Source organism: Streptomyces sp. NPDC006711, assembly GCF_042869775.1.
In the GTDB taxonomy this organism is placed as follows: domain Bacteria; phylum Actinomycetota; class Actinomycetes; order Streptomycetales; family Streptomycetaceae; genus Streptomyces.
This window is the reverse complement of record NZ_JBIAGO010000015.1, coordinates 1-114,580: the sequence shown is the minus strand read 5'-3', so window position 1 is coordinate 114,580 and position 114,580 is coordinate 1. Positions and strand designations below refer to the sequence as shown.

The window sequence follows — 114,580 nt, the reverse complement described above, 5'->3', positions numbered from 1 at the left end:
CTGTTCGTATTGCGGAGCGCGCTCCGGTCCTTATTGCGGTGGACGATTTTCATCACGCGGATCCTCAGTCGGCGCAATGGATCGATTTCCTTGCCAGGCGTTTGATCGATATCCCCATGCTGGTGCTGCTCTCCTCGGACCGGGATGCGGCGTCCGGCCATCAGGCGCTGACCGCCGAACTCGCTCTCCACTCGGTGTGCCGGGTGATCGAGCCGGCACCGCTGCCGGTCTCGGCCGTTGCCGGCCTGACGGCCACCATGCTGGGGTCGCCGGCGGACGTGGATTTCGTCCGGGAATGCCACGCCCTGAGCGGGGGGAACCCGAAACTCCTGTTGCTGATGCTGCGGGAATTCGCACGGTCGGGAATCACTCCGACGACCGAGGACCTGCCGCGTGCGGCCGACGCGGCCCTCCACACGATGGTGTCCACGCTCCTGAAGTGGCTGGCCCGCTATCCGGCGGACGTCTCCCGCGTGGCCGGCATGTTCGCCCTGCTCGGTGATGACACGGACCCGGACCTGCTGCGGCGACTGACGGGGCTGAGCATCCGGAAGATCACCTCTTCGCTCACGGTCCTGGAACGGATCGGACTGCTGCGCGACGATCGTTCGCGCCGGTTCGTCCACCCGCTCGTCCGCGACGCGATCACCGCTGACCTCTCCATCGCGGAGCGCTCCGCCATCCACGCCCGCGCCGCGCATGTCCTCTTCGCCGACGGGGAGCCGCATGAGCGGGTGGCCGCGCACATCATGGCGAGCGAAGCCACCGGTGAACAGTGGCAGACCGACGTCCTGCGGGCGGCCGCTCGGCAAGCGTCGGCCCGCGGCTCGGTGGAGACCGCCGTCTCCTGCCTGCGCCGCGCGGTGCAGACAGCAGGTTCCCAGCATGAACGGGCCGCTCTGCTCATCGAGTTGGGCGCCATCGAAGCGAATTTCGGCATCACCTCCTCGGTCCGGCACCTCACCGAGGGAGTGGAGCTCACAGAGGACCTGGCCGAGCGCACGCGCGGCGTCCCGCTTCTCGCCGAAGGCCTGGTGGGTTGCGGACAGGCCCGACGGGCGGTGGATCTCCTCGACCGTCTTGCCGCTGAGATCCCCCCGGGCGACACCGAATCCCTGCACCGGGTGCTGGGACAACGTGCCGTATCGGCGCTGGCCGCCGGGGCCGCCTCGCAAGCGCCTTCACCGACGGATCCGCCGCACACGAACGAGGTGTTCGGGCGGCGGTCGCTGGCCGCCGTGTCCGGAGCCACCCCCGGGGAGCGGATGCTCCTCGCGTCGAGCGCCCTGCACGCCTCCATGACGCTGACCGGCGCGGACCGGGCGGCCGGATCGGCCGAACAGGCACTGCGCACCTTCGACCCGGACGAGGAACAGATCTGGGCCGCGACCCTGGCGATCAGTGTGCTCAGACACGCCGACCGCCTTGAGTCCGCCCACCACTGGGCCAATGCTGTCATTGCCTCCAGACTCGACGGCCATCCGCCGGCGACGCGAGCGGTCCTGCACGCCGAGATCGCTCACGTCCGGTATCGCACAGGCGATCTGCCCGGCGCGGTGCGGGAGTCCGGAGAGGCGCTGGCCCTGCTGCCCGGCCCACACCCCTACGGGCCTTTTGTGGCGGCCGCCGCCATCGCGCCCCTGGTGGAGAGCGGCCGGTTGGAGGAGGCATCCCGGATCGCTGACGACAACCGCTTCCGGTACGCATCCGAGCACTGGCTCCGGCCCTACTACCTGGCCGCCCGCGGTCAGCTCCGCGCCGCCGGGGGACAGAACCGGGCCGCGCTGCACGACCTGGAGGAGTGCGGGCGCATGCTCGCCAAGTACGGGGGCGACAACCCGGGCCGCATCCCCTGGCGTTCCCAGGCCGCCGTGTTGCACCAGCAGCACCAGCGGTACGACGAAGCGCACCGCCTCGCGACGGAGGAGCTCGTCCTGGCCCGGAAGTGGGGCGCGCCCCTGACTCTGGCCAGGAGCCTCAGAGCAGCCGCGACCACCGGCCCAGCAGCCGCGACCATCGGCCCGGGAGCCGGATCCGCAGGACTCCTGGAGGAGTCGGTCGCCCTGCTGAACGGCTCCTCCGGCCGGCTGGAACTCGTCCGCTCGCTCATCGCCCAGGGGAACGCTCTGCATGAGACCGGCCGGACCGAGGCCGCGCGCGAGACCTTGCGCCGCGCCCTCGGCTTCGCGCAGGAGGCCTCGGCGCGGCGGTCCGCGGAGGAGGCGTATCAGAGGCTGGTCGCGACGGGTGCGCGCCCCCGAAGGTTCTCCCAGGTCGGGCCGCGAGCCCTGACCGCTGGCCAGCGGCGGGTCGCCGAGCTCGCCGCTCAGGGGCTGAGCAATGAGGAGATCGCGGGCCGGCTCTATGTCGCGCAGCGCACAGTCGAGTTCCACCTCACGCATGTCTACCGGAAGCTGGGCATCAGCTGCCGCACGGACCTGACCCGGACACTCGGCACTGAGGCGGCGGCTTGATTCGGCCCGTCCGGTCGGTCAGATGAGGGGATGCGGTTCGGGACCGGCGTCGGCGTCGAGCCCGAGCCGTGCCCGCACCGCACCCAGCCGTTCGTGGTGCCGGGTGAACTCCAGCGTTTCGTCCATGCGCAGGGACTGGAGCCCGACGGGAATCACCTTGACGGCCTGCCACCCCATGTCCCTGATCCGGTCCGGCAGCCGGTGTGTCAGATCGACCGCGACGGGCGAGGCGCCCTGTCGGTGCAGGGCGTCGATGATGCCCCGGGCCGTGAGAGCAACAGCCGTGGCCGGCGGCTCGGCGGGCCCGGCCGGGAGGAAGGCGGCGGCCCAGCGTTCCACCGACCGTACGCCCTGGGCCGACGCGAAGTACTGGGCGCGTTCCAGGTCGTTGCGCGGATACGGGGAGGGCGCCGTGGCAGGGCTCCGCTCCTGGACCAGCCGCAGGGCGGAGCGGATCTGGAGAGCTTCCTGGAGCGCTTTGACCGCACTGACGCCGGGATCTCCGGAGGCGCTCGCCCCGACCGCGGCGAGCTGCTGGTCGCCGGCCCCGTCGATGACGATCCCCACCGTGCAGGTGACACCTGGGACATCGGTGGGAACCCGGGCGAGGACAGGGGAGAGCCCCGTGGCTCGGGCCGCGGCCAGCGCCTGGCGGAACCGCCGCATACCGGGAGTGCGCGGCGCCTCGGCGAGGAACCGGTCCGGGTCGATGCGGTGCAGCGGCAGTTGGTGCGCCCACGCGGTGAGGAAGGCGTCGCGCTCGACCACTTCGAGCAGCGCGGACAGCAGGGCGCTCTCCCGCGAACCGCCCGACGCGGCGCCGGAGGGCGACGGGTCGAACCCCTCGGCGTCCTCGGGCGACGCGGGATAGTCGACAAGCCCGGCCGGAACGTGCAGGGGGACGCCGTCGCACAGCCGCTCCGCCGCATACCAGCGAAGTGCCCGCCGGGCCGTGTACGGCGCGGCGAGCCGCGCATGCGCGGTCGTCGGGTCGAGTGCCCCGGCACCGAGGCCGTCGAGTCGGGAGAGGGTTCCCTCGCCGGGCACCGGACAGAGCGCGAAGCGCTCCACCGCCTCACCCGCGGCACGCGTCACGGTGTCGGACGGTGAGATTCCGTAGGCGCCCACCACCAGGGGACTGAGGACCGCCGCCGGCTCCTCCGGGACGCCGGTGCGGTCCCGGTGCAGTTCCGCGAGGCCCTGCCACAACGGCTCGGCCGGAGGCCGTGGCGGGCGGATGGCACGGGAGCTGACCAGGCCGTTCTCAGGAGCGAGCGTGGCGGAGAAATCGATCACTTGAGGACTCCCTGAAGGGCCTCGGCGTAGAGGCCGGTGAGTTCGTGGGTGCTGAAGCCGTCGAGCATGGGCAGCCCGGCGCCCCACGCGCGCACCGCTCGGGCGGCCAGGGCCGCGGGGGCAGGGCCCGTGGGAAAGACAGGTGTGACGCCCCACGACCGGGCCAGCGCGATGATCCCCTGGACCGGGTCGTGGGGGAGTTCGTGGTGGGCCGCACGGATCGCGGCCCACCCGTCCAGGAGCCGGTCCGCTTCGCCGAACCGCGTATCACCGTTCAGCACGCGTGACCAGACGGCCGGTACGACAGCGACCGTCGCTTGCATCTTGCGTACGCCGGTGGCGGACGACAGCTCGTTCGCCAGATACCAGACCTTTCCGGCGAAGGTGTCCCTGCCGACCATGGCGAAGCCAAGAATGGTCCGCACGCTGAGCTCCGCGATGTCCTGGGCCGGCCGCTCTGTCACGGTCGCGCGCACCAGGTCCCGCAGCAGGTCCCGGGCCTCGGAGTCGGCAGTCGGCGGACAGTGGCCCACGGGCCGTGAGAGGTAGCCGTTGCAGACCCGCAGGACTGCTTCCAGTGCGCCTTCGCGGACGGCGGACCGGGGCAGGGTGCGGGTCGCCGCCGGGTCCAGGGCCGCGACATCGGCGGCCAGCAGCGGATGCATCACCAGCTTCCGGCGGCCGTCGAGGAGGACGGTGGCGGCGGCGCTGACCTCGGCTGCCGTGCCCACGGTCGTCGGCACGGCGATCAGCCCGCGGTGCGGGCCCGATGGCGTTGCCGCGCCGTGGATCAGGCCGGGGCGCCCGCCGCCGAGCCGGATCCGACCCGGAGTGTCGGGGGCGGCGGCGAACAGGCGGGCAAGGGCCGCCGCGTCCATTACGGAGCCACCACCCGCCGCCACCACGCGGTCGTTGTCCCGCAGCCGCTCGGCCAGCTCGATGCTCGTCTCCAGATCGCACGCCCCGGGGTCGAGCCGGACCACGCTCGTGCCGGTGGCCCGCAGCACCGGTGCGACCAGGTCGAGCAAGGCGGGTTGCCGGGCGTCCAAGACCAGGAGCGTGCGGCCGGGGCGCGCCTCGGCCAGCGCCGCGGCGGCGGCGCCCGCGCCCAGATGCACCCGGGTGACGCGCTGCCAGACCGCCGGCAGCGAGGGGCGCTCACCCACCGTCATCAGTGCCCCGCCCGGCTGCTCGCCTCGCTCAGCCCCCGGGAGAGCGCGCCGGCCAGGTCGTACAGGTCCTGCTCGGTACTGGTCAGCATCGGGACGAGCTGGATGCAGCCGGGGCCTGGATATACCAGTGCCCCATGGCTGCGGATCGCCGCGACGGTGTGCTGCACGGCCTGCTCGTCGAACGGTGCGCCGTCCGCGTCACGCAGGTGTACCGCACGGAAGCAACCCAGGCCGCTGGTGTGGTGCACGGCGGGTACCCGATCGGTCAGTTCGGCCAGCAGCCGGCCGAGCCGGTCCCCGGTCCGGGCCCCTGCCTCGAGCGCGTCCAGCTCGTCGAACTGCTCCAGGGTCGTGGTGATCGCCGCGCAGGAGGCCGGCGTGCCTGCCTGGGTCTCGGCGTGCAGCAGCACGGCGTCCCGCTCCTCGAACACCTCGCCGATCCCGTGGGAGACGAGGACGGCCGACGCGGCAGAAGTGCCGTTGGTCAGGCCTTTGGACGTGAGCAGCAGGTCCGGGGACTCGGCCCACCCGAAGCTGGCGAACAGCGGGCCCGTGCGCCCGTAACCGGTGGCCACCTCATCGGCGACAAGCAGGAATCCGTACTCCCGCCGCAGCGCCAGCATGGCTTCGATGAAGTCGGCGGACAGGGCGTGGGTGCCCGATCCGAGGACCGGCTCGCACACCAGCGATGCGACCTGCGGGCCGTGACGTTTCATGAACCGCTCCAGCTCCTCGGGCCGGGAGGGGTCCACGTGCCGGACACTTCGCAGGTCCACCCCGTACATCTGCTGTCCGAGAGCCTCCCCGGTCAGTGCGTGCGCACCGTACGTCAGACCGTGGTAGCTGCCCTTGAGACCGACCACGAGGCGGCGTTCGGGCTGGCCCCGCAGCACCGCGTACTGCCGGGCGATCTTCATGGCGAGGTCGTTCGCGGAGCCGCCGGAGGTCGAGAAGACGACGCGCCGGTAGGACGCGGGCCCCGCGGCGGTGACAAGGTCCCCGGCCGCCCGGAGGGCGTAGGCGTGGGAGTAGCGGAACAGGTTCAGATAGGAAGCGTCCCGGCAGGCCTGGGCTATCGCCTCGGCGATGGCGCCATTGCCGTAGCCGATGTTGACGTTCCACAGACCGCTGGTGGCGTCAAGAACCTCGCTCCCGTCGGCGAAGCGCAGCCTGGAGCCCTTGGCTCCGACGGCCCGGCGCTCCAGCCGGCCCTGGTCCCTGATCGGCAGCAGGGACTCCCAGAGGGGGTAGGGGGACTCGGGACTCATGCGGTCCTCCTCGCGATGACAATGCTCAGTTCGGCGGGTGCCGCAGTCGTCGGGCGAGCCGGCTGGACAGCATCGACGACGAAGCCCGCCCCGGTGAGTTCGCCGGTGAGGGCCTTGGTGCTCGGTACGTGCACGGTGGACGTCAGCAACAGCGGTGATCCCGTGTCGGACACCCGGAGAATGGCTACATGGCGCTGTTCGCGGTCGGTGTCGGCCCGCTCGATGAGGAAGTTGACCGCGCCGGGCGTGGTCCACGGCCGGAGGGTGTCCCCGGGACCGCCGTCCGCCCCGGCGGACGGTGCGTGGGCGCTGAGGACGAAGACGCCTTCGGGCTCCAGATGGTCGTGCACCCGGCGGAAGAAGTCAGGCCGCCGGTGCGGGGGCACCAAGCCGATGGTGGTGGTGCCGAGCAGGACGGTACTGAAGGAGCGGCCCAGGTCGAGGGTGCACATGTCGGCTTCGACGAGAGTCAGCCGACGGCTGAGCCGCTGGGCGGCGGGTTCGGTCATCCGGGCACGGAGTGTGGACAGCAGGCTCTTGGAGGTGTCGACCCCGGTGACCTCATGGCCCGCGGCGAGCAACGGAACGGTCAACCGGCCCGAGCCGCATGCGAGTTCGAGCACCGGTCCGCGCCGGGGGCGCAGCAGGGCGAGGAGGTCCCGCACCTCGTTGGTGTCGTCGGCGGTGAGCTCGTGGTAGACGGGGCCGCCCACCGGTCCGTACAACTCGGCGACGGTGAGGGACTTTCCCAGCGCCTCGGCGATCTGGCCGGCGAGGCCGGGGAGCGCGGGTGCCGGGGAGGGCCGGGTCGTCATGCGCGGCCGCCCGTCGCGTCGGAAAGGCCGGGAATGGGGGCCGTGGAGGCCAGGTGGGCGGCCACGGCGGCGTACGCGCGCAGTGCCTCGTCGGCCGGGATGCCCAGCAGACGACCTGCGCGGGCCGCTGCCTCGTCCATGGCCGCCTCGGCGGTGACGTCCGTGGTACCCGCCGTGCGGAGCGTGGAGAAGACCTCCAGGAGTCGAGCCGAGCCCCTGCCCATCCGGAACAGCCGGCAGTCGCCCGCGCGGACTGCGTAGGTGTCACCGGAGATCTCCAGCAGCAGCGGCTGGTCGGCGGCCTCTACGGGTCGGCTCGGCAGCTCAGGGGTGAAACGGCCGCCGAACCCGGAGACGCGGATGTCGGTTCCGTGCTTGCGGGCCAGTCGGCGGCGGACATCCAGCGCACGGACGTAGCGCCCCAGCCACGGGCGCTCGGCGGCACCGGCACTCAGTAGTTGCCGGGGGACCACGGAGTCGAGCGACGGATCGCCCGCGTACGTGTCCAGGGCAGCCTGCACGGCGGTGGCTCCGGCGCCGACAGCGCCCAGGCCGGCGCCGCCTATGCCGGTGCGGACCTGACCGTCGGAGGTGATGTAGAGCCGCCCCAGACCGGTGTCCTGGTCCGGCGCGGCAAGGGTGCGCACGTCCGCGAGCTGCACGGAGGGGTGAGCCAGGCCCTCGGCCCAGTCGCCCTCCCGCACGGCACGGTCGGCATCGGCGAGGAACGCCTCGTAGTCCTCGGGACAGGTCATTCGGACAACCGTCGGGCCCGCCACCGAAAGGTAGGGGAGGGAGCCGTAGTCGAAGACCTGGACGTAGAGGTTGCCCGACACGATCAGTTCGTCACCGGAGAGCTCGACCTCCCCCTCGACCGTCACGTGCTGGATGTCCGCCCCTTCGACGGCGCAGGACGGAGCGTCGGAGAACACATGAGCACCGGAGGCCGCCAGTCCCGCATTCAGTACGGCACGGACATCGCCCCCGGACTGAACAAGGATCGAATGCGCGGCCGCCGCCGGCGCTCCTTCCTCGCCGGCGAACCAGGAACTCAGCCGTACGGCGTTTTCGGTTTCCTTCCGGCATCGCGAGTCCTTGGTTTCGATGTCCTCCACGGTCAACCTTTCTCTACGAAATGCGTTGATCAATGAGTACACCGGGCCGGGCCGGTGAACAACCGAAGTGTTTCTCTGTCGCCGGACGTAGGACGGGAGTTGCGCATGGACGCCGCACCACGGTGTTGGCGGCGTCCGACCGTAGGGTTTTCTTTGCCCAGCCGTATCCGTACGGTCCGCGCCACACAGTCCTGGCCGAAGGGTCGGCGGAAAACCCTTCCCAGGTCATTCCCTCCGAGCAAGGATGAGGACGCATCAAAGAGTCCTAGGAGGACCGTATGAACGCTGTTTCCGATTCCCTTGTCGCGAACACCGAGGCTGCCTTCGCGCTCGACTTCACCGTCGAGGAGCTTGAGGTGCTGGACGCCCCCGGCTTTCTTGGCTGGGACAAGGAGACCTGGCTGGGCGCCGCGATCGGCGGCGGCGTGACCGCCGGCATCGCCCTGACCTGACCTGACCTGTCTTGACCTGCCCGGCGTTGCACTGGGCGAAGACTTTTTCCGCCGCACAACAAGGAGAGATTGATGCAGATCGAATGTGACGATTTCGCCGCCACTTCTACCGCCGACTTCGCGGTCGAAGCGATGGAGGAGCTGGACGCCCCGGGCTTCATGGACGGGTTTGCCGCGGGCGTGGGCATTGTCGGCGGCATCGCCGGCGCGGTCGCGCTCACCTGATCCGACCCACCCTTTCACCACCAACGCGAGGAAAACCAAAATGAACCAGGAAACCTTTGAGGCCATGGAGTCCACGGACTTCACCGTCGAGGAGCTCGACTCTCTCGACGCACCCAGCTGGAACGATGTGGTCCAGGTCACCACGGCCGGCGGCGCCGCCTTCGTCATAGGCCTGAGCATCACCTGATGAATCCCCGGCGGCCGGGAGCGGCTGGAACTCCGCTTCCGGCCACCGGGCAGGCTGCTTCTGGGCCGCCAAAGAGCTCCGCTTAGACTCGAAGAGAAGTCAGAAACTCTCCTCTTTCAGTGAGTTGGTCCATGAAGAACCGTTACGCATACGTCGCCGCGTTCAGTGCCGCTCTGTTGGCCACCGCCGGATTCGCCGGACGCAGCGAAGGAGCACTACAAGTCGGCCTGTGGGCACTGGTCGTCGTCGAGATCGCCGCCATATGGGGCCTCCTCGCACGCAAGAGCTGAGCCCCACGGCCCCGTTCGGAAAGTCAACGGTGTGGAACCAACGATTGTTTGCAAAGACCTGATCAAGGTCTACGACTCCCGCAGAGTCGTGGACGGTGTGTCCTTCGACGTGCCGGCCGGCTCGGTCACGGCCCTGGTGGGCCGCAATGGTTCGGGCAAGTCGACCACTCTCAGAATGCTGCTGGGACTCACCGCGCCCACATCCGGGACCGCACTCGTGGACGGGGTCCCCTACCAGGAGCTACCGGCTCCCACCCGGGTCATCGGCGCGGCCGTCACCGATGTACCCGGGCACCCCGCCCTTACTGTCGTCGGCCAACTACGGCTGGTCGCCCGGTCCATCGGGGTGCCGTTCACCACCGTGGACGACGTGCTGGACACGGTGGATCTCACCGATGCCCGTGGCCGGAGGATCAGCGCGCTGTCCCTGGGCATGCGTCAGCGTCTGTCGCTGGCCTGCGCGCTCCTCGGTTCCCCTCGCGCGCTGGTCCTGGACGAACCCGCCAACGGACTCGACCCGGACGGCATCCGGTGGCTCAGGAGCTTCCTCCGGAGCTTCGCCGACAGCGGCGGGGCGGTTCTCGTATCGAGTCACAGCATGGACGAGATCGAGCGGACGGCCGACGACGTCGTGGTGCTGAACCGCAGCGTGCGCTACGCCGGGCCGATCAGCGCCCTGATGGCGAAGGAACACCAGACGTCTCTGGAAGAGGCATTCCACAGCGTTCTCGACAAGGAGGCGGCGTGAACAACGACTTGGCCGGCGAATTCCGCAAACTGCTGGCGGGGCGTGGTCTGTTGTACACCGTCGGCACCGGCCTCGCCCTGATCGTCATGGCCGGGGTCGGCACCGTAGGGACGGTCGCCGACCAGGGCACGACCGGCGCGGAGGCGGCCGAGTCCATCGTCCGGCAGGGATTCGCCGGTCTGCTCTTCGCCACGGTCGCAGGCGCCCTGTTGGTGACTGGCGAGTACCGGCATCGCACCTGGACCCGTACGTACCTGACCACGCCCCGCCGGGGCCGGGTGCTGGCCGCCAAGGCGGTCGTCTCCTTCCTCGTGGGGATCCCCGTGGGCGTCCTGTCGGCGCTTGCGAGCACCCTGGTGGCGGTGATCGGCGGTCACCCGCCCACGTACAACGCCGATATGGTCCGGCTCACCGTGATGATCGTGGCGATCAGCGCATTCGCTGGGCCGTGGGGTGTGGCGCTGGGCTACCTGATCCGCAACCAGGTCGCCACCGTGCTGGCCATCGTCGTCTACACCACCGGCATCGAGGCCGTACTGATCGTCGTTGCCCCGTCCTTCGGGCGTTTCCTTCCGGGTGGTGCCCAGCTCTCCCTGCTGCGTGACCCTGAGCTGACCATGCCGTTGCCCGCCTGGGCAGCAGCGGCGCTGCTGACGGGGTATGCCGTGGTCGGCCTCGTCTGCGCGCTGAGGCGCGAGAAGGGGGCGGAGGCGCTCTGAGATGGCTGCCAGCGCACCGGGACTGGAGATCCCCAGTCACCCACAGGTACGTCCCGACGTCGAATTCCTGCCTCCGGAGGAGGGGGAACGTGCTTGGACGCTCGCGGACGAACGGCACAGCCGTTTCACGCGGGTGGGCTGCGGAGCGGCCGCGCTGCTCCGCAGCCTGGACGGCACCCGCGACCTGATACAGGTCAAGAACGACCTGGGGCCCGCGGTCCCCGAACGCGAACTCGACGCGGCTCTGCGGAAGTTCACCGACCTGGGGCTCCTCCAGGGGACCGAGGCAGAGCCACCCAAGGAGAGACGCTTTCGCTTCCGGCCGCCTGCGTCCCTTCAGTTCACACTCCTCGGGCGACCGAAGTTCCTCGCTCCGGGCAGCCTGCTGCCGCGTGTCATGGCGAGTCGGGCAGTGGCAGGCGGCTGCCTGCTGGCGGTCGTGGCCGGCCTGATGGCCGCCGGGCTCGGGGCGGCCACGATCGCGGACGCCGCCTGGCGGCCTTTGCCGTGGCACCACTGGCTGATCGCCTTCGCCATCGTCGTGGTGGTCAACGGCATTCACGAACTCGCCCACGGTGCCGTCCTGGCACGGTTCGGCGGCCGTCCGCACCGCATCGGGGTGATGCTCTTCTATTGCGCTCCAGCGATGTTCTGCGACGTCACCGACCTCTGGCGGCTCCGCACCCGGCGACAGCGCGTGCTGGTCGCGCTCGCCGGGGTGATCTGCCAACTGGCGGCCGCCGGCCTGCTGACGATCGCCTCCTGGCTGTGCGGCGGCCAGACCGGCCGGGTGCTGGGCCTGAGCGCACTGATGACGGCCCTCACCGGTGTGCTCAACCTGCTGCCCTTCATCCGGCTGGATGGCTACATCGCCCTCATGGCCTGGGTGAACATCCCCAACCTGCGGGACAAGAGCATGGCCGACTGCCGTGCGGTCGTCGGCTGGGCAGTCTTCGGCGGGCCACGCCCCACACGCCTGCTCCCGGACGGCTGGGCCGTGTTCGGTGCCGCGTGCATCCTCTATCCGTGGATCATCATCGGAAATCTTCTGGCCGTCGCAAGGGGCGCGCTGATGGCCTACGGGCCGATGGGAGCCCTCAGCTGGCTGTGCCTGCTGACAGGTGTCGTCGGCTACCTGCTGTACCGCCTGCTCGGGCTGTACCGGTCCACGCACGCCCGTAACCCGCTGCGCGGCCTCGCGGTACTCACTGCGGCTGCTACCGGGCTGATCGTGCTGGCGCAGTCCCAGCCGTACACGCAGAAGACCTACGGCGCGTATACGAGGTCGGGAGCGCGCACGGACGTCTTCTTCCCCGAGGCGCCAGGCGTCCTGCGGCCAAGTCCAGGGGGAGAGGTTGTACTCATGACCACCGGCGCCCTGGGCAACCGCCGGGTCGGCACGGCCGTCACCGGGCCGAAAGCGGCTCCGGAGAAGGCGCGCTTGGAGCTCTTCCTCCCGCTGAAGGGGGTACCGGGCGAGGTGGTCGCCAACCGCTACGGCCTGGAGTCGGTCGTTGTTCGCAACGGTGCGCCCGATCGGGGCGTCGTCGTGGCTGACGCGGGTTCCACGACCTGGCTGTCGCACCTGACCGCAACCATGGTCGGGGAGCCGTGGTGGTCGGCCACGGAATGGATCCGGTAACGGCGTGAGCCCGCAGAGGCGTCGCTCTGCACACCGGCGACGAGCCCATCCTGGGCCAGGAGGGCCCCGAACAGCGCTGAAGCAAGACCGCTGATCGGGGCCTGCGTGCCTAGCACTCGATGATGTTCACCGCGAGGCCGCCGCGGGCCGTCTCCTTGTACTTGACGCTCATGTCGGCCCCCGTCTCCTTCATCGTCTTGATGACCTTGTCCAGGGACACCTTGTGGCTGCCGTCGCCGCGCATCGCCATCTTGGCGGCGGTGACGGCCTTCACGGCGGCCATGCCGTTGCGCTCGATGCACGGGATCTGGACCAGGCCGCCGACCGGGTCGCAGGTCAGACCCAGGTTGTGCTCCATGCCGATCTCGGCCGCGTTCTCGACCTGCTCCGGGGTGCCGCCCAGGACCTCGGCGAGGGCGCCGGCCGCCATCGAGCAGGCGGAGCCGACCTCGCCCTGGCAGCCGACCTCGGCGCCGGAGATCGAGGCGTTCTCCTTGAACAGCATGCCGATCGCGCCGGCCGCGAGCAGGAAGCGGACGACGCCGTCCTCCTTCTCCTGCGGGGTCCCGCCGGGCACGAAGTTCATGTAGTAGTGCAGGACCGCCGGGATGATGCCGGCCGCGCCGTTGGTGGGCGCGGTCACGACGCGCCCGCCCGCCGCGTTCTCCTCGTTGACGGCCATCGCGTACAGCGTCGCCCACTCCATCGCGTGCGCGTCGGGGTTGCCCTCGGCGCGCAGCTGGCGGGCGGTGGTGGCGGCGCGGCGGCGGACCTTGAGGCCGCCGGGCAGGATGCCCTCGCGGGACATGCCGCGCGAGACACACGCCTGCATGACCCGCCAGATGTCCAGGAGCCCGGAGCGGATCTCCTCCTCGGTGCGCCAGGCCTTCTCGTTCTCCAGCATCAGCGCGGAGATGGAAAGGCCGGTCTCCCGCGCGAGCCGCAGCAGCTCGTCGCCGGTGCGGAAGGGGTGCTTGAGGACCGTGTCGTCCGGCACGATCGGGTCGTCGCCCGCCACGGCATCCTCGTCCACGACGAAGCCGCCGCCGACCGAGTAGTACGTCTTCTCCAGGACGAGCTCGCCGTCGGCGTCGTAGGCGAAGACCGTCATGCCGTTGGCGTGGTAGGGCAGCGCCTTGCGGCGGTGCAGGACCAGGTCGTCGTCGTAGGAGAAGGCGATGTCGTGCATGCCGAGCACGTTCAGCCGGCCCGACTCCTTGATCTTCTCCACGCGGGCGTCGGCGGTCTCCACGTCGACCGTGCGCGGCGAGTCGCCCTCAAGGCCGAGCAGGACCGCCTTCGGCGTGCCGTGGCCGTGCCCGGTCGCGCCGAGCGAGCCGTACAGCTCGGCCCGTATGCGGGCGGTGTGGGCGATCAAACCCTCGTTCTTCAGGCGCGCCGCGAACATCCGGGCCGCCCGCATCGGGCCGACGGTGTGGGAGCTGGACGGGCCGATGCCGATCGAGAACAGGTCGAAGACCGAGATGGCCACGGAGAACTCCTTGGGGTGGGTAGACGCCGTTGTCTGCCGTGGTGGTGCAGAGCAAAGCTGGCACAGCATGGGGTGGGGCACCACGCTCACTACCCAGTGTGCGGGGTGCCCCGGGACTTTCGTACGGAAGGATCCGATAACGAAAGCGTACGAAATTACTTCAGGCCGGGGTACAGCGGGTGCTTGGCGGCCAGAGCGGACACCCGGGCCGACAGGGCGTCCTTGTCGAACTGCGGCTTCAGCGCCTCGGCGATGATGTCGGCGACCTCGCGGAAGTCCTCGTCACCGAAGCCGCGGGTGGCGAGCGCCGGGGTGCCGATGCGCAGACCCGAGGTGACCATCGGCGGCCGGGGGTCGTTCGGGATGGCGTTGCGGTTGACCGTGATGCCGACCTCGTGCAGACGGTCCTCGGCCTGCTGGCCGTCCAGCTCCGAGTTGCGCAGGTCCACCAGGACCAGGTGCACGTCGGTGCCGCCGGTCAGGACGTCCACGCCCACCGCCTTGACGTCGTCCTGGACCAGGCGCTCGGCCAGGATCCGGGCGCCGTCCAGGGTGCGCTGCTGGCGCTCCTTGAACTCGGGGGACGCCGCGACCTTGAAGGACACCGCCTTCGCCGCGATCACGTGCTCCAGGGGGCCGCCCTGCTGACCCGGGAAGACCGCCGAGTTGATCTTCTTGGCGAGTTCCTGCGTCGAGAGGATCACACCGCCGCGCGGACCGCCGAGGGTCTTGTGCGTGGTGGTGGTCACGACGTGGGCGTGCGGCACGGGGTTGGGGTGCAGACCCGCGGCGACCAGTCCCGCGAAGTGGGCCATGTCGACCATCAGGTACGCGCCGACCTCGTCCGCGATGCGGCGGAAGGCGGCGAAGTCCAGCTGGCGCGGGTAGGCGGACCAGCCGGCCACGATCAGCTTGGGCTTGGACTCCTTGGCCAGGCGCTCGACCTCGGCCATGTCGACCTCGCCGGTCTCGTCGACGTGGTAGGGGACCACGTTGTAGAGCTTGCCGGAGAAGTTGATCTTCATGCCGTGGGTCAGGTGACCGCCGTGGGCCAGGTTCAGACCCATGATCGTGTCGCCCGGCTTGAGCAGCGCGAACATGGCCGCCGCGTTGGCCTGGGCGCCCGAGTGCGGCTGCACGTTGGCGGCCTCGGCGCCGAACAGCGCCTTGACGCGGTCGATCGCGATCTGCTCGACCACGTCGACGTGCTCGCAGCCGCCGTAGTAGCGGCGGCCCGGGTAGCCCTCGGCGTACTTGTTGGTGAGGACCGAGCCCTGGGCCTCCATGACCGCGATGGGAGCGAAGTTCTCCGAGGCGATCATTTCGAGGGTGGACTGCTGACGGTGGAGCTCGGCGTCGACGGCGGCGGCGACGTCCGGGTCCAGCTCGTGGAGGGGCTGGTTCAGAAGCGACATCAGACGATCCCTGTTTCCCTGTATCCCTGTGGTGCGGGTCAGCTGGCGAAGTCGGTGTACTCGGCGGCGGTGAGCAGGTCGCCCGGCTCGTCCGTGACCTTCACCTTGAACAGCCAACCGCCCTCGAAGGGGGCCGAGTTGACCAGCGAAGGGTCGTCCACGACGTCCTGGTTGGCCTCGACGACCTCGCCCGTGACCGGGGAGTACAGGTCGCTGACCGACTTGGTGGACTCCAGCTCGCCGCAGGTCTCGCCCGCGGTCACCGTGTCACCCACCTCGGGAAGCTGTACGAACACGACGTCACCGAGCGCGTTGGCCGCGTGCTCCGTGATGCCGACCGTCGAGACGCCGTCCTCGGCGTCCGACAGCCACTCGTGCTCCTTGCTGTAGCGCAGCTGCTGGGGGTTGCTCATGACCTGAATTCTCCTGTACGCGGGGGAGTGCTGCTGACGGGGTCTCGTGACGTGTCGCGGAAGGCGGGAGGCGAGAGGGGGAGCGGAAGAAGGACGCGCGTCACTTCTGGCGCTTGTAGAAGGGGAGGGCTACGACCTCGTAGGGCTCGTGCGTCCCGCGGATGTCGATGCCGACCCCGGCCGTGCCCGGCTCGGCGTACGCCGCGTCCACGTAGGCCATGGCGATCGGCTTGCCCAGCGTCGGCGACGGCGCGCCCGAGGTGACCTCGCCCACGGTCTCGCCGCCGGCCCCGCCCGCGGCGACCACGGCGAACCCGGCGCGCGGCACCCGGCGGCCCTCGGCGATCAGGCCGACCAGCTTGCGCGGCGGGTTCGCGCCGGCCTTCTCGGCGGCGGCCTCCAGAGCGGCGCGGCCCACGAAGTCGCCGTCCTTCTCGAACTTCACGACCCGGCCGAGACCGGCGTCGAAGGGGGTGAGCGCGGTCGTCAGCTCGTGCCCGTACAGCGGCATGCCCGCTTCCAGGCGCAGCGTGTCGCGGCAGGACAGGCCGCACGGCACAAGGCCCGCGTCCGCTCCGGCCTCGGTCAGCGCGCGCCACAGCCGCTCGGCGTGCTCGGGCGCCACGAACAGCTCGAAGCCGTCCTCGCCGGTGTAGCCGGTGCGGGCGATGAGCGCGGGGACACCCGCGACGGTGCCGGGCAGGCCCGCGTAGTACTTCAGGCCGTCCAGGTCGGCGTCCGTCACGGACTTCAGGATGCCGGGGGACTCGGGGCCCTGGACCGCGATCAGCGCGTAGGCGTCGCGGTCGTCGCGGACCTCGGCGTCGAAGCCGGCCGCGCGCTCGGTGATCGCGTCCAGCACGATCTGAGCGTTGCCCGCGTTGGCGACCACCATGTACTCGGTCTCGCCCAAGCGGTAGACGATCAGGTCGTCGACGATGCCGCCGTCCTCCTGGCAGATCATCGTGTAGCGGGCGCGGCCCACGCCGATGGTGGCGATGTTGCCGACGAGCGCGTAGTTCAGCGCCTTCATGGCCTCGGGGCCCGTGACGGTGATCTCGCCCATGTGGGAGAGGTCGAAGAGTCCGGCGCGGGTCCGTACGGCGTTGTGCTCGTCGCGCTCGCTCCCGTACCGCAGCGGCATGTCCCAGCCCGCGAAGTCGGTCATCGTGGCGCCCAGCGATCGATGCAGGGCATCGAGGGAGGTGAGGCGGGGGGCGTTGCTCATGGATGGTGCTCCAAGGTCCCGGGGCATGACGGTCGAGGACATCCTCCCCATCTGTCATCGGAACCTGAGAGGTTCACCGGCGCGCGCTGCGCGGCTCGGCTTGCACCTTGGGTGGGACCGCCCGGCAGGGGACGGCCCGCTTTTCAGATCTGCCTCACCCGCGCGGTACGGGGCCTGAGAGATTCAAGGGAGGAACTTGCTCCTTCGGCGCCCCAGCTCACAGCTGCTGAGGACTCTCCCGCGCGGATTCGAACGGCCGGTATGCAGTTGGCGCGCACATCATTGCACGCATCCCGAGGACGGCACATCGCCGGTGACCCATTACCGGCTCTTTACACTCCCTGGGCAAGGAAAGCGGGAGCGAACAGGGGGGAGTGCCATGACGGCGGAGCACAGGACCGGGCGGGTGCGGGAGGTGTCCGCGCCGGACGGCCCGGAGGCGAGGCCGACGGTACCGGCGGCGCGCCGGGAGCGCTCGGGGCGGCCGGGGCCGGGGGTGCCGGAGGTGAATGAGGTGCCGGGGGTGCTGGAGGTGCCCGGTGTGCCCAGGGTGCCGGAGGTGCTGGAGGTGCCCGGTGTGCCCAGGGTGCCGGGGGTGCTGGAGGTGCCCGGTGTGCCCAGGGTGCCGGGGGTGCTGGAGGTGCTGGAGGTGCCCGGTGTGCCCGGGGTGCCTGAGGTGCCGGAAGTACCCGAGGCGTTCGGGACGGTATGGGATCTGCGGGGGCGGCCCGGGCTCACCCCGCCGGAGCTCCTGTTCGACGCGGGTGACGTCGTCGTGGTGTCCGGCCTGCCCGGCAGCGGCAAGACGACCCTGATGCGCCGCGCCGTCACCGACCGCAGGATCGACTCCCAGGACACCCGGCTCGCCTGGCAGCGCGCACTGCCCGGCATCCCCTACCTCCTGTACCGCCCGCTCACCCGCACCGCGCACTTCGCGCGGACCTGGTGGGCGCTGCGCTCGGGCGACAGCCTCGTCGTGCACGACTGCGGCACCCAGGCGTGGGTGCGGCACTGGCTGGGGCGGGGCGCGCGGCGCAGGGGACGCGCGCTGCGTCTGGTCGTGCTCGACGTGCCGGCCGGCACCGCTCTTGAGGGTCAGGCCGCGCGGGGCCGCTGGGTGTCGGCGTACGCCTTCGCCCGGCACCGCGGCGCCGCCCGCCGCCTGATCGCCCAGGTCGAGGCCGGGCGGCTGCCGACCGGCTGCGCGAGCGCCGTCCTGCTCGACCGGGAGTCGGCCTCCGTGCTGCGACGGATCGGCTTCACCGAGTGAGGCGCGCGGGCGTGCGCCGGGCCCTGGCCCCGCCGGCTTTCTTCCGGCCAGGGGTGCGGCGTTAGGGTCGAGGTGCACGGCCGCGCAGGAGCCGGGCACGCGGCGGGGGTCGGGGACAGTCGGGGGAGAGGGACGGCACATGAACTTTCCGGAGCAGGTGTTCGCGCATCCGCACGGCGGCGGAGGCTGGCCGGGCAACGAGCTCGAAGAGGTGCTGGCCGCGGCCGTCGGGCAGCCCGACGCGGGTCCGCGCCTGATAGAGGTCCTGGGCCGCAACGCGGTGTGGGTGCCGCTGCCCAACGGCGGCAGCCAGGACAGCACCGACCTCGACCTGCCCACCCTGGAGCTGAACGGCGCCCCCTATGTCCCCGTCTACAGCTCCGAGCAGCAGTTCATGCAGTGCGTAGGCGCCCATATGTCGTTCGCGGTGGCGCCCGCCGTCGAGTTCGCGCGCGGGCTCCCGCCGCAGCTCGGCATCGTGGTCAACCCCGAGGGCACCGTCGGCATGCCGCTGCCCCCGCCGGCCGTGGCCGAGCTGTGCCGTACCGGGCGTACCGCACTCGACGGACCCGCGTCCGGCGCCCGGGTACGCCTCTTCGAGCCGGACTGGCAGGAGGACCCGGTGCGATTCCTCGGCGTCGCGGCCGAGGAGTTCGATGCGACCGGCGTGGTGCTCAGCGCCCGCCGCGCGCTCGCCTCCATCGAGGGCGACGCGCCCACCCTCTTCATCGGCGTGGAGTTCTCCACCTGGGACGGCGCGGGACGCGGGGCCCCGATGGAGGCACTGGGCCGGGCGCTCGGCCGCGCCCCGGTCGGCTGGCCGGTCCACCTGGTCCTGCTCGATGTGACACAGGATCCCGTCGCCACCTGGATGCGTGAGCGGGTACGCCCCTTCTATACGCGGGCCCAGTAACAACCGCCAGGGCCCCGCGTCCCCGACAAGGTCCGCCGGACAGGCCCTAACCTGGTTTCATGACCCGTGCAGCCCCGCAGCCGCTCGCGCGTGCCCGGGGCTGCGGGGCTGCGGGGTGGCGCAGGACGTCGGCACGGTGGATCGAAGAGGGGCGGAACCCAGGGTGAGCGCGTCAGGCACCGCCGCGGCCGGGCAGGTCGAGCACATGCTGCGCCAGGTGACGCCCGGGCGCTACGACGTGTACGAGGCGCTGCTGCACGCGCTCGCCGACCCCGCGTCCGGCCGCCTGTGGATGCTCCTGTGGAACGGCACCCCGGGCTCGCCGGACGCCCAGTACGGCACCATGGAGGTCGACGGCGTCGCGTACGCGCCCTGTGTGACCTCGCCCCAGGAGCTCTCCGCCAGCGGCTGGAACCGGGCGCACGAGGTGACCGGCGCCCTCGACGTCGCCCGCGCCCTCTACCCCGACCGGTACGGGATCTGGCTCAATCCGCACGCCCCCGGCGGCGGCGTCGGCATCCCCTGGACCGATCTGCGGCGGATCGCCACCGGCCTCGACCGGATGCCCGCGGGACCGCTCAGGCTCTGCGAACCGGCCGTCGAAGTACCGCAGTTCTACGCCCTGCTCGCGCAGAACGCGCACCACACCCCGGCCGTGCGCTCCCTGCGCCGCGCCTGGGTGCAGCCCGCGCTCGGCGCGCCCTACCTCGCCATCGGTCTCGATCTGTACGACTTCGGCGCCCCGTCCGTGGAGGCCGTGCGGGCGATGATGCGCCAGTCGGCCGCCGCCGTGCCGGACGGGCTCGCCGTCTCCGCGGTCGCCATGTCCGACGCGTACGACCCGGTCTGCATGTGGCTGAAAGCCCACGCGCGCCCGTTCTACGACCGTGAGGCAAGCGCCGCCCCGGCCCCGGGAACGTCCGGCTACGGCTACCCGCCGGCCGCCCCGCGCGCCTACTGAGTCCGCGCCGGCGGCCGCGCGGCTCCTCGGGCGCGCGCGCCGGGCTCCGCCGCGCGAGGCTCCCACCAGGGCGGACGCGGTCAACTTCCCCCGCGTGCCGGGGAATGTCCGTTCTGATGGGGCGAAGACCGCAATGGCCCCGCGTGTCGCCTGCGCCCCAACTTCCGCATGTCCGACCCCTGTTAACCCGCGTCCGCATAACGGAAACCCCCTTTCCGCATCACGTTTGCGCATACTTTCGCCGTCAGGTCTGGCGGGTGATCGCGACGCCATTGAAGACTCCCGGCATGCAGGGCCGTTCGGGCCCGTGTGCGAGCAGCCCGACCCGCTGCCCGGTGTCGCCCCCCGCTCGCACTGCTGATGGGAACGCGCCGCTACAGCGGCAAGTGCGGGCCGGTCACCGCCGGTTGAGAGGGGTCCTTGCCACGATGACGGCACCATTGCACGACACACCCGCCGACGCGGACCCGACCGCCGACCTCGGCGCCAGGCCGAGCGACGAGACCAGAGCGGTCGAGGGGCGTTCGCTGGGCCGTATCGCCTGGAACCGGCTGAAGAAGGACAAGCTCGCCCTCACCGGTGGCATCGTTGTCGTGTTCCTGGTCCTCGTCGCGATCTTCGCGCCGTGGATCGTCGACGCGTTCGGCCATCCGCCGGAGGAGTTCCACGAGGACCAGATCGACCCGCTGCTCTCCACGCCGACCGGCAGCTGGGGCGGCATCAACTCCCACTTCCTGCTGGGAGTTGAGCCGGTCAACGGCCGCGACGTGTTCAGCCGGATCGTCTACGGCGCGCGCGTCTCGCTGCTCGTGGGCTTCCTCGCGGCGGTCTTCGCCGTCGTGGTCGGCACCGTGCTCGGCGTGATCGCCGGTTACTTCGGCGGCTGGCTCGACGCGATCATCAGCCGGGTGATGGACATGCTGCTCTCCTTCCCGCAGCTGCTCTTCATCATCGCCCTGATCTCCGTGGTCCCCAGCCAGCTCTTCGGCCTCAGCGGCACCGGAGTGCGGCTGCTCGTGATGATCCTCGTCATCGGCTTCTTCGGATGGCCGTACGTGGGGCGCATCGTGCGCGGCCAGACGCTGTCGCTGAGGGAGCGCGAGTACGTCGAGGCGGCGCGCAGTCTGGGCGCCGGCCGCGGCTACATCCTGTTCAAGGAGCTGCTGCCCAACCTGATCGCGCCGGTCACCGTCTACATGACGCTGATGATCCCGACGAACATCCTCACCGAGGCGGCGCTCAGCTTCCTGGGAGCGGGCGTCAAGCCGCCCACGTCCTCCTGGGGACAGATGCTGTCGACGGCGATCGCGACCTACCAGTCCGATCCGATGTTCATGATCATCCCGGGTGTGGCGATCTTCATCACCGTGATGGCGTTCAACCTCTTCGGCGACGGCGTCCGCGACGCCCTCGACCCGAAGGGCACCCGCTGATGCGGGAATTCACAGACTCCGGCCCGGCGCACCGCACGGGCCGCGACAGGCAAGACGCCCACTACGGAGGAAGCGAGATCGTGACAACCCCAGGTTCATCAAGGCGAAAGACGGTCGCCGGCGCCGCGATCGTCGTTGCGGCTCTGCTGTCCACCGCGGCCTGCGGCGGAGGTGGCGGCAGCGACAGCAAGGGCAAGGCCCCCGGTTTCAACGCCGCCAACAGCAAGCTGGCGAACGCGTCGACGAAGAAGGGCGGCGAGCTCAAGTTCGTCGGTACCCAGGACGCCGACTCGTGGGACCCGCAGCGTGGCTACTACGGCTTCATGTGGGACTACGCGCGCTACTACACGCGCACGCTGATCACGTTCAAGGCCGCCCCGGGCAAGGAGAGCGAGACGCTGGTCCCGGACATCGCGACCGGTCTCGCCGAGGTCTCGCCGGACAAGAAGACGTACACGTACCACCTGAAGGACGGCGTCAAGTGGGAGGACGGCAAGGCCGTCACCTCCAAGGACGTCAAGTACGGCATCGAGCGCATCTGGGCTCAGGACGTCATCTCCGGCGGCCCCGTCTACCTGAAGGACGTCCTCGACCCCACCGGTGAGTACAAGGGTCCCTACAAGGACACCTCGCCCGACAAGCTGGGTCTGAAGGCCATCGAGACGCCCGACGACAAGACCATCGTCTTCAAGCTGCCGGCGCCCAACGTCGACTTCGAGCAGATGCTGGCCATGCCCTCGGGCACCCCGGTCCGCCAGGACAAGGACACGCAGTCGAAGTACGGCCTCAAGCCGTTCTCGCTCGGCCCGTACAAGTGGGAGTCCTACTCGCCCAACAAGTCCATGGTCCTGGTCCGCAACGACCAGTGGGACCCGAAGACGGACAACGTCCGCAAGGCCCTGCCGGACAAGATCAGCCTCACCCTGCTGAGCAGCGCCGACGAGATGGACAGCCGTCTGATCAACGGCGACTACGACGTCGACATCAACGGCACCGGCCTCGGCGCCGCCGGCCGCACCAAGGCGCTCCAGCAGTACAAGGGCAACGTCGACAACCCGGACACCGGCTACATCCGTTACGCGGTCTTCCCGCAGACGGTGGCCCCGTTCGACAACGAGCACTGCCGCAAGGCCGTCATCTACGCGGCCGACCACAAGTCGCTCCAGACCGCCCGCGGCGGCCCGCAGGCCGGTGGTGACATCGCCACCAACATGCTGCCGCCGATCATCAGCGGTTCAGACCCGAAGTACGACCCCTACGGCGCGACCGCCAACGACGGCGCCCCGAACATCGCGAAGGCCAAGGAAGAGCTCGCCGCCTGCGGCCACCCCGGTGGCTTCTCCACCACCATCGCGGTCCGCAACAACAAGCAGGTCGAGGTCGCCACGGCGCAGTCGCTCCAGGCCGCGCTCGCCAAGGTCAACATCAAGGCCGACATCGACCAGTACGACGGCGCGCAGACGACCGGCATCATCGGCAACCCCGACGTCGTCAAGAAGAAGAACTACGGAATCATCATCATGGGCTGGGGCCCGGACTTCGCGTCCGGCCAGGGCTTCCTGCTCCCGCTGGTCGACTCCAAGTTCATCCTGCCCAACGGCAACAACAACTACTCGATGCTGAACGACCCGGACATCGACAAGCTCTTCGACAACGCCATCGCGGCGAACACCCCCGAAGAGGCCGCCGGGATCTACAAGCAGATCAACCAGAAGGTCTCCGAGCACGCCGTCTACCTGCCGTTCGTCTTCGAGAAGAACGTCAAGTGGCGCAGCTCCCGCCTCACCAACGTCTACACGACGACCAACAACAACGGTTTCTACGACTACGCCTCGCTCGGCGTCGAGAAGTGACCGTCGTCCAATCGCTCCGCCGGCGCACCCGCCGCTAGGCACGAAGGGCAGGTGAAGGCCGTCGTGTGACGGGTCGGGGGTACCGCAATCCGGTGCCCCCGGCCCGCCGCCGGGCCGAGAGCAGTGCTCGCATATCTCATCAGGCGGTTCGCCGCCGCCATCGTGATGCTGCTGATCGTCATGCTCGTGACGTTCGGCATCTTCTTCCTGGTCCCCAAGTGGACGGGCGTCGACCCGGCCACCATGTACGTCGGCAAGCAGTCCGACGCCGCTGCTCTCGAAGCGGTCCGCTCCAAGCTGGGTCTCGGCGACCCGATCTTCGTCCAGCTCTTCGACTTCGTGAAGGGCATCGTGGCCGGCCGCGACTACACCGGCGGCGGTACGACGATCCACTGTGACGCCCCGTGCTTCGGCTACTCGTTCAAGAACGAGCAGGCGATCTGGCCCGTCCTCAAGGACCGTTTCCCCGTCACCCTGTCGCTGGTCATCGGCGCGGCCATCCTGTGGGTCATCTTCGGCGTCCTGACCGGCGTCGTCTCCGCCCTCAAGCGCGGCTCGCTGTGGGACCGGTTCTCCATGACGGTGGCTCTGGCGGGCGTGTCGCTGCCCATCTACTTCACCGGTCTGCTCTCGCTGGCGATCTTCACCTACCAACTGCACTGGCTCAACGGGGAGTACGTGCCCTTCAGCCAGTCACCAACGGGCTGGTTCAGCGGCCTCCTGCTGCCCTGGATCACGCTCGCCTTCCTCCAGGCGGCGATGTACGCCCGTCTCACCCGGGCGACCATGCTCGAAGTGATGGGCGAGGACTACGTCAGAACCGCCCGGGCCAAGGGCCTCAAGGAATCCACCGTCATCGGCAAGCACGCCATGCGCTCCACGATGGCGCCCATCCTCACGGTCCTCGGCATGGACATCGGCGCCCTCATCGGCGGCGCGATCCTCACCGAGACCACCTACAGCATTCCGGGTCTGGGCCGGGCCGTGCTCCAGGCCATCAACGACCGCGACCTTCCGGTGATCCTCGGTGTCACGCTGATCACCTCGGCGGCGGTGATCTTCGCGAACCTGGTCGTGGACCTCCTGTACGCCGTGATCGACCCCCGAGTGAGGCTCGCATGACCGACCTGAACAAGACCGGCGCCGCCGTCGGCGAACCGGTCGCGGGTGAGCGGCCCTCGGACGCCTTCCTCGACGTGCGCGACCTCAAGGTGCACTTCCCGACCGACGACGGCCTGGTCAAGTCCGTCGACGGGCTCACCTTCTCGCTGGAGAAGGGCAAGACCCTCGGCATCGTCGGCGAGTCCGGCTCCGGCAAGTCCGTCACCTCGATGGGCATCATGGGGCTGCACACGGCCGGCCAGTACGGCAAGCGCAGGGCCCAGATCTCCGGGGAGATCTGGCTCAACGGCAAGGAACTGCTGTCGGCCGACCCGGACGAGGTGCGCAAGCTGCGCGGCCGCGACATGGCGATGATCTTCCAGGACCCGCTGTCCGCGCTGCACCCGTACTTCACCATCGGCAAGCAGATCATCGAGGCCTACCGGGTCCACCACGACGTCGACAAGAAGACCGCCCGCACCCGGGCGATCGAGATGCTCGACCGGGTCGGCATCCCCCAGCCCGACAAGCGCGTCGACTCCTACCCGCACGAGTTCTCCGGCGGCATGCGCCAGCGCGCGATGATCGCGATGTCGCTGGTGAACAACCCCGACCTCCTGATCGCGGACGAGCCGACGACCGCCCTGGACGTCACCGTGCAGGCGCAGATCCTGGACCTGATCCGGGACTTGCAGAAGGAGTTCGGCTCCGCGGTCATCATCATCACCCACGACCTGGGCGTCGTCGCCGAGCTCGCCGACGACATCCTGGTGATGTACGGCGGCCGCTGCGTGGAGCGCGGACCGGCCGAGAAGGTCTTCTATGAGCCCCGCCACCCCTACACCTGGGGGCTGCTCGGTTCGATGCCGCGCATCGACCGGGAGGAGACCGAACGGCTCATCCCCGTGAAGGGCTCCCCGCCGTCCCTGATCAACATCCCGTCCGGCTGCGCCTTCAACCCGCGCTGCCCGTACGCCGATGTGCCCAAGGACAACATCACCCGGACCGTGCGCCCCGAACTGGCCGACGGCGGGAGCGGTCACTGGACCGCCTGCCACATGTCGTCCGGCGAGCGGGAGCGCATCTGGACCGAAGAGATTGCGCCCAAGCTGTGAGCGAGGACAAAGGCGTGACGGACAACGACGTGACGATTCCCGCCCAGAGCAAGGGCGCCGTCCCGGCCGGGACCAAGGCGTCCGGCGAGGTGGCTCCCGGCGAGGTCCTGCTCAAGGTCAGCGGCCTCCAGAAGCACTTCCCGATCCGCAGCGGCCTGCTGAAGCGGCAGACGGGTTCGGTCAAGGCCGTCGACGGCCTCGACTTCGACGTGCGCTCCGGCGAAACGCTCGGCGTGGTCGGTGAGTCCGGCTGCGGCAAGTCGACGATGGGCCGGCTGATCACCCGGCTGCTCGAACCGAGCGGCGGGACCGTGGAGTTCGAGGGCCGGGACATCACCCACCTCGGGGTGCGCGGCATGCGGCCGATGCGCCGCGACGTCCAGATGATCTTCCAGGACCCGTACTCCTCGCTGAACCCCCGGCACACGGTCGGCGGCATCATCTCGGCCCCCTTCAAGCTCCAGGGCGTCCAGCCCGAGGGCGGGGTCAAGAAGGAGGTCCAGCGGCTCCTGGAGGTCGTGGGGCTCAACCCCGAGCACTACAACCGCTATCCGCACGAATTCTCCGGCGGTCAGCGCCAGCGCATCGGCATCGCCCGCGCGCTCGCGCTCAAGCCGAAGCTGGTCGTCGCGGACGAGCCGGTCTCGGCCCTCGACGTCTCGATCCAGGCGCAGGTGGTCAACCTCCTCGACGACCTCCAGCAGGAGCTCGGTCTCACCTACGTGATCATCGCGCACGACCTGTCGGTCATCCGGCACGTGTCGGACCGGATCGCGGTCATGTACCTGGGCAAGATCGTCGAGCTGGCCGACCGCAAGTCGCTGTACTCGGCGCCGATGCACCCGTACACCAAGGCCTTGATGTCCGCGGTGCCGGTGCCGGATCCGCGGCGGCGCGGCATGAAGAGCGAGCGGATCCTGCTCAAGGGTGACGTTCCCTCGCCCATCTCGCCGCCGAGCGGATGCCGGTTCCACACCCGGTGCTGGAAGGCGACGGAGATCTGCACGACCAAGGAGCCGGTGCTGGTCGAGCTGAAGCCGGGCCAGCGCGTGGCTTGCCACCACCCGGAGAACGCGCCGGACCAGGCGCCGGGCGAGACGGTTCTCGCGGAGGCCCGGGAGTCGATCGAGGTCGTGACGATCGGCGGAACGGACGCGGCGACATCGCCGGAGGCGGCGACATCGCCGGAGGCGGCGGCATCGGTGGAGGCGCCCGAGTCGGTGGCATCGGCGGAGGCGGCGGAGACGGTCGAGCACTCCGAGCCGGCAGAGGCGTCCGAAGCGGAGGCGTCCGAGACGGAGGCACCGGAAGCGGCCGCGTCTGAGGCGGGGGCGTCCGAAGTCGGCGCGTCCGAAGCCGGCGCGTCCGAGACCGAGGCGCCTGGAGGGGGCGCATCTGGCGCGGCAGTGTCCGACTCCGCCGCGTCCGACGCGAGCGCGGCCGGCTCCGAAGCCGAGGCGACCGACGCCGGCGCGGCCGGAACCGACGCCGGCAAGCCGGGGGCCGGCAAGTCCGCGGCCGGCAAGGCGGGGGCCCGTAAGTCGGCGGCTCGCAAGACGGGGGGCCGCAAGCCGGGAGCAGGCAAGCCGGAGGCCGGGACGCAGGAGTCAACCGGCAAGTAGGGCATGACAGTTCAGTAAAGTCATGTTCATGACGAGACGGGAGAGTGCAGAGTCTGCGTGTCCGTACCAACGGCACACGCTCGAAGGGCAGACTCATGGCACTCTCCCGTTCGGCACGTCACGGCTCCCGGCTGCTCGCCCTCGCCACCGCGGTGGCCGCCGGATTCACCATCGCCGCAGCGCCCGCCGCCTCACCCGGCGCCCCGGGCATCGGTGATCCGTACTTCCCCTTGATGGGCAACGGTGGTTTCGACGCACTGCATTACGACCTCGGGGTGAGCTACAACCCCGATTCCGGGCGCCTGGACGGGCGTACCACGGTCACCGCCCGCGCCACCCAGAACCTCTCCCGCTTCGACCTGGACCTCCAGAAGCTGACGGTCGACTCGGTCCGGGTGAACGGCAGGCCGGCCGACTTCAGCAGAAACGGTGACGAGATCGTCATCACCCCGCGCCACCGGCTCTCCCGGGGTGAGCAGTTCGAGGTCACCGTCGTCTACGGCGGAGTGCCGCACGCGCTGAACGGACCCATCGTCTTCGGCTCCGACTACGGCTGGATGAAGACCAAGGACGGCGTCTTCGTGGCCTGCGAGCCCAACGCCGCCTCCACCTGGTTCCCCTCCAGCGACCACCCCTCCGACAAGGCCACGTACGACATCCGCATCGACGCGCCGAAGGGGCTGACGGGCGTGTCCAACGGGCGCCTGGTGGACTCCTACGACCGAGGGGGACGCTCGTACTACCACTGGCGCGAGAGCAAGCCGATGGCGACCTACCTGGCCACGGCGTCCATCGGCAAGTTCGACGTGAAGACCGGCCGCACGCCCGGCGGTACGCCCATCTACGTGGCCATCGACCCCGTACTCGCCAACCAGAACAAGGTCGACGTGTACGCGGTGACCGCCGAGGCCACCGACTACTGGTCCAAGCTCTTCGGCCCGTACCCCTTCGAGGAGACCGGGGCCGTCGTGGACGACATGCCGCAGGCCGGGTTCTCCCTGGAGACCCAGTCCAAGCCCAGCTATTCGGCGGTACGTTCCGAGTCGACCATCGTGCACGAGCTCGCCCACCAGTGGTTCGGCGACTCCGTCTCGGTGGCCCACTGGGACGACATCTGGCTCAACGAGGGGTTCGCGACCTACGCCCAGTGGCTGTGGGCCGAGCACCGCGGCACGAAAACCGCGCACGACTCCTTCCTCGCCGCCTACAACTCGATCCCGGCCGACGACGACTTCTGGAAGATCGAGGTGGCCGACCCGCAGCGCGACACGATGTTCGCCGACGCGGTCTACGAACGCGGCGCGATGATGCTCCAGGAACTGCGCGAACGCATCGGTGACCAGGCCTTCTTCAAGCTGCTCCCGGCCTGGACCAAGGCCCACCGCTACCACAACGCCGACACCGAGGACTTCATCAGCCTCGCCGAGGAGATATCGGGCGAGTCGCTCGACGGACTGTTCCAGAAGTGGATCTACGACACGGGCAAGCCCGCGCTCTGAGCCAGGCGGTGCCGAGGGGCGCCCCGCGATGAGTAAAAATGCGGGGTGCTCCACTCATTGTTCAGCCCCTCCGTCCAGCATGTGCTGGACCTCGTCGGAATCTTCGTCTTCGCGATTTCCGGCGCCCTGCTCGCCGTGCGCAAGAACTTCGACGTGTTCGGCATCGCGGTGCTCGCCGAGGTCACCGCGCTGGGCGGAGGGCTGTTCCGCGACCTCATGATCGGGGCGGTCCCGCCGGCCGCCTTCACCGACCTCGGGTACTTCGTGACCCCGCTGCTCGCCGCCGTGCTGGTCTTCTTCCTGCATCCCGAGGTCGAGCGCACCCAGCTCGCGGTCAACGTCTTCGACGCGGCGGGGCTCGGCCTGTTCTGCGTCACGGGCACGACCAAGGCGTACGACTACGGGCTCGGGCTCACCTCGTCGGCGGCGCTCGGCCTCGCCACGGCGGTGGGCGGCGGTGTGCTGCGTGACGTCCTCGCCAACGAGGTGCCCTCCCTGCTGCGCTGGGACCGCGATCTGTACGCGGTGCCCGCGATCGTCGGCTCCACGATGGTCGTGCTCTTCATCCGCTTCGACCTCCTGAGCGCGGGGACCAGCGGGCTCGCGGTGGTCACGGCCTTCCTGCTGCGCATCGCGGCCCTGAAGTACCACTGGCGGGCACCGCGCGCGTGGCACCGGCGCAGCTCGACGCTGGAGGAGGTGTGAGGGGGGATTGGGTGTGAGGGCGTGGGTGTGAGGCGGTGGGCGCGGATGTGAGGAGTGCGAGCGGCAGGAAAGCTACCGCTCAGTAATTTATCGGTGTACGGTGCTGCGCATGGCACAGGCAACGTCACCGGTACTCCCCGCCGCGATCGGGGACAGCGAGTTCGACCGCGACACCGCGATCACCCTGCGGGAAGCGGGAGTCTATGACGCCGAGCTCTCGGCGGGCTGGACCATCATCAACGCCGTCAACGGCGGTTATCTGCTGGCCCTCCTGGGCCGGGCGCTCGGCGACGCGCTGCCGCACCCGGACCCGTTCAGCGTCTCGGCGCACTACCTCACGCCGTCCGTGCCGGGTCCCGCGGTCATCCGCACCCAGGTCGTACGCACCGGGCGCACCCTCTCCACCGGTCAGGCCTCGCTGTTCCAGTACGACGAGGCGGGCGCGGAGATCGAGCGCATCCGGGTCCTCGGCTCGTACGGGGACCTCGACGCGCTCACCGACGAGGTGCGCACCACCGCGCAGCCGCCCGCGATGCCGCCGCTGTCGCACTGCATCGGCGCGACGGACGCGCCCGACGGCTCCCGTCCGCCCATCCCCGGCAGTTCGGCCATCACCGACCGGCTGATGCTCAAGCTCGATCCGACCACGCTCGGCTGGGCGGTGGGGGCGCCGTCCGGCAAGGGCGAGATGCGGGCGTGGTTCGGGCTCGCGGACGGGCGTGACGCGGACCCGGTCTCGCTGCTCCTCACCGTGGACGCGCTGCCCCCGACGTCCTTCGAGCTCGGGCTCAAGGGGTGGACGCCGACGGTCGAGCTGACCACGCACATCCGCTGCCGGCCGGCGCCGGGGCCGCTGCGGGTGTCGATCACCACGCGGAATCTGGCCGGGGGTTTTCTGGAGGAGGACGCGGAGGTCTGGGACTCGGCCGATCGGCTGGTCGCCCAGTCCCGCCAGTTGGCGCGGGCGCCGCGGGGCTGAGGCGGGGGGTTCGCCCACCCGCCCGCCCGTTGTGCGGGGTTGGTGAGCCCGGCCCCTGGGGCTGCGCCCCAGACCCCATGCGGGGCTGCGCCCCTGCGCCCCGAGGGGTTTGCCCACCGGCCCGCCCGTTGTGCGGGGTTGGTTGGGCCCGGCCCCTGGGGCTGTGCCCCAGACCCCATGCGGGGCTGCGCCCGTGCGCCCCGGGGGGTTTGCCCGCCCGCCCGTTGTGCGGGGTTGGTTGGGCCCGGCCCCTGGGGCTGTGCCCCAGACTCCACGTGGGGCTGCGCCCGTGCGCCCCGGGGGGTTTGCCCGCCCGCCCGTTGTGCGGGGTTGGTTGGGCCCGGCCCCTGGGGCTGCGCCCCAGACCCCATGCGGGGCTGCGCCCCTGCACCCCGGGGGTTTGGCCCATGAGGGCACATCGCACCCCGGCGTTCGTGCCGTGCCCCGCTATGAGCTGTGGCCGCGCGTTCACCCCCGGAGGGTTTCGGGAAGGGGTGGGGTGGGGCCTCACCGGGGTCCGGGGCGAAGCCCCGGCGGCGGGGCCGGGGTCACCGGGCGCTCCAAGGCCGGCCCAGCCGCACAGCGGAGCCCGGGCCCCCGCGGCGTGGGCAACCGCCGCCCGCCACCCCGTGGCCCCCGCTCAGTCCAGCCAGTGCCGCCGCCCCAGCGCGACCAAACGCAGCTGCGCGCGGGCGGTCGTGAGGACCGCGTCCGCTCCCTCGCCGTCCTCCAGGAGCGTCGACGCCGTCATCACCATGTGGTCGACGTACAGGCCACCCAGCATGCGCAGATCCGCCGGGGGCCACCCCTTCGACTGCGGGTCCGCACCCAGCGCCTCGGCCACCTCGTCCGCGAAGGACCGCAGTTGCACGCCGATCGCGTCGCGGACCGGCGCCACCCCGCCGTGCCGTTCGCGGGCGATGAAGCGGACGTGCGCGGGGTAGGCGCGGACGTGGGCGGCGATCAACGCGACCGCCCGGTCGATGCGTTCGTCGCTGGCCCCGGTGGTGACGATCGCCGCCCGGATCGTGCCATGGAGCGATCCGAGTGCCTGCTCGACCAGGGCGACGCCGAGGTCGGCGGTGTCTTTGAAGTGGCGGTAGAACGCGGCCGGTGCCACGCCCACGGCCCGGGTGACCTCCCGGAGCCCGAGGCTGCTCAGGCTCTGGTGCTCCAGGAGCTGGAGCGCCGAGTCCATGAGGGCCTGGCGCGTCTTCTGCTTCTGGGCCTGCCGGATTCCGAGAGTGTGGCTCATACCACTCAGTAAACAGCTGTTCGCCGAAGTTGGGAACACTAGACTCATCAGTCAGTGAACAGTCGTACTCCGAAAGGCGATTGGCCCCGCTGATCGGAGGTACACGGAACACGACCAGGGCATCCGGAGCCCCAACCGGCTCATCCGGAGCACCACCCAGGACACCGGCCCGGTGCCGAATACGGGACATCGGATACCTGATGCCGGATGCCAGACACCGGACTGTCGAAGAACCGCACACGGAAAGGGATCTCATGTTCTTCCTCGTCGCAGCCCTCCTCCTGCTGGGGGTCGTGCTGGGCTCAGCGGCGCACCTCCCGCTCCCGGTCACGCTCGCCGTCGCCGGCGTCATCGCCGTCTGGCTGCTCGTCTTCTCCGCCCGTGAACGCTTCTCGCACCGGAAGGGCTGACCATGGAACTCGCCGCGATCCGCCGCCGCAGCCGGGACCGTGACGCCGACGGAATGGCCGTCGCGGCCTTCGTTCTCGGCCTGCTCGGGCTGCTCGTCATGAACGTCGTCCTCGGCCCCATCGCCATCGTCCTGGCCTCGCTCTCCCTCCTGTACCGGACGCGCCGCCGCGGCCGGGCCCTGCTCGGACTCGCCCTCGGCGTCGCCGACCTCGTGGTTCTCGCCGTCCTCGTCATGGCCGACCACACCGTGTCCTGGGGCCTGAGCGGCTGATCCCGGGCCACGCCCCTGGCCGGAACCGCGGCACGGTCCACCCCGCGCGGCTCGTAGAATCGGGCCCACCATGGCTTACCTCGACCACGCCGCGACCACTCCGATGCTCCCGGAGGCGGTCCAGGCGATGACCGCCCAGCTGACCGCTACCGGCAACGCGTCCTCGCTGCACGCCGCCGGACGGCGGGCCCGCCGCACCGCCGAGGAGGCCCGGGAAGAACTCGCCGACGCGCTCGGCGCCCGCCCCAGCGAGGTCGTCTTCACGGCCGGCGGCACCGAGGCCGACAACCTCGCCGTCAAGGGCCTGTACTGGGCCCGCAGGGACGCCGACCCGCGCCGCGTGCGCGTCCTCGCCAGCCCCGTCGAGCACCACGCCGTGCTCGACGCGGTGCACTGGCTCGCCGAACACGAGGGCGCCGCCGTCGAATACCTGCCCGTCGACGCGTACGGCAGAGTGCACCCCCAGGCGCTGCGCGACGCCATCGAGCGCGACCCCGACGACGTCGCCCTCGCCACCGTCATGTGGGCCAACAACGAGATCGGCACCATCATGCCGGTGGCCGAACTGGCCGCCGTGGCCCGGGAGTTCGACGTCCCGCTGCACGCCGACGCGGTGCAGGCCTTCGGTCAGCTCGACGTCGACTTCGCCGCCTCAGGTCTCGCCGCCATGACCGTCTCCGGCCACAAGATCGGCGGCCCGTACGGCATCGGCGCCCTGCTGCTCGGCCGTGAGTACACCCCCGTGCCCGTGCTCCACGGTGGCGGGCAGGAGCGGCATGTGCGCTCCGGCACCCTCGACGTCCCGGCCATCGCCGCGTTCGCGGTCGCCGGGCGGCTCGCCGCCGAGCGGCGCGGCGCGTTCGCCCGGGACACCGGGGGGCTGCGGGACCGGCTCGTGGAGGCCGTGTACCGGACCGTGCCCGACGCGATCCTCGGCGGCGACCCGGACCCGGCGGGCCGGCTCCCCGCCAACGCCCACTTCACCTTCCCCGGCTGCGAAGGCGACTCCCTCCTGCTGCTGCTCGACGCGCAGGGCATCGAGTGCTCCACCGGCTCCGCCTGCACCGCGGGCGTCGCCCAGCCCAGTCATGTCCTGCTCGCCACCGGCACCGACCCCGACCTGGCCCGCGGCACCCTGCGTTTCTCCCTGGGCCACACCTCCACGGAGGCGGATGTCGAGGCCGTCGCGGGCGCCATCGGTCCCGCGGTGGAGCGCGCCCGCACCGCCGGACTCGTCTGACACCGCCACCCCGGCGCGCGGCTCAGGCCCCGGTGGCCGCGCCCACCATCGTCAGGTAGCGCGGCCAGTCCCAGTGCGGACCGGGGTCGGTGTGGTCGGTGCCCGGCACCTCCACGTGCCCGATGATGTGCTTGCGGTCGACGGCTATGCGGTAGCGGGCGCATATCGCCGCCGTCAGCCGCGCCGACGCCGCGTACATGGCGTCGGTGAAGGAGGACGCCTCCTCGATGAAGCCCTCGTGCTCTATGCCGACGCTGCGCTCGTTATAAGCGCGATTGCCCGCGTGGTACGCCACGTCCAGCTCACGGACCGTCTGCGCTATGTGCCCGTCCCCGGACACCACATAGTGCGCCGCGACCTTGTTGCTCGGGTCCTGGAACGTCTTGAGCGCGCTGTCGAAACTGCCCTGGACGACATGGATCACCACCCGGTCCACCGCGTAGTCCTCCGGCCGGTCCGCCATCCGCCAGTTCCCCGGGGCGGCCGCCACCCACCGCGCCCCCGCGTAGTCCAGCTCTCCGGCCTTGCGCGGTCTGTGCGGGCGCGCGTGCGGCGCGTTCAGATATCCGATGGTCCCGAGCGCCACCACCGCGCCCCCGATCAGCAGCCCCCTGCGGCTGGTCGCCATACGCCCCGCCCCCGTCGCTCCCGTACCTCCCCAGCAGGCCGCGCCGCACCCGGCGGGCCCCGGAATCCCGGATCGGACCCCCTCTGACAGGCACAACGGATACTCCCGCGCCCCCGGTTCCCGATCCCACGTACCCTTACGAGTGCTATGACTCAGACTTCGCCGCAGCCCCCGTCGATGACCTCCCCGCGCCCCCTGCGCGTCCTGGCCGCCATGTCCGGCGGTGTGGACTCCGCCGTCGCCGCCGCCCGGGCCGCCGAAGCCGGCCACGACGTCACCGGCGTGCACCTGGCGCTCTCCGCGAACCCCCAGTCCTTCCGCACCGGGGCCCGCGGCTGCTGCACCATCGAGGACTCCCGCGACGCCCGCCGCGCGGCGGACGTCATCGGCATCCCCTTCTACGTCTGGGACCTGGCCGAACGCTTCCGTGAGGACGTCGTGGAGGACTTCATCGCGGAGTACGAGGCGGGCCGCACGCCCAACCCGTGCCTGCGCTGCAACGAGAAGATCAAGTTCGCGGCGCTGCTCGACAAGGCCCTCGCGCTCGGCTTCGACGCGGTCTGCACCGGCCACTACGCGACCGTCGTCCTGAACGAGGACGGCACCCGCGAGCTGCACCGCGCGTCCGACATGGCCAAGGACCAGTCCTATGTGCTCGGCGTGCTCGACGAGCGCCAGCTCGCCCACGCGATGTTCCCGCTCGGCGACACCCTCACCACCAAGGACGAGATCCGCGCCGAGGCCGAGCGCCGGGGCCTGGCCGTCGCCAAGAAGCCCGACAGCCACGACATCTGCTTCATCGCCGACGGCGACACCCAGGGCTTCCTCGCGAACCGCCTCGGCAAGGCGGAGGGCGACATCGTGGACGAGTCCGGCGCCAAGATCGGCAGCCACGAGGGCGCCTTCGGCTTCACCATCGGCCAGCGCAAGGGCCTGCGCATCGGGCACCCGGCCGCCGACGGCAAGCCGCGCTACGTCCTGGACATCTCGCCGGTCAACAACACGGTCACCGTCGGCCCCGTCGAAGCGCTCGACGTCACCGCCCTGGGCGCGATCAAGCCCCGCTGGTGCGGCACCGCCCCGGCCGGAGCGGGCACGTACACGGCGCAGCTGCGCGCCCACGGCGGCGAGACCGAGGTGACGGCGGAACTGGTCGACGACGTCCTGAAGGTGACGTTCGCCGAACCGGTCCGAGGTGTGGCCCCCGGCCAGGCCATCGTCCTGTACGACGGCACACGCGTAGTGGGCTCCGCCACCATCGCCACGACCGAGCGGGCCGCAGCCCGCGTGTAGCGGGCCGCACCCGAAGGCGCTACTGGGCGACGCGAAGGACGATCTTCCCCTGGGTGCGTCCGCGCTCGCCGTACTCGTGCGCCTTCGCGGCGTCGGCCAGGTCGAACACCGAGTCGATCTCCACGCGGAGCTTGCCCTCCGTCACGAGCGCGGCGATCGCGCGCATGCCCGCCTGGTCCGGCTCCACGATGGTGAAGCCGGCCCGCAGGCCCCGCCGCGCCGCCTCGGCAAGCAGCTCGGGCTCGTCCGGCGTGTTGATCGAGACCAGCGTGCCGCCGGGGCGCAGCACCGTGAGGGAGCGCGCGCTGTAGTCGCCGCCCACGGCGTCGAAGACGACGTCGATGTTTCCTACGGCCTCGGTGAAGTCGACGGCGGTGTAGTCGATCACCTCGTCCGCGCCGAGCCCCCGGACAAAGGCGTGCTTGGCCGCGCTCGCCGTGCCGATGACGTACGCGCCGAGCGCCTTGGCGATCTGTACGGCGAGGTGTCCGACCCCGCCGGCCGCCGCGTGGACCAGCACCCGCTGCCCCGGGGCGAGGCGGGCCGTGTCGACGAGCGACTGCCACGCCGTCAGCGCGGCCAGCGGCAGGGCGGCCGCCTGGATGTGGTCGATGCCGTCCGGCTTGGGGACGAAGTGCCGGGCGGGGGCGACGACGTACTCGGCGTAGGCGCCGGCCTGGCGCGGGAAGAGCGGCATGCCGAAGACCGCGTCGCCCGGCTGGTACAGCGTGACGCCGACGCCCACCGCCTCGACGGTGCCGGACACGTCGTGGCCGAGGATCGCGGGGTCGCCCATCGGCGTGAACCCGCCGTGTGTGCGGATCTTCCAGTCGGCCGGGTTGACCCCCGCCGCGTGGACGCGCACCAGGACCTCGCCCGTGCCCGGCTCGGGGCGCGCGGTCTCGATCTCGGCCAGCACCTCGGGGCCGCCGTACCGGGCGTAGCTGATGGCGCGCATGGTCTGGGACATGAGTGATCCTTTGCAACGACTGTCGAGGGGTTTCGGCTGGTGGGAGCCACCAACGGAGACCAGCCTGCGGTCTGGCGGCCCCGTATGGTGCTGACCGTTTGGCCATGATGTGACAGAATCTGGCCATGCCTGCCCGACCGAACACGCATCAGGTGGCGGTGCTCGCCCTCGACGGAGTGGTCTCCTTCGAGCTGGGCATCGCGCCCCGGATCTTCAACAGCGCCAAGGGGCCGGACGGCACGCCCCTGTACGAGGTGACCGTCTGCACCGCGGACGGGCGGCCGGTGCGCACCGAGGCCGGGTTCTCGGTCGCGGTCGACCACGGGCCCGAAGCGCTCGCGACCGCCGACACCGTGGTCATCCCGCCCACCCACAATCTCGGCGCCATGGCGAAGGGCGGCCCGCTGCCCGAGCCGCTGGTCCGCGCCTTCGGGCGGATCAGGCCCGGCACCCGCATGGTCTCCATCTGCACCGCGTCCTACGTGCTGGGCGCCGCCGGGCTGCTCGACGGGCGGCCCGCCACCACGCACTGGTGCGACGCCGCCGCCTTCGCGCGCGTCTTTCCCGGCGTCGACGTGGACCCGGGCGTCCTCTTCGTCGACGACGGCGACGTCCTGACCTCGGCGGGCGCGGCCGCCGGCATCGACCTGTGCCTGCACCTGGTGCGCCGCGACCACGGCAGCGCGGTCGCCAACCGCGCCGCCCGGCACTGCGTGGTCCCGCCCTGGCGCGACGGCGGCCAGGCCCAGTACATCGAACGCCCCGTCCCCGAGCCCACCCTCGCCAGCACCGCCGCCACCCGCGCGTGGGCCCTGGAGCGCCTTCAGGAACCGCTCTCGCTGGGCGAGATGGCCGCCCACGCCCGCATGAGTCTGCGCACCTTCACGCGCCGCTTCCGCGAGGAGGCGGGCATGACACCGGGCACCTGGCTCACCGCCCAGCGGCTCGAACTGGCCCGCCAGCTTCTGGAGTCGAGCGACCTGCCGGTGGACCTGGTGGCCCACAGGGCTGGCTTCGGCACCGCCAACTCGCTGCGCCAGCACATGCGTTCCGTGCTCGGCGTCTCACCGGTCGCCTACCGGCGCACCTTCCAGGTCGGCGCGCCCGCCTGAACCGCGCTCCTACTCGGTGACCTTCTCGACCTCGTAGAAACAGAGATGGTCCTTGATCTCGGCCACCTCCGCCTTGGGTTCGGGGTAGTACCAGACCAGGTCGGGCGCCTCGGGCAGCGACCAATAGGAGGCCGTTCCCTTGAACGGGCAATAGGTGTGGGTGTCCGACGCGGTCAAGAGGTCGGTCCGTACGTCCTCGGGCGGAAGGTAGTAGCGCACGGGGAGCCCGGTCTCGCACAGGAGCAGCGGGCGCCGGCTCTCGGCCAGCACCTGCCCGTCGTGAACGACCCGCACATGCTCGCTGCCGCGCTCGATGGTGATGCGATGTCCTGTCGTCATACCAGGTGCAGCGCCCGGGGTGCTCCGCTTCTTCCCGCGCGGCAAGAACGGGAAGAACGAGAAGAACGACAAGAACGACAAGAACGACAAGGAACCGCCTCGTAGGGTGGGCGCATGAATATCTGCGTCTTCCTGTCTGCGGCCGACCTCGACGAGCGCTACACCCGACCGGCGCGCGAATTCGCCGAACTCCTCGGCAAGGGCGGGCACACCCTGGTGTGGGGCGGCTCCGAGAGCGGCCTCATGAAGGTCGTCGCCGACGGCGTGCAGGAGGCGGGCGGCCGGCTCGTGGGGGTGTCGGTCGACTTCCTCGCGGCCAAGGCCCGCCAGAACGCCGACGAGATGGTCATCACCAAGGACCTCGCCGAGCGCAAGGCGCTGCTCCTCGCCAAGTCGGACGCCGTGGTGATCATGGTGGGCGGTACCGGCACTCTGGACGAGGCCACCGAGATCCTGGAGCTCAAGAAGCACGGCAAGACCACCAAGCCCGTCGTCCTGCTGAACACCGCCGGCTTCTACGACGGCCTCAAGGAGCAGTTCCGCCGCATGGAGCAGGAGGGCTTCCTTCCCGTGCCCCTCACCGAGCTCGTCTTCTTCGCCGAGGACGCCGTCGCCGCGCTCGCCTACCTGGAGGAGTCCCGCGGCATCCAGTAGGGCGAGGAGGAGTGCGAGCATGGCGGGTATGGCTACTCACCTGATCACCGGCGCCGGTTCCGGCATCGGCGCCGCCGTCGCGCGCCGACTGCACGCGCGCGGCGACGAGCTCATCCTGCTCGCCCGCGACGCCGCACGCGCCAAGGAGCTCGCCGCCCGCCACCCGGGCGCCCGCACCCTCGTCGGCGACCTCGCCGACCCCGACCGCCTCTCCTGGGCCTTCGACAAGCAGTCCATGCCGGACCACCTCGACTCGCTGCTGCACATCGCGGGCGTCGTCGACCTCGGCCCCGTCGGCGATCTGCGGCCCAAGACCTGGCACCAGCAGCTCAACGTCAACCTGATCGCCCCCGCCGAGATCACCCGCCACCTGCTGCCCCAACTGCGCGCCTCACGCGGCCACGTGGTCTTCGTGAACTCCGGCGCCGGGCTCAGCGCGCACGCCGAATGGGGCGCGTACGCGGCCTCCAAGCACGGCCTCAAGGCGCTCGCGGACGCGCTGCGCCACGAGGAGCACGCGAGCGGTGTCCGCGTTACCTCGGTCTACCCCGGCCGCACCGCGAGCCCCATGCAGGCCAAGGTGCACTCGCAGGAGGGCAAGGAGTACGACCCGGCCAGGTACATCGACCCCGAGTCGGTGGCCACCACCATCATCATGGCCATCGACCTGCCGGCCGACGCCGAGGTCAACGACCTCACCGTGCGCCCCGGCAAGTAGCCGGGGCCGGGCCGTGCGCCCGGTTGCGTAGGCTTCCGGGGTGAGCGAACAGAGCAATTTCCCCTGGGGGCCCGCCACCGGGATCGGTTCGATGCCGGGCGGCGACGCGCGGGAGACCGCCAAGACCGTCACCGGCTCGCTGATCGGCGCCGAAGGCGCGCGCGGCGACTTCCCGCACCTCGCGGAGCTGCCCGCGCGCGGCCCCGGCGCCGACATGATCGGGCGGACCATCGGTCTCCTCGTCGAGATGTACGGACACGTCGAGCCCAGCGGCTGGCGGGTCAGCGACCGGCCCGGCCGGGACACCCGGCGGGCCAGGTCCTGGCTCGGCGAGGACCTGGACGCCCTTGAGGAGTTCACCCAGGGCTACACCGGCCCGCTGAAGGTGCAGGCCGTCGGGCCCTGGACGCTGGCCGCCGCCCTGGAATTGAGGAGCGGCGAGCTCTCGCTCGGCGACCCCGGCGCCTGCCGCGACCTGGCCGGATCGCTCGCCGAAGGACTGCGCGACCACCTCGCCGACGTACGCCGCCGCGTGCCCGGCGCGCACCTGGTGCTGCAACTCGACGAACCCTCCCTCACGTCGGTGCTGCGCGGCCAGATCCGTACCGCCAGCGGATACCGCACCCACCGGGCCGTCGACCGCCAGGTCGTGGAGTCCGCCCTGCGCGATGTCATGGCCGTCCACGACGGCCCCGTCGTCGTCCACTCCTGCGCCCCCGACGTCCCGTTCGCGCTGCTGCGGAGGGCCGGCGCTGCGGGAGTGTCGTTCGATTTCGACCTGCTCACCGAGCGTGACGACGAACAGATCGGTGAAGCGGCCGAGAGCGGCGTCAAGCTGTTCGCCGGAGTGGTGGCGGGCACCGACGGCCCATTGTCAGACCCTGCCGGTAGCGTCATGGGTGTCAGGACGCTGTGGCGCAGGCTGGGGCTGAATCCGGGGACTCTGGGCGAGTCCGTGGTGATCACTCCCGCATGCGGCATGGCAGGCGCGTCCCCGTCCTACGCACGGGCCGCGCTCGCCCACTGCGTCCGGGCGGCGAGATCGCTCGCGGACAACCCTGAGTGACGGGGACAACGGGAAACGGGAGGACATGACGGTGGCTGGCGAACAGAACGCGGCGGTGCCGGCGGAGGCACGGGAGCAGCACGCGCTCCTCTCCGAGCAGATCGAGGAGCACCGCTTCCGGTATTACGTCCGCGACCAGCCGGTCATCAGCGACGGCGACTTCGACCGGCTGCTCCGCTCCCTCGAAGCCCTGGAGGAGGAGTACCCCGAGCTGCGCACGCCCGACTCGCCGACGCAGAAGGTGGCCGGGGCCTACGAGACGGACTTCGCCTCGGTCGAGCACCGCGAGCGGATGCTGTCCCTGGACAACGCCTTCGACGACGAGGAGCTGGCGGCCTGGTCCGAGCGCGTCGCCAAGGACGTGGGCACGCCCTCGTTCCACTACCTGTGCGAGCTGAAGGTCGACGGCCTCGCCGTGAACCTGACGTACGAGCACGGCAGACTCACCCGCGCCGCCACCCGGGGCGACGGCCGCACCGGCGAGGACATCACGCCCAACGTGCGCACCATCGCCGACGTCCCGTCCCGGCTGCGGGGCGACCGCGTGCCCGCCCTCGTCGAGATCCGGGGCGAGGTGTACTTCCCGATGGAGGCCTTCGAAGGCCTCAACGCGCGTCTGGTCGAAGCGGGCGACAAGCCGTTCGCCAACCCCCGCAACGCGGCGGCCGGTTCCCTGCGCCAGAAGGACCCCAAGATCACCGCGACCCGGCCGCTGCACATGGTGGTGCACGGCATCGGCGCACGCGAGGGCTTCGACATCGACCGCCTCTCCCAGGCCTACGGCCTGCTGCGCGAGTGGGGCCTGCCCACCGCCCAGCACAACAAGGTGGTCAACTCCCTCGAAGAAGTACGGGAGTTCATCGCCTACATGGGCGAGAACCGGCACTCGGTGGTGGAGCACGAGATCGACGGCGTCGTCGTCAAGCTCGACGAGATCCCCCTCCAGGGCCGCCTCGGCTCCACCGCGCGCGCCCCGCGCTGGGCCATCGCCTGGAAGTACGCGCCCGAAGAGGTCAACACCAAACTCATCAACATCCGCGTGGGCGTGGGCCGCACCGGCCGCGTCACGCCCTACGCCCAGGTCGAGCCGGTCACCGTGGCCGGCTCCGAGGTCGAGTTCGCCACCCTTCACAACCAGGACGTGGTCAAGGCCAAGGGCGTCCTCATCGGCGACACCGTGGTGCTGCGCAAGGCCGGCGACGTCATCCCGGAAATCCTGGGCCCCGTGGCCGACCTCAGGGACGGCAGCGAGTACCCCTTCGAGATGCCCGCCCAGTGCCCGGAGTGCGGCACCGCGCTGCGTCCGATGAAGGAGGGCGACATCGACCTGCGCTGCCCCAACGCGCGGTCCTGCCCCGCCCAGTTGAGGGAGCGGCTGTTCTACCTCGCCGGCCGCAAGAGCCTGGACATCGAGAACTTCGGATACGTCGCGGCCGCCGCCCTCACCAAACCCCTCGAACCGGCCGCCCCGCCCCTGCGTGACGAGGGCGACCTCTTCGACCTGACCATGGAACAGCTGCTCCCCATCAGGGCGTACGTCCTGGACCAGGACAGCGGGCTGCCCAAGCGCGATCCCAAGACCGGCGAGGAGAAGACCGCGCTCGTCTTCGCCAATATGAACGGGGAGCCGCGCAAGAACGCCGTCTCGATGCTGGAGAACATCGCGGCCGCCAAGCAGCGCCCGCTGGCCCGTGTCCTGACCGGGCTCTCCATTCGTCACGTCGGCCCGGTCGCCGCCGAAGCACTGGCCCGGGAATTCCGCTCCATCGACCGCATCCAGCAGGCGACCGAGGAGGAACTGGCCGCGGTCGAAGGCGTCGGGGGGATCATCGCCGCCTCCCTCAAGCAGTGGTTCACCGAGGAGTGGCACCAGGAGATCCTGCGCAAGTGGAAGGCCGCCGGTGTCCGCATGGAGGACGAGAGGACCGGCGAGGACGAGGGGCCGCGTCCCCTGGCGGGTCTCACCGTGGTCGTGACCGGAACGCTCGAGCGGCACACCAGGGATGGCGCGAAAGAAGCCCTCCAGAGCCGGGGCGCGAAAGTCACCGGGTCCGTTTCCAAGAAGACATCGTTTGTTGTCGTGGGCGACAACCCGGGTTCGAAATACGACAAGGCAATGCAGGTGAAGGTCCCGGTTCTCGACGAGGACGGATTCGCCATTCTGCTGGAACAAGGGCCGGAAGCCGCACGGGAAGTCGCGATGCCGAACGCCCCGGAGGGGGAATAGTCAAGAAAGCAGGGTAGTAACCGAGAGCCCGGAGGCCGCGCCAAGTCACCCGTTCGGCGCATAGCAGACCGATGCGGGAGGCCGGGGCGCATTCGGGCAAGAGCTGTAGACCGCTGCCCCACGGAGCCTTCAGCGGCCTACTGTTGAGAGGCGCGCCCGTCGAGCACGGCCGACTGCCCCTGCCCGGGGAGCGCTTGGGGTGCGACACCAGTCGTGGTGGCATGGCAGGGGGGCCATCGCGCGCACGGGCACCGCCGGCTGTGAGAGGGACGGGCATGAAACCGACCGAGAGCACCGCCCCGGCCGTGAGGCTGCGCGGGTTCACGGGCTTTTCGTCCAGGCTGACGGCCGTCGTCACCGGCCTCGCGGGCGTGGCCCTCGCCACCGGCTTCTCCCGCGCGCTCCAGCGGGGCGACGCGCTGTTCCCCGGCGCGACGACGGGCTGGTCGCTCGTCGTCCTCAGCGGCGTCATCGTCGGCCATCTCGTCGCGCTCGGCCGTGAGCGCTGGTGGGGCGGCACCGGCTCCGGAGCCGCCCTCACCATCGCCGTCCTGCTCCTGTACGGCTGGCTGCCGGCCGCGCTGGTCAGCCTGGCCGTGGTGGTCCTGGTCGGCGCCGCGCGCCGCGACCGCTGGCGCCAAGGCGTGCTGCACGGCGCCGTGGACGTGCTGGGAGCGGGCGCGGCGGGCCTGGTGCTCGCCGTGTTCGGCGTCGTCCCCTCCGTCGCCGAGCCGTGGTGGCCCACCCAGTGGAGCGTCACCACCGTCCCCGAGATCGTCCTGGCCGCCGGGGCCTATCTGCTGTGCACCAGGACCCTGCTCTGGTACGCGCTCGCCCCCCGCGGCGGTCTGCCGACGGTGGCCCGCACCGCTCTGCTCCGCCAGGGTCTCGTCGCGATCGCCCTGCTCGGCATCGCCCCGCTGATCTGCGTCGTCGCCATGGCCGTACCCATCCTGCTGCCCCTGTTCGCGGTGCCGCTCGTCGCCCTGGACTCCACGCTCTGGATCGCCCGCGCCCGCGCCGAGGAACAGCTGCGCGACCCGCTGACCGGGCTGCCCAACCGGCAGTGGCTCCTGGAGCGCACCTGGGCGGCGCTGGAGCAGGCCGAGAACAGTGCCACCCGTTCGGCCCTCGTCCTGATCGACCTCGACCGTTTCCGTTCGGTCAACGACACCCTCGGCCACCTCGCCGGGGACCGCCTCCTCCTCCAGATAGCCGAACGGCTCAAGACCGCTCTGCCGCGTGGCGCGGAGGCCGCGAGGCTGGGCGGCGACGAGTTCGCCGTGCTGCTGCCCGTGTGCGAGTCCGCCACCGGGGCCATGCGCACCGCCCGGGCCCTGGTGGCCGAGCTGTCATCGCCGCTCGACCTCGACGGGCTGACCCTCGTCCTTGAGGCCAGCGCCGGCGTCGCCCTCTACCCCGACCACGCCCTCGACGCGGAAGGACTGCTGCGCCGGGCCGACATCGCGATGTACCAGGCCAAGCGCGACCGTACGGGCGTGGAGGTCTACGAGTCCAAGCGGGACTCCAACACCCCTGACCGGCTCGGCCTGTTGGGGGATCTGCGGCGCGCGCTCGACGCCGGGGACGTGGAGCTGCACTACCAGCCCAAGGTGCGGTTCGACGGGCAGGTGGCGGGACTTGAGGCGCTGGTGCGCTGGGTGCATCCCGAGCGCGGGCGGGTCGCTCCGGACGAGTTCATCGCCATCGCCGAGTCGAGCGGGCTCATGCCGCACCTCACGGAGTACGTCCTGGACACCGCGCTCGCGCAGGTCGCGCGCTGGCGCGCCCAGGGCCTGTTCGTGCCGGTCGCCGTCAACGTCTCTCCTCGCGACGTCCACACCCCCGGGTTCGCGGGGGCCGTCGCCGCGCGGCTGGCCCGGCACGGGGTGCCGGCCGGGGCGCTGCAACTGGAGATCACGGAACACGTCCTGCTGGAGGACCCGCAGCGGGCCGCCGACACCCTCGCCGGGCTGACCAGCCACGGCGTGAAGATGTCCCTGGACGACTTCGGCACGGGCTACTCCTCCCTGGTCCACCTGCGGCGGCTGCCGGTCAGCGAGCTGAAGATCGACCGGTCCTTCGTGGCCCGGCTCGCCGTCGACCACGAGGACGCGGAGATCGTGCGCTGCACCGTCGACCTCGCCCACTCGCTCGGGCTGCTCGTCGTCGCCGAGGGGGTCGAGGACGACGAGACGTGGGAGCGGCTGCGGGGGCTCGGCTGTGACGCGGTGCAGGGGTGGCTGGTCGCCGCCGCGATGCCACCGGCCGAGGCGACGGCGTGGCTGCTGGCGCGGGGGGACACGGGTTGGCACCGGCCGGCCGACACGGCGGCCGCGCAGGCCGAGGCGGAAGCGGGCCGGGCCTCGGGCCAGCCCGTCCAGTGACCCCGCCGCCGATACCGATGCCGGCCGGCGCCGACCCTGTCAAGGAGTGTGGGGGTGTGCGGTGATGCGCGGGCCGGCCCCAGCCCTGCCAGGGGCGCGGCGAACTGCGCGCTCAGCCACGCACGGTCCGCACGTGCGAGCCGGGCCGCTGGGGCTCCGCCCCAGACCCCGGGGCCCCTCCCCGCCCCTTCCCTAAACCCTCCGGGGGTGAAGGGGAAAGATCCTGGGGCTCTGCCCCAGACCCCGTTCGGGCCTGAAGGTCCCTCGTCCTCAAACGCCGGACGGGCTGAGGCGCGGGCTGGGATCGGATGCTCAGGGGCCCGGGAGGGAATCCGTTTCGTGGTCCGGGTGGCCCGCCCCATAGGATTGGGCCCACACCACACGCACTCACCCCTGAGGATCGCTGCATGCCTGGCATTACGCGCGAGGAGGTCGCCCACCTCGCCCGGCTGGCGCGTCTGGAGCTGAAGGGCGAAGAGCTCGACCACTTCGCCGGACAGCTCGACGACATCATCGGCGCGGTCGCCCGCGTCTCCGAGGTCGCCGACCAAGACGTACCCCCGACCTCCCACCCGCTGCCGCTGACCAACGTCATGCGCGCGGACGAGGTCCGTCCGTCGCTCACCCCCGCGCAGGCGCTCTCCGGCGCCCCGGCCCAGGAGCAGCAGCGTTTCAAGGTGCCGCAGATCCTGGGGGAGGACTAATCACCATGACGGACATCATCAAGCTCACCGCGGCCGACACCGCCGCGAAGATCGCGTCCGGCGAACTCACCGCCGTCGAGGTCACCGAGGCCCACCTGGCGCGCATCGAGGCCGTCGACGAGAAGGTCCACGCCTTCCTGCACGTCGACCGCGAGGGCGCGCTCGCGCAGGCCCGCGCCGTCGACGCCAAGCGCGCGGCCGGCGAGAAGCTGGGCCCGCTGGCCGGCGTCCCGCTGGCCCTGAAGGACATCTTCACCACCGAGGGCGTCCCGACCACCGCCGGCTCCAAGATCCTCGAAGGCTGGATCCCGCCGTACGACGCGACGCTCACCAAGCGTCTCAAGGACGCCGACGTCGTCATCCTCGGCAAGACCAACATGGACGAGTTCGCCATGGGGTCCTCCACCGAGAACAGCGCGTACGGCCCGACGGGCAACCCGTGGGACCTGACCCGCATCCCCGGCGGCTCCGGCGGCGGCTCCTCCGCGGCCCTCGCCTCCTACGAGGCCCCGCTCGCCATCGGCACGGACACCGGTGGCTCGATCCGCCAGCCCGCCGCCGTCACCGGCACCGTCGGCGTCAAGCCGACCTACGGCGCGGTCTCCCGCTACGGCATGGTCGCCTTCTCCTCCTCCTTCGACCAGGGCGGCCCCTGCGCCCGTACGGTCCTGGACGCGGCGCTGCTGCACGAGGTCATCGCCGGGCACGACCCGCTCGACTCGACATCCATCGACGCGCCGGTCCCGCCGGTCGTCGAGGCCGCCCGCAACGGCTCGGTGGCCGGGATGCGCGTCGGCGTCGTCAAGCAGTTCTCCGGCGAGGGCTACCAGGCCGGTGTCGTCCAGCGCTTCAACGAGTCCGTCGAGCTCCTGAAGTCGCTCGGCGCCGAGATCGTCGAACTGGACTGCCCCTCCTTCGACCTGGCGCTCTCCGCGTACTACCTGATCGCGCCGTCGGAGTGCTCCTCCAACCTGGCCCGCTTCGACGCCATGCGCTACGGCCTGCGGGTCGGCGACGACGGCACGAAGTCCGCCGAGGACGTCACCGCCCTGACCCGCGAGGCCGGCTTCGGCGACGAGGTCAAGCGCCGCATCATCCTCGGTACGTACGCGCTGAGCTCCGGCTACTACGACGCGTACTACGGCTCCGCCCAGAAGGTCCGCACGCTCATCACGCGCGACTTCGAGAAGGCCTTCGAGCAGGTCGACGTGATCGTCTCGCCGACCACGCCCACCACCGCCTTCCCGATCGGCGAGCGCGCCGACGACCCGATGGCGATGTACCTCGCGGACCTGTGCACCATCCCGACCAACATGGCGGGCAACGCCGCCATGTCGCTGCCCTGCGGCCTCGCGCCCGAGGACGACCTGCCGGTCGGGCTCCAGATCATCGCCCCCGCCATGAAGGACGACCGCCTGTACAAGGTGGGCGCCGCCGTCGAGGCCGCCTTCGTGGAAAAGTGGGGACACCCGCTGCTCGAGGAGGCTCCGTCGCTGTGAGTGCACTGACCAAGGCCAAAGGCTTCAAGAAGTCCAAGGCCGGCACCTACCTGTCCATCGGCACCACCGCCTTCGGCGCGATCAGCGTCGTCAAGCAGGCCAAGAAGGCCCGCACCGAGAACGACACGCTGAAGCTGCTGGACGCCGTCGTCTCCGCCGCCGCCATCGCCACCGGCGTCGCCATCCTGCTGCGCGAGCTCAAGCGCATCGGTGACGACGACGTCCTGCTGGGCTGAGAGGGAAGTTTTTCACCGTGACCGTCACTGATCTGGTCTCGTACGAGGACGCCCTCGCGTCGTACGACCCCGTCATGGGCCTTGAGGTCCATGTCGAACTCGGCACCAAGACCAAGATGTTCTGCGGCTGCTCGACCGAGCTGGGCGCCGAGCCCAACGCGCAGACCTGCCCCACCTGCCTCGGCCTGCCCGGCTCGCTGCCGGTCGTCAACGCGATCGGCGTCGAGTCGGCCATCAAGATCGGTCTCGCGCTGAACTGCGAGATCGCCGAGTGGTGCCGCTTCGCCCGGAAGAACTACTTCTATCCGGACATGCCGAAGAACTTCCAGACCTCGCAGTACGACGAGCCGATCGCCTTCAACGGCTATCTGGACGTCCAGCTGGAGGACGGCGAGATCTTCCGCGTGGAGATCGAGCGCGCCCACATGGAGGAGGACACCGGCAAGTCGCTGCACGTCGGTGGCGCCACCGGCCGCATCCACGGCGCCTCGCACTCGCTGCTCGACTACAACCGCGCCGGCATCCCGCTCATCGAGATCGTCACCAAGCCGATCGAGGGCGCGGGCGAGCGGGCCCCCGAGGTCGCCAAGGCGTACGTCGCCGAGCTGCGTGAGCTCATCAAGGCGCTCGGCGTCTCCGAGGCCCGGATGGACAAGGGCCAGATGCGCTGCGACGTGAACCTGTCGCTGCGCCCGCACGGCGTCGAGAAGTTCGGCACCCGTTCGGAGACGAAGAACGTCAACTCGCTCCGGTCGGTGGAGCGGGCGGCCCGCTTCGAGATCCAGCGGCACGCGGCCGTGCTGTCCTCGGGCGGCACGATCGTGCAGGAGACCCGGCACTTCCACGAGGAGGACGGGTCCACCACCGCCGGGCGCATCAAGGACAACGCCGAGGACTACCGCTACTTCCCCGAGCCGGACCTGGTGCCGGTGGCTCCCACGCGCGCGTGGGTCGAGGAGCTGCGGGCGGGCCTGCCGGAGATGCCGCGGGCGCGGCGCAACCGGCTCCGCGAGGAGTGGGGTGTGTCCGAGCACGACATGCAGTCGATGCTCAACGCGGGCGCCGTCGACCCGATCGTCGCGACGATCGAGGCGGGGGCGGACGCGGCGGGTGCGCGCAAGTGGTGGATGGGCGAGCTCGCCCGTAACGCCAACGAGCGCGGTGTCGCCCTGGACGAGCTGCCCGTCACGCCGGCGCAGGTCGCGCGGGTCGTGGCGCTGGTCGCCGCGGGTGACCTCAACGACAAGCTGGCCCGTCAGGTCATCGAGGGTGTCCTCGCGGGTGAGGGCGATCCCGACGCGGTCGTCGAGAAGCGCGGCCTGAAGGTCGTCTCCGACGAGGGTGCGCTGGGTGCGGCCGTCGACGAGGCGATCGCGTCCAACGCGGCGGTCGCGGACAAGATCCGCGGGGGCAAGGTTGCGGCCGTTGGGGCGCTCGTCGGTGCGGTCATGAAGACCACGCGGGGTCAGGCCGACGCGGCGCGCGTCAAGGAGCTCATCCTGGAACGCCTGGGCGTCGAGGGCTGACCCCCTCGCCTCCCCCAAGGGGCGGCTGCCCCCGGCAACTTGCCGGAGCGGCCGCCCTTCTGCTTCCATGCGGGCCGGCACCGACCCCACCAGGGGGGCGGGCACCCCCTGGGGCTCCGCCCCGGACCCCGTCCGGCCTGAACGGCCTCGTCCTCAAACGCCGGACGGGCTGAGGTATGCCGGGTGGGCCAGCACCGACCCCGTCAGGGGCGCGGGGAACTGCGCGAGGAGCGCGCACGGTCCGCAGCCGAGGTCCCTCGGGCTCCGCCCCAGACCCCGTGTCGCGCCTCAAGGGCGCTCGTCCTCAAACGCCGGACGGGCTGGGGTTGCCGGTGTGGGCCAGCATCGACCCCGCTGGGGGCACGGGGGCAGCCTGAGGTTGCCGGCGCGGGCCAGCACCGACCCCGCCAGGGGCGCGGGGAACTGCGCGCTCAGCCCAGCACGGTCGGCAGTCGAGACCCCTGGGGCTCCGCCCCAGACCCCGTGTCGCGCCTCAAGGGCGCTCGTCCTCAATCGCCGGACGGGCTAGGTATGCCCATGCGGGCCAGCACCGACCCCGTCAGGGGCGCGGGGAACTGCGCGACCAGCCACGCGGGGCGTGGGACGGGCGTTCATCCGCGGGTTCGGGTGGGGTCTTCTGGTGGACACCCCGGGTCACTACTGTTCCCCCCGTACCACCTACACACGGCTCGGGAGGGTCACTTGGCCACGGACAACGCAGGCGGCATCTCACGGCGACAGCTCTTCGCGCTGGGCGGAGGCGCCCTCGGCGTCGCCGCCGCCGGCTCGCTGCTGCCGCCCTCGTTGCAGAGCGCGATGGCCTCGGGACCACCCGCCGGCGGGATGAGCGCCGTCAAGCACGTCGTGATCCTCATGCAGGAGAACCGGTCCTTCGACCACTACTTCGGCACCCTGCGCGGCGTACGCGGCTTCGGTGACCGCAACGCCCTCCAACTCCCCTCCGGGAGGCCCGTGTTCGAGCAGCCCGGACCGCTCGGCAAGACCGTCCTGCCCTTCCCCGTGCGCGGCGCGGCCGCCGCCCAGCACAAGGACCTCCAGTACATCGGCGCCCTCGACCACTCCTGGAGCGGCGGCGCCAAGGCCTGGAACGGCGGCTGGATGGACAACTGGGTGTCCGCCAAGACGTCGGCGACGATGGCGTACTACGACCGCCAGGACATCCCGCTGCACTACGAGCTCGCCGACACCTTCACCGTCTGCGACGCCTACCACTCCTCCATCCACAGCTCCACCAGCCCCAACCGCAACCATTTGTGGAGCGGGAAGACGGGCTTCGAGCCGAACGGGCAGCGGGCCGTGGGCAATGACGCCTACGACGAGGGCACGCATCCCGGGTACGACTGGGGGACGTACGCCGAGCGGCTTGAGAAGGCCGGGCGCAGCTGGCGGACGTACACCGAGTGGGAGAACTTCACCGACAACCAGATCGAGTTCTTCACCACCTTCAAGGCCATCGCCCGCAAGGCGCTCGCCAAGACCGGCGGCCACACCTTCATGGAGTCGTTCTACGGCGCCGTGCGGGACGCTCCGAACGACGCCGAGCGCCAGCGGCTGCTCGGGCTGCTCGAACAGGGCGTAGCGACCCTCACCAAGGCCGAACGCAGCCTGTTCGAGCGGGCGTTGAGGCGAGTGCCCACCGGCACGCTCGCCGACGCCTTCGGCAAGGACGTCGCCGACGGGACCCTGCCGGAGGTCTCCTACCTGGTGCCGTCCGCGCTGGACTCCGAGCACCCCAGCGTCTCCTCGCCCGTGCACAGCGCCACCATCGTCTACAAGGTGCTCGACGCGCTCGGCAAGCACCCCGACGTCTGGCGGCACACCGTCGTGCTCGTCAACTACGACGAGAACGACGGGTTCTTCGACCACGTCCCGCCGCCCGTCGCCCCGCCCGAGGTGAGCGACGAGCAGTGGCAGGGCAAGCCGACCGGGCTCGGCGCGCGCGTGCCGATGCTCGTCGTGTCGCCCTGGAGCGTGGGCGGCTACGTCTGTTCCGAGGTGTTCGACCACACCTCGGTGATCCGTTTCCTCGAACGCTGGACCGGGGTGCGTGAGCCCAACATCAGCAAGTGGCGCCGCACCGTCACCGGCGATCTGACCTCGGCCTTCGACTTCAAGCGCGGCCGCTCACAGCCCGCCGTGACGCGTCCGGGTCCCATCCCGCCGCTCAGCGGACGCTGGAGCCCGGTGCCGCCCGCCCAGCAGCGCATGCCCGTACAGGAGGAGGGCACCCGGCCGGCCAGGCCGCTGCCCTACCAGCCGGACGCCTACGCGCGTGTCACCCAGGGCGCGCTCCAGGTGCAGCTCAGCAACAACGGCCGGGCCAGCGCCCACTTCGCGCTCTTCCCGTACGCCAAGGAGTTCGCCGCGCCGCAGCACATGGACGTCCTGGGCACCGCGCACTGGAGCGTGCCCGTGGCCGGTGGCGCGGGCGGCGCCTACCGGTTCACCGTGACCGGCCCCAACGGGTTCCGGCGGGAGTTCGAGGGCGCCGCCACCACGGACGCCGCCGAGCTCACCACGTACCTGGACCACCACGACCGCGACGTCCATCTGACGCTGCGCAACCGGGGCCGGGCGCCCGTCACCTTCGTGGTCCGCCCGATCGGCTACGCGGACGAGGCCGACCTGCGGGACTGGCGGCGGACCGTCACCGTCAAGCCCGGCCGCAGCCGCACCCTGGTGCACTCCGCCGCCGACGCGCACGGCTGGTACGACCTCGAAGTGACGGTGCAGGGGGCCGCGTTCCGCAGGCGGCTCATGGGCCACATAGAGAACGGTCGGCCCAGCGTCTCGGGCTGACCCACCGCGTCCCGCGCCGTCGCCGGGCGCCCGGGGCCGCGACACCGATGCCGGGGCGACCGGCGGGTGACGTGGCGCCGGGCGCCGCCGTGCGAGGATTCCCGGGCGCCGGAGCAGCCCCGTGAGCTGGCAGAACACCCTGGCGCCCGAGGGCGTACGCGGTCGCGTACGTGGATGGAGGCGCGTGGATGTTCGCAGTACCGCTGGGGGACGACGGGGCCGAGCTCCGGCCGCTTGAACCCTGGCAGGCCGGGGAATTCCTCGCCCACATGGAGCGGGGCCGCGCGTTCATCGGCACCCACATCGCGCTGCCCGACGCCGTCACCGACCTGGCGTCCGCGCGCGCCTACCTCCAGAGTTACGCGGACAAGGCGGCCCAGGACGCCGGGCGGCTGTACGGCGTCTGGCTCGGCGCCACCCTCGTCGGCGGCGTCATGTTCCGTCTGTTCGACGCGGCACGGGGCGCCTGTGAGGTGGGCTGCTGGCTGGAGGAGGCGGCGACCGGGCGCGGCCTGGCCACGCGCGCGGTCACCGTCCTGATCGACTGGGCGGTGGACGTACGCGGCACGCACCGGATCGAGTGGCTGGTCTCGGCCGAGAACACCCCCAGCGTCAACGTGGCCCGGCGGCTCGGCATGACCAGGGAGGCGGTGCTCCGCGAGAGCTACCTCTACCGGGGGGTGCGTCACGACAGCGAGATCTGGGCGGTGCTCGCGGACGAGTGGCGGGCGGGGCGTTAAGGAAGCTCTCAGCGGGCTCTCAGAATCGGCCCCTAGCGTGCCCGGCATGAACGCCACCCCCGCCACGACGAAGACCGACGCCGACACCGAGCCCACGACGGACGCCGAGACCGAGGGCGCGTCCACCCTCAAGGGCGCCTCCACCACCGAGGAAGCGTCCACGACCGGGGGAGCGGCCGGCGACAAGGCCCTCGCGTCCGCCGAGAAGGACCCCGCGGCCGACGGGACGGTTTTTGACGCCGACGCCGACGCCGACGGCCGTAACCCGCACGACGACACCGTCCAGGACGACGACCTCGACGGCGCGGCGGGCACCGCCCGGCCCGGGTTCGGCGCGGGCGCGGCCGCCGTCGTCGCCGGCGCGCTCGGCGCGGTGTCGCTCAGCGGCACCTGGATGGGCAGGACGCTCTCGGAGCGGGCCACCCTCATCGGGCAGATCAAGACGTCCCAGAGCGGCACCGCCGCCCAGCAGATCCAGGAGATCTACGGCAACTCCTGGCACACCACCGCCCTGGTCAACGGGGTCTTCGCGGTGCTCGCCCTGATCGTCGGCGCCGCCGTACTCGCCCGTCCCGCCTTCGGGACGCCGGGCCGCTCCGAGCAGCCGGTGTGGGTCAAGGCCGTCGCGCTGGCCGGGGTGGTCCTCGGCGTCATCGGCCTGCTGATCTCGGTGGGCATGTACCTGGACCTGTTCGCGGCGATGCCCAGCACCAAGGGGTGAGGCCACCGGCGGTCTAAGGCACCCGGGCCCCCGCCCCGGGCGGATCCGGTCCGCCATCCGGACCGGCTAAGGCGGGACGCCCGCACAGATGCGGCACCTGCCCCATGCGGCGGGGCCCCCTGGGGGACGAGAGTCGAGACATCGCGAGGAGCCCGGAGCACCGGGCCCGAGCGGACCGCCCGACCGCGTCCCACCTCAGGAGTGCCGAGATGTTCGACTACGAGACGTACAAGACCCACGAGGCCGAGCTGCTGCGCCGCGCCGACCACGAGCGGCTGGTGGGCCAGGCCCGCCGCGCCGGGCGCCGCCAGGCCGCTCGCGGGGGCGACAACGGGCCGAAAGGGCCGGTGAGTTGGCCCAGGGACCGCTTCGTACGGGCCGCCTGACCCCGCCCGGCCGTCGTGATGACACCGTTTCCGGCCCGCCAGGAGACCGCGATGACCGGCATCGCGGCCCGCCCCCGTGCCGCCGTCCGGACCCCGCCCCCGGCCTCCTCCCCGGTCGCCTGCCCGCCCGGGGGCGGGCCGTCCGGCGCGTTGTCGCAGGCCTGTGCGATGCTCGGCGACGTGGAGACCAGGTCAGTCAGCCCCGTGTTCGTCGGCCGCGCCGGTGAGCTGCGGGTATTGAACGAAGCACTCGCCCGGGCCGCGGCCCCCCAGGGGGAGCCGCAGGCGCTGCTCGTCGGCGGCGAGGCCGGCGTCGGAAAGAGCAGGCTCGTCGAGGAGTTCACCGGCGCCGCCCGCACCGCCGGCGCCGTGATCGCGATCGGCGGCTGCGTCGAAGTCGGCGCCGACGGGCTGCCGTTCGCGCCCTTCTCGTCCGCGCTGCGCGCCCTGCGCCGGCAGTTGCCCGACGAGCTGGCCGCCGCTGCCGACGGGCAGGAGGAGGAGCTGGGCCTGCTCCTTCCCGAGCTCGCCGGTCCCGGCCGCGCGCCCACGCGCGAGGACGGCACCGCCCGCCTCTTCGAGCTCACCGTACGGATGCTGGAGCGGATCGCCGCCGAGCGCACCGTGGTCCTGGTCCTGGAAGACCTGCACTGGGCGGACGCCTCCACCCGCCATCTGCTCGCCTACCTCTTCCGCACCCTGCGGCGCGGCCGGCTCGTGGTCGTCGCCACCTACCGCTCCGACGACATCCACCGCCGCCACCCGCTGCGCCCGCTGCTCGCCGAACTCGACCGGCTGCGCAGCGTGCGCCGCGTCGAACTGGCCCGCTTCACCCGGGCCGAAGTCCGGCGCCAGCTGACCGGGATCCTCGCGGCCGAGCCCGAACAGCGCGTGGTGGACGCGATATTCAGGCGCTCGGACGGCAACGCCTTCTTCGTCGAAGAGCTCGTCGTGTGCGGCGGCGCCGCCACCGCGTGCCCCGACCTGAGCGATTCCCTGCGCGACCTGCTGCTCGTCCGCGTCGAGAGCCTGCCCGACGACGCGCAGCACGTGGTGCGGATCGCCGCCGAGGGCGGCTCGACCGTGGAGTATCCGCTGCTCGCCGCCGTCGCCCAGCTCTCCGAGGACAAACTCATCGAGGCCCTGCGGGCCGCCGTCGGCGCGAACATCCTGCTGCCGGCGGGGGACGGCGGCGGCTACCGCTTCCGCCACTCCCTGGTCCGCGAGGCCGTCAGCGAGGACCTGCTGCCGGGCGAGTGCTCGCGTCTGCACCGTCGCTACGCCGAGGCGCTGGAAGCCGACCCCTCGCTCGTACGGGCCGACGAACAGACCACCCGTCTTGCCACCTACTGGTACCACGCGCACGACGCGGCCAAGGCGCTGCCCGCGGTGCTGCGCGCCTGCGCGGAGGCCCGTCGCCGGCACGCCTACGCCGAGCAACTGGGCCTGCTCTCCCGCGCGATGGAACTGTGGGACGCGGTCCCCGACGAGGTGCGCGACGGGCTCGGCTTCCTCGACCGGGCGGGCTCCTACCCGGCCTGCGGCAGCACCCGCGAGAGCGGCGCGCCGCCGCGCTACCTCGACCTGCTCGCCGAGTCCGTCGAGGCGGCCCGGCTGTGCGGCGACCGGGAGCGCGCCCTCAAGCTCGCCAAGAAGGCACTGCGGCTCATCGACGCGGACGCCTGCCAGTCGCCGGGGAAGGACCCGCTGCGCGCGGCCTGGTTCTGGATCCAGCTCTCCCGGCTGACCCAGAGCCTGGGGCGCGGCGACGGCTGGGCCGAGATCGCCACCGCCCAGGAGCTGGTGCGCGGCCTTCCGCCGTCGGCCGTGCACGCCGAGGTGCTGGCCGCCGCCGCCAGTTGGGGCATGCTGCACACGCCGGGACCCGAATCGCTCGCCTCGGCCGAACAGGCCGTTGCCTACGCCCGGTTGGTCGGCAACGAGGAGATCGAGCTCAACGTCGAGCTCACGCTCGGCACCCTGCTGCTCCACTCCGGCTCCGTGGAGGAAGGGCTCGCGGCGATGCGCGCGGTGATCGAACGCTCGCTTGAGATCGGTCTGATCGGCGAGGCGCTGCGTGGCCATGTGAACCTCTGCTCGGGCCTTGAGGCCGTGGGCCGCTCGGCGCGGGCCGTGGATGTCGCCGACGAGGGCGTACGGCTGGCCCGGAAGTACGGTCTGCTCGACAACGAGGCCTGGGTGCAGGCCAACCGCGCCGAATCCCTCTTCAGTCTCGGCCGCTGGGAGGAGGCACAAGAGGCCGCGGAGCGGGTCCTGCGCACCGCGCTGAGTGCCAAGCCGCTCGGCAACGCCTTCATGCTCCTGGCCGATCTCGCCCTGAACCGGGGCGAGTTGGAACAGGCGTCGGCCTTTCTGGCCGATGCCCGCGCCGCCTTCGGCAGTTACGACCCGATGGCCCAGCACATCCTTCCGCTCGCCCGGATCACCCTGAGCGGCGCGGCCGCCCACGGCCACGTCGAGGAGGCCCGCGCCGAGCTGGCCCGCGCCGTGGAGCACGGCTTCCCGCCCGGCACCCAGCGCTACGGCTGGCCGCTGCTCATGGCGGCCGCCGCCATGGAGGGCGACGTACGGGGTCTGCCCACGGCAGAGGCGGGCCGCGCCGCCGCCCTCGCGCTGATCCGTACGGCGGTCAAGCGGCTGCCGGCCGGCGCCCCGTCGTGCGAGGCGCTGTCCCTGGTCGTCGCCGCCGAACTCGACCGGGCCGACGGCCGGGACGCGGCGGCCCACTGGGAAGCGGCCGCCCACGCGCTGCGGCCGCTCGACCGGCCCTACGAGCTCGCCCTGGTGTGCCACCGCTGGGCCTCGGCCCTGCTGGCCGATGGCGGGGACCGCGAGCGGGTGGCCGCGCTGCTGCGCCAGACGCACGCCGAGGCCGGGCGCCTGGGCGCCCGCCCGCTGCGCGAGCAGCTTGAGCTGCTGGCCCGCAGGGCCCGCGTGCCGCTGACCGTCCCGGACCCGGGGGTGCCGGACGGTCCGGCCGTCCAGGACCCGGTGGAAGCGCTCGGTCTCACCAGCCGCGAGCGGGACGTCCTGCGCCTGGTCGCGGCGGGCCTCAGCAACCGCCAGATCGCCGAGGACCTGTACATAGCGCCGAAGACGGCGAGCGTGCACGTCTCCAACATCCTGGCCAAGCTGGGGGTTTCGGGCCGGGGCGAGGCGGCGGCGCTCGCCCACCGCCTCAACCTCTTCCAGAACGAGGCGGTGCGGGCCGAGCCTTAGGGTGAGAGCCTTATGTGACGTCGAGTTCGAGGATGCGGTCGTCGCCTGGCCGGGGTGTGCCGCGCGAGTCGGTGTTGTCGGTGAGCACCCACAGCTTTCCGGTCCCGGCCGCGAGCACGGTGCGCAGCCGCCCGTACCGGCCGGTCAGGAAGGCCTCGGGCGCGGCGAGCGGCCTGGTGCCGTCCAGCGGGACGCGCCACAGGCGTTCGCCCTTGAGCGCGGCAAGCCACACCGAGCCGCCCGAGACGGCGATGCCGCTGGGCGAGGCCTCGGAGGTCTTCCACTGGACGACCGGGTCGGTGTATCCGGGCTTGCCGCCCCGGCCCTCCACCACGGGCCAGCCATAGTTCTTGCCCGGTTCGATGAAGTTGAGCTCGTCGAAGGTGTCCTGCCCGAACTCCGAGGCCCACAGCCGGTTCTGGCCGTCCCAGGCCAGGCCCTGCACATTGCGGTGCCCCGGGGAGTAGACGACGGAGTCCGCGTCCGGGTTGCCGTAGGCGGGTCCGCCGTCGGGCGTCATCCGCAGGATCTTGCCGGCGAGTGACGTGGCGTCCTGGGCGAGGCCGCGCTCGCCCGTCTCGCCGGTCCCGGCATACAGCATCCGGTCGGGCCCGAAGGCGATCCGGCCGCCGTTGTGGATCGCGCCCCTGGGGATGCCCCGCAGGATCGTGTCCGGCGCCCCCAGCTGCTCGCCCGCCGGCCGCTTCGGATCGTAGATCATCCGCGCGATGCGGTTGTCGGACTCGGTGGTGAAGTACGCGTAGACCAGGTGGTCCGATGCGTACGTGGGGGACAGGGCGAGCCCGAGGAGGCCGCCCTCGCCCTGGTGGGCGACGCCGGGCACGCTGCCCACGGCGGTCTTGGCGCCGTCGGTGGTGTCCACACGCAGCACGGATCCGTCGTCACGCGAACCGACGAGCAGCCCGCCCTCGGGCAGGGCCACCAGACCCCAGGGCGACTTCAGGTCCTGGGTGAGGGTCCTGACCACGTGCACCGAGCCCTTGGCGGGCGGGAGTTGGACGGTGGGCGTCGCGCTCGGGGACGCCGCGCGCCCGGAGGCCGCGCCCGGGCCGTGCGGCCGCGGGGACCCGGAGGAGCAGCCGGCCGCGAGCACGAGAGCGGCCGCCGCAAGGGCCGCGGCCGCGGTGGTTCCTCGCACGGTGGTGAGTCCCTTCGACGGAGTCGATCGGCGGAGTCGATGCGCTGGGGTCCATTGTGCGGTCCCGGTCCGTGCGGCGGGCCGGTCAGCCGGGCTCCAGGGGCTCGATGACGAACCGCGAGCGGTACTCGTCAACCCGGGCCGGCGGGCCCCGGTCAGTCGCGGGCCGCCGGCAGTGCCGCGAGGTCACCGAGGTCGCGGGGCGTGAGGGAGAGCTCTGCCGCGCGGGCGTTCTCGCGCACCCACTCCTCGCGCTTGGCCCCGGGCACGGGTATGACCTGGGCGCCGACGCGCAGCAGCCAGGCGAGCGCCACCTGTCCCGGCGTCGCCCCGTGCCGCTCGGCTATCCGGCGCAGGCCCGCCACCACGGGCTGGTTGGCGGCCATCATCTCCGCCGTGAAGCGGGGGTGGCGGGCCCGGATGTCGTCCGGTTCGAAGCCCTGGCCCGGGGTGAGGGTGCCGGTCAGGAAGCCGTTGCCGAGCGGCATCGCGGCGAGCAGCGCGACGCCGCGTGGTGTGCACCACGGCAGCAGCGCGTCCAGCGCCTCCCGCGACCACACGGACAGCTCCGCCTGCACGGCCGCGACCGGGAACACCTGCTGCACCCGCCCGAGCAGGCGCACCGTCGACTCGTACCGGCCCACGTGCAGCCCGTGCACCCCGGCCGCCGGCGCCGTGCGCCGCACCGCCCGCGCGCCCATCGCGCTCAGCCCGAGCGCCCGTACCTTCCCCGCCGTCACCAGCTCCGCCATCGCCCCCCAGGTCTCCTCGACGGGGACCTCGGGGTCGGCGCGGTGCAGCAGGTACAGGTCGATGACCTCGGTCCCCAGGCGCCGCAGCGACGCGTCGCAGGCCCGACGCACGTACCCGGGGCGGCCGTTGGCGACCACATGCTGGTCGCCGCCCACCAGGAGCCCGCACTTGGTGGTGACGAACGCCTCGTCCCTGCGCTCCTTGAGGACCCGGCCGATCAGGAGCTCGTTGGTGAACGGGCCGTACATGTCGGCGGTGTCCAGCAGGTTCGAGCCGGTGTCGAGCGCGGCGTGCAGCGCCCGCACGGAGCGTTCCAGGTCCTGTTGCGAGCGGGTGTAGCCCCAGCTCATCGGCATGCAGCCGAGCCCGATCGCACCCGCCCGCAGGGCCCCCGCCCCGATTGTCCTGCGCTCCACCTGGCCGGATCCCTCCCTCGTCGCTCCCCAAACTAACCTCTGGCCCCAGGAGCCCTTCGCATAGCCTCCTGACCATGAGCGCAGACGTGTGGATCCCCTTCGACCCGGCCGGCCTGCCGGGCCTTCCCGACACCCTGGACTACCGGGTCTGGGACGGCGGCCCCGACTTCCCGGCCGACCCCGCCGACTGCGCCGTCTACGTGGTCCCGTACATGAAGCCCTCCGAGACCGCTGTCCGCCCGCTCGCCGCCATGACGGGCCTGCGGGTCGTCCAGACGCTGACCGCCGGCATCGACCACGTACAGCCGGGCATCGGCCTGCTGCCCGCGGGCGTACGCCTGTGCAACGCGCGCGGGGTCCACGAGGCGTCCACCGCCGAGCTGGCCCTGGCCCTGGTGCTCGCCTCGCTGCGCGGGATCCCCGGATTCGTCCGGGGCCAGGAGCGGCAGGAGTGGCGCGCGGGGTTCTATCCCGCGCTCGCCGACAAGTCGGTCCTGATCGTGGGGTACGGCGCGATCGGCGCCGCCGTCGAGGACCGGCTCGCGCCGTTCGAATGCGCGCGGGTGGCGCGCGTCGCGCGCTCCTCGCGCACCACGGAGCGCGGTGAAGTGCACGCGTTGAGCGATCTGCCCGCCCTGCTCCCTCAGGCGGACGTCGTCATCCTCACCACCCCGCTCACCGACCAGACGAAGGGCCTGGTGGACGCCGCGTTCCTGGACCGGCTCAAGGACGGGGCGCTGCTGGTGAACGTCGCGTGGGGTCCCGTCGTGGACACCGGGGCGCTGCTCGCCGCCCTCACCTCGGGCCGCGTCCACGCGGCCCTCGATGTCACCGACCCCGAACCGCTGCCGGCCGGCCACCCGCTGTGGAGCGCCCCGAACGTCCTCATCAGCCCGCACGTGGGCGGCTCCACCTCCGCTTTCGAGCCCCGGGCCAAGCGCCTGCTGGCCGCTCAGCTCACCCGCTACGCCGCCGGGGAAGAGCTCGCCAACGTCGTGCTCACCACCGGGAGTTGAGCCCTCGCGCCGGTCCGGACGCGCCCCTTGCCCGCCCCCCGATGTGCCGTCACTGAGCGTAGAGGAGCTATGTCCCTGAGTGACGAGACTGGTGTATCGTCCCGACCGGGGGCCGGCGCCGTGCGTCTACGGCGCGGGCGAGCGATCACTGCGAGGGGGGCGACGGGCGATGCACGGCCAATGGACGAACGATCCGACACGGTGGAGCCGCGCGCGGCGGGCCCGCCGCGCGCGTCGCGCGACAGCGCATCTCGGCGGGGCGGCGGCCGCCATGGCAGTCGCCACCACGGCGGCGGCCGCGCGGGCGATCGGCGGTACGGGCGCGAACGGCCCCCGGGAGCACGCCCCGCGGGTCCTGCCATGGGGCCTTGGCCCCGGCCCCCGGAGCCGGCCGGGCCGGGAGCGGGCCCCGTGGCGGGGAGCGGTCCGGTGAGCGCGCCGGGCGCGGTCCTGGCCCGGCCGCCGATGACGGGAGGCGGCGGGACGGGCATGGTGTCCCAACTTGTCCTGGCACTGATCTGTGCGGGATATGCCACCGGCGCATTCCTGGGCTGGGGTTCCGAAGAACTCGCCCTGATCATGGGCGACTTCGGCCTCTCCTGCGCGGCCGTGATCGCCGCCGTCTCCTGCTTCCTGTACGCACAAGGCGACCTGAGGGAGGGCGAGACCAGCTTCCGCCCGGCGTGGCTGCTCTTCTCCTTCTCCTCCGCCATGGCCGCCTGCGGCAACGGCGTCTGGGGCTGGTACGAGGTGGTGCTGCGGCGCGGCGTGCCCAACCCGTCGGCCGCCGACTTCTTCTTCCTGTGCTTCGCGCCGCCCGCCATCGTGGGCCTGCTCGTCCTGGCCAAACGCCCGGTGACCAAGGCCGGCTGGGTCTGCCTCGCCCTGGACGCCTGGCTCATCGGCGGCTCCCTGCTCACCCTGTCCTGGACTCTGGCGCTGGCGCGCACCGCCCACGAGGGCCAAGGCGAGGGCGTCGCCCACGCCACCTTGACCCTCGCCTATCCGCTGCTGGACATCGTGCTGGTCAGCATGGTGCTCGCGCTGCACTTCCGGCGCTCATCGGCCAACCGCTCGGCGGTGAACACCGCGATCGCGGCGCTCGCCCTGACCGTGCTGTGCGACGCCCTGTTCACCTCGCCGCTGCTGCGCGAGCACTACCGCTCGGGCCAGCTCCTCGACGCCGGCTGGTTCGCCGGCTCCCTGCTGCTTGCCTACGCCCCCTGGGGCGCCCGCCGGATGTCCGCGGCGGCGCCGCGCAGGCCGGTCGTGGCGCCCCGTGGCGCGCCCGGCACGGCCGTGCGCCCCCGCCCGGCCGCCCCCGTCGCGACCAGGCCGCTCGCCAGCTCGCTCGCCGCGCTCACGCCCTACCTCGCGGCCGCCGTCTGCACGCTGGGGATCCTCTACAACGTGACCGAAGGGCACCGGGTCGACCGGACGGTCGTCTTCACGGGCTGCACCGTCGTGCTCGCCCTGGTGGTGCGCCAGGGCATCATGCTGCTTGACAACATCGCCCTCACCCACGAACTGGCCCAGAAGGAGAACCACTTCCGCTCCCTGGTGCAGGGATCGAGCGACGTCATCATGATCGCCGCCCCCACCGGCATACTGCGCTACGTCAGCCCCGCAGCCGCCGGCGTCTACGGCCGGGACGCCGAGGAGCTGGTCGGCTCCGAGCTGGCCTCGCTCATCCACCCCGAGGACCTGGGCCGGGTGGTGCACGAGGTGCGGCGGTTTCTGGCGGCGCCACCCGCCGACGAGCCCACGACGCGGATCGAATGCCGCTTCAAGTCGGGCACCGGCGAGTGGCTGAACGTGGAGTCGACCGTCAACCGCCATCAGGGCGGCCTCATCCTGAACAGCCGCGACGTGACCGAACGGGTGCGCCTGCAAGCCCAGTTGGAGCACAACGCCGAGCACGACCCGCTCACCGACCTGCCCAACCGGGCCCTGTTCACCAAGCGGGTGCGCAAGGCGCTTGGCGGCCGGCGCACCACCGACCCCGGCACCGCCGTGCTCTTCATCGACCTCGACGGGTTCAAGCAGGTCAACGACACCATCGGCCACCAGGCCGGCGACGAACTGCTCATCCAGGCCGCCCGCAGGCTCCATGAGTCCGTGCGCGCGGGCGACACCGCCGCCCGGCTCGGCGGCGACGAGTTCGCCGCGCTGATCCTCGGCGACGGCACCCGCGACCGGGCGGCCCGCGAATACCAGGTCAAGGAGATCGCCGACCGGCTGCGCCTGACCCTCTCGCAGCCCTATCTGATCGACGGCCACGACGTCCGCGTCGCCGCCTCCATCGGCGTCGCCTTCGCCGAGCCGGGCGTCGGCGCCGGGGAACTGCTGCGCAACGCCGACCTCGCGATGTACCGCGCCAAGAAGGGCGGCAAGAACCGGGTCGAGCTGTACGCCCCGCAGATGCAGGCCGAGGTGGTCCGCACCACCGAGCTCGCCACCCGGCTGCGTACGGCGCTGAGCGACGGCGACCTCGTCGTGCTGCACCAGCCCGTCGTCGACCTCACCACCGGCGAGGTCGCCGCCGTCGCCGCCAAGGCCCGCTGGCGCTCGGCCCAGGGCATCCTGTTCACGCCGGCGGAATTCCTGCGCGTCGCCGACGAGAGCGAGCGCGCGGGGGAGCTGGGGCGACGGCTGCTCGAAGAGGCCGTGGAGCTGGCCGCCGAACGCGGGCGCGCGGGCCTCGCCGTGCCCGTGGCGGTCCGCCTCTCGGCCCGGCGGCTGCTCGACAAGACACTGCCGCCCGGCGCCGTAGAGGCCCTGCTCGCCCGGCACGGGCTGCCGCCCGGCGCCCTGATCATCGAGCTCGCCGACAGCGACCCCAGGATCTCCTTCGACGAGCTGGAGCGGCGCCTGGTGGGCCTGCGCAGGCTGGGCGTACGGATCGCGCTCGACGGGTTCGGCAGCGGCTACGCGGCGGTCAACACCCTGCGCCGGCTCCCCATCGACCTGCTGAAGCTGGACCGGGGCCTGGTGGAGGGCGTGGTCGAATCGGCCCGCCTCCACAAGATCACCGCAGGGCTTCTCCGGATCGCCTGCGACCTCGGGATGCAATCGGTGGCCGACGGGGTGGACGCGCCGGAGCAGGTCCTCGCGCTGCGCGCCATGGGGTGCACCCACGGGCAGGGCATGGCGTTCTCGGGACCGCTCGACGAGTTCCGGCTGCGGCGGTCCCTGCTGCGCGGCGACTTCCCGGTGCCCGGCGGGGCGGCGCTGCCGGTGCTCAGTGGCCGGAGCGGACCCCTGCTCGGCTCACATAATGAGACGCCCGTCCCACCTACTTGACACCACCTGCGCGCCGGGGGGAGGGTCAATGCCATGCGCACCCGAATTCTCGTACTTGGAAAGCGCGTCGGCTGAAGCGGAGTCCCCTGCGGACTCCGCAGACCGCACCCGACGCGCTCCCCTCGCTTGCCTCACGGCACGAGGGGTTTTTTGTTGCACTGGCACCCCTCAAGCACCACCGAAGTCTTGATCGAACCCCCGCAAAAACCCTCAGCTTCGAGAAGAGAATGCCGATGACCGAGCAGGCCACCGGGGCCCACCATCCGCAGCCGCGGCCCCGTAACGGCGGACCCCAGTCCGCGACCGTTGAGCACGTCACGGGCGCGAAGTCCCTCATCCGCTCTCTCGAGGAAGTCGGGGCCGAGGTCGTGTTCGGCATCCCCGGCGGCGCGATCCTGCCGGCGTACGACCCGATGATGGACTCCACGCGGGTCCGCCACGTCCTGGTCCGCCACGAGCAGGGCGCGGGCCACGCGGCCACCGGTTACGCCCAGGCCACGGGGAAGGTCGGCGTGTGCATGGCGACCTCGGGGCCCGGCGCCACGAACCTGGTCACCCCGATCGCCGACGCCCACATGGACTCGGTGCCGCTGGTCGCGATCACCGGCCAGGTCTCCTCCAAGGCGATCGGCACGGACGCCTTCCAGGAGGCGGACATCGTCGGCATCACGATGCCGATCACCAAGCACAACTTCCTGGTCACCAAGGCCGAGGACATCCCGCGCACCATCGCCGAGGCGTTCCACATCGCCTCCACCGGCCGCCCCGGCCCGGTCCTGGTGGACATCGCCAAGGACGCCCTCCAGGCGAAGACCACCTTCTCCTGGCCCCCGCACACCGATCTGCCCGGCTACCGCCCCGTCACCAAGCCGCACGCCAAGCAGATCCGCGAGGCCGCCAAGCTGATCGTGTCGGCCAAGCGCCCGGTCCTCTACGTCGGCGGCGGCGTCCTGAAGTCCGGTGCGACCGCCGAGCTGAAGGTCCTCGCGGAGCTGACCGGAGCGCCCGTCACCACCACCCTGATGGCGCTCGGCGCCTTCCCCGACAGCCACCCGCTGCACGTGGGAATGCCCGGCATGCACGGTGCGGTCACCGCCGTCACCGCGCTCCAGAAGTCGGACCTGCTCATCGCGCTCGGCACCCGCTTCGACGACCGCGTCACCGGCAAGCTGGACAGCTTCGCGCCGCTGGCCAAGGTCATCCACGCGGACATCGACCCCGCCGAGATCGGCAAGAACCGCGAGGTCGACGTCCCGATCGTGGGCGACGCGCGCGAGGTCATCGCCGATCTGGTCCAGGCCGTCCAGGCGGAGTACTCCGAGGGCCACAAGGGCGACTACAGCGCCTGGTGGAAGGACCTCAACCGCTGGCGCGAGACCTACCCGCTCGGTTACGACGAGCCGGACGACGGCACGCTCTCCCCCCAGCGCGTCATCCAGCGCATCGGCGAACTCGCGGACGCGGACACCATCTACGCGGCCGGCGTCGGCCAGCACCAGATGTGGGCCGCCCACTTCGTGAATTACGAACTGCCCGCCACCTGGCTCAACTCCGGCGGCGCCGGAACCATGGGCTACGCGATCCCCGCCGCCATGGGCGCCAAGGCAGGGCAGCCCGACCGCATGGTCTGGGCGATCGACGGCGACGGCTGCTTCCAGATGACCAATCAGGAACTGACCACCTGCGCGCTCAACAACATCCCGATCAAGGTCGCCATCATCAACAACGGCGCCCTCGGCATGGTCCGCCAGTGGCAGACCCTGTTCTACAACCAGCGCTACTCCAACACCGTGCTGCACTCAGGCCCCGGTGACGGCATCGCCGAGGAGGGCAGGCCCAGCGGCGGCACCCGCGTCCCGGACTTCGTCAAGCTGTCCGAGGCGATGGGCTGCCACGCGATCCGCTGCGAGCGCCCCGAGGACCTGGACAAGGTCATCGAGGAGGCCAACTCGATCAACGACCGGCCCGTCGTGATCGACTTCATCGTCCACGAGGACGCGCAGGTGTGGCCGATGGTCGCCGCCGGCACCTCCAACGACGAGGTCATGGCCGCCCGGGGCGTCCGCCCCGACTTCGGCGACAACGAAGACGACTGAGAGCTGTAGGAAGAGGTAAGAGGCTCATGTCCACCAAGCACACGCTCTCGGTCCTGGTCGAGAACACCCCCGGCATCCTGGCCCGGATCGCCGCCCTGTTCTCCCGCCGCGGCTTCAACATCGACTCGCTCGCGGTCGGTGTCACCGAACACCCCGACATCTCCCGCATCACCATTGTGGTCAGTGTCGAGGACCTGCCTCTCGAACAGGTCACCAAGCAGCTCAACAAGCTGGTCAACGTCCTGAAGATCGTCGAACTCGAGCCCAGCGCCGCGATCCAGCGCGAGCTCGTCCTGGTGAAGGTGCGTGCCGACAACGAAACGCGCTCCCAGATCGTCGAGATCGTCCAGCTGTTCCGCGCCAAGACCGTGGACGTCTCGCCCGAGGCCGTGACCATCGAGGCCACCGGCGGCGCGGACAAGCTGGAGGCGATGCTGAAGATGCTGGAGCAGTTCGGCATCAAGGAGCTCGTGCAGTCCGGCACGATCGCCATAGGGCGCGGTGCCCGGTCCATCACGGACCGCTCGCTGCGCGCCCTGGACCGCAGCGCCTGAGTCCCGCCGCGCGGGGCCCGGTGCGCCCGTATGGCGAGACTCGCCCGTTCCTCACTCACCCCCACCGATACGGTGGACGCAACACCAGCACACCAAGGAGATTTCCCAGTGGCCGAGCTGTTCTACGACGACGATGCCGACCTGTCCATCATCCAGGGCCGCAAGGTCGCGGTGATCGGGTACGGCAGCCAGGGCCACGCCCACGCGCTGTCGCTCCGTGACTCGGGTGTCGACGTCCGCGTCGGCCTGCACGAGGGCTCCAAGTCCAAGGCGAAGGCCGAGGAGCAGGGCCTGCGCGTGGTCACGCCGTCCGAGGCGGCCGCCGAGGCCGACGTCATCATGATCCTGGTCCCGGACCCGATCCAGGCCCAGGTCTACGAGGAGTCCATCAAGGACAACCTGAAGGACGGCGACGCGCTGTTCTTCGGCCACGGCCTCAACATCCGCTTCGGTTTCATCAAGCCGCCGGCCAATGTGACCGTCGCGATGGTCGCGCCCAAGGGCCCGGGCCACCTGGTGCGCCGCCAGTACGAGGAGGGCCGCGGCGTTCCGTGCATCGTCGCCGTCGAGCAGGACCCGCAGGGCAACGGCCTGGCGCTGGCGCTCTCGTACGCCAAGGGCATCGGCGGCACCCGCGCGGGCGTCATCAAGACGACGTTCACCGAGGAGACCGAGACCGACCTGTTCGGCGAGCAGGCCGTGCTGTGCGGTGGCACCGCGGCGCTGGTCAAGGCGGGCTTCGAGACGCTGACCGAGGCCGGCTACCAGCCGGAGATCGCCTACTTCGAGTGCCTGCACGAGCTGAAGCTCATCGTGGACCTCATGTACGAGGGCGGCCTGGAGAAGATGCGCTGGTCGATCTCGGAGACCGCCGAGTGGGGCGACTACGTCACCGGCCCGCGCATCATCACGGCCGACACCAAGGCCGAGATGAAGAAGGTCCTCGCGGAGATCCAGGACGGCACGTTCGCCAAGAACTGGATGGACGAGTACCACGGCGGTCTGAAGAAGTACAACGAGTACAAGACCCAGGACGAGAACCACCTCCTGGAGACCACCGGCAAGGAGCTGCGCAAGCTCATGAGCTGGGTGCAGAACGACGAGGCGTAAGCCGGCGCCGGCGGGGGCCGGCCCCCCCGGCGGGCCCCCCCCCCCCCCCCCCCCCCCCCCCCCCCCCCCCCCGGGGCCCCCCCCCCCCCCCCCCCCCCCGGGCCCCCCCCCCCCCCCCCCCCCCCCCCCCCCGGCCCCCCCGGGGGGGGGGGGGGGGGTGGTTTTGGGGGGGGGGCCCCCCGGGGGGGGGGCCCGGGGGGGGGGGGGGGGCGGGGCCCGGTGGGGGGCCCCCCCCCCGCCGCCCGTCGCGACCCGTCGCGACAGCTGTGGACACCGAGTCCAACCCCCATCGGGTGATCCTGCCGCAACGGCACAAACCCGATGGGGAACCGGCACTACACTTTCCAGCAACACCAACGCGTCAGGCCCACAGCGTCGTGCGTCTTCCACGCGGCCACTCCACCGCCTGCGGCCGTCGGAACGGCCGTCCGCAAAGGATTCAGTGAGGACCCACGTGAGCTCGAAACCTGTCGTACTCATCGCTGAAGAGCTGTCGCCCGCCACCGTCGACGCCCTCGGCCCGGACTTCGAGATCCGGCACTGCAACGGAGCCGACCGCGCCGAACTGCTGCCCGCCATCGCCGACGTCGACGCGATCCTGATCCGCTCCGCCACCAAGGTCGACGCGGAGGCCGTGGCCGCCGCCCGCAAGCTGCGCGTCGTCGCCCGCGCCGGCGTGGGCCTGGACAACGTGGACGTGTCCGCCGCCACCAAGGCCGGCGTGATGGTCGTGAACGCCCCGACCTCCAACATCGTCACCGCCGCTGAGCTCGCCTGCGGTCTCCTGGTGGCCACCGCGCGCAACATCCCGCAGGCCAACACCGCCCTGAAGAACGGCGAGTGGAAGCGGAGCAAGTACACCGGCGTCGAGCTGAGCGAGAAGACCCTCGGCGTCGTCGGCCTCGGCCGCATCGGTGTCCTGGTCGCCCAGCGCATGTCCGCCTTCGGCATGAAGATCGTGGCGTACGACCCCTATGTGCAGCCGGCCCGCGCCGCGCAGATGGGCGTCAAGCTCCTCTCCCTCGACGAACTGCTCGAAGTCTCCGACTTCATCACCGTGCACCTGCCCAAGACGCCCGAGACGCTGGGCCTGATCGGCGACGAGGCGCTGCACAAGGTGCAGCCGCACGTGCGGATCGTGAACGCCGCGCGCGGCGGCATCGTGGACGAGGCCGCGCTGTACTCCGCCCTCAAGGAGGGCCGCGTCGCCGGCGCCGGTCTCGACGTGTACGCGAAGGAGCCCTGCGTGGACTCCCCGCTGTTCGAGCTCGACCAGGTCGTCTGCACCCCGCACCTGGGCGCGTCCACCGACGAGGCCCAGGAGAAGGCCGGCATCGCCGTCGCCAAGTCCGTACGCCTCGCGCTCGCGGGCGAGTTGGTGCCCGACGCGGTCAACGTCCAGGGCGGAGTGATCGCCGAGGACGTCAAGCCGGGCCTGCCGCTCGCCGAGCGCCTTGGCCGCATCTTCACCGCGCTCGCCGGCGAGGTCGCGGTCCGCCTGGACGTCGAGGTCTACGGCGAGCTGACCCAGCACGACGTCAAGGTCCTCGAACTCAGCGCGCTCAAGGGCGTGTTCGAGGACGTGGTGGACGAGACGGTCTCCTATGTCAACGCGCCGCTGTTCGCGCAGGAGCGCGGCGTCGAGGTGCGTCTGACGACGTCGAGCGAGTCCCCCAACCACCGCAACGTGGTGACCGTGCGCGGCACCCTGTCGGACGGCGAGGAGATCTCCGTCTCCGGCACCCTGGCCGGCCCCAAGCACCTCCAGAAGGTCGTGGCCATCGGCGATTTCGACGTGGACCTGGCGCTCGCCGACCACATGATCGTGCTCCGTTACGAGGACCGCCCCGGCATCGTCGGCACCGTCGGCCGGGTCCTGGGCGAGGCGGGGCTCAACATCGCGGGCATGCAGGTGGCCCGCGCGGAGGAGGGCGGCGAGGCGCTTGCCGTGCTGACCGTCGATGACACCATCCCGGGGAACGTGCTGGCCGAGGTCGCGGCCGAGATCGGCGCCAACTCGGCCCGCTCGGTGAACCTCACCGACTGACCCGCACGCCCACAGTCCCCGTACCCAGCGCCGTACCCGGCCCCCGCACATCCCGTAGACGCTTGTCTTAGACGGATGTCTGTGGGGCGGGTACGCTGCTGTCATGGGACACCGCGACGATCTGCTCGAAGGCGCCAAGCGCTGCCTGCTGGACAAGGGATACGCCCGCACCACCGCCCGCGACATCGTGGCCGAGTCCGGCACCAATCTGGCCTCCATCGGCTACCACTACGGCTCCAAGGAAGCGCTGCTCAACCTGGCCTTCCTGAAGCTGACCGAGGAGTGGGGCGACGCGCTGGGGGAGGGCCGCGAGGGCGACGAGAGCGTCGAGGGTCTGCCTCCGCTGGAGCGCTTCGAGCGGGTCTGGGCCAAGATCATCGACTCCTGTGAGGAGAGCCGGCCCGTCTGGAAGCTCCAGATGGAGATCGTCTCCCGGCTCGACAGCGACCCCGACCTCCAAAAGGCCCTGGCGGGCCCGCAGTTGGAGGGCCGCAAGGGGCTCGCGGAAAGCCTCCTCGGCCTCGACCAGGACGCCGACCCCGAGCGGGCGCGCCTGGCCGGAACCTTCTACCAGGCGCTGCTCGCCGGGGTGATGGTCCAGTGGATGGTCGACCCGGCGACGGCTCCCTCGGCCCGCGACCTCACCGAGGGCTTGAAGATCGTCATGGGGACCGACGGCGAGCAGGACCCGGGCCCGGCCTGAGCCGTGGCCTCGCGCCCGGGTCCGTCCTGAACCGTGGCCCTCGCGGTCCCGTGATCGGGCCCGTCCTGAACCATGGCCCTCGTGGTCCCGTGCCCGTGCGCTCAGGACGCATCGGAGCCGGTGAGCGTGGCGATCAGGTCGTGCGGGGTGGGGTCGCCCGAGTCGGGCCCCAGCTCCTCGCCCCCCTCCAGGGCGGCCGCCCGCGCGCTGCGGGGGAACATGACCCGCTCGTAGGCGGCGAGCGCCGTCTCGACGTCGCCGGGGTGCCCGGCCAGCGCCCTGCCCAGTTCGGCGCCGTCCAGCATGGCCAGGTTGGCTCCCTCGCCGTTCGGCGCGGCCAGATGCGCGGCGTCGCCGATCAGGGTCACGCCCGGCACCCGGTCCCAGCGGTGCCCGGTCGGCAGGGCGTGGAGGTGGCGCAGGACCGGCGGGACGTCGCTCTCGGTGATCAGCGCGGTGAGCTCGGGGGCCCAGTCGTCGAATTCCCGCGCGATGCGTGCGGCGGCGCCCGCGGCGTCGGTGAAGTCGATGTCGCTGAACCACTCCTGAGGTTCGATCACCCCCACATAGGCGTGCAGGGTGTCGTCCTTCTCCCGGTGGGCGAAGATCTCCCTGGTCGGCTTGGTGGCGATCATCGATCCGTCGCCGACCGCGGCTGCCGTGGCCGGGTGGCGGGCCTTGGCGTCGAAGAGATAGGTCTCGATGACGGACCTGCCGGTGTACGCGGGGGTGGCCGATGACAGCAGCGGCCGCACCCGCGACCACGCGCCGTCCGCGCCGACCAGGAGGCCAGTGACGACGCTCGCGCCGTCGTCGAAGGTGACCTCGTGCCGCCCGTCGCCGAGAGTGCGGGTGGCGCGGACCTTGCGGCCCCAGCGCACCGTGCCGGCCGGGAGCGAGTCGAGCAGAAGCTGCCGCAGGTCGCCGCGCTGCACCTCGGGGCGGCCGCCGGTGCCGTCGTCGGCCTTGTCGTACAGGACGGTGCCGTCCGGGTCGAGCACGCGCATCGCTTGGCGGCCTTCCAGGACGAGCTCATGGAAGCCGTCCATCAACCGCGCCTCTTCCAAGGCGAGTTGGCCGTTGTAGTCGTGGATGTCGAGCATCCCGCCCTGGGAGCGCGAGGTCGGCGACGGCTCGGCCTCGTAGACCGTGGACGTTATTCCGTGGACGTGCAGGACGCGGGCGAGCGTGAGGCCGCCGAGCCCGGCGCCGATGATCGTGACGTCGGTGAGCATGGGACTTCCTTCGGATCGTGGGCCGCCGCCGGGCGCCTGGCCCACCGGGCCGGGCGCGCCGAACCGGGGGGCCGGTGCGGTGCTGGGAGCCGGCGCCACGGGTGCGGGGCCGGCGGACACCAATGTCGCGGCGCCCGCCGACAGACCACCGACAACCCGCCTACGGACGCCGGCCGGCACCGACCGGCGCCCATAGGCGGCCTCAGGTTCCGCGAATCCGTGCCTGCTCGCTGCCCGTACTGAACGTGAAGGGGTGATGCCGGCCCGGTCTCGATCACCTGTCCATGGTCAGGCCCCCCGCGGGGCTGCCGTCCGCGCATACGGCACGGCAGCTGCGGACGAAGGCGTCGACGGCGTCGTCCCGTGGGGTACGGGGTCTGGCGACGGCGATCCGGCTGGGGCTGACGCCCGTAACGGGCCGGTAGACGATGTCCGGGCGCTGGTAGAAGCGGGCGGTCGCCTCGGGGGTGAGGCTGACGCCCTGGCCGTGGGCGATCGCGTTGAGCCATTCATCGGGGTGGTGCGCGACCGCGCCGATGCGCACCGGGTGCCCCTCGCGCTCATCGGTCGCGAGCCAGTAGTCGCGCCATTCCCCCGACTCGGCGGGGGTCGCCACGAAGGGTTCGTCGTACAGATCCCGGAACCGGATCCGATCGTCGCCCGCGAGGCGATGCCCTGCGGGCAGGGCGATCCAGCGCGGCTCGGTCAGCAGCACCTCGACGTCGAAGTCGCCCTGCGCGGGCACTGGCAGGCGCAGCAGCGCCACGTCGACGTCGCCGGTGGCCAGTCCGGCGGTGGGGTCGGTCCACTCGGTCTGTCGCATCTGGACCCGCCAGCCGGGGCGCCGTCGGGCGAAGTCGGCGATGATCAGCTGGGTGTGCTCGTTGGCGGCGCTGGCCACGAAGCCGACCCGTAGCGCCCGTGCGGCCCGGGCCGTGGCTGCCCGGGTGACGCGCAGCGCGTTCTCCCAAGCGGTCAGCACGGCGCCGGCGTGGGCGGCCAGAGCCTCACCGGCCTCGGTGGGGGTCATGCCCGCACGGGAACGGATGAACAGGTCCACTCCCAGCTGGGCTTCCAGCCGCCGTATCTGTTTCGTCAGCGCGGGCTGGGAGAGGTAGAGCCGTCCGGCGGCCCGGGTGAGGTTGCCTTCCTCGACCACCGTGGCGAAGTACCGCAACAAGCGGGTGTCGACATCCATGCCGCCAGGTTATGGAAGCAGGTATTGGACGACGGCGGTGGGCCGGCGAGAGCGTTGACCACGCGACCGGGACGGCCCGGTACCGAACCTGCGGAGAGCATCCGGATGACGACGAGTGAAGCCGTGCCCCAACCGAAGATCGAGGCCATCAACCGCTTCTTCTCCGCCTACGCCGCCCACGACGTCACGGCGATGAGCGCGGTCCTGGCTCCGGACATCGAGTGGACCATTCCGGGCCACCACCCGTTGTCAGGGACCAAACACGGAGTCGACGAAGTGGTCAGCTTCTTCGACCAGCTCGGCAAGGCGGGCTTCCAGGCCGAAGCCGTATTCCTCGGCGGCGACGGCGAGTACGTCGTGGACGTCCACCGAGGCTGGACGACCCAGGGCGTGGGCCGAGTCGACACGATGTGGGCGCTGGTGTGGCACTTCGACGCCGACGGCCAGGTCGACCGAGTGGACAACCTCAGCGGAGACCAACACCAGATGGACACCTACGTCTGGGCCAACTTCCCGTTGGCCCCCCTTCCGGCCCGCCTCGCCCGTGGACAGAAGGAATCGGCATGAAGATCCTCGTGATCGGGGCGACCGGCACCATCGGCCGCGCGGTCGCGGACGCGCTGGCCACCGAGCATGAGGTGATACGGGCTTCACGCGACGCCAGCACGCGGGTCGACCTGGAAATACCGGCCTCCATTGACGCCCTTTTCGGCTCCGTCGGCACCGTGGACGCGGTCATCTGCTGTGCGGCCGGCGGTCGGCTGACCCCCCTCTCGTCTCCTTCGGACGACGCATTCACTCTCGGCCTGAAAGGCAAACTGCTGGGGCAGGTGGCGTTGGTCCGCCGGGCAGTGGATCACGTCAGGGACGGGGGGTCCATCACCCTCACCAGCGGTACCTTTCAGGAGCCCACGCCGGGCAGCTCGTTCGGCGCTCTGGTCAACGCCGGACTGGAGGCGTTCGTCCGGGCCGCGGCCATCGAGATGCCCCGCGGGCTGAGAGTGAACGCCGTCAGCCCGGGATGGGTGCAGGAGACGCTCGAAGAGCTGGGCATGGACCCCAAGGGAGGCACGCCGGTGAGAGACGTCGCCCACGCCTACGTCGAGGTGGTCATGGGACAGACGCGGGGACGCACCTTGACCCCTTCGCCCCGCTGACCGGCCGGAGCGTCGGCATATCTCGCGGGTGCGGCGCGCGGCCCATCGCGGGACCTGCGGCGGCTCAGAGCCGGGCGGCCTTCAGGGCCATGTGCAGCAGCAGCCGGTCCTCGCCCTGGTCCAGGTCGAGGCCGGTCAGGTGCTCGACGCGCGAGAGGCGGTAGTAGAGGGTCTGGCGGTGGATGCCGAGCGCGGCCGCCGCGCGGCCCGCCTGGCCCGCGCAGTCGAGGAACACCTCGGCGGTGTGGGCGAGTTCGGCGTGCGACGCGGTCAACAGCGCGCGCACCGCCGGGTCCTGCTCGTGGGCGGGGGGCAGCGCGGTCAGCATCCGGTACGGTCCGATCGCCGACCACTGGGCGACCGGCCCGAGCCGGGGCTCGGCAAGTGCCGCGCGCACGGCGGAGGTTGCCTCGCGGCAGGACAGGGCGAGGTCGGCCAGGCCCCTGCGGGCCGGCGCCACCCCGGCCGCCGCGTCGGCCCCCGCCTCGCCGCGCAGCCGCTCCGCCGCCGTCCTCGCCGGGGCGAGCGCGTCCGCCGAGCGCAGCCGCACCAGCGCGGCCAGCCACTGCCCGCCGTCCCGTGCGGCCACGTCCCACGGCAGCGCGCACACCGCTGCCGCGCCCGGCACCGTACGCGCCGAAGGGGCATCGCCCGCACCCCAGGGCGCGACACACACCAGGGCGTGCAGGCCCTCGGCGTCGGGCCCGAGCGCCGCCGTCAGGGCGGCCGTCGCGGTGTCGCGCTGCCAGCCGCGCTCGGCGGTCAGGGCCGCCCGGAACTCGCGCGAGAGGTCGGCGCCCGCCTGTGCCTCGTCCGCGAGCAGCACCCCGATCCGCGCGGCCACCTCCATCGCGGCGGCCAGCTTGTCCTCGCCGGGCCCCGGCTCGTCGTCGAGCAGCCAGACGTATCCGAGCGCGACGCCCCGGTGGCGTACCGGAAGACAGATGCGGGCGCGCAGGACCCCGGCGTCGGGCGCGGCCGGGATGCGGACGGGGGCGGTGGCGCGGGTGATGCCGAACCCCTCGAACCAGGCGCGGACGGCCGGGGTGGACTTCCTGGTCAGGATGGAGCGGGTGCGCACCGGGTCGAGTGTGAGCTCGCCGAAACCGCTGTCGGAGTCGTGCGCGCCGAAGGCGATCAGCCCGAAATCCCGGTTCTCCAGCGTCGCTGGAGCGCCGAGCAGCGCCGAGATTTCATCGACCAGATCCTGGTAATCGCCCTTCACGGGAGCCATTCTCGCTCATCGCGCGCGCTGCTTCAGACAGATGTATGAGATCGGGACCACGGATGCGTGACAGCTGTCGATGGCAGAGGATCGTGGAGATCCTTAGGTTTCACGGTGGTTCTCCGTGCCGTCGCCGGCACGCCGGGAAGGCGCCCTGTGGGCCCTCCGGCCCTGGTCGCGGCCCCGCCCTGTTTCTTTCCGTGGAGGTGCCCCGTGCTGGGTCCCGTGATCCTCGCCGCGTCGCGCAGCGACAAGATGCGCAGGCTTGTTTCGGCTGCCCCGATGACCAAGCCCGTGGTGAACCGGTTCATCCCCGGTGAGACGGTCGGGCAGGTCGTGCCGATCATCGAGGAGACCGTCGCCAAGGGCCTTGAGCTGACCCTGGACGTGGTGGGCGAGGACATCACCACCCCCGAGCAGGCCGCCCACGCGCGCGACGCCTACCTGGAGCTCATCGAACGGCTCAAGGAGCTCGGCCACGGCCCCAAGGCCGAGATGTCCGTGAAGCTCTCCATGTTCGGCCAGGCACTCGAAGGCGGCCACGAGCTGGCCCTGGCCAATGTGCGCCCGGTCGTCGAGGCCGCCGCCGCGATCGGCACCACGGTCACCCTGGACGCCGAGGACCACACCACCCTCGACTCGATGTTCGCCATCCACGAGGAGCTGCGCAAGGACTTCCCGGAGACCGGCTGCGTCATCCAGGCCTACCTCTTCCGCACCGAGGCCGACGCCCGCCGCCTTGCCGCCGCGGGCAGCCGGGTGCGTATCGTGAAGGGCGCCTACAAGGAGCCCGCCGAGGTCGCCTACCAGAACAAGAGCGAGACCGACAAGGCGTACGTCCGCATCCTGAAGATCCTGATGGAGGGCGATGGCTACCCGATGATCGGGTCCCACGACCCGCGTCTGATAGCCATCGGACAGGAGCTCGCGCGGCGTGCGGGGCGCAAGCTGGATGAGTACGAGTTCCAGATGCTCTACGGGATCCGCAGCGAGGAGCACCTGCGGCTCGCCGCCGAGGGCCACCGGATGCGTGTCTACACCGCGTACGGCACCGACTGGTACGGCTACTTCATGCGGCGCCTCGCGGAGAAGCCGGCCAACCTGCTCTTCTTCGTCCGCTCGATGATCACAAAGAACTAGATGTCGGACAGGCCCCAAGAACCCTCCGGTCGCCCGAACACCCCTCACAAAGGAGTCAAGGAACTCATGGACGCTGTGACCCAGGTCCCCACCCCGGTCAACGAGCCGGTGCACGGCTACGCCCCTGGTTCCCCGGAGCGCGCCCGTCTGGAAGCCAAGCTCAAGGAGCTGGCCGAGAACCCCGTCGACCTGCCGATGACCATCAACGGCGAGAAGCGGATGGGCGGCGGTGAGCGCTTCGACGTGGTGCAGCCGCACAACCACAAGGCGGTCATCGGCACCTACGCCAACGCCACCGAGCAGGACGCCAAGGACGCCATCGACGCCGCCCTCGCCGCCGCCCCGGCCTGGCGCGCGATGTCCTTCGACGACCGCGCCGCGATCATCCTGCGCGCCGCCGAGCTCCTGTCGGGCCCCTGGCGCGAGACGCTGGCCGCCTCCACCATGCTGGGCCAGTCCAAGACCGCGCAGCAGGCCGAGATCGACACCCCCTGCGAGCTCGTCGACTTCTGGCGCTTCAACGTGCACTACGCGCGCAACCTGCTCGCCGAGCAGCCCCCGGCGAACTCCCCGGGCGTGTGGAACCGCATGGACCACCGCCCGCTCGAAGGCTTCGTGTACGCGATCACGCCGTTCAACTTCACGGCCATCGCGGGCAACCTGCCGACCGCCCCGGCCCTGATGGGCAACGTCGTGGTGTGGAAGCCGTCCCCGACGCAGACCCACGCCGCCGTGCTGCTCATGCGGCTCCTGGAGGAGGCGGGGCTGCCCAAGGGCGTCATCAACCTCGTCACCGGAGACGGCCTGGCCGTCTCCGAGGTCGCCCTGAACCACCGCGACCTCGCGGGCATCCACTTCACGGGTTCCACCAAGACCTTCCAGCACCTGTGGAAGACGGTCGGCACCAACATCGAGAAGTACCGCACCTACCCGCGTCTGGTCGGCGAGACCGGCGGCAAGGACTTCGTCGTCGCGCACCCCAGCGCCGACCGCGCGGTCCTGAAGACCGCCCTGACCCGTGGCTCCTTCGAGTACCAGGGTCAGAAGTGCTCCGCGTCCTCGCGCGCCTACGTCCCGGCGTCCATCTGGAACGACGGCTTCAAGGAGGAGTTCGCGGCCGAGGTCGACGGCATCACCATGGGTGACGTCACCGACCTGTCGAACTTCATCGGCGCGGTCATCGACGAGCGCTCCTTCGCCAAGAACAAGGCCGCGATCGACCGCGCGAAGGCCGACGCCTCCTGCACGATCGTCGCGGGCGGCACCTACGACGACTCGGTGGGCTACTTCGTGCGCCCGACCGTCATCGAGTGCACGGACCCGGCCAACGAGGTCTTCACGACCGAGTACTTCGGCCCGATCCTCGCCGTGCACGTCTACGACGACGCCAAGTACGACGAGATGCTGGAGCAGATGGAGTCGGCCTCCGACTACGCCCTGACCGGCGCCGTCATCTCCAACGACCGCGCGGCGGCCGCGTACACGATGGACAAGCTCCGCTACGCGGCGGGCAACTTCTACATCAACGACAAGTCGACCGGCGCCGTCGTCGGCCAGCAGCCCTTCGGCGGCGGCCGCGCGTCCGGCACCAACGACAAGGCGGGCGCCCCGCAGAACCTGATGCGCTGGACGCTGACCCGCGCCATCAAGGAGACGCTGGTCCCGCCGACCGACTACACCTACCCGCACATGGGCTGACCCGTAGTCGCACCCCATCCCCGCCCCCGTCCTTGGTCCCCCAACCGAGGACGGGGGCGGTTTGCATGGGCCTCGGATCTCCAGGGACCTCAGATCTCCACGAGCACCTGGCCGAGCGACTTGCGCACCAGGTCCGGCACCTCGCAGTCGTCGGCCGGATAGCCGACCGGGATGACCGCGAACGCCTTCTCGTTCGCCGGCCGGTCCAGCACCTGCGACAGGAAGCGCATCGGGCTCGGCGTGTGGACCAGTGCGGCGAGGCCCGACTGGTGCAGGGCCGAGAGCAGCATCCCCACCGCGATGCCGACCGACTCGTCGACGTAGTAGTGCTTGTGCTTGGTGCCGTCGTCGGCCAGCCAGTAGCGCTGCTGGAAGACCACGAGCAGCACCGGCGCGTCGGTCAGATGGGTCTTCACCGCGTCCGTGCCGATCGGCCGGAGCGCCGCAAGCCACTCCTCGCCGAGCCGCCCGTCGTAGGAGAGGCGTTCCTCCTCCTCGGCCGCCGCCCGGATCCGGCGCCGTACCTCGGCGTCCTTGACCAGGACGAACGTCCAGGGCTGCTGGTGGGCGCCGGACGGCGCGGTCGCGGCGCAGGCGACTGCGTCGCGGACGGCCTGCTCGGGGACGGGGTCGGGCGAGAAGCTGCGTACGGTACGGCGCTCGTCCATGCGCGCGCGCAATTCGGCGGCCCGGGCCAGGGTCTCGGCGGTCGCCATCCGCGCCGGGCGATAGGGGACGGGCTGGTAGGGCTCGCCGTGGACCGGGGTCCAGTGCTGCTCGGTAGGTGTCGGCATGGTCAGAGTCTGACCAAGGACTTGGTCCGGTCCAAGTCCCCCGGCGCGTACGTGACTTGAAAGGACCGCGGCGCGGCGCGAGCGCCCATGGGCCGCCGGTGACTCCCGGCGGTCAGCGGCTCTCCGTCCCCCGGGCGAGGTCCCGGTTGACGCCGAACCAGCCGAGCGCGAGGCCCACCACGGCCCCGCCGAGCAGACGGACGCAGGCCCAGGGGCCGTCCAGGTCGACCAGGCCGAAGCCGAAGAGAATCACCAGCAGCGTCACGCACACCACGAACACCGCTGCCAGCGCGCGGAACTTGGCGCTGAAGAACATGGTCCGTGCGGGCGCCGGCGGGGGCGCGGCCAGCGCGGCGGCCGGGCCCGCACTGGCCGAGGCCGGGCGCTTGTAGTACGTGATGTGCAGCCAGCGGCCGCACGGCTCCCAGCCGTCCGGCGCGAGCCCGGCGAGCTGGGCCTCGCGCTCCTTGGCGCCCCGCGCGGTCTCGCGCCGGTACTCCCAGCGCATCGCGGCGTCGGGCCTGCGGCACACGAAACGCCCCAGGGGATCGACCCTCTCCACCTCCCAGCCCTGCGCCCCGTGCTCATTCAGCAGGCGCCGGTCGGTGTAGATGTCGGCGGTCCACCTCCACGTCTCCTGCCCGGTCACGGGCGGCTCGGCGGCGCGGCCGCGGGTGAGGCGGTCGGCGAAGACGTCCGGCGCCCCGAACTCCTCGTGGGCGTCGGCCGATCCGGACTCCGCGAGGTAGCCCTCCAGATCGGCGACCGTCGCCGCCACCTGCGGCGCGGGCATCCCGCGCTCGGTGAGGAGGCGGCTCAGTTCGGTGAAGTAGGCGGTGGTCACGCGGATCCCCCTGGAAGCGTGCTGGTGAGCATGGTCGTGACGGCCGCGTGGAACTCCCGCCAGGAAGCGCCCTGTTCGGCGAGTGCCCGGCGTCCGTCGTCGGTCAGGCGGTAGTAGCGGCGCCCGGGCCCGCGCTCGGCCGCCCTGAACTCGCCGACGGCGAGGCCGGCTTCTTCGAGGCGGTTGAGCACGGGGTAGAGGGTGCCGCCCTTGATCTCCCCGAGCCCCGCGGCGGTGAGCGCCTTGGAGATCTCATACCCGTAGCTCTCGCCATCGACGAGGCAGGACAGGACGAGGAGGTCGAGGACGCCCTTGAGCCAGCTGGATCTGCGGTCTGCGGCCATGCCTGTATTCCAGCACCACCTAGGTAGGAATGCAACCTAGGTGGGAATGTTGGCTGGAAGGGTGGGGTGCGGTCAGTCTCCGATGTGGATCAGGAGCTTTCCGGTGTTGGATCCGCTCAGCATGCCGATGAAACCGTCCAGGATCCCCTCGAAGCCCTCGATCACCGTCTCGTCCGACGTCACCCGCCCCGAGCGCAGATGCGGCACCAGAAAGTCCTCCAGCTCCTCCTGCGCGTCGCGGTGGTCGCGGACCAGGACGCCCTCCAGGCGGATGCTCTTGGCGACGATGTCGAAGAGGTTGCGCGGCGCGGCGGGCGGCTGGGCGAGGTTGTTGTACTGGGAGACCGCGCCGACCCAGGCGATCCGGCCGAAGTCGCGCAGGCCCGCGATCGCGCCCTCCAGATGGTCCCCGCCGACGTTCTCGACCACCGCGTGCACGCCGTCGGGCGCGGCCTTGGCGAGAGAATCGCCCACCGGTCCGTCGTGGTAGTCGAACGCCGCGTCGTAACCGACCGCGTCCGTCAGGTACTCGACCTTCTTGCGCGATCCCGCGCTGCCGATGATCCGGCCCGCCCCGAGCAGCCGCGCGATGCGCCCTGCGGCCGTGCCGACGCCCCCGGCGGCCGCCGTGACGAAGAGGTCTTCGCCGGCCCGCAGCTTCAGGATCCGGGTGAGGGCCACATAGGCGGTGAGGCCGGTGCCGCCGAGTATGCCGAGGTGGGCAGAGAGCGGAACGCCCTCGTAATGGCGTATCCGGCGCGTCCCCGCGGCTCCGGCGGTGACCACCGCGTGCGTGCGCCAGCCCTGCCGGTGCAGGACGAGGTCGCCCTCGGCCAGCGCCGGGTCGCGCGAGAGGACCACCCGGCCGATGGCGCGACCCTCCAGCGGGGTGCGCAGCGGTTCCTCATCCATCAGCTCGCGGTGGTAGGGGTCGACGGAGAGATACAGGTTCTCCACCAGCGCGGAGCCCGGCGCCGGATCCGGGACGGGCCCGTGGACGAACTCGAAGTCGGCCGGGGTGGGAAGCCCTTGGGGGCGGGCGGTCTGCTGAACGGTGATCGATACGGTCATGGACCAGACGTTATGCCGCGCCGGTGGCCGGCCCGGACGCGGGAGCCGGGCCGTCCCGGTCCAGGTCGGCGACGATCTCCGTGAGCACTCCTCGCAGCCACCGCTGCGCCGGGTCCGCGTCCACCCGCAGGTGCCAGGCCTGCGTGAACCGGCTGGCCGGAAGGTCGAGAGGGATGTCGAGGACGGCGAGCGGCATCGCCCGGGCCGCCTCCAGGGCGAAGAGGCGGGGCACAAGGGCGAGCGCGTCGGAGCGCAGAGCGAAGAAGCAGGCCGCCGTGTACGTGGGAGCGGTGGCCAGCACGTCGCGGGTCAGGCCGAGCCGGGCGAGATGCTGGTCGACCACGCCGCGCACGCGGCCGCGCCGGGTGACGGTGATGTGGGGGAGCGCGGCGAACCGCTCGGGCGTCAACCGCTCCCGCGCGTAGGGCCCGTCCGCGCGCACCACCGCCGCGTAGCCGTACGCGCCCAGCGGCGCGCTGCGGATGTCGTGCGGCAGCTCGCCCATCTGTCCGACGTCCAGATCGATGAAGTCCCGCAGGTCCGCCGGGTTCTCGTCGCCCTCGGGCAGGATGCGAAGGCGTACCCCGGGCGCGTCCCGCAGCACCCGCGCCGTCAGGGCCGGGCCGAAGATCACGGCCACCCCGTCATTGGTGCGGATGGTGAACTCCCGCGACAGCGTGGCCAGTTCGAGCGGGGGCGGCGGGCGCAGGGCGGCCACGGCCGACGCGAGGGCCGCCTCGACGCGGGGTCGCAGCTCGTGGGCGCGCGGCGTCAGGGCCAGGCCGCGCCCGGACGGCACGAGCAGGTCGTCGCCCACCACCCGGCGCAGCCGCCCCAGGGTCCGGCTCATCGCGGACGGCGAGACGCGCATCTCGGCGGCGGCCCCCGCCACGCTGCCGGCCCGCAGCAGGGCGTCGAGGGAGGGCAGCAGATTCATGTCGGGCAGCTGAGGCATGCCGCGAGTATGGGCCACTGATGCACCTGACGCACGCCTCGGGTGCGTAATCGGACCTTGTGTGCAGCAATGGCTCCCACCACGCTGAACCCATGGTTGACACCCGACAGCGCGCCACCGCCCTGCTCGTCGCCGGCTGCTTCTTCATGGAGATGCTGGACGGCACCATCGTGGCCACCGCCGCCCCGCAGATGGCGGCCTCCCTCGCCACCACGCCCACCTCCGTGGGCCTGGTCATCACCGTCTATCTGCTGACCCTCGCCGTGCTCATACCGCTCAGCGGCTGGCTCACCGCCCGCTACGGTGCCCGGCGGATCTTCCTGAGCGCCATCGCCCTGTTCACCCTGGCCTCGGTCGGCTGCGCCCTGAGCGGGAGCCTTGGGATGCTGGTGGCGATGCGGGTCGCGCAGGGCGCGGGCGGCGCGATGATGGTCCCGGTCGGCCGGCTGCTTGTCCTCGGCACCACCGCGAGGACCGACCTCCCCAGGATCATGGCGTACATCGTGTGGCCGGGGCTGCTCGCGCCCGTGGTCGCGCCGCTGCTCGGCGGAGTGCTCACCACGTACGCCACCTGGCACTGGATCTTCCTGGTCAACATCCCGCTCGGGGCTCTCGCGTTCGCGTTCGCCCGGCGCCTGGTGACGGCCGGGCCCACCACCGCCCCGCCGCCGCTCGACCTGCCGGGCGTGCTGCTCGGCTGCACCGGGCTCGCCGCCCTGACCTGGGCCGCCCACCTGGTCGCCGAGCCGGACAGCGGCTGGGTGACGCCCGCCGCGCTCGCCGCGCTCGCCCTCCTCGTCCTCGCCGCCGCCGGACGCCATCTGCTGCGCACCGCCCACCCGTTGGTGAACCTGCGCACCCTGGACGTGGTGACGTTCCGGGCCAGTGTGAGCGGCGGCTCGCTCTTCTGGATCGTCGTCGGCTCCATGCCGTTCCTGCTGCCCCTGCTCTTCCAGGAGGCGTTCGGCTGGAGCGCGGTGAAGTCCGGCGCGGTGGTGCTGTTCGTCTTCGTCGGCAACATCGGCATCAAGCCCGCGACCACGCCGCTGCTCAACCGCTTCGGATTCCGCCCGCTGCTGCTCGTCTCGACCGTCGGGCTCGCCCTCGCCGTCGCCGGCTGCGCCCTGCTCGGCGCCACCACCCCGCTCCCCGCGACCGCCGCCCTCGTCATGCTCGGCGGCGCCGCCCGCTCGCTCGGTCTGACCTGCTACTCCACCATCGCGTTCAGTGACATGGCACCCGAACGGCTGCGGGACGCCAACGCGCTGTCCGCGACGGCCAACCAGCTCGCCGGGGGCCTCGCGGTGGCCGTCGCGACCGTCGCGCTGCGCCTGGGCGGCGCGCTCTTCGACACCCCCTCGGGCGCCTACGCGACGGCGTTCTGCCTGCTCGGCGCGGTCTGTCTGGCCCCCGCCGCCGGCGCGCTGCGGCTGCGCGGGGACGCCGGGGACGCGGTGCGTACCCGGCCCGGACGGCCGTCCCGGCCGGCGTCGTCGAACGTGACCGTCTCAGATAGTAGGAAGTCCGAGTAATTGTGCAGACAGACTCCGGTGGACGGCTTAGCTTTGTAGGAGCCGAACGTCTCGCTGATCAAGCGAAGGGCGGTCGTGAGCGCAGTGCCCCCAGACAGGCAACCCCTGTGGCCGTGCTCCCCGCCCCTTCCGGCACCTCACTGCATCCCCCGGGCCTGCCCCGGACCTCCCAGCAGAGGAGTCGAATCCCCATGGTCAAGCAGTCCACCCGCCGAGTCCGCCACTCGTCGCGCAGCAGCGAGTCCGACCGCAAGAACGCGGCAGCCGCCCTCCAGCGCGCGCTCGACCGCCGGGACAACGGCGGCGCGACGGGCCACTGAGCCCGCCCTCCGCGCCCGGCCCCCTGGTCACCCGGTTCGCGTGCCCGCCCGACCGCCCCGTACGGCGGCCGGGCGAGCGCACGTCACCCCCCGCCGTACGTCCCCAGCCGTACGCCCCCGCCGAAACGCCCGCCCTGCCGTCCACCGAGCTCGGCAGCCACCGGGCCTGTCCACACTGTGGACATACGGGTGTCAAAGCTTGGGACGGCCAGTAGGGTTCCCCCATGTCGGCAAGTTCTCGCAGCATCAATCTCGCAGTGATCCCCGGTGACGGCATCGGCCAAGAGGTCGTGGCCCAGGGCCTGAAGGTTCTCCGAGCCGTCCTTCCGCAGGACGTGAAGCTGGAGACCAAGGAGTTCGACTTCGGCGCGCGGCGCTACCACGCCACCGGTGAAACCCTCACCGACGCCGATGTCGCCGCCCTCAAGCAGCACGACGCGATCCTCCTCGGCGCGATCGGCGACCCCACGGTCCCCTCCGGCGTCCTGGAGCGCGGCTTCCTGCTGAAGCTCCGCTTCCTCTTCGACCACTACGTCAACCTCCGCCCCAGCAGGCTGCTCCCCGGCGTCGCGACCCCGCTCGCCGGCCAGCCCGAGATCGACTTCGTCGTCGTGCGCGAGGGCACCGAGGGCCCCTACACGGGCAACGGCGGCTCCATCCGCACGGGCACCCCGCACGAGGTCGCCACCGAGGTCTCGGTCAACACCGCCTTCGGTGTCGAGCGCGTGGTGCGCGACGCCTTCGCCCGCGCCCAGGCCCGCCCGCGCAAGAAGCTGACGCTGGTCCACAAGAACAACGTCCTGGCCTACGCCGGTCACCTGTGGACCAACATCTTCAACGAGGTGGCCAAGGAGTTCCCCGACGTCACCACCGACTACCTGCACGTCGACGCGGCGACGATCTTCCTCGTCACCGACCCCGGACGCTTCGACGTGATCGTCACCGACAACCTCTTCGGCGACATCATCACCGACCTCGCGGCGGCCGTCTCCGGCGGCATCGGCGTCGCCGCCTCGGGCAACATCAACCCGAGCGGCGCCTTCCCTTCGATGTTCGAGCCGGTCCACGGCTCCGCGCCGGACATCGCGGGCCAGGGCAAGGCCGACCCCTCGGCCACGATCCTGTCCGTCGCGCTGCTCCTGCGTCACCTCGGGTACGAGGACGAGGCGGCCCGCATCGAGAGCGCCGTCTCGGCCGACCTGGCCGAGAGGGGCACCCGCGCGCGCACGACGGACGAGATCGGCGACGCGCTCGCCGCGCGCGTAGCCGGCTAGCCCCGGCGTACCACACGACAGCCGCCGGGCGCCTTTCGCACCCGGCGGCTTTTCGCATGCGGCCACCGGGTGACACCATCGACCCCGGACCGCACCTCACACCGTTATGTCCAAGCCCGGCCAAGAGCGATAATCGGACGAGGGCCGCGACATGCGGAGCAGCTCAGTCGTCCAGCGCAGGCAGCGGCGTGAGCGCGGTCCGTCACTATCCACCGGTGAAGGACACAGCACTCATGACGACGCCCACGATCGAGCTCAAGCCCACCTCGCATCCGCTGTCCGACGCGGAGCGCGAGGCGATCCTGGCCAGCCCCGGTTTCGGCCGCCACTTCACCGACAACATGGTGACGGTCCGCTGGACCGAGGGGCGTGGCTGGCACGACGCCCAGCTCGTGCCGTACGCCCCGCTGTCGATGGACCCGGCCAACATGACGCTGCACTACGCGCAGACGATTTTCGAAGGACTCAAGGCCTACCGCCAGCCCGACGGCACGGTCGCCACGTTCCGCCCCGAGGCCAACGCCGAGCGCTTCCAGGACTCCGCCCGCCGCATCGCGATGCCCGCGCTCCCCACCGACTTGTTCATCGCCGCCTGTGACGCGCTGATCCAGCAGGACAAGGCGTGGGTCCCGTCCTCCGGCGAGGCCTCGCTCTACCTGCGCCCCTTCATGATCGCGACCGAGGTCGGCCTCGGCGTGAAGCCCGCCAACGAGTACCTGTTCCTCGTCATCGCCTCCCCGGCCGGCGCCTACTTCCCCGGCGGCGTCAAGCCCGTCTCGGTCTGGCTGTCGGAGGAGTACGTGCGGGCCGTCAAGGGCGGCACCGGCGCCGCGAAGACCGGCGGCAACTACGCGGCCTCCCTGGTCGCCCAGGCCGAGGCCGCCCAGCACGGCTGCGACCAGGTGGTCTGGCTCGACGCCGTCGAGCACCGCTGGATCGAGGAAATGGGCGGCATGAACCTGTACTTCGTGTACGGGGACAAGATCGTGACGCCGGAGCTGACCGGTTCGCTGCTGCCCGGCATCACCCGCGACTCGCTTCTGAAGATCGCCCGCGACCTCGGGTACGAGGCCGTCGAGGGCCGGATCTCCACGGAGGACTGGAAGCGGGACAACGAGAACGGCACCCTGACCGAGGTGTTCGCCTGCGGCACGGCCGCGGTCATCACCCCCGTCGGCTCGGTGAAGTCCACCCGCCACAACTGGACGCAGGGCGACGGTGAGCCGGGCGAGGTCACGATGAAGCTCCGCAAGGCGCTGCTCGACCTCCAGACCGGCGCGGCCCCGGACCCCCACGGCTGGATGCACCCGCTGGGCTAGGGGGCCCTGGGCGCTCGGCGCTCAGCTCTGGGCGCTCAGCTCTCGGCCAGGGCCGCCTCGGACTCCAGATCCGGGGCGGCCTTTTCGGCTTTCGATTGACGCACCGTCAGGCCCAGGTAGGCCAGGCCGCCGACCACGCCCGACAGTAGGAAGCTGCAATCGACGCCACCGGTCCAACTCAGGATCGGCCCCTGGTAGTTGGGCAGGGACACCGCCAGCAGGCCGACGCCCGCGCCGAGCGCCCAGGACACCACCGCGCGCGTGTTCCAGCCGGCCCGGTACCAGTAGACGCCGCCCCGTGATCGGCGGTTGAAGACCTGGAGGGCGTCCGCGTCGTAGACGCCGCGACAGCGTACGAAGCCGATCAACGTGATCACCGCCCAGGGCGTGCCGATCGCCGTGAGCAGCAGCACGAACGAGGTCATCGCGGCCTGCGCGTCCCACGCGAAGTGCCCCGCGAAGACGCACACCGTGGCCACGCCCGCCACCGCGAACGTCGCCTGGGTGCGCGAGGCGCGCGGCAGGATCGCGTCGAGGTCCAGGCCCATCGAGTAGAGCATCAGACCCGCGTTGCCGACCGAGCCCGCCGATGCGGAGAGCAGCAGCGGCACCAGGTACCAGCCGGGGGCGGCCGAGACCAGCGGCCCCGCGTAGTCGGTGGCCGCGCGGGCCGCGTACGCGGTGAACGTGCCGAAGAGTTGCGGTACGAGGAGCCCCGCCGTCAGGCCGAGCCAGGTGGCGTGCAGGACGCGGCGCGGGCGGTGGCGGTTCGGTGAGATGTAGCGCGTGTAGTCACCCAGCAGCGTGATGAACGCGATCGGGCCGCTCAGCCCCGCCGCCACCAGCGCGAACAGCCAGGTCGGCCAGAACGAGCCGAGCAGATAACCCCCGGCGCCCGGCAGCGCGGCGGTGGTGAAGTGCGGTGCGTACGCGGCGATTCCGAGCACGAGCAGCGCCGTCATGACCACGGCCAGGACGCGCGAGAGGCGTAGCAGTACCCGGTAGCCGTACACCGCGCCGATGACGGTGGCCCCGGCGAGCAGCGCGTACACGATGCCGTACGAGACGCCGCCGGTGGGCAGGCCGAACAGGCGGTGCAGGACGCCGGTCATGGCGTCCCCGCCGATCCACACGGTCAGGGCGGTGTAGCCGAGCGAGAGCAGCAGCCCCACGACCGATCCCACCAGCCGTCCCCGTACGCCGAATTGGGCGCCCGACGAGGTCGACAGGTTGGTGGCCGTCCGCAGGGACACCAGCGCGAGCGGCGCGGTGAGCAGGGTGCCGGCCACCGTTCCCGCGATCACGGCGCTGACCGAGGCCCACCAGCCGAGGCCGAAGGAGACCGGCAGCCAGCCGAAGATGATCACCCCGAGACAGAGGTTCGAGCCGAGCAGGATCGATACGAGATCGCGGGGCCCGCTGGTGCGTTCCGCTTCCGGGACCGTATCGACTCCGCGCTGTTCTATGGGCATGCCGGGGCCTCTCACTCTCGGGGGGTTTGAGTGGCGCTCAATGTGACCCATGCCAAGCGGTGCCGTCAATCCTTCCCGTCACGGAAATCTCTGGTTAGAGTGACGTTCAAACAGGAGGTGTGGTGCTGTGCGACTGACCCCGACGGAGCGTGACCGGCTGCTGCTGTTCGGTGCCGCCGAGCTGGCCCGATCCCGCAGGGCCCGTGGGCTGCGGCTGAACGTGCCGGAGGCGACCGCGCTGATCGCGGACGCCGTCTGCGAGGCGGCCAGGGACGGCAGGCGGCTCGCCGAGGCCATCGAGGCGGCCCGGTCCGTGCTCGGCCCCGACGACGTGCTGCCCGGCGTGTCCGACGTGGTCACCGAGGTCCACGTCGAGGCCGTCTTCGACGACGGCTCCCGGCTCGCGGTGGTCCCCGACCCCATCGGCGGCACGGCCGGCGCGGACGCCCCCGGCGCGCTGCTGCCCGGCGCGGGATACCCCGAGACCGCCCCCGAGGTGCTGGTGCGCGTGACCAACACGGCCACCGTGCCGATCTCGGTCACCTCGCACTTCCACTTCTTCGAGGCCAACCCCCGGCTCGACTTCGACCGCGCCGCCGCCTACGGCATGCGGCTGTGCGTCCCGGCCGGCTCCTCGGTGCGGTTCGGGCCCGGCGAGAGCGCCGAGGCCGGGCTCGTGCCCATCGGCGGCGACCGGATCGCGATCGGCTTCGCCGGCCTGGTCGACGGACCGCTGGACGCGCCGGGCGCCAAGGCGGAAGCCCTGCGCAGGGCCGCCGCCTGCGGATATTTGGGAGCCGGCGCGCGCGAGCCGCGAGAGGGAGAGAAGTGATGGACCCGTACGAGTACGCCTCCGTGCACGGCCCCCGCACCGGGGACCGGATCCGGCTCGGGGACTCGGGCCTGACCGTCCGGGTCGAGTCCGACTCCCAGGCGCCGGGGAACGAGTTCCTGGCCGGCTTCGGCAAGACGGCCCGCGACGGACTGCACCTGAAGGCCGCCGCCGTGCGCGACACGTGCGACGTCGTCATCAGCAACGTCGTCGTGATCGACGCGGTGCAGGGCATCCGCAAGGCGTCCATCGGCATCCGCGAGGGCCGGATCTGCTCGGTCGGGCGGGCCGGCAACCCCGACACGCTCGACGGCGTGGACGTGGTCGTCGGCACCGGCACCTCGATCGTCTCCGGCGAGGGGCTGATCGCGACCGCCGGAGCCGTCGACCCCCATGTGCACCTGTTGTCCCCGCGCATCATGGAGGCCTCGCTCGCCTCCGGCGTCACCACGATCATCGGCCAGGAGTTCGGCCCGGTCTGGGGCGTCGGCGTCAACTCGCCCTGGGCGCTGCGGGGCGCCTTCGCCGCGTTCGACGCGTGGCCGGTCAACATCGGCTTCCTCGGCCGGGGCTCGTCCTCCCACGGCGCCCCGCTGGTGGAGGCGCTGGCCGAGGGCGGCGCCTGCGGCTTCAAGGTCCACGAGGACATGGGCGCGCACACCAGGGCGCTCGACACGGCGCTGCGCGTCGCGGAGGACCACGACGTCCAAGTCGCCCTGCACAGCGACGGGTTGAACGAATGCCTCACCGTCGAGGACACCCTGAGAGTCCTCGAAGGCCGCACCATCCACGCCTTCCACATCGAGGGCTGCGGCGGCGGCCACGTCCCGAACGTCCTGAAGATGGCGGGCGTCCCGAACGTCATCGGCTCCTCGACCAACCCCACCCTCCCCTTCGGCCGGGACGCGGTCGCCGAGCACTACGGGATGATCGTCTCGGTCCACGACCTCAAGACCGACCTGCCGGGCGACGCGGCGATGGCCCGCGACCGCATCCGCGCGGGGACGATGGGCGCCGAGGACGTGCTGCACGACCTGGGCGCGATCGGCATCACCTCGTCCGACGCGCAGGGCATGGGCCGCGCGGGCGAGACCGTACGGCGTACGTTCGCGATGGCCGGCAAGATGAAGGCCGAGCTCGGCCCCCTGGAGGGCGACGGGCCCGACGACGACAACGCGCGCGTCCTGCGCTACATCGCCAAGCTCACCATCAACCCGGCCGTCGCGCACGGCCTCTCGCACGAGATCGGCTCCATCGAGCCCGGCAAGATGGCCGACATCGTGCTGTGGCGCCCGGCCTACTTCGGCGCCAAGCCCCAGATGGTCCTCAAGTCCGGCTTCCCCGCCTGGGGCGTCACCGGCGACCCCAACGCCGCCACCGACACCTGCGAACCGCTCGTGCTCGGCCCGCTGTTCGGCGCGCACGGCGGCACACCGGCCGAGCTGTCCGTCGCCTTCGTGGCGAAGGCCGCGCTCGACCAGGGTGGCGACACGCTGCCCACCCGCCGCCGCCGGGTCGCCGTACACGGCACCCGGGGCATCGGCCCCGCCGACCTCCTCCTCAACTCCCGTACCGGAGCGGTGGGAGTGGACGGCGCCACCGGGCTCGTCACCCTCGACGGCGACCCGCTGCGCTCCGAACCGGCCGACTCCGTCTCCCTCAACCGCCTCTACTTCCTGTAAGGACCACCCTGATGTCTGCTGCCGCCGACGGCTTCCGCATGCCCGCCGAGTGGACTCCGCACGAGCGGACCTGGATGGCGTGGCCCGGCCCCAACGTCACCTTCCCCAACGAGGCCGAACTCGCCCAGTCCCGCGCCGCCTGGGCGTCGGTCGCCCGCGCGGTACGCCGCTTCGAGCCGGTCACCATGGTGGTCGGCCCCGGCCAGGCCGAGGGCGCCCGCGCGCTGCTCGGACCCGACATCGACCTCGTTGAGCGCGAACTCGACGACGCGTGGATGCGGGACATCGGGCCCACCTTCCTCACCGACAGCAAGGGTCAACTTGCCGCCGTGGACTGGACGTTCAACGGGTGGGGCGCGCAGGACTGGGCGACCTGGGAGCACGACGCGAAGATCGGCGCGCACGTCTCGGATCTGGCGGGGGCGCGGACGTACACCTCGCGCCTGGTCAACGAGGGCGGCGCCATCCACGTCGACGGCGAGGGCACGGTGCTGCTCACCGAGACCGTGCAGCTCGGCCCCGAGCGCAACCCCGACTGGACCCGCGAGGAGGTCGAGACGGAGATCCACACCATGCTCGGCACCCGCAAGGCGATCTGGCTGCGGCGCGGCCTGACCGCCGACTACCCTCCGCACGGCTACGGCACGCTCGGCCACGTCGACATCGTGGCCGCCTTCGCCCGCCCCGGCGTGGTGGTCGCCCACACCCAGCCCGACCCGTCCCACCCCGACCACGAACTCTGCAAGGAGAACGTGGCGCTGCTGCGCGCCCAGAGGGACGCGCGCGGCCGCTCCCTGGAGGTCGTCGAAATCCCCGCCCCGACCGTCGTCCAGGACGACCACGGCTGGGTCGACTACTCCTACATCAACCACTACCTGTGCAACGGCGGCGTGATCCTGTGCGCCTTCGACGACCCGCGCGACGAGAACGCGGCGGGGATCTTCCGCCGCCTCTTCCCCGAGCGCACGGTGACGCTTGTGGATGCGCGGACGATTTTCGCGGGCGGAGGCGGGATCCACTGCATCACGCAGCAACAGCCCAGGGTGTAGCCCTACGGGGTGCGATCGGCCGGCGCGCAGTCACCGACGCGGCCGGCACGCTGGATCCCCCTTGACGTGCCGAAAGTCGTCCCCCCGAGCCCCACTGGGCGCGGCGATCCGGCTGGCGTCGCTGACTTTGATGGCTACGCCTTCGATGGGGCGGTCGCAGTAGAGGCAGAACCTGATGTGGCGGCTGATGGTCATGGCTTGTCCGTTCTGGGCCCGAGTTGGTGCGCGACAACCCCTGCGAGGGCCGTGCGAAGTAGTTCGGTGTTGGTGATGACGCGGTCCTGGGTCGGAGACCGTTTCCAGTGCAGCTGGGGGTCGCGTCCGTCGAGCGGCGGCACGGTCAGGTAGGTCGCGGTGCTGCCGGCGGTCGTCCTCGGCACCTGCCAGTCGGCGGTGCTGGAGGGCTCGACCAGGAAGTAAAGCGTGCGGGCCCACGGGTCGCAGATCACGGCTCCGCAGTCGTCGCCGAGAAGTTCCAGCGCGACGAGGCCAAGGCTGAGCGGCGCACGAACGACATCCCAGTGCTCGCCTCCGGCAACGTGCCAGACAGTGCCTCTCGGGGGCAGCCACGGGGCGTGGACTCTTGCGGCGGCCAGGGTCGGCGACACGTCTCCGTCGGCCATGACCGCTCCCGTCTGCCTGTTTGCCGAGGACGAAGAGATCATGCGCTTCGGGAAGGCCCGCAAGTGACACACCCTGTGTCACCCGGTGTCGGCTCAGACGGCGCCGATCCACTCGGCGAAGCGGGTCAGCGAATCGGAATCCGCGCGCTTCAAGCGACGTAGGGTCGCGGTGTCTTCACGTGCCCAAGGGTGTTCGCGGGTGTGCTGGGGAGCGATGCGGCGGGCGGCTTTCAGCGACTCGAAGGAGTCGTCCCTCATCCCGGCCCAGAGCTGGATCCGGGCCAGGTCGATGTAGAAGCCGGAGCGCCGTTCTGCCGGCATCGCGGCGGGCGGCGTCCAGGAGCGGGACATGTCGAGGGCACGGGCCACCTGATCGCTGCCGAGGCTCACGGCCACGGCTACTTCATGGATGCGGACGCTGTCCGGTCCGAAGGCGGTGCCGCGATAGATACCTTCGGTGATGCCGCTACCCAACGTTCTGGCCTCAGCGAGGTGCGTGTCGGCGGCGTCCAGATCACCGGCCCGGCCCGCGATGACAGCGGCCCTCATATGGAGGGCGCCGCGCGCCGCTGTCCGTTGAGGGTCAATGGCGGCTGGGGCGTCGTCGATGGCTTGTTCGAGGTGGCGTAAACCGTTGGTGTGGGCGCGGGCCGCGAAGAACGTCTCTGTGCGGACGTAGGCGACGGATGCGTGGACGAGTTCGTTCTCCGCGTGCGTAGCCGCCCAGCGCATGAGGTCGATCAGGCGGGCGGAGAGGTCGCGGGCGCCGTATTTGTAGGCGACGGCGTCAGCCGCGCGGTAGGCGGAGATGAGCAGTTCGGCGATCCCCGGCCGCTGGGCCGCTGAAGCCGCCGACAGGGCACGTGCGAGGTCGTCGAGAAGTGGAGGCAGGTGGTGGGCGAGGCGCAGGTATTGGGCGCCGAGCCGCCACTGGGCGGCGGTCCTGACCTGCGTGGCCAACTCGTCGGCCGAGCGGACGGGACCGTCGCTGGGCATGTCGTGGGTCGCGATGACCGCCGACAGTGGCGGCAGCATGGCGCGTACCCGATTGCCGTGTTGTGCGTCGCCGGTGAGGAGCCGTGACGGGTCTGCCCTGAGGGCGACAGCGATGGCACCGAGAGTGTCCGCGCTGGGCAGTCGGCTGCCTTGTTCGATCTTTCTCAGCATGCTGAGGGACAGGTGGGCGGCGTCGGCCAGCTGGGGCTGAGTGAGGCGTCTGGCGCGTCTGGTCGCGGCGATGCGGTGGCCTACCTCGCGCATGGGGCCGGCGGGCATAGTGAACTCCGTTCGGGGCTGCGCTCCGAACCGTACTCGTGCGGGCACGCTCCGGTCGCACAGTCGCCCCTACCCAGTAACGAGCAAGCGAGAAGGAGCGGTTGAGCATCAAGCGGTGACGATCGTCGCCAACTGGGTGAGCGATTCGATGCGCCAGTCCGCCGCCGCGATGACGTCCTGCTGGTCCGCCCACCAGTGGCCCCACGGTCCGCGCCGCAGGTGCGCCGTCAGCAGGCCCGCGTCCTTCGCGGGGAAGACGTCGTTCTGTGGATGGTCGCCGACGTACAGCGTGGCGTGCGGCCCGGCCCGCGCCACCTCAAGCACCCTTTCGAAGAAGGCTCGTTCGGGCTTGGCGACGCCCCATTCCTCGGAGGTGGCGATCAGGTCGGCGGGCAGGTCGAGACCGCGCAGGAGTTCGCCGGCCCGGGCCGTCTGGTTCCCGGCGATCACCACGCGGACGCCGAGTTCGCGAAGGGTGCCGAGAGCCGGCCGGACGTCGTCGTACAGGTCCGTCTCGTCCAGGTATTCGCCGCGGCCGGCCGCCTCCCTTGCCGCGTAGGAAGCACGCACATCGATACCGGGCTTGAGGAGACGCAGGGCGTCGGCGTTGTCGCACCCACGGGTGACGACGGCGCCGACCAGCGCGGAGACGGTGTGCCGGGGGAAGCCGAGCCAGTCGGCCCAGGAAGCCCAGTACCGGTCGTCGCGGACGAGGGTTTCGCCGACATCGAGGACGATGGTCTCAATCATCGGGGCCACGATACGGGCCCCGAGCCTGCCGAGTGGACTCCGGTGGCCCGCGCGGTACGCCGCTTCGACCCGGTCACGACGGGCATCGGCCCCGGCGAGTCAGAGGGCGCCGGGCGCTCCTCGGCGCCGCCTTCGCCGGCCCCGGCGCGCGGTGATCGCCTGCAGCCGCCCCGATCTGTCCCACTCCCACCATGTGAACGGCGCTGAGAGGCAACGGAGTTGTAGGCCCACTGGAGCTCTGGGGTCGCTAGGGTGCCCGAGGCGCGGACCGTGCCAGAGGTGCGGGCGCTGCGCGACGTGTTGACGCTGCCCCAGGGCGAAAGGGCCGGCAATGGTGCAGATCAGTCCCGCGACGGAGTATGACACCGACGTGATCGCCGAGATCCTGGGTGAAGCCGAGGCGTACTACGGCGGCGACAACGTCCGCCCGGCCGCCAACGAAATCCGCGCCGCGCTGTTCGGCGAGCACCCGGCCGCGCACTGCCTGCTGGCTCGTGACGGCGACCGTGTTCTCGGCCTCGCCTCGTACTCGCTGTTGTGGCCGGCAGCCGGCGCGGACACCTCCCTGTACCTCAAGGAGCTGTACGTGCGCGGCGACGCTCGCCGCCAGGGTGTTGCTCGGGCGCTCATGGATGGGATCAAGGCAGCGGCGGCCGAAGCCGGGTGCTCGCGTGTCGAGTGGACGGCAGACACCGACAACCCGCCTGCCCTGGCCCTGTACGAAGCGCTTGGTGCACCGCAGCACACGGGCAAGGTGTTCTACCGGATCTCGATCTGACCAGGATGGTCACACTCGGTGCCCGGCTCACCGAAAGGGCGGCGCTCTGTTGCGATCAAACGGAGACGATCGCCGCCGGCTGGGTAGTAAGTCGATGCGCCAGTCCGCAGCCGCAACAACGTCTGGCTGGTCCGCCCACCAGTGACGCCACGGCCCGCGCCGCAAGTGCGCCGTCAGTAGGCCGGCCTCCTTCGCCAGGATGATGTCGTTCTGCGAATGGTCGCCGACGTACAGGTTCGCCGGCCTGGGCCGTCTGGTTCCAGGCGATCATGACGCGGACGCCGAGTTCGCGAAGGGCGCCTGGAGCGGGCCGGACGTCGTCGTACAGATCCGTCTCGTCCAGGTATTAGCCGTGGCCGGCCGCCTCCCTCGCCGCGTAGGCCGCCGGGAGGTCGATGCCGGGCTTGAGCAGACGCAGGGCGCCGGCGTTGTCGCACCCACGAGTGACTACGGCGCCGACCAGGAAGAAACCGAGCATGCGGGCTGGACTGGGCTGCGGACGAGGATGGCACGGTCTCGCTGCTGGCGGTGGCGCGGGCCACGATGGCCGGGGCGCCGACACCCAGCCGTCCCGGTCTTGACAGCTCCCTCGGGTCGAAGCACCGTCACCGCGTCACCCACTACAACGTAAGAAGACGGCGGACGTCCTGAGCAACGCGGATCGTGACCGGTCCAGGTCATCAAGAAATGGCTGGGACCCGGGCCAAGTCTCGCTGAAGACGCTGGGCTGTTCCAGAAGACGCTGGACGTGGTTGGGCAAGATAGGGCTCCGATCCGTTGGGGAGGCTGCGGGGTGGGTTACGAATTGCAGGCAGTGATCGCGGCAGACGAGTTGCTGCGTGTTGCGTCGCGGGAGGTTCCTGGAGCCCGAGTGGTGCCTCTTCGACAGGGCCTGTCGCTGATGCCGATGACCGATCACGTCTTCGAAGCGGTCACTGACGGCGGTGGCAGAGGGGATTTGGCGTTCTGGAAGCTGCCGGGAGGCTTTGAGACGCTGCTCGCCCGGTGGTCCTCAGCAGGACCGGTGGCCTTTGTGGAGGCCGAGTATTTCGGCGGAGTCGGCGAGCAACGCGCCGCCGTCTGGGCCGGCGGCGCGCTGGCACTGGGCCCACTGGTCGAGCCCGGGGAAAAGCGGTTCTCGCGAGCGATCAGCCCGATCTCACAGGCGTTGCACCAGCTTGGCGCACGAGGGAACCTGGGCGAAGACGAGTTCAAGGCCGTGGGACTGGACCGTCACCGGAACAACGACGATTGGATCTCGTCCAGCACCGGCTAATGCGTTGTCCGCGATGCCGGGCGGGCTCCGTTCGCCGATGTGCACTTTTGTATCGGCGGAGCCAGTACACCGTGGAGCAAGGAAAGCCGCGCTTGATCGGGCCGGTGTAGACCGGCGGTCTGTGACCTCTATGCGGCGTGCCTGCGCGGGGCGTATATCCGTCGAGAGCCGGCGTGCCGAGCGCGACCCAGGCGTCGGGTCGGGCCAGGCGGCCAGGTGCCGCCAACTCGGGGTCGGCTCAGGGCCGGTGTGATCGACTGGTCCGTATGACTTCACGCACCATCTACCTCCTCTGCTCCGCCGCCCCGCCCGTTTTCGACGTCGCCGCCGTGGTCGAGTCGCTGCAAGCGGGGGGCTGGGACGTGTGTCTTGGGCTTACGCCTACCGCTGCCTCCTGGGTGCAGGAGTCGTTGTCGGGGCTCGCCACGCTGACCGGGCATCCGGTGCGGTCGCGGTACGAGCGGCCGGGGGAGGCCGATGCCTGGCCGGGGGCGGACGCCCTTCTGTTCGCGCCCGCCACGTTCAACTCCCTCAACTCCTGGGCGTTAGGGCTGACGTCGTCCTATGTGACCGGCGTGGCCGCCGAGGCGATCGGCAGGCGGATACCGGTCCTCGCCATGCCCTGCGTGAACGCCGGCCTCGCGCGGCACCCGCAGTTCGAGCGGTCCATCGAGGTGCTGCGCTCCGCCGGGGTGACGGTGCTCCACGGCGCCGGCGCCGGGCCCGTACCGGACCAGCACGGCGAGCGGGCCCCGGAGGGGTACCCGTGGCGGCTCGCCCTCGACGCGGTCGAGGCGGCGGTGCGGGCCTGAGCGTCGCTGTTGGGCGGACGCCCGTGTGGCCGGGCCCGGGCACGCGATCGGGTAGAACATACGGGTGAACGCACCGCGCCGCCGCAACACCGCCCCGCCCCGCGAGGAACTGCTCGCCGCCGCCATGGCCACCATCGCCGAGCGCGGGCTCGATGGGCTCACCATGGCCGGGCTCGGCCGGGAGGTCGGGATGTCCAGCGGGCACCTGCTCTACTACTTCCGCAGCAAGGACGAGCTGCTGCTCCAGACCCTGGAGTGGAGCGAGGGCCGGCTCGGCGACGAGCGGCGCGGGCTGCTGGCCAGGCCCGGCACCGCGCGCCAGCGGCTCGACGCCTACATCGACCTGTACGTCCCCGACGGGCCGCGCGACCCGCACTGGATCCTGTGGCTGGAAGTCTGGAACCGCTCCCAGAACGCCGACGCCGGAGCCCGGGTGCGGCAGGCCGCCATCGAAGGTGCCTGGCACCGCGACCTGGTGGCGATACTCGCCGAAGGCGTCTCGCGCGGCGAGTTCCGCCCGGTGGACGCCGACCGCTTCGCCTCCCGGCTGCGCGCCCTGCTGGACGGGTTCAGCGTCCATGTCGCGGTCGGCCTGCCCGGCACCGGACGCGATCAAGTCCTCGGCCACGTACGGGAGTTCGTGGACGATTCGCTGATGCGCACGTGACGCGCCGCCCCGCGCGATCCTGACGCGCCGCCCCGCGCGCGCCCGGCGCGGGGAACGCAACGCACGCAAGTAGGCCCGATCGTTGCGCCCGTACTCCTTGTCGCCCGGGCCCCGCTGCGTCACCGTGAGCGTCCATGGGACGAGAGCACTGGAAGAAGATCTGGGTCGGTTCGGCCGGCAACATGGTCGAGTGGTTCGACTGGTTCGTGTACGCCACGTTCGCCGTGTACTTCGCGGACGCGTTCTTCCCGAAGGGCAACGAGACCGCCAACCTCATGAACACCATGGGGATCTTCGCGGTCGGCTTCTTCATGCGGCCCGTCGGCGGCTGGCTGCTGGGCCGGATCGGCGACCGCAAGGGCCGCAAGGCCGCGCTCACCCTGACCGTCACCCTGATGTCCGCCTCCGCGATCCTGATCGCGATCGCACCCACGTACGCGGTCGCGGGCTACGGGGGAGTGGCGGTCCTGCTGGTCGCCCGGCTGCTCCAGGGGCTCTCCGTCGGCGGTGAGTACGCCGCCAGCGCCACCTACCTGACCGAGGCGTCCGACCCCGGCCGGCGCGGCTTCGCCTCCAGCTTCCAGTACGTCTCGATGACCGCGGGCCAGCTCGTCGGCCTCGGCCTCCAGATCGTCATGCAGCGCAGCCTCTCGGACGCGGCCCTGCACAGCTGGGGCTGGCGCGTCCCCTTCATCGTCGGCGCGCTCGGCGCGGCCGTCGTCTTCTACCTGCGCCGCTCCATGCTGGAGACCGAGGTGTACGAGGAGTCGGAGGCGGCCCGCGACGAGGACCGGGGCACCCTGAAGGCGCTGTGGGCGCACCGGCGTGAGGCGCTGCTGGTCATGGCCCTCACCATGGGCGGCACCGTCGCGTACTACACGTACACGACGTACCTGACGAAGTTCCTGTCCAAGAGCGCCGGCATGGAGAAGTCCACCGCCTCCCTCGTCAGCTTCTGCGCGCTGTTCGTCTTCATGTGCCTCCAGCCGCTGGCGGGCGCGCTCTCCGACCGGATCGGACGCCGCCCGCTCCTGATCACCTTCGCCGTCGGCTCGACCTTCCTGACCGTACCGATCATGACGATGCTGGGGCACGCCGGGACCTTCTGGCCCGCCTTCGGTCTCGCCCTGCTCGCCCTGGTCGTCGTCACCGGCTACACCTCGATCAACGCCTGTGTGAAGGCCGAGCTCTTCCCCACCAACATCCGCGCGCTCGGCGTCGCCCTGCCCTACGCCCTGGCGAACGCCCTGTTCGGCGGGACCGCCGAATATGTGGCGCTCTGGTTCAAGAAGGCAGGCGCCGAATCCGGCTTCTACTGGTACGTGGCCGGGTGCGCGGCCGTCTCCCTGGTCGTCTACCTCACCATGCGCGAGACACGCGACATCGACCTCCACCGCGTCGCGCAGGCGTCGTCGGACACCGCAGCCGCACCGGTCCCGTCGGTCCCGTCGAATTAGCGCAGGTCGGGCGGCGCCCGGATGGTGAGACCCCGTCTCAGGGAGCCGGACCGGTGTGGCAGACTGCCGGCGTGCTCGCTTTCGCCATGATTATGGACAGCGGCGCGCCGGTCCGCAGTGATCGCTGAACCGTGGAACCACCCGCGGCGGCGGCCATCGTGCCCCAGACCCGCGCGCAGACCTCTCGCACCCGCGAGGGGTCTTTTCGTTTACCGGCCCCACCACGGCCGGGGCGAGCGGCGCGACGACGGGGGCAAGTGGAGCCAGGAGCTCGGAGCCACTAACCCGACAGGAGTCAGATCAGCATGACGACCAACGAGGCGCACGGAGCCGCCGAGGAGAGTCTTCTCCACGGCCCCCGGGTCGACGACGGTTTTCACGTCTTCGACACGACGCTGCGCGACGGCGCCCAGCGCGAGGGCATCAACCTCACCGTCGCGGACAAGCTGACGATCGCCCGGCACCTGGACGAGTTCGGCGTGGGCTTCATCGAGGGCGGCTGGCCGGGCGCCAACCCCCGCGACACCGAGTTCTTCGCCCGCGCGCGAGACGAGATCACCTTCCGCAACGCCCAGTTGGTCGCCTTCGGCGCGACCCGCCGCGCGGGCGGCAAGGCCGCCGAGGACCCCCAGGTGCGGGCCCTGGTCGAGTCCGGCGCCCCGGTGATCACGCTGGTCGCCAAGGCGCACGACCGCCACGTCGAGCTGGCTCTGCGCACCACGTTGGAGGAGAACCTGGAGATGGTCCGCGACACCGTCTCCCACCTGCGCGAGCAGGGCCGGCGGGTCTTCCTGGACTGCGAGCACTTCTTCGACGGGTACAAGGCCAACCCCGAGTACGCCAAGGCCGTCGTGCGGGCCGCGAGCGAGGCCGGCGCCGACGTCGTCATCCTGTGCGACACCAACGGCGGCATGCTGCCCGCGCAGATCCACGCGGTCGTCGCCACCGTCCTCGCCGACACCGGCGCCCGGCTCGGCATCCACGCCCAGGACGACACCGGGTGCGCGGTCGCCAACACCCTGGCCGCCGTCGACGCGGGCGCCACCCACGTGCAGTGCACCGCCAACGGCTACGGCGAGCGCGTCGGCAACGCCAACCTCTTCCCCGTGGTCGCCGCCCTTGAGCTCAAGTACGGCAAGCGGGTGCTGCCCCAGGGCGCGCTCGCCGAGATGACCCGCATCTCGCACGCCATCGCCGAGGTGGTCAACCTCGCCCCCTCCACGCACCAGCCGTACGTCGGATACTCCGCCTTCGCCCACAAGGCGGGCCTGCACGCCTCCGCGATCAAGGTCGATCCCGACCTCTACCAGCACATCGACCCGGGTCTGGTCGGCAACCACATCCGGATGCTGGTCTCCGACATGGCGGGCCGGGCCTCCATCGAGCTCAAGGGCAAGGAGCTCGGCGTCGATCTCGGTGACGACCGCGAGGTGGTCGCCCGGGTCGTGGAGCGGGTCAAGGCACGCGAGCTGGAGGGCTACACGTACGAGGCCGCCGACGCCTCCTTCGAGCTGCTGCTTCGCGACGAGGTCGAGGGCGGCCCGCGCGACTACTTCCGCATCGAGTCGTACCAGGCGATCGTCGAGACCCGAAAGGACGGCACCCACGCCAATGGCGCCACCGTGAAGTTCTGGGTCGGCCAGGAGCGTCTGATCGTCTCCGCCGAGGGCAACGGCCCAGTCAACGCGATCGACTCGGCGCTGCTCCAGGGCCTGGAGCGGTTCTATCCGCAGGTCGCCAAGTTCGAGCTGGTCGACTACAAGGTGCGCACCCTCGAGGGCAAGCACGGCACCGCGTCCACCACCCGCGTTCTGATCACCACCACGGACGGCGCGGCCGAGTGGACCACCGTCGGCGCGGGCCCCAACGTGATCGCCGCGTCATGGGAAGCGCTCCAGGACGCGTACACCTACGGTCTGCTGCGGGCCGGCGCCGAACCGCGCCGCTGAAGCCGCGCCGGGGCGGGGCCGCGCCGGGGACCCGGGGCCACTCACCCCGGCCGCCCGCCCCGCCCCGCACCCGGGGGCCCGCCCCGCACCCGGCCGCCCGCTTCCCGTATGTCCGTTTCCGTGTCCCCTCGGGTAGCGTCGGCACCATGAGGCTCAGGGTTATCTCCGTACTCCCCGCCGTAGCGCTCGCCGCGCTGGTCACGGCGGCGCCCGCCATGGCCGCCTCCGGCGCGTCCGACGTGGCCGACCAGCTCAAGAAGAGCCCGGTTTACGTCGATCCCGGAGCCGCGAGCCAGCTCAGTCCCGCCCAGGCCGACGCCCTGGCCAAGAAGATCAAGGACGCGGACAAGCCGCTGTTCGTGGCCGTGCTGCCCAACAGCGCCGCGTACCCCAAGGATTCGATCCTGGGCTACCTGCGCACGGACACCGGCGTCACAGGCCTGTACGCGATCCGGCTCGGCGACGCCTTCACCTCCGGCGCCGACCGCAAGGTCATGCCCCCGCAGGCCGTCAAGAACCTCAACAGCGCGGTGCGCGCGCCCGGCACCGGCGAAGACGCGGCCACCCAGCTCAACGCCTTCGTCGACAAGGCCCTGCCGCAGATGAGGGGCCACGCGCCCGCCTCCTGGGGCGGCGGCTCGCACTCGGGTGGCGGGGTGAACTCCGGCGCGCTCATCGGGGTGGGCGCGGTCCTCGTGGCGGGCGGCGCGGGCGCGTACGCGCTGGTGCGGCGCGGGCGCAGGAAGAAGGCCGAGGAGGAGCGGGCCGCGCTCCAGCGCCTCCAGGTCGTCGTGGACGAGGACATCACCGCGTTCGGCGAAGAGCTCGACCGGCTCGACTTCCACCCGGCGGAGGCCGGCGCCGACGACGCGATGCGCGCCGACTACGAGCGCGCCCTTGACTCCTATGAGACCGCGAAGTCCCTGATGGCCAAGGCCGAGCGGCCCGCCGACGTGACGGGCGTGACCCAGGCCCTTGAGGACGGCAGGTTCTCCCTGGCGACCCTCGCCGCCCGCCGCGAGCACCGCCCGCTGCCCGAGCGCCGCGCCCCCTGCTTCTTCGACCCGCGCCACGGCCCCTCCGTCGAGGACGCCACCTGGACCCCGGCCGGCGGCGCCCCGCGCCAGGTGCCGGTCTGCCTCGCGGACGCGACCCGGCTGCGCGACGGCCAGGACCCGATGGTCCGCGAGGTCGACACCGACCAGGGCCGGCGCCCCTACTACGACGCGGGCCCGGCCTACGGCCCCTGGGCGGGCGGCTACTTCGGCGGCGGCATGCTGCCCGGTCTCCTGATGGGCACGATGCTCGGCTCCATGCTGTCGACCCCGGCGTACGCCTCGGACTACGGAGCCGGCTCCTACGACATGGGCGGCGGCTACGACGGCGGCGACGTGTCGGGCTCCGACTTCAACCCGTCCGACTTCGGGGGCGACTGGGGCGGCGGGAGCGGAGGCGGCGACGGCGGAGGGTTCGGCGGCGGCGACTGGTGACGCGGGCCCCCTCGCGGGATACGCGGGCCCGGGCGCGACAGGTGTGACGCGGGCCGCCCCGCCCGGGCGCTGTTGACCCGTCGCGCCCCAGCGAGTGATAGTTGCGAGCCGCACATCCAGGGTTGGGGACACATTGCACGCCGGGCACGAAGACACCATCGCGGCCTGCGCCGACGTCGAGGCGCTGCTGCGCGAGGGCCGCACCAGCGCGGCCCGCAAGGCGGCGCGGGCGGCGCTGTACACCGAGGGCCCCGACCCCCGCCTCTACGCCCTGCTCGGCCGCGCCTATGCCGCCGAGGGCGCACACGAGCACGCCGACCGGGCCGAAGCGGTGTTCCGTGAGGGCCTTGACGCCTTCCCCGACGACCTCGGTCTGCTCGCCGCCTACACCGATCTGTGCCTCGCCGACGACGACCCCGCACGCAACCGCAGGGCCGCCGAACTGGCCGCCCGGATAAGGGAGTTGGACCCGGACTCGGCGCAGGCGCAGTACGCGGCCGAGGTCCCGGGCGCCACCGGGCGGCCCTCCGACGCGCGGGTGCAGCGGCACGACGCGCGCCTCGTGCTCGCGGTCATAGGCCACCCGGTGGGCGCCGCACACCAGGCGTGGGACCAGGCGCGGTCCCGGCCCGCCGACGACCGTACCGCCGTACTCGCCGAGTCCCTGACCGCGCTGGCCCACCGGGGCCGGGCGCCCCTGCGCCTGCTGGTGCGGGCCCCGCTGGTCGGAGCCGTCGGCTGCTGGGCGTGGTTCGTGGGGGTGCTGCTCGCGGTGGCCGCCCTGGGCCTGCCGGCATGGACCGGTCTCGCCGCACTGGCCGGTCCGGCGCTCGTCCCGCTGCTGCATCTGGTGCTCGCCTCCGCCCGCCGCCGCGCCCTGGCCCGTCCCCAGGTGGCGGCCGCGCCGCCGTCCTCGCACAGCGCGTTTCCCGCCCTGCCTCAGGTGCCGCCGTACACGACCCGCGAGAAGACGGCGGCCGTGCTGGTCCTGGTCGCGGTCGTGACGGCGCTGACGGTCTTCACGCAGTACGCGGCACGCCGGTAGCCGCCGCCGTCGCGGGTACGGGTGTGGCGCCCGCCGGTCGCCGGGTGGGCCAGGCTGGGCCGGGGGTCAGGCGGACTTGATGGCGGAGATGTCGAAGGTGAGCTTCACCTTGTCGCTGACCATCACGCCGCCCGTCTCCAGGGCCGCGTTCCAGGTCAGGCCCCAGTCGGAGCGCAGGATCTCGGCGCTGCCCTCGAAGCCGACCCGCTCGTTGCCGTAGGGGTCGGTGGCCGCGCCGTTGAACTCCAGGTCGATGGTGAGCGGCCGGGTGACGTCCTTGATCGTCAGGTCGCCGGTGATCCGGTAGGCGTCGCCGCCGAGCGCCGAGGCCCCGGTCGAGCGGAAGCGCATCAGCGGGAACCGCTCGGCGTCGAAGAAGTCACCGCTGCGCAGGTGGGCGTCGCGGTCCGCGATGCCGGTGTCCACGCTGGCGATCTTGACGTCGATGGCGGCGGCGGACGCGGCCGGGTTCGCGCCATCCAGGGTCAGGGTGCCCTCGTGCTCGGTGAAGGAACCCCGGACGTTGGTGACCATGGCGTGGCGCACGGTGAAACCGATGCCACTGTGAGCCGGGTCGACGGTGTAGGTGCCGCTCAGGGCGGCGAGCGCGGGGTCCACCGGGGTGGCGGCGGGCGCGGGCGACTCGGGCGTGGCGGTGTCGCCGCTGTTCTTACGGCCGAAGAGACCCATGACGTACTCCTTCGCTGTGCGCCGCGGCCTGGCGCCGAAGCGGTTTAATGTTCAACGAGATTCACGGTAGAACTATTCCGTTCGAATTTCAACTACTTCGGGGAGTGGGTGGGGCGCGGCTTCGTCAGGCGGGTGTGGGGCGGCCTCGTTGAGCGGGTGTGGCGGGGCCTCGTTAAGCGGGTGCGGCGCGGCCTGGTAAGCGGGTGTGCGGGGCTCCGGAAGGCGGGTGTAGCGCGGTGTGGCGCGGTCCCGCTCAGGCGCCGGGGACGCCGGGCGGCATCGGGGCCGGCCCCAGGGTGGTCGTGCCCGGCGCGGCGCGGTGGCCGAGGCCGGTGCGGTAGGCGTCCATGGCCGCCTCCATGCGCCCGGCGCGGCGCAGCAGGTCGCCGAGCAGACGGCACAGGTCCGCCAGGTCGCCGCTCGCCCCGCTCCGTTCGAGCAGCCCGAGCGCGGTGACGTAGTGCCGCTCCGCCGCGTCGCTCTCGCCCTGCTCCTCGTGGATCAGACCGAGCAGGCGGTGCGCGCCGCCCGCGTGCACCGCGCCGTGCTGGTCGCCGAGCTCGGTGAGCGGAGTGAGCAGCGCCATCGCCTCCGCGTGCCGGCCGAGACGCCGCAGCACGTCCGCGAGTTCCACCTCGACCTGCGCCGTGAACAGGGCGGCCCGCTTGGCCGCGAGCATGTCCCGGGCCGTACGCAACTCCCGCTCGGCTGCCGGGAGTTGACCTTCCTGGGCGTGGACGTAACCGCGCATCCAGTGGCAGTGCGCCAGATCGGTGCGCAGACTCAGCTGGCGGTAGACGGACTGCGCCTTGGCGAGCGAGGCGTCCGCGTCGGCGAGGCGCCCCTCCGCCAGGAAGGTCCGCGCCACCTGCCGGTGCATCCCCGCGACCAGAGCGGGGTCGGCGACCCGCGGGGCCAGCGCGAGCGCCAGTTCGGCGGCGCGCGCGGCCCGGGCCTGGGCGCCCATGTCCAGATAGGGGCTGATGACCGCCGCGTACAGGAGCACCAGCGCCTCGGGGTCGGCCAGGCCGCTGGTGGTCAGCTCGTCGATGGCCGACTCCAGGAGGTAGCAGGCGTACCGCAGCTCGCCCGCCAGGATGTGGACGACCGCGCGGCCCCGGATCGCCCGGGCCCTGCGCGGCAGCGGTTCGGCGGCCAGGATCTGTTCGCTGGCCTCGAAGTGCCGCGCGGCGTCGGCGAGTTCGCCCAGCTCAAGGGCGCACTCGCCGAGCCCGAGCAGCGCCTCGGCGCGCTCCTGGTCCAGGCCGTGCAGTTCGGCCCGCGTCAACAGACCGCGATAGGCGAGGGCCGCCTCGTCGGCCTCGCCGGTCGCCAGCACGCGCTGGGCGTCGGTCAGAGCGAGCCGCAGCTCGGTGGCGAGGTGGGCCGGGCGGCCCGTGGCCAGCTCCTCGTACGTCGTGCCGAGCCGCCCCGCGAGATGGCGCAGAGCCGCCTCCGACGGGCGGACCTTGCCCGACTCCAGGGTGGACACATACGCCGGCGTATAGGCGGGCTCGGCCAGTTGGCGCTGGGTCAGGCCCAGTTGTGCGCGCAGCCGCTGAACTCGGCGGCCGATCACGGCAGGTGCGTCCATGGCGTCCCCTTGGCCCCAAAGCATTGCGCACGCCCCGTGCGCCCCCTAATTTAAGCAGGCCGTTCACCATATTTACGCGGCTACTTAACTCCCCTCACTCAAGGAGGACTTCATGCGCTCACCCCTGCGCAGGGGCGCCGTCAGGCATCGCGGTGGCGCCCGGCGCACCGGTATCGCGGCGGCCACGCTTGCCGGCGTCACCGTCCTGGCCGCGCTCGCCTCGGGACCCGGCACCGCGGCCGCCGCCGGACCGCCGCCACCACCGCCACGGCCCCAGGTGCAGGTCGAGATACCCGGACCCGAAGCCGGCTCCGGGCAGACCCCGGCGGGCTCGGGCCACGCCATGGTCCCGGTGAACGGGCAGGGCAGGCCCGCGCCGCACCTGTCGGCGCCCGCGGCCACCGCCGCCGACGGCCAGGTGACCAAGATGATCGACAACGGCTCGACCGCCGACCGCCTGGACGTCGTCATCGTCGGCGACGGCTACACCGCCGGTCAGCTGGACCAGTTCCACGCCGACGCCAAGGAGAAGTGGGGCGAGATCGCCGGCGTCGAGCCGTACACGACGTACCAGAACCTGTTCAACGTCTGGACGGTGGACGCGGTGTCCGCCCAGAGCGGGGTCTCCGGTGACCCGGCGCAGGGCGACGTGAAGAACACCGCGCTCGGCTCGTACTTCTGGTGCGACGGCGTCGAGCGGCTGCTCTGCGTCGACCAGGACAAGGTCGACTCCTACGTGGCCAAGGCGCCCCAGGCCGATCTGGTCGTGGTGCTCGCCAACAGCGCCAAGTACGGCGGGGCGGGCTACAACGAGCCGTCGAAGACGCTCGGTTACGAGGGCATATCCACCGCGTCCGCCGGGAACGCCAAGTCCGGGCAGGTCGCCATCCACGAGACCGGGCACTCGCTCGGGAAGCTGGCGGACGAATACTTCTACCCCGGCACCCCGGGCTACGAGCACTACACGGGGCCCGAGCCCGCCCAGTCCGACATCTCGACCCTGTCCGCCGACCAGATGGCGGCCCAGCGCCTCAAGTGGTACCGCTGGCTCGGCGAGACGTCGCCGGACGGGGGGACGGTGGGCGCGTACGAGGGCGGCGGCTACTACGTCACCGGCCTCAACCGGCCCACCGACGCCTCGATCATGCGGGTGCTCGGCAAGCCGTTCAGCCTGCCGGGGGTGGAGGCGATGATCGCGGGGTTCTACCGGCACGCGTCGATCGCGACGCCCGCGACGTCCACGGCGCGTACGTTGCGGCCGGGTGACACGGCCCGGGTGACGGTTCCCCGGCTGGCCGGGGCGCGGCAGTTGACGGTGCGGTGGTATCTGGACGGGCGGGAGCTTCGGCGGTACGCGGGGCGGGGCGCGGTGCCGGTGCGGGAGCTCGGGCTTGGGCGGGGGTCCCATGACCTCACGGTCCAGGTGGTCGACCGTACGCCCTCGGTTCGTGATCCCGGGATCGCGGCGGGCCTGCGGGGTTCGCTGCGCTGGCAACTCCACCGCTGAGGCCGGCGGGGCCGGCGCCGAGTGCCCGAACGCCCGCCCAACACGCCCCGCACCCCGGTTGCCGGGGCTCCGCCCCAGACCCCGTCCGGCCTGAACGGCCTCGTCCTCAATCTCCCCCAAGGCCTTAAGGGCCAGGGGGACCCCCACTACGGGCTGGGGATGCCTGTGCTGGCCAGCACGAGCCCTGCCAGGGGCGCGGGGAACTGTGCGAGGAGCGCCCACGGTCCGCACCCGAGCCCCCGGGGGCTCCGCCCCAGACCCCGTTCGCGCCTTGAGGGCGCTCGTCCTCAAACGCCGGACGGGCTGAGGTTGCTTGTATGGGCCAGCATGAGCCCTGCCCCGGGGTTGGCCCGCGCGGGCCAGCACGAACCCCGCCGGGGGCGCGGGGAACTGCGCGAGGAGCGCCCACGGTCCGCGGCCGGGGCCCCTGGGGCTCCGCCCCAGACCCCGTTCGCGCCTTGAGGGCGCTCGCGCGGCTGGGGATGGAGGTGGACGCGATCGACCCCTCCGCTATCTGCTCGTCTTCCGCGACGGCGGCTGAGGGGTCGAGGGCAGAACGGAAACACCGCCCACGGACCCGCGCGCCCGCGTCACCCGCTGGAAGCGCGCTGTCGCAGTTCCGGCAGGATCGACAGGCGGTGCCTGGCCCGCCCGGGGTCGGCCACGCGCAGGGCGAGCAGGTCCACCGCCGCGACCCCCACCGCCCGCTTGGGCGGCGCCACGGCCGTGAGCGGGATGTCGGCCAGCGCCGCGACCTCGTCGTCGTACGCCACGATCGCGAGGTCGCCCGGCACGGAAAGGCCCCGCGTCCGCAGCCGGGGGAGCAGCACGATCGCGTCGTGGTCGTTGTGGACGAGGACCGCGTCGAGCAGCCCGTCCCCGACCGCCCCGGTGAACTCGTCGAGCTGGGCGTCCCGGCGCAGCGGGTCGGCCTCCGGCGCCGTGATGGTGAAGCGCAGTGACTGCGGCGCGGGCAGGCCGAGGGAGGCGAGCCCGTCGAGGTAGCCCTCCTTGACCAGCGCGCTGTGCGGGCTGTCCGCGCGCACCAGGAGCCCGATCCTTTCGCGGCCCGAGCGCGCGAGATGGCGTACGGCAAGGCGCGCGCCGTGGGCGTGGTCGGTGACCACCTGCTCGGCGCCCGGCACGTCGTCCCCCGAGCGCCGCTCAACCAGCACGAAGGGCACGCCGAGCGCCGCGAGCCAGTCCTGGTCGCCGGGCGGCCCGCACGGCGCGATGAGCAGCCCGTCGATGCCGTGCGACAGCAACTGGCGCACCTGCGCCCGCTCTTCGTCGGCCCGGTACTGCGAGATGCCGAGCACGAGCCGGATGCCCCGGGCGGCGGCGGCCTCCCTTGCCCCCTGGATGACCTCGGGATAGTAGTAGTCGGCCGCCGGCACGACGAGGCCGAAGACCGGGCCCGGCCCGTCCGGCCGGGGCGCGGGGCCCGTCGGCGCCGGGTCGGGGAGCAGCGCGCCCCCGTGCACCCGGGCCACCAGACCGCGCTCGGCCAGCGCCTCCACGTCCCGGCGCACCGTCACCGCCGACACCCTCAACTCCTCGGCGAAATCGGTCACGCGCAGCGAACCGCGCTCCCGCAGCCGCCGCAGTATCGCCTGGTGCCTGTCCTCGGCATGCACGTGGCCCCGCCCCTCCCCGCCGGCTCCCGCCGACCGCCGTCAACCGCTGACCAGGAGCGTAACCCTCGTTGGATCGTTCGTGCGTGTTTCTGAGCGAACGATCAATTCTCGTGATGAATGTGCGAAGTATTGCGCGTTCTTTCGATGTCATGAGAGAAACCGCTCCATCGCGCCGCGCTCGCCCGGGCCTTCGCGCCCACCCCGTGCCCCTCCTTGTTCGCCCACGTTCCGGAGGTCCCGCCACCATGCCATCCCCCTCGGGCAGTTCACGCCGCACCTTCCTCGCCGCGTCCGGCACCGGCGCCGCCGCCGTCGCCCTTGGCCTCACCCTCCCCGCCACCCCGGCCACGGCGGCCGCCCCGATGAAGCCCCAACGTCCGTATGCGGCGGACGAGTTCGACACTCTGCGCCTGCGCTGGCGCGACCTCACGCTCGGCACCGGCTTCGACGCGACCGCCGAACCCTACGCCACCAAACTGGCCACCCTCGGCGCCGCCGCCCGCACGGCGCTCGCCACCATGGCCCCGGCAAGCGGATCCCTCTGGCCCGACCAGCCGCTCACCAGCCCCGCCACCGGCTCCGCCAACATGAGCGCGAGCTACACCCGGCTCAACACCATGGCGCAGGCCTGGGCGCAGCCCGGCACCGGAACCACCGGCGACCCCGCCCTGATCGCCGCCGTCGGCCGGGGCCTCGACCACCTGTACACGCGGATCTACAACGAGAACACCAAGTCCTTCGGCAACTGGTGGGACTGGCAGATCGGCAGCCCCCGCCTCCTCCTGGACACCGCCGTCATCGCGTACGACACCCTCACCGCCGCCCAGATCGGCCAGTACACCGCCGCCGTCGACCACTTCGTCCCCGACAGCGCCGTCGCCGTCTACGCCGGCACCTCCACCGGCGCCAACCGCACCGACCTGTGCCGGGTCCTCGCCACCCGCGGAGTGCTCGGCAGGAACGCCGCGAAGATCGCCCTGGCCCGCGACGCGCTCTCGCCCGTCTTCCCCTACGTCACCGGCGGGGACGGCCTGTACGCCGACGGCTCCTTCGTCCAGCACACCTGGATCGCCTACACCGGCTCGTACGGCGAGGTGCAGATCGACGGCCTGTCCCGGCTGTTCGCGCTGCTCGCCGGCTCCACCTGGGCGGTCACCGACCCCCACCGGCAGATCATCCTCGACTCCGTCGAGCGCTGCTACGCGCCCTTCATCCACGACGGACTGATGATGGACTGCGTCAACGGCCGCGCGATCTCCCGTCAGACGACCGACGACCAGCTCATGGGCCGCACGATCATGGCCCACATCGCCATGCTGGCCCTCGGCGCCTCACCGGCCGAACGCGACCGCTGGCGCGCCCTGATCAAGGGCTGGACACAGCGCGCCCAGACCACCCCTGTCCTCACCGACCAGCGCCTGTCGGTCGCCAACCTCGCCCTGCTGCGCGCCGCCGTGGACGCCGCGCCGAGCGTCGCCCCGGCGCCCCTGGGCCCCCGCCTCTTTCCCGCCATGGACCGCGCCGTGCACCGGGGCACCCGCTTCGCCGCGTCCCTGAGCATGTCCTCGAACCGGATCGCGTACTACGAGAACGGCAACGGCGAGAACCTGCGCGGCTGGAGCACCGGATCCGGCATGCTCGCCTGGTGGGGTGCGGGTTTCGCGGGTGATCAGTACAGCGACGGGTTCTGGCCCACCGCCGACCCGTACCGCATGCCCGGCACCACCGTCTCGCGCAAGCCGCTCGTGGACGGCGAAGGCGGCGCGTGGGGCGCGGCCCGGCCCGCCGTCACCTGGGTGGGCGGCGCGAGCGACGGAACGTACGCGGCCGTCGGCCAGCACCTCAAGGGGCTCTCCTCGACCCTGGTCGCCCGCGCATCGTGGTTCTTCGTGGGTGACGAGATCGTCTGCCTCGGCGCCGGCATCGCCGCGAGCGACGGCCGGCCGGTGGAGACCGTCGTCGACCAGCGCAACCTCGGCGCCGCCGGCACCCACGCCCTGACCGTCGACGGCCGCCGGCTGCCCGGGGCCCTCGGCCGCCGCGACACCTTCCCCCGGGCCCGCTGGGCGCACATCGCGGGCCAGGGCGGCTATGTCTTTCCCGGCGGCGCCCGCCTGGAGACCCTGCGCGAGGAGCGCACCGGCACCTGGCGCGCCATCAACACCGGCGGCACCACCGACCCCGTGGTCCGCCGCTACCTCACCCTCTGGTTCGACCACGGCACCGACCCCACCGGCGCCGGGTACGCCTATGTCGTGCTGCCCGGGGCCCGGCAGGGGGAGACCGCGGTGCGGGCCGCCGACCGCGACCGGGTACGTGTGCTGGCCAACTCGGCCTCCACGCAAGCCATTTCGGCCGCCCGGCTCGGGCTGCTCGCCGCCAACTTCTGGACGGCGGGCACGGTGGGGGGCCTGGGCGCCGACGGCCCGGCGAGCGTCCTCGTCCACGCGGCGCGCCGGACGGCGACCCTCTCGCTCGCGGCGCCCGAGCGCGGCGGGTCACCGGTCGAACTGACCTGGGACCGGCCGGTACGCTCGGTGACCACCCGGGACCCGAGGGTGGAGGTCCTGGGCACCGGCCGCGCGCTCCGCCTGCGGATCGCCCCGGGCACCGCCTGCGAGACGGTGCGCACGGAGGTCGTACTCGGCTGACGCCGGGGCGACCGGCGGCGTACGCGCAGGCGACGCGACGCTGACGCACCGGTTCCGCTTGGTTGTCGGAACCCAACAGATCTCAGGGCCTCCACGCTGTCGAGTCGGCCGCCTGGCGCAGGTCTACTGTCAGCCCCCACTAGGAAAGGGGTCCTGAGACTGTCTGGAGTCGACGGAGGAAATCCTTGGTCCCTTTCGTAGGGTCGGTACATGACCGTTGTGGACGAGACCCAGGGTGAGCCGACCGACACGCGTGGACGCGTGGCAGAACTCCTCGCCCTGCGCGAGGAGGCCCGTCGCGGGCCCAGTGAGCGCGCGACCGAGGCGCAGCACGCCAAGGGCAAGCTGACGGCGCGGGAGCGGATCGACCTGCTGCTCGACCCGGACTCGTTCCACGAGGTGGAGCAGTTGCGCCGGCACCGGGCCGTGGGCTTCGGCCTGGAGGCGAAGAAGCCGTACACCGACGGTGTGATCACCGGGTGGGGCACGGTGGAGGGCCGGACGGTCTTCGTGTACGCGCACGACTTCCGGATCTTCGGCGGCGCGCTGGGCGAGGCGCACGCGACGAAGATCCACAAGATCATGGACATGGCGATCTCGGCGGGCGCCCCGCTGGTGTCGCTGAACGACGGCGCGGGCGCCCGTATCCAGGAGGGCGTCTCCGCGCTCGCGGGGTACGGGGGGATCTTCCAGCGCAATACGCGCGCTTCGGGTGTGATCCCGCAGATCAGCGTGATGCTGGGCCCGTGCGCGGGCGGCGCCGCCTACAGCCCGGCGCTCACCGACTTCGTGTTCATGGTGCGCGAGACGTCGCAGATGTTCATCACGGGCCCGGACGTGGTGCGGGCGGTGACGGGCGAGGAGATCACCCAGAACGGTCTGGGCGGCGCGGATGTGCACGCGGAGACCTCGGGTGTGGCGCACTTCGCCTACGACGACGAGGAGACGTGCCTGGCGGAGGTGCGGTATCTGATCTCGATGCTGCCGTCGAACAACCGGGAGAACCCGCCGGTCCACGCCAGTGACGATCCCGCCGACCGTCGCTCGGAGGTCCTGCTCGACCTGGTGCCGGCGGACGGGAACCGTCCCTACGACATGCGCAAGGTGATCGAGGAGCTGGTCGACGACGGCGACTTCCTCGAGGTCCACGAGCGGTGGGCGCGGAACATCATCTGCGCGCTGGCCCGCCTGGACGGCCAGGTGGTGGGTGTGGTCGCCAACCAGCCGCAGTCGCTGGCGGGTGTGCTGGACATCGAGGCGTCGGAGAAGGCGGCTCGCTTCGTGCAGATGTGCGACGCGTTCAACATCCCGATCATCACCCTGTTGGACGTGCCCGGGTTCCTGCCGGGTGTCTCGCAGGAGCACGGTGGAATCATCCGGCACGGCGCGAAGCTGCTGTACGCGTACTGCAACGCGACGGTGCCGCGCATCTCGCTGATCCTGCGCAAGGCGTACGGCGGGGCGTACATCGTGATGGATTCGCAGTCGATCGGCGCGGACCTTACGTACGCGTGGCCGACGAACGAGATCGCGGTGATGGGCGCGGAGGGCGCGGCGAACGTCATCTTCCGCCGGCAGATCGCGGACGCTGAGGACCCCGAGGCGATGCGGGCGCGCATGGTCAAGGAGTACAAGGCCGAGCTCATGCATCCGTACTACGCGGCGGAGCGGGGCCTGGTCGACGACGTGATCGACCCGGCCGAGACGCGGTCCGTTCTGATCGCCTCCCTGGCGATGCTCAAGTCGAAGCACGCGGACCTGCCGTCCCGCAAGCACGGCAATCCGCCCCAGTAGGAACTCAGCCAGAGGAGACGCACGTGAACACCCCGAAGTCCAACTCGTCCGAGTCCCTGCTCCGCGTGGAGAAGGGCGACGCCGCCCCCGAAGAGCTCGCCGCGATCACCGCGATCCTGCTGGCGCGCGCCGCCGCCCAGCCCGCCCCCGCGCCCAAGCGCGGCCGCTCCACCGCCGGCTGGCGCCGCCTTGAGCGCACCCCCGGCTTCCGCGCCCCGCACTCCTGGCAGGGCTGACCTCCCGGGAAACGCCACGCGCCCCGCCCCCGCCCATCTGGGCGGGGGCTTTTTTTCGCTGGGCCCGCGCCCGAGCGCTGGGTACGTTGGGGCCCCGGGCCATGCGCACCGCGCCGGCCCGGGAGTGCAGAGAACGGGAAAGAAAGAGGGGGGAGAGGGCCGTGAACGAACCGGCCATCGGCACCTTGAAGGTGCCCGGCGCGACGTTGCGCTACGAGGTGCGCGGAGCGGGGCCCGTGCTGCTGCTCATCGTGGGTGGCGGCGGGGACGCCGGAATCTTCGAACCGGTCGCCGACGCGCTCGCCGACCGCTACACGGTGGTGACCTACGATCCGCGCGGCCACTCGCGCAGCCCGCTGGACGGGCCGGACGACGACCAGTGCGTGGCGACCCAGGCCGACGACGCCCGCCGGCTGCTCGACCGGGTGGCGCCGGACGGGGCGCCCGCGTACGTCTTCGGCACCAGCTCGGGTGCGATCGTGGCGGTGGAGCTGCTGATCCGCCACCCCGAGCGGCTGGCCCGGGTCGTCGCGCATGAGCCCGTCCTGGTCTCCCTGCTGCCGGACGCCGCAGAGCAGCACGCCTTTTTCAGCCACGTGGTGGCGACCTTCCACCGCGAGGGGGAGGGCGCGGCCATGGCCGAGATGAGTGCGGGGTGCGGTGAGGAGCGGGGTGAGAAGCCGGACCTGTCCGGGCTGTCACCGGGCATGCTCGCCACGTTCGCGCGGGTGCGGAAGAACTCGGAGTTCTTCCTGGGGCGCGTCCTGGGACAGTTCAGCGCGCACGTCCCGGATCTGGAGCGACTGGACGCGCACGCGGGCAAGTTGGTGCCGGCCGCGGGGTGGGCGTCGTACGGGCTTCGGCTCTACCGGCCGGCGGCCGCGCTCGCCGAGCGGTACGGGGTCGCGCTCGGGGAGTTCCCGGGCGGCCACGTGGGTGTGGTGACGCACCCCGACGAATTCGCCCTGAAACTAGACGAGTTGCTGCGTAAAGGACAGTGAGGCGGGCCCCCACCGGCGGCTCAGGTCTTCCCGCGCGGTCCCCCGCGCTCCTGGGCATCCGGTGTGGGCCCGCGTCGGTATCGCTCGCCCCGGCCGCGCGGCGTCAGCGCAGGCGTGCCATGAGGGCGTGTTCGACGAGGGTGATGAGGGCGCTCTTGGCGTCGGCGCGGTGGCGGGCGTCGGTGACGATGATGGGGGTGTCGGG

The 114,580-nt window shown here is 71.5% G+C and carries 99 protein-coding genes, 2 pseudogenes and 1 riboswitch (1 of these 102 cut by a window edge); of the genes and pseudogenes, 69 read left to right on the top strand and 32 right to left on the bottom strand.

All coding sequences use genetic code 11. The features are described from left to right. Positions 1 to 2,474 carry the 3' portion of an AAA family ATPase gene (locus ACFYM2_RS26075; RefSeq protein WP_388839570.1) on the top strand. Its footprint begins 337 nt before the window's first position, so the window shows 2,474 of its 2,811 coding nt (coding positions 338-2,811); its start codon lies beyond the left edge, outside the window; the stop codon is at positions 2,472 to 2,474. An 18-nt stretch (positions 2,475 to 2,492) separates the two neighbouring features. Here the strand turns inward: ACFYM2_RS26075 and ACFYM2_RS26070 are convergent, their stop codons facing one another. Genes ACFYM2_RS26070 through mpaB form a run of 5 tightly spaced genes read right to left on the bottom strand, consistent with a single transcriptional unit; the run spans position 2,493 to position 8,140 of the window. Continuing rightward, the gene (locus tag ACFYM2_RS26070; protein ID WP_388839567.1) at positions 2,493 to 3,770 is read right to left on the bottom strand and encodes a YcaO-like family protein; all 1,278 of its coding nucleotides are present in this window, start codon (positions 3,768 to 3,770) and stop codon (positions 2,493 to 2,495) included. Beyond that, positions 3,767 to 4,942: an iron-containing alcohol dehydrogenase gene (locus tag ACFYM2_RS26065; RefSeq protein ID WP_388839564.1), complete on the bottom strand. Its 1,176-nt coding sequence runs from the start codon at positions 4,940 to 4,942 to the stop codon at positions 3,767 to 3,769. The genes ACFYM2_RS26070 and ACFYM2_RS26065 overlap by 4 nt, the downstream gene beginning before the upstream one ends. Next, positions 4,942 to 6,210, bottom strand: coding sequence for a daptide-type RiPP biosynthesis aminotransferase (mpaD, locus tag ACFYM2_RS26060; protein WP_388839561.1), 1,269 nt, complete (start codon positions 6,208 to 6,210; stop codon positions 4,942 to 4,944). The genes ACFYM2_RS26065 and mpaD overlap by 1 nt, the downstream gene beginning before the upstream one ends. Further along, a complete protein-coding gene (gene mpaM / locus ACFYM2_RS26055; RefSeq protein WP_388839558.1) occupies positions 6,207 to 7,025 on the bottom strand; it encodes a daptide-type RiPP biosynthesis methyltransferase in 819 nt (272 codons plus the stop codon). The genes mpaD and mpaM overlap by 4 nt, the downstream gene beginning before the upstream one ends. Beyond that, complete coding sequence (gene mpaB / locus ACFYM2_RS26050) at positions 7,022 to 8,140, bottom strand: daptide biosynthesis RiPP recognition protein (RefSeq protein WP_388839554.1); 1,119 nt, start codon at positions 8,138 to 8,140, stop codon at positions 7,022 to 7,024. The genes mpaM and mpaB overlap by 4 nt, the downstream gene beginning before the upstream one ends. A 278-nt stretch (positions 8,141 to 8,418) precedes the next feature. On the opposite strand from mpaB, the gene ACFYM2_RS26045 reads away from it, so the two are divergent. From ACFYM2_RS26045 to mpaP, 7 genes are all read left to right on the top strand, one after another. After that, entirely contained in the window at positions 8,419 to 8,592 is a 174-nt protein-coding gene (locus tag ACFYM2_RS26045) for a hypothetical protein (RefSeq protein WP_358999345.1), read from the top strand. 72 nt (positions 8,593 to 8,664) lie between these two features. Further along, positions 8,665 to 8,817: a hypothetical protein gene (locus tag ACFYM2_RS26040; protein WP_358999348.1), complete on the top strand. Its 153-nt coding sequence runs from the start codon at positions 8,665 to 8,667 to the stop codon at positions 8,815 to 8,817. Positions 8,818 to 8,857: 40 nt separating this feature from the next. Next, positions 8,858 to 9,004, top strand: a complete 147-nt coding sequence (locus ACFYM2_RS26035; RefSeq protein WP_358999351.1) for a hypothetical protein — start codon at positions 8,858 to 8,860, stop codon at positions 9,002 to 9,004. Positions 9,005 to 9,135: 131 nt separating this feature from the next. Further along, positions 9,136 to 9,294: a hypothetical protein gene (locus ACFYM2_RS26030; protein WP_358999354.1), complete on the top strand. Its 159-nt coding sequence runs from the start codon at positions 9,136 to 9,138 to the stop codon at positions 9,292 to 9,294. Between the two features lie 31 nt (positions 9,295 to 9,325). Then, positions 9,326 to 10,042, top strand: a complete 717-nt coding sequence (locus ACFYM2_RS26025; RefSeq protein WP_388839550.1) for an ABC transporter ATP-binding protein — start codon at positions 9,326 to 9,328, stop codon at positions 10,040 to 10,042. Continuing rightward, positions 10,039 to 10,761: an ABC transporter permease gene (locus ACFYM2_RS26020; protein ID WP_358999360.1), complete on the top strand. Its 723-nt coding sequence runs from the start codon at positions 10,039 to 10,041 to the stop codon at positions 10,759 to 10,761. The genes ACFYM2_RS26025 and ACFYM2_RS26020 overlap by 4 nt, the downstream gene beginning before the upstream one ends. Before the next feature lies 1 nt (position 10,762). After that, a complete protein-coding gene (gene mpaP / locus ACFYM2_RS26015) occupies positions 10,763 to 12,403 on the top strand; it encodes a daptide biosynthesis intramembrane metalloprotease (protein WP_388839547.1) in 1,641 nt (546 codons plus the stop codon). A 109-nt stretch (positions 12,404 to 12,512) separates the two neighbouring features. Here the strand turns inward: mpaP and ACFYM2_RS26010 are convergent, their stop codons facing one another. From ACFYM2_RS26010 to gcvT, 4 genes are all read right to left on the bottom strand, one after another. After that, a complete protein-coding gene (locus ACFYM2_RS26010) occupies positions 12,513 to 13,895 on the bottom strand; it encodes an L-serine ammonia-lyase (RefSeq protein WP_388461188.1) in 1,383 nt (460 codons plus the stop codon). 155 nt (positions 13,896 to 14,050) lie between these two features. Next, the gene (gene glyA, locus ACFYM2_RS26005) at positions 14,051 to 15,310 is read right to left on the bottom strand and encodes a serine hydroxymethyltransferase (RefSeq protein WP_388839544.1); all 1,260 of its coding nucleotides are present in this window, start codon (positions 15,308 to 15,310) and stop codon (positions 14,051 to 14,053) included. 38 nt (positions 15,311 to 15,348) lie between these two features. Next, positions 15,349 to 15,723 (bottom strand): glycine cleavage system protein GcvH, encoded by a 375-nt coding sequence (gene gcvH, locus ACFYM2_RS26000; protein WP_358999369.1) that lies wholly within the window; start codon positions 15,721 to 15,723, stop codon positions 15,349 to 15,351. Positions 15,724 to 15,823: 100 nt separating this feature from the next. Next, on the bottom strand, positions 15,824 to 16,951 hold the full coding sequence (gene gcvT, locus ACFYM2_RS25995; protein ID WP_350232792.1) for a glycine cleavage system aminomethyltransferase GcvT: 1,128 nt from the start codon (positions 16,949 to 16,951) through the stop codon (positions 15,824 to 15,826). Positions 16,952 to 17,104: 153 nt separating this feature from the next. Continuing rightward, positions 17,105 to 17,202, bottom strand: a riboswitch (glycine riboswitch). 353 nt (positions 17,203 to 17,555) lie between these two features. On the opposite strand from gcvT, the gene ACFYM2_RS25990 reads away from it, so the two are divergent. The 11 genes from ACFYM2_RS25990 (at position 17,556) to ACFYM2_RS25940 (ending at position 30,402) form a co-directional block, all read left to right on the top strand. Then, complete coding sequence (locus ACFYM2_RS25990; protein ID WP_388839656.1) at positions 17,556 to 18,221, top strand: AAA family ATPase; 666 nt, start codon at positions 17,556 to 17,558, stop codon at positions 18,219 to 18,221. A 139-nt stretch (positions 18,222 to 18,360) separates the two neighbouring features. Further along, entirely contained in the window at positions 18,361 to 19,134 is a 774-nt protein-coding gene (locus ACFYM2_RS25985; protein ID WP_388839541.1) for an enhanced serine sensitivity protein SseB, read from the top strand. 163 nt (positions 19,135 to 19,297) lie between these two features. Continuing rightward, positions 19,298 to 20,095, top strand: a complete 798-nt coding sequence (locus ACFYM2_RS25980) for an enhanced serine sensitivity protein SseB C-terminal domain-containing protein (RefSeq protein WP_358999377.1) — start codon at positions 19,298 to 19,300, stop codon at positions 20,093 to 20,095. A gap of 428 nt (positions 20,096 to 20,523) precedes the next feature. Continuing rightward, positions 20,524 to 21,528: an ABC transporter permease gene (locus tag ACFYM2_RS25975; protein ID WP_358999380.1), complete on the top strand. Its 1,005-nt coding sequence runs from the start codon at positions 20,524 to 20,526 to the stop codon at positions 21,526 to 21,528. An 80-nt stretch (positions 21,529 to 21,608) separates the two neighbouring features. Then, positions 21,609 to 23,381 (top strand): ABC transporter substrate-binding protein, encoded by a 1,773-nt coding sequence (locus tag ACFYM2_RS25970; RefSeq protein ID WP_358999383.1) that lies wholly within the window; start codon positions 21,609 to 21,611, stop codon positions 23,379 to 23,381. A 123-nt stretch (positions 23,382 to 23,504) separates the two neighbouring features. After that, a complete protein-coding gene (locus ACFYM2_RS25965) occupies positions 23,505 to 24,503 on the top strand; it encodes an ABC transporter permease (protein ID WP_358999386.1) in 999 nt (332 codons plus the stop codon). Beyond that, positions 24,500 to 25,597: an ABC transporter ATP-binding protein gene (locus ACFYM2_RS25960; protein WP_358999389.1), complete on the top strand. Its 1,098-nt coding sequence runs from the start codon at positions 24,500 to 24,502 to the stop codon at positions 25,595 to 25,597. Before ACFYM2_RS25965 ends, ACFYM2_RS25960 begins: the two co-directional genes overlap by 4 nt. 29 nt (positions 25,598 to 25,626) lie before the next feature. Then, positions 25,627 to 27,219 (top strand): ABC transporter ATP-binding protein, encoded by a 1,593-nt coding sequence (locus ACFYM2_RS25955; protein ID WP_388839653.1) that lies wholly within the window; start codon positions 25,627 to 25,629, stop codon positions 27,217 to 27,219. 95 nt (positions 27,220 to 27,314) lie between these two features. Beyond that, positions 27,315 to 28,718 carry a M1 family metallopeptidase gene (locus ACFYM2_RS25950; RefSeq protein WP_388839536.1) on the top strand — a complete coding sequence of 468 codons (1,404 nt, stop codon included), beginning with the start codon at positions 27,315 to 27,317 and terminating at the stop codon, positions 28,716 to 28,718. 45 nt (positions 28,719 to 28,763) lie between these two features. Beyond that, positions 28,764 to 29,423: a trimeric intracellular cation channel family protein gene (locus tag ACFYM2_RS25945; protein WP_358999395.1), complete on the top strand. Its 660-nt coding sequence runs from the start codon at positions 28,764 to 28,766 to the stop codon at positions 29,421 to 29,423. 109 nt (positions 29,424 to 29,532) lie between these two features. Then, positions 29,533 to 30,402 (top strand): thioesterase family protein, encoded by an 870-nt coding sequence (locus ACFYM2_RS25940; protein ID WP_358999398.1) that lies wholly within the window; start codon positions 29,533 to 29,535, stop codon positions 30,400 to 30,402. Positions 30,403 to 31,042: 640 nt separating this feature from the next. On the opposite strand, the gene ACFYM2_RS25935 is transcribed toward ACFYM2_RS25940, so the two are convergent. Continuing rightward, positions 31,043 to 31,657, bottom strand: coding sequence for a TetR family transcriptional regulator (locus tag ACFYM2_RS25935; RefSeq protein WP_388461198.1), 615 nt, complete (start codon positions 31,655 to 31,657; stop codon positions 31,043 to 31,045). 254 nt (positions 31,658 to 31,911) lie between these two features. Between ACFYM2_RS25935 and ACFYM2_RS25930 the strand changes: the two genes are divergently transcribed. The 3 genes from ACFYM2_RS25930 (at position 31,912) to ACFYM2_RS25920 (ending at position 33,579) form a co-directional block, all read left to right on the top strand. Then, positions 31,912 to 32,067, top strand: coding sequence for a hypothetical protein (locus ACFYM2_RS25930; protein ID WP_350232803.1), 156 nt, complete (start codon positions 31,912 to 31,914; stop codon positions 32,065 to 32,067). Positions 32,068 to 32,069: 2 nt separating this feature from the next. After that, entirely contained in the window at positions 32,070 to 32,339 is a 270-nt protein-coding gene (locus tag ACFYM2_RS25925; protein WP_358999404.1) for a DUF4190 domain-containing protein, read from the top strand. Positions 32,340 to 32,409: 70 nt separating this feature from the next. Next, a complete protein-coding gene (locus ACFYM2_RS25920; protein WP_388839533.1) occupies positions 32,410 to 33,579 on the top strand; it encodes a cysteine desulfurase family protein in 1,170 nt (389 codons plus the stop codon). 22 nt (positions 33,580 to 33,601) lie between these two features. Here the strand turns inward: ACFYM2_RS25920 and ACFYM2_RS25915 are convergent, their stop codons facing one another. After that, the gene (locus ACFYM2_RS25915; RefSeq protein WP_358999410.1) at positions 33,602 to 34,207 is read right to left on the bottom strand and encodes an N-acetylmuramoyl-L-alanine amidase; all 606 of its coding nucleotides are present in this window, start codon (positions 34,205 to 34,207) and stop codon (positions 33,602 to 33,604) included. Between the two features lie 147 nt (positions 34,208 to 34,354). Between ACFYM2_RS25915 and mnmA the strand changes: the two genes are divergently transcribed. Then, entirely contained in the window at positions 34,355 to 35,500 is a 1,146-nt protein-coding gene (mnmA, locus tag ACFYM2_RS25910) for a tRNA 2-thiouridine(34) synthase MnmA (protein WP_358999413.1), read from the top strand. A gap of 19 nt (positions 35,501 to 35,519) precedes the next feature. Here mnmA and ACFYM2_RS25905 read toward each other — a convergent pair whose 3' ends face one another. Then, positions 35,520 to 36,470: an NADP-dependent oxidoreductase gene (locus tag ACFYM2_RS25905; RefSeq protein ID WP_358999415.1), complete on the bottom strand. Its 951-nt coding sequence runs from the start codon at positions 36,468 to 36,470 to the stop codon at positions 35,520 to 35,522. Positions 36,471 to 36,595: 125 nt separating this feature from the next. Here ACFYM2_RS25905 and ACFYM2_RS25900 point away from each other — a divergent pair, with 125 nt between their 5' ends. Then, entirely contained in the window at positions 36,596 to 37,582 is a 987-nt protein-coding gene (locus ACFYM2_RS25900; RefSeq protein ID WP_388839530.1) for a GlxA family transcriptional regulator, read from the top strand. Between the two features lie 9 nt (positions 37,583 to 37,591). On the opposite strand, the gene ACFYM2_RS25895 is transcribed toward ACFYM2_RS25900, so the two are convergent. Next, entirely contained in the window at positions 37,592 to 37,921 is a 330-nt protein-coding gene (locus ACFYM2_RS25895) for a DUF427 domain-containing protein (RefSeq protein ID WP_388461204.1), read from the bottom strand. Positions 37,922 to 38,035: 114 nt separating this feature from the next. Between ACFYM2_RS25895 and ACFYM2_RS25890 the strand changes: the two genes are divergently transcribed. The 14 genes from ACFYM2_RS25890 to ACFYM2_RS25825 all read left to right on the top strand — a co-directional run bounded on the left by ACFYM2_RS25890 (position 38,036) and on the right by ACFYM2_RS25825 (position 56,845). Then, a complete protein-coding gene (locus ACFYM2_RS25890; protein WP_358999424.1) occupies positions 38,036 to 38,575 on the top strand; it encodes a TIGR00730 family Rossman fold protein in 540 nt (179 codons plus the stop codon). 19 nt (positions 38,576 to 38,594) lie between these two features. Beyond that, on the top strand, positions 38,595 to 39,293 hold the full coding sequence (locus tag ACFYM2_RS25885; protein ID WP_358999427.1) for an SDR family oxidoreductase: 699 nt from the start codon (positions 38,595 to 38,597) through the stop codon (positions 39,291 to 39,293). Positions 39,294 to 39,333: 40 nt separating this feature from the next. Then, entirely contained in the window at positions 39,334 to 40,359 is a 1,026-nt protein-coding gene (locus ACFYM2_RS25880; protein WP_388839527.1) for a methionine synthase, read from the top strand. A gap of 25 nt (positions 40,360 to 40,384) precedes the next feature. After that, entirely contained in the window at positions 40,385 to 42,586 is a 2,202-nt protein-coding gene (gene ligA / locus ACFYM2_RS25875) for an NAD-dependent DNA ligase LigA (protein WP_388839524.1), read from the top strand. 275 nt (positions 42,587 to 42,861) lie between these two features. Next, a complete protein-coding gene (locus tag ACFYM2_RS25870; protein ID WP_388839521.1) occupies positions 42,862 to 44,973 on the top strand; it encodes a putative bifunctional diguanylate cyclase/phosphodiesterase in 2,112 nt (703 codons plus the stop codon). A 407-nt stretch (positions 44,974 to 45,380) separates the two neighbouring features. Beyond that, the gene (gene gatC / locus ACFYM2_RS25865) at positions 45,381 to 45,677 is read left to right on the top strand and encodes an Asp-tRNA(Asn)/Glu-tRNA(Gln) amidotransferase subunit GatC (RefSeq protein ID WP_003966094.1); all 297 of its coding nucleotides are present in this window, start codon (positions 45,381 to 45,383) and stop codon (positions 45,675 to 45,677) included. 5 nt (positions 45,678 to 45,682) lie between these two features. Next, the gene (gene gatA, locus ACFYM2_RS25860) at positions 45,683 to 47,176 is read left to right on the top strand and encodes an Asp-tRNA(Asn)/Glu-tRNA(Gln) amidotransferase subunit GatA (RefSeq protein ID WP_388839518.1); all 1,494 of its coding nucleotides are present in this window, start codon (positions 45,683 to 45,685) and stop codon (positions 47,174 to 47,176) included. Next, positions 47,173 to 47,412: a hypothetical protein gene (locus ACFYM2_RS25855; RefSeq protein ID WP_350232817.1), complete on the top strand. Its 240-nt coding sequence runs from the start codon at positions 47,173 to 47,175 to the stop codon at positions 47,410 to 47,412. The genes gatA and ACFYM2_RS25855 overlap by 4 nt, the downstream gene beginning before the upstream one ends. A gap of 17 nt (positions 47,413 to 47,429) precedes the next feature. After that, the gene (gene gatB / locus ACFYM2_RS25850) at positions 47,430 to 48,938 is read left to right on the top strand and encodes an Asp-tRNA(Asn)/Glu-tRNA(Gln) amidotransferase subunit GatB (RefSeq protein WP_388839515.1); all 1,509 of its coding nucleotides are present in this window, start codon (positions 47,430 to 47,432) and stop codon (positions 48,936 to 48,938) included. A gap of 726 nt (positions 48,939 to 49,664) precedes the next feature. Further along, a complete protein-coding gene (locus ACFYM2_RS25845) occupies positions 49,665 to 51,758 on the top strand; it encodes a phosphocholine-specific phospholipase C (RefSeq protein WP_388839650.1) in 2,094 nt (697 codons plus the stop codon). 188 nt (positions 51,759 to 51,946) lie between these two features. Next, positions 51,947 to 52,498 (top strand): GNAT family protein, encoded by a 552-nt coding sequence (locus ACFYM2_RS25840; protein ID WP_358999444.1) that lies wholly within the window; start codon positions 51,947 to 51,949, stop codon positions 52,496 to 52,498. Between the two features lie 46 nt (positions 52,499 to 52,544). Next, positions 52,545 to 53,219 (top strand): hypothetical protein, encoded by a 675-nt coding sequence (locus ACFYM2_RS25835; RefSeq protein WP_388839512.1) that lies wholly within the window; start codon positions 52,545 to 52,547, stop codon positions 53,217 to 53,219. Between the two features lie 209 nt (positions 53,220 to 53,428). Further along, complete coding sequence (locus tag ACFYM2_RS25830) at positions 53,429 to 53,605, top strand: hypothetical protein (RefSeq protein ID WP_359000564.1); 177 nt, start codon at positions 53,429 to 53,431, stop codon at positions 53,603 to 53,605. A 51-nt stretch (positions 53,606 to 53,656) separates the two neighbouring features. Continuing rightward, the gene (locus tag ACFYM2_RS25825; protein WP_388839509.1) at positions 53,657 to 56,845 is read left to right on the top strand and encodes an AAA family ATPase; all 3,189 of its coding nucleotides are present in this window, start codon (positions 53,657 to 53,659) and stop codon (positions 56,843 to 56,845) included. A 10-nt stretch (positions 56,846 to 56,855) separates the two neighbouring features. Here the strand turns inward: ACFYM2_RS25825 and ACFYM2_RS25820 are convergent, their stop codons facing one another. Together ACFYM2_RS25820 and ACFYM2_RS25815 are read right to left on the bottom strand one after the other, a co-directional pair. Next, positions 56,856 to 58,004: a PQQ-dependent sugar dehydrogenase gene (locus ACFYM2_RS25820; RefSeq protein ID WP_388839506.1), complete on the bottom strand. Its 1,149-nt coding sequence runs from the start codon at positions 58,002 to 58,004 to the stop codon at positions 56,856 to 56,858. 155 nt (positions 58,005 to 58,159) lie between these two features. Beyond that, positions 58,160 to 59,173 (bottom strand): aldo/keto reductase, encoded by a 1,014-nt coding sequence (locus ACFYM2_RS25815; RefSeq protein WP_350232823.1) that lies wholly within the window; start codon positions 59,171 to 59,173, stop codon positions 58,160 to 58,162. A 74-nt stretch (positions 59,174 to 59,247) separates the two neighbouring features. Here ACFYM2_RS25815 and ACFYM2_RS25810 point away from each other — a divergent pair, with 74 nt between their 5' ends. The 7 genes from ACFYM2_RS25810 to ACFYM2_RS25780 all read left to right on the top strand — a co-directional run bounded on the left by ACFYM2_RS25810 (position 59,248) and on the right by ACFYM2_RS25780 (position 70,002). Next, on the top strand, positions 59,248 to 60,189 hold the full coding sequence (locus ACFYM2_RS25810; protein ID WP_388839503.1) for a 2-hydroxyacid dehydrogenase: 942 nt from the start codon (positions 59,248 to 59,250) through the stop codon (positions 60,187 to 60,189). A gap of 429 nt (positions 60,190 to 60,618) precedes the next feature. Then, on the top strand, positions 60,619 to 63,492 hold the full coding sequence (locus ACFYM2_RS25805; protein ID WP_359000553.1) for an EAL domain-containing protein: 2,874 nt from the start codon (positions 60,619 to 60,621) through the stop codon (positions 63,490 to 63,492). Between the two features lie 227 nt (positions 63,493 to 63,719). Then, a complete protein-coding gene (locus ACFYM2_RS25800; protein WP_359000550.1) occupies positions 63,720 to 65,588 on the top strand; it encodes an acetolactate synthase large subunit in 1,869 nt (622 codons plus the stop codon). A 26-nt stretch (positions 65,589 to 65,614) separates the two neighbouring features. Continuing rightward, the gene (gene ilvN / locus ACFYM2_RS25795) at positions 65,615 to 66,142 is read left to right on the top strand and encodes an acetolactate synthase small subunit (protein ID WP_100577584.1); all 528 of its coding nucleotides are present in this window, start codon (positions 65,615 to 65,617) and stop codon (positions 66,140 to 66,142) included. A gap of 108 nt (positions 66,143 to 66,250) precedes the next feature. Then, on the top strand, positions 66,251 to 67,252 hold the full coding sequence (gene ilvC, locus ACFYM2_RS25790) for a ketol-acid reductoisomerase (protein WP_359000546.1): 1,002 nt from the start codon (positions 66,251 to 66,253) through the stop codon (positions 67,250 to 67,252). A gap of 454 nt (positions 67,253 to 67,706) precedes the next feature. Continuing rightward, complete coding sequence (serA, locus tag ACFYM2_RS25785) at positions 67,707 to 69,299, top strand: phosphoglycerate dehydrogenase (protein ID WP_359000543.1); 1,593 nt, start codon at positions 67,707 to 67,709, stop codon at positions 69,297 to 69,299. 103 nt (positions 69,300 to 69,402) lie between these two features. Further along, complete coding sequence (locus ACFYM2_RS25780; RefSeq protein WP_388459394.1) at positions 69,403 to 70,002, top strand: TetR/AcrR family transcriptional regulator; 600 nt, start codon at positions 69,403 to 69,405, stop codon at positions 70,000 to 70,002. Positions 70,003 to 70,103: 101 nt separating this feature from the next. Here the strand turns inward: ACFYM2_RS25780 and ACFYM2_RS25775 are convergent, their stop codons facing one another. Together ACFYM2_RS25775 and ACFYM2_RS25770 are read right to left on the bottom strand one after the other, a co-directional pair. Beyond that, positions 70,104 to 71,237 (bottom strand): FAD-dependent oxidoreductase, encoded by a 1,134-nt coding sequence (locus ACFYM2_RS25775; protein ID WP_388459395.1) that lies wholly within the window; start codon positions 71,235 to 71,237, stop codon positions 70,104 to 70,106. A gap of 274 nt (positions 71,238 to 71,511) precedes the next feature. Beyond that, positions 71,512 to 72,435, bottom strand: coding sequence for a LysR family transcriptional regulator (locus ACFYM2_RS25770; protein ID WP_388839498.1), 924 nt, complete (start codon positions 72,433 to 72,435; stop codon positions 71,512 to 71,514). 105 nt (positions 72,436 to 72,540) lie between these two features. Here ACFYM2_RS25770 and ACFYM2_RS25765 point away from each other — a divergent pair, with 105 nt between their 5' ends. Both ACFYM2_RS25765 and ACFYM2_RS25760 read left to right on the top strand, forming a co-directional pair. Further along, complete coding sequence (locus tag ACFYM2_RS25765) at positions 72,541 to 73,002, top strand: nuclear transport factor 2 family protein (protein WP_388839495.1); 462 nt, start codon at positions 72,541 to 72,543, stop codon at positions 73,000 to 73,002. Next, positions 72,999 to 73,592, top strand: a complete 594-nt coding sequence (locus ACFYM2_RS25760) for a short chain dehydrogenase (RefSeq protein ID WP_359000531.1) — start codon at positions 72,999 to 73,001, stop codon at positions 73,590 to 73,592. Before ACFYM2_RS25765 ends, ACFYM2_RS25760 begins: the two co-directional genes overlap by 4 nt. Positions 73,593 to 73,656: 64 nt before the next feature. Here the strand turns inward: ACFYM2_RS25760 and ACFYM2_RS25755 are convergent, their stop codons facing one another. Then, on the bottom strand, positions 73,657 to 74,826 hold the full coding sequence (locus ACFYM2_RS25755; protein WP_359000528.1) for a helix-turn-helix domain-containing protein: 1,170 nt from the start codon (positions 74,824 to 74,826) through the stop codon (positions 73,657 to 73,659). 204 nt (positions 74,827 to 75,030) lie between these two features. Between ACFYM2_RS25755 and ACFYM2_RS25750 the strand changes: the two genes are divergently transcribed. Next, a complete protein-coding gene (locus ACFYM2_RS25750; protein ID WP_359000527.1) occupies positions 75,031 to 75,957 on the top strand; it encodes a proline dehydrogenase family protein in 927 nt (308 codons plus the stop codon). A 66-nt stretch (positions 75,958 to 76,023) separates the two neighbouring features. Beyond that, positions 76,024 to 77,655, top strand: a complete 1,632-nt coding sequence (pruA, locus tag ACFYM2_RS25745; RefSeq protein ID WP_359000524.1) for an L-glutamate gamma-semialdehyde dehydrogenase — start codon at positions 76,024 to 76,026, stop codon at positions 77,653 to 77,655. An 89-nt stretch (positions 77,656 to 77,744) separates the two neighbouring features. Here pruA and ACFYM2_RS25740 read toward each other — a convergent pair whose 3' ends face one another. The 5 genes from ACFYM2_RS25740 to ACFYM2_RS25720 all read right to left on the bottom strand — a co-directional run bounded on the left by ACFYM2_RS25740 (position 77,745) and on the right by ACFYM2_RS25720 (position 81,663). Then, complete coding sequence (locus tag ACFYM2_RS25740) at positions 77,745 to 78,449, bottom strand: nitroreductase family protein (protein ID WP_388839492.1); 705 nt, start codon at positions 78,447 to 78,449, stop codon at positions 77,745 to 77,747. Positions 78,450 to 78,561: 112 nt separating this feature from the next. Further along, positions 78,562 to 79,293, bottom strand: a complete 732-nt coding sequence (locus tag ACFYM2_RS25735) for a hypothetical protein (RefSeq protein WP_388839489.1) — start codon at positions 79,291 to 79,293, stop codon at positions 78,562 to 78,564. Continuing rightward, positions 79,290 to 79,637: a PadR family transcriptional regulator gene (locus tag ACFYM2_RS25730; RefSeq protein WP_359000517.1), complete on the bottom strand. Its 348-nt coding sequence runs from the start codon at positions 79,635 to 79,637 to the stop codon at positions 79,290 to 79,292. Before ACFYM2_RS25730 ends, ACFYM2_RS25735 begins: the two co-directional genes overlap by 4 nt. 72 nt (positions 79,638 to 79,709) lie before the next feature. After that, the gene (locus ACFYM2_RS25725; RefSeq protein WP_388459401.1) at positions 79,710 to 80,708 is read right to left on the bottom strand and encodes a zinc-binding dehydrogenase; all 999 of its coding nucleotides are present in this window, start codon (positions 80,706 to 80,708) and stop codon (positions 79,710 to 79,712) included. 10 nt (positions 80,709 to 80,718) lie between these two features. Beyond that, positions 80,719 to 81,663 (bottom strand): LysR family transcriptional regulator, encoded by a 945-nt coding sequence (locus ACFYM2_RS25720; RefSeq protein ID WP_388459402.1) that lies wholly within the window; start codon positions 81,661 to 81,663, stop codon positions 80,719 to 80,721. Positions 81,664 to 81,755: 92 nt separating this feature from the next. On the opposite strand from ACFYM2_RS25720, the gene ACFYM2_RS25715 reads away from it, so the two are divergent. From ACFYM2_RS25715 to ACFYM2_RS25700, 4 genes are all read left to right on the top strand, one after another. After that, positions 81,756 to 83,195 (top strand): MFS transporter, encoded by a 1,440-nt coding sequence (locus ACFYM2_RS25715; protein ID WP_388839486.1) that lies wholly within the window; start codon positions 81,756 to 81,758, stop codon positions 83,193 to 83,195. A gap of 191 nt (positions 83,196 to 83,386) precedes the next feature. Continuing rightward, complete coding sequence (locus ACFYM2_RS25710; RefSeq protein WP_350232842.1) at positions 83,387 to 83,515, top strand: hypothetical protein; 129 nt, start codon at positions 83,387 to 83,389, stop codon at positions 83,513 to 83,515. A 224-nt stretch (positions 83,516 to 83,739) separates the two neighbouring features. Further along, positions 83,740 to 84,789 (top strand): 3-isopropylmalate dehydrogenase, encoded by a 1,050-nt coding sequence (locus ACFYM2_RS25705; protein WP_388839483.1) that lies wholly within the window; start codon positions 83,740 to 83,742, stop codon positions 84,787 to 84,789. A gap of 233 nt (positions 84,790 to 85,022) precedes the next feature. Continuing rightward, positions 85,023 to 86,108, top strand: a complete 1,086-nt coding sequence (locus ACFYM2_RS25700; protein ID WP_359000503.1) for a branched-chain amino acid aminotransferase — start codon at positions 85,023 to 85,025, stop codon at positions 86,106 to 86,108. A 35-nt stretch (positions 86,109 to 86,143) separates the two neighbouring features. Here the strand turns inward: ACFYM2_RS25700 and ACFYM2_RS25695 are convergent, their stop codons facing one another. Beyond that, entirely contained in the window at positions 86,144 to 87,580 is a 1,437-nt protein-coding gene (locus ACFYM2_RS25695) for a cytosine permease (RefSeq protein WP_388459405.1), read from the bottom strand. Positions 87,581 to 87,707: 127 nt separating this feature from the next. Between ACFYM2_RS25695 and ureA the strand changes: the two genes are divergently transcribed. Genes ureA through ACFYM2_RS25680 form a run of 3 tightly spaced genes read left to right on the top strand, consistent with a single transcriptional unit; the run spans position 87,708 to position 91,143 of the window. Then, positions 87,708 to 88,412, top strand: coding sequence for an urease subunit gamma (gene ureA / locus ACFYM2_RS25690; RefSeq protein ID WP_388839480.1), 705 nt, complete (start codon positions 87,708 to 87,710; stop codon positions 88,410 to 88,412). Continuing rightward, a complete protein-coding gene (locus ACFYM2_RS25685; protein WP_388839477.1) occupies positions 88,412 to 90,094 on the top strand; it encodes an urease subunit alpha in 1,683 nt (560 codons plus the stop codon). The genes ureA and ACFYM2_RS25685 overlap by 1 nt, the downstream gene beginning before the upstream one ends. 11 nt (positions 90,095 to 90,105) lie before the next feature. Further along, on the top strand, positions 90,106 to 91,143 hold the full coding sequence (locus ACFYM2_RS25680; protein WP_388839474.1) for an agmatine/peptidylarginine deiminase: 1,038 nt from the start codon (positions 90,106 to 90,108) through the stop codon (positions 91,141 to 91,143). Between the two features lie 191 nt (positions 91,144 to 91,334). Here the strand turns inward: ACFYM2_RS25680 and ACFYM2_RS25675 are convergent, their stop codons facing one another. From ACFYM2_RS25675 to ACFYM2_RS25665, 3 genes are all read right to left on the bottom strand, one after another. Next, positions 91,335 to 91,766, bottom strand: coding sequence for a hypothetical protein (locus ACFYM2_RS25675; protein ID WP_388839471.1), 432 nt, complete (start codon positions 91,764 to 91,766; stop codon positions 91,335 to 91,337). A gap of 93 nt (positions 91,767 to 91,859) precedes the next feature. Further along, positions 91,860 to 93,026, bottom strand: a complete 1,167-nt coding sequence (locus ACFYM2_RS25670; protein WP_388839468.1) for a helix-turn-helix domain-containing protein — start codon at positions 93,024 to 93,026, stop codon at positions 91,860 to 91,862. A gap of 123 nt (positions 93,027 to 93,149) precedes the next feature. Continuing rightward, complete coding sequence (locus ACFYM2_RS25665) at positions 93,150 to 93,791, bottom strand: HAD family hydrolase (protein ID WP_388839465.1); 642 nt, start codon at positions 93,789 to 93,791, stop codon at positions 93,150 to 93,152. Between the two features lie 331 nt (positions 93,792 to 94,122). Here ACFYM2_RS25665 and ACFYM2_RS25660 point away from each other — a divergent pair, with 331 nt between their 5' ends. Then, the gene (locus ACFYM2_RS25660) at positions 94,123 to 94,569 is read left to right on the top strand and encodes a GNAT family N-acetyltransferase (protein ID WP_388839462.1); all 447 of its coding nucleotides are present in this window, start codon (positions 94,123 to 94,125) and stop codon (positions 94,567 to 94,569) included. A gap of 27 nt (positions 94,570 to 94,596) precedes the next feature. Here ACFYM2_RS25660 and ACFYM2_RS25655 read toward each other — a convergent pair. Then, positions 94,597 to 95,032: pseudogene (locus ACFYM2_RS25655) on the bottom strand (HAD family hydrolase); the annotation flags it as partial. 330 nt (positions 95,033 to 95,362) lie between these two features. On the opposite strand from ACFYM2_RS25655, the gene ACFYM2_RS25650 reads away from it, so the two are divergent. From ACFYM2_RS25650 to ACFYM2_RS25620, 7 genes are all read left to right on the top strand, one after another. Beyond that, positions 95,363 to 95,845 (top strand): hypothetical protein, encoded by a 483-nt coding sequence (locus ACFYM2_RS25650; protein WP_388839459.1) that lies wholly within the window; start codon positions 95,363 to 95,365, stop codon positions 95,843 to 95,845. Positions 95,846 to 96,111: 266 nt separating this feature from the next. Further along, positions 96,112 to 96,657, top strand: coding sequence for a flavoprotein (locus tag ACFYM2_RS25645; RefSeq protein WP_388839456.1), 546 nt, complete (start codon positions 96,112 to 96,114; stop codon positions 96,655 to 96,657). Positions 96,658 to 96,721: 64 nt separating this feature from the next. After that, positions 96,722 to 97,324, top strand: coding sequence for a TetR/AcrR family transcriptional regulator (locus tag ACFYM2_RS25640; protein ID WP_388459412.1), 603 nt, complete (start codon positions 96,722 to 96,724; stop codon positions 97,322 to 97,324). A 134-nt stretch (positions 97,325 to 97,458) separates the two neighbouring features. Continuing rightward, a complete protein-coding gene (locus tag ACFYM2_RS25635) occupies positions 97,459 to 98,781 on the top strand; it encodes an MFS transporter (protein WP_388839453.1) in 1,323 nt (440 codons plus the stop codon). Between the two features lie 305 nt (positions 98,782 to 99,086). Beyond that, positions 99,087 to 100,730 carry a citramalate synthase gene (cimA, locus tag ACFYM2_RS25630; RefSeq protein ID WP_359000472.1) on the top strand — a complete coding sequence of 548 codons (1,644 nt, stop codon included), beginning with the start codon at positions 99,087 to 99,089 and terminating at the stop codon, positions 100,728 to 100,730. A gap of 146 nt (positions 100,731 to 100,876) precedes the next feature. After that, positions 100,877 to 102,220 (top strand): hypothetical protein, encoded by a 1,344-nt coding sequence (locus ACFYM2_RS25625; RefSeq protein ID WP_388839450.1) that lies wholly within the window; start codon positions 100,877 to 100,879, stop codon positions 102,218 to 102,220. Between the two features lie 133 nt (positions 102,221 to 102,353). Next, positions 102,354 to 103,265 (top strand): hypothetical protein, encoded by a 912-nt coding sequence (locus ACFYM2_RS25620; protein ID WP_388839447.1) that lies wholly within the window; start codon positions 102,354 to 102,356, stop codon positions 103,263 to 103,265. A gap of 66 nt (positions 103,266 to 103,331) precedes the next feature. Here ACFYM2_RS25620 and ACFYM2_RS25615 read toward each other — a convergent pair whose 3' ends face one another. After that, entirely contained in the window at positions 103,332 to 103,955 is a 624-nt protein-coding gene (locus tag ACFYM2_RS25615; protein ID WP_388839444.1) for a YceI family protein, read from the bottom strand. Positions 103,956 to 104,208: 253 nt separating this feature from the next. Beyond that, complete coding sequence (locus tag ACFYM2_RS25610) at positions 104,209 to 105,549, bottom strand: helix-turn-helix domain-containing protein (protein WP_388839441.1); 1,341 nt, start codon at positions 105,547 to 105,549, stop codon at positions 104,209 to 104,211. A 112-nt stretch (positions 105,550 to 105,661) separates the two neighbouring features. On the opposite strand from ACFYM2_RS25610, the gene ACFYM2_RS25605 reads away from it, so the two are divergent. Further along, positions 105,662 to 107,056, top strand: coding sequence for a M64 family metallopeptidase (locus ACFYM2_RS25605; RefSeq protein ID WP_388839438.1), 1,395 nt, complete (start codon positions 105,662 to 105,664; stop codon positions 107,054 to 107,056). Positions 107,057 to 107,646: 590 nt separating this feature from the next. Here ACFYM2_RS25605 and ACFYM2_RS25600 read toward each other — a convergent pair. Beyond that, positions 107,647 to 108,693: a substrate-binding domain-containing protein gene (locus ACFYM2_RS25600; protein WP_359000443.1), complete on the bottom strand. Its 1,047-nt coding sequence runs from the start codon at positions 108,691 to 108,693 to the stop codon at positions 107,647 to 107,649. Between the two features lie 245 nt (positions 108,694 to 108,938). On the opposite strand from ACFYM2_RS25600, the gene ACFYM2_RS25595 reads away from it, so the two are divergent. From ACFYM2_RS25595 to ACFYM2_RS25580, 4 genes are all read left to right on the top strand, one after another. Continuing rightward, positions 108,939 to 111,344: a polysaccharide lyase 8 family protein gene (locus tag ACFYM2_RS25595; protein ID WP_388839435.1), complete on the top strand. Its 2,406-nt coding sequence runs from the start codon at positions 108,939 to 108,941 to the stop codon at positions 111,342 to 111,344. 210 nt (positions 111,345 to 111,554) lie between these two features. Continuing rightward, positions 111,555 to 113,138 carry an acyl-CoA carboxylase subunit beta gene (locus tag ACFYM2_RS25590; RefSeq protein ID WP_350232865.1) on the top strand — a complete coding sequence of 528 codons (1,584 nt, stop codon included), beginning with the start codon at positions 111,555 to 111,557 and terminating at the stop codon, positions 113,136 to 113,138. A 23-nt stretch (positions 113,139 to 113,161) separates the two neighbouring features. Further along, a complete protein-coding gene (locus ACFYM2_RS25585; protein ID WP_350232866.1) occupies positions 113,162 to 113,374 on the top strand; it encodes an acyl-CoA carboxylase subunit epsilon in 213 nt (70 codons plus the stop codon). Positions 113,375 to 113,535: 161 nt separating this feature from the next. After that, entirely contained in the window at positions 113,536 to 114,375 is an 840-nt protein-coding gene (locus tag ACFYM2_RS25580; protein ID WP_388459421.1) for an alpha/beta fold hydrolase, read from the top strand. 103 nt (positions 114,376 to 114,478) lie between these two features. Here ACFYM2_RS25580 and ACFYM2_RS25575 read toward each other — a convergent pair. Beyond that, positions 114,479 to 114,580: pseudogene (locus ACFYM2_RS25575) on the bottom strand (ATP-binding protein); the annotation flags it as partial.

Bases quoted from the DNA above. Each gene is read 5' to 3' on its own strand.
- ACFYM2_RS26065 (WP_388839564.1), bottom strand. From the start codon at position 4,942: ATGACGGTGGGTGAGCGCCCCTCGCTGCCGGCGGTCTGGCAGCGCGTC.
- mpaD (WP_388839561.1), bottom strand. From the start codon at position 6,210: ATGAGTCCCGAGTCCCCCTACCCCCTCTGGGAGTCCCTGCTGCCGATC.
- mpaM (WP_388839558.1), bottom strand. From the start codon at position 7,025: ATGACGACCCGGCCCTCCCCGGCACCCGCGCTCCCCGGCCTCGCCGGC.
- ACFYM2_RS26045 (WP_358999345.1), top strand. From the start codon at position 8,419: ATGAACGCTGTTTCCGATTCCCTTGTCGCGAACACCGAGGCTGCCTTC.
- ACFYM2_RS26040 (WP_358999348.1), top strand. From the start codon at position 8,665: ATGCAGATCGAATGTGACGATTTCGCCGCCACTTCTACCGCCGACTTC.
- ACFYM2_RS26035 (WP_358999351.1), top strand. From the start codon at position 8,858: ATGAACCAGGAAACCTTTGAGGCCATGGAGTCCACGGACTTCACCGTC.
- ACFYM2_RS26030 (WP_358999354.1), top strand. From the start codon at position 9,136: ATGAAGAACCGTTACGCATACGTCGCCGCGTTCAGTGCCGCTCTGTTG.
- mpaP (WP_388839547.1), top strand. From the start codon at position 10,763: ATGGCTGCCAGCGCACCGGGACTGGAGATCCCCAGTCACCCACAGGTA.
- glyA (WP_388839544.1), bottom strand. From the start codon at position 15,310: ATGTCGCTTCTGAACCAGCCCCTCCACGAGCTGGACCCGGACGTCGCC.
- gcvH (WP_358999369.1), bottom strand. From the start codon at position 15,723: ATGAGCAACCCCCAGCAGCTGCGCTACAGCAAGGAGCACGAGTGGCTG.
- gcvT (WP_350232792.1), bottom strand. From the start codon at position 16,951: ATGAGCAACGCCCCCCGCCTCACCTCCCTCGATGCCCTGCATCGATCG.
- ACFYM2_RS25985 (WP_388839541.1), top strand. From the start codon at position 18,361: ATGAACTTTCCGGAGCAGGTGTTCGCGCATCCGCACGGCGGCGGAGGC.
- ACFYM2_RS25975 (WP_358999380.1), top strand. From the start codon at position 20,524: ATGACGGCACCATTGCACGACACACCCGCCGACGCGGACCCGACCGCC.
- ACFYM2_RS25960 (WP_358999389.1), top strand. From the start codon at position 24,500: ATGACCGACCTGAACAAGACCGGCGCCGCCGTCGGCGAACCGGTCGCG.
- ACFYM2_RS25950 (WP_388839536.1), top strand. From the start codon at position 27,315: ATGGCACTCTCCCGTTCGGCACGTCACGGCTCCCGGCTGCTCGCCCTC.
- ACFYM2_RS25940 (WP_358999398.1), top strand. From the start codon at position 29,533: ATGGCACAGGCAACGTCACCGGTACTCCCCGCCGCGATCGGGGACAGC.
- ACFYM2_RS25935 (WP_388461198.1), bottom strand. From the start codon at position 31,657: ATGAGCCACACTCTCGGAATCCGGCAGGCCCAGAAGCAGAAGACGCGC.
- ACFYM2_RS25930 (WP_350232803.1), top strand. From the start codon at position 31,912: ATGTTCTTCCTCGTCGCAGCCCTCCTCCTGCTGGGGGTCGTGCTGGGC.
- ACFYM2_RS25925 (WP_358999404.1), top strand. From the start codon at position 32,070: ATGGAACTCGCCGCGATCCGCCGCCGCAGCCGGGACCGTGACGCCGAC.
- ACFYM2_RS25920 (WP_388839533.1), top strand. From the start codon at position 32,410: ATGGCTTACCTCGACCACGCCGCGACCACTCCGATGCTCCCGGAGGCG.
- ACFYM2_RS25915 (WP_358999410.1), bottom strand. From the start codon at position 34,207: ATGGCGACCAGCCGCAGGGGGCTGCTGATCGGGGGCGCGGTGGTGGCG.
- mnmA (WP_358999413.1), top strand. From the start codon at position 34,355: ATGACTCAGACTTCGCCGCAGCCCCCGTCGATGACCTCCCCGCGCCCC.
- ACFYM2_RS25905 (WP_358999415.1), bottom strand. From the start codon at position 36,470: ATGTCCCAGACCATGCGCGCCATCAGCTACGCCCGGTACGGCGGCCCC.
- ACFYM2_RS25900 (WP_388839530.1), top strand. From the start codon at position 36,596: ATGCCTGCCCGACCGAACACGCATCAGGTGGCGGTGCTCGCCCTCGAC.
- ACFYM2_RS25895 (WP_388461204.1), bottom strand. From the start codon at position 37,921: ATGACGACAGGACATCGCATCACCATCGAGCGCGGCAGCGAGCATGTG.
- ACFYM2_RS25890 (WP_358999424.1), top strand. From the start codon at position 38,036: ATGAATATCTGCGTCTTCCTGTCTGCGGCCGACCTCGACGAGCGCTAC.
- ACFYM2_RS25885 (WP_358999427.1), top strand. From the start codon at position 38,595: ATGGCGGGTATGGCTACTCACCTGATCACCGGCGCCGGTTCCGGCATC.
- ligA (WP_388839524.1), top strand. From the start codon at position 40,385: ATGACGGTGGCTGGCGAACAGAACGCGGCGGTGCCGGCGGAGGCACGG.
- ACFYM2_RS25870 (WP_388839521.1), top strand. From the start codon at position 42,862: ATGAAACCGACCGAGAGCACCGCCCCGGCCGTGAGGCTGCGCGGGTTC.
- gatC (WP_003966094.1), top strand. From the start codon at position 45,381: ATGCCTGGCATTACGCGCGAGGAGGTCGCCCACCTCGCCCGGCTGGCG.
- gatA (WP_388839518.1), top strand. From the start codon at position 45,683: ATGACGGACATCATCAAGCTCACCGCGGCCGACACCGCCGCGAAGATC.
- ACFYM2_RS25840 (WP_358999444.1), top strand. From the start codon at position 51,947: ATGTTCGCAGTACCGCTGGGGGACGACGGGGCCGAGCTCCGGCCGCTT.
- ACFYM2_RS25835 (WP_388839512.1), top strand. From the start codon at position 52,545: ATGAACGCCACCCCCGCCACGACGAAGACCGACGCCGACACCGAGCCC.
- ACFYM2_RS25830 (WP_359000564.1), top strand. From the start codon at position 53,429: ATGTTCGACTACGAGACGTACAAGACCCACGAGGCCGAGCTGCTGCGC.
- ACFYM2_RS25825 (WP_388839509.1), top strand. From the start codon at position 53,657: ATGACCGGCATCGCGGCCCGCCCCCGTGCCGCCGTCCGGACCCCGCCC.
- ACFYM2_RS25810 (WP_388839503.1), top strand. From the start codon at position 59,248: ATGAGCGCAGACGTGTGGATCCCCTTCGACCCGGCCGGCCTGCCGGGC.
- ACFYM2_RS25800 (WP_359000550.1), top strand. From the start codon at position 63,720: ATGCCGATGACCGAGCAGGCCACCGGGGCCCACCATCCGCAGCCGCGG.
- ilvN (WP_100577584.1), top strand. From the start codon at position 65,615: ATGTCCACCAAGCACACGCTCTCGGTCCTGGTCGAGAACACCCCCGGC.
- ACFYM2_RS25780 (WP_388459394.1), top strand. From the start codon at position 69,403: ATGGGACACCGCGACGATCTGCTCGAAGGCGCCAAGCGCTGCCTGCTG.
- ACFYM2_RS25775 (WP_388459395.1), bottom strand. From the start codon at position 71,237: ATGCTCACCGACGTCACGATCATCGGCGCCGGGCTCGGCGGCCTCACG.
- ACFYM2_RS25770 (WP_388839498.1), bottom strand. From the start codon at position 72,435: ATGGATGTCGACACCCGCTTGTTGCGGTACTTCGCCACGGTGGTCGAG.
- ACFYM2_RS25765 (WP_388839495.1), top strand. From the start codon at position 72,541: ATGACGACGAGTGAAGCCGTGCCCCAACCGAAGATCGAGGCCATCAAC.
- ACFYM2_RS25760 (WP_359000531.1), top strand. From the start codon at position 72,999: ATGAAGATCCTCGTGATCGGGGCGACCGGCACCATCGGCCGCGCGGTC.
- ACFYM2_RS25755 (WP_359000528.1), bottom strand. From the start codon at position 74,826: ATGGCTCCCGTGAAGGGCGATTACCAGGATCTGGTCGATGAAATCTCG.
- pruA (WP_359000524.1), top strand. From the start codon at position 76,024: ATGGACGCTGTGACCCAGGTCCCCACCCCGGTCAACGAGCCGGTGCAC.
- ACFYM2_RS25740 (WP_388839492.1), bottom strand. From the start codon at position 78,449: ATGCCGACACCTACCGAGCAGCACTGGACCCCGGTCCACGGCGAGCCC.
- ACFYM2_RS25730 (WP_359000517.1), bottom strand. From the start codon at position 79,637: ATGGCCGCAGACCGCAGATCCAGCTGGCTCAAGGGCGTCCTCGACCTC.
- ACFYM2_RS25725 (WP_388459401.1), bottom strand. From the start codon at position 80,708: ATGACCGTATCGATCACCGTTCAGCAGACCGCCCGCCCCCAAGGGCTT.
- ACFYM2_RS25720 (WP_388459402.1), bottom strand. From the start codon at position 81,663: ATGCCTCAGCTGCCCGACATGAATCTGCTGCCCTCCCTCGACGCCCTG.
- ACFYM2_RS25715 (WP_388839486.1), top strand. From the start codon at position 81,756: ATGGTTGACACCCGACAGCGCGCCACCGCCCTGCTCGTCGCCGGCTGC.
- ACFYM2_RS25710 (WP_350232842.1), top strand. From the start codon at position 83,387: ATGGTCAAGCAGTCCACCCGCCGAGTCCGCCACTCGTCGCGCAGCAGC.
- ACFYM2_RS25705 (WP_388839483.1), top strand. From the start codon at position 83,740: ATGTCGGCAAGTTCTCGCAGCATCAATCTCGCAGTGATCCCCGGTGAC.
- ACFYM2_RS25700 (WP_359000503.1), top strand. From the start codon at position 85,023: ATGACGACGCCCACGATCGAGCTCAAGCCCACCTCGCATCCGCTGTCC.
- ACFYM2_RS25695 (WP_388459405.1), bottom strand. From the start codon at position 87,580: ATGCCCATAGAACAGCGCGGAGTCGATACGGTCCCGGAAGCGGAACGC.
- ACFYM2_RS25685 (WP_388839477.1), top strand. From the start codon at position 88,412: ATGGACCCGTACGAGTACGCCTCCGTGCACGGCCCCCGCACCGGGGAC.
- ACFYM2_RS25680 (WP_388839474.1), top strand. From the start codon at position 90,106: ATGTCTGCTGCCGCCGACGGCTTCCGCATGCCCGCCGAGTGGACTCCG.
- ACFYM2_RS25675 (WP_388839471.1), bottom strand. From the start codon at position 91,766: ATGGCCGACGGAGACGTGTCGCCGACCCTGGCCGCCGCAAGAGTCCAC.
- ACFYM2_RS25670 (WP_388839468.1), bottom strand. From the start codon at position 93,026: ATGCGCGAGGTAGGCCACCGCATCGCCGCGACCAGACGCGCCAGACGC.
- ACFYM2_RS25665 (WP_388839465.1), bottom strand. From the start codon at position 93,791: ATGATTGAGACCATCGTCCTCGATGTCGGCGAAACCCTCGTCCGCGAC.
- ACFYM2_RS25660 (WP_388839462.1), top strand. From the start codon at position 94,123: ATGGTGCAGATCAGTCCCGCGACGGAGTATGACACCGACGTGATCGCC.
- ACFYM2_RS25645 (WP_388839456.1), top strand. From the start codon at position 96,112: ATGACTTCACGCACCATCTACCTCCTCTGCTCCGCCGCCCCGCCCGTT.
- ACFYM2_RS25635 (WP_388839453.1), top strand. From the start codon at position 97,459: ATGGGACGAGAGCACTGGAAGAAGATCTGGGTCGGTTCGGCCGGCAAC.
- cimA (WP_359000472.1), top strand. From the start codon at position 99,087: ATGACGACCAACGAGGCGCACGGAGCCGCCGAGGAGAGTCTTCTCCAC.
- ACFYM2_RS25625 (WP_388839450.1), top strand. From the start codon at position 100,877: ATGAGGCTCAGGGTTATCTCCGTACTCCCCGCCGTAGCGCTCGCCGCG.
- ACFYM2_RS25615 (WP_388839444.1), bottom strand. From the start codon at position 103,955: ATGGGTCTCTTCGGCCGTAAGAACAGCGGCGACACCGCCACGCCCGAG.
- ACFYM2_RS25610 (WP_388839441.1), bottom strand. From the start codon at position 105,549: ATGGACGCACCTGCCGTGATCGGCCGCCGAGTTCAGCGGCTGCGCGCA.
- ACFYM2_RS25605 (WP_388839438.1), top strand. From the start codon at position 105,662: ATGCGCTCACCCCTGCGCAGGGGCGCCGTCAGGCATCGCGGTGGCGCC.
- ACFYM2_RS25595 (WP_388839435.1), top strand. From the start codon at position 108,939: ATGCCATCCCCCTCGGGCAGTTCACGCCGCACCTTCCTCGCCGCGTCC.
- ACFYM2_RS25590 (WP_350232865.1), top strand. From the start codon at position 111,555: ATGACCGTTGTGGACGAGACCCAGGGTGAGCCGACCGACACGCGTGGA.